Source organism: Flavobacterium ginsengiterrae (genome assembly GCF_039539785.1).
Taxonomy (GTDB): Bacteria; Bacteroidota; Bacteroidia; order Flavobacteriales; family Flavobacteriaceae; genus Flavobacterium; species Flavobacterium ginsengiterrae.
In genome coordinates this window covers 1-115,343 of sequence record NZ_BAABDU010000004.1, presented here as the reverse complement: position 1 = coordinate 115,343, position 115,343 = coordinate 1, and the positions used below count along the sequence as shown (strand labels likewise).

Genomic DNA, 115,343 nt, shown 5'->3' with positions numbered 1-115,343 from the left:
TTCTAAATGTTTGTTGTAAATATTCGAACTGATTTTTTCGCCTTCGGTCATAATAAATCCCGAATAATTAAAAGGAAGTTTTTGTACCGAATCGACTTTGTAAGCTCTTAATAAAGAATCTTTTATGGCTTTATAATGTACATCGTTTGGATTATGGCTGTCTCCTTGTTTCAGGATATTTTTTTCGATATCGCTGGTAAACTGAGTTTTAGAAGGCGCTTCATACAAATACGCACCCACTGCCTGTGTAGTTCTTGGCAGAATAATGGTAAAAATAAGCCAGATTCCAATTAACGAAACCAAAGCTTTTTTTGAGGTTTTGCTTGATGCCGAAACCAAAACAGCCACGACACAAAAAAACATTAAATAAATAAAATGAAAGACAATAAACAGCAGCATTTTAATGGTTTCATCTGCCGAAATTGAAAAGTTTTGAAGTATTAACCAAATTAAAACCAGCACGATAATCGTGGGAATAAAAAGCAGCATTATAACGCCGGCAATACCCAGAATTTTTCCAAATAAAAGCTGTTTCCAGCTGATTCCCTGGCTTAAAAGTATTTTTAAAGTTACGTTTTCTCTTTCGTAAGCTACAGAATTAAACCCAACAAAAAAGATTAACAAAGGCAGTAAAATCTGCAAAACCATGGCAATGCTGATTTCGCCAAAACGAAGCATACTGTTTGAAAATCCTGCTTCAGAAAAATTAGCCGTGTTTTGTTTGTGTGCTTCCATAAAAATGGCATTTCCAAAAAATGGTTCCATTCCAAATTCAAAAACACTCAGCGATGTACTTTTTCTAAAAGCAAAATTGCCGTAATGCGCCATTCTATGCGGATTTTTATCGGGATTTTTTAACCAGTCTTCGCGCGATTCATGCTGATATTTTTCGCTGGTTTCATTTTGGCTTTTGTAATTATCCCAACCCGAAAAAGCAGCAAATAAAAGCAGTGCGCCAATAAAAAAAGTAATAATATAAAGTGCCTGATTTTTAAAAACAGAGTTTTTAAAATGTCGGGCTATAAGAATTTCTGTTTGTAATAATTTCATATAAATTAAAATTTATAAGTTACCGTAAGACTTGCATTTCTTGGACTTCCCGGAAATAAACGCAGATAATTCTGCGCGCCAAGCCAATACGTTTTGTTTAATAAATTGCCTGCGTTTACGGCAATCTGTACATTGCTTTTGCTAGGTTTGTAAAACAAAGCAGCATCAAAAATGGTAAAATCAGGAAGTGTAAAATCGCGCGTAAACCAAGGCACTTTACTGCTTTGGTACTGCATTCCAATTCCGATTCCTAAATCTTTTAAAGCAGAGTCAGCTTTAAAATTATAACGAGTCCATAAATTAGCGCTGTTTTTTGGTGTGTTCTGCTTTCTCGCGCCAATTAAAGCCGTATTGCTGTCTTTGGTAATTTCGGCATCAATGTAACTGTACGAGGCGTTTATCTGCCAGTCTGGAGTAATATATCCGGCTAAATCGCATTCAAAACCACGGCTTCTTTCAGCACCTCTTGTTACCAGCAAATCAGGATTTACAGGATCGTTGGCATTCATTAAAATATTGCGCTGATTGATTTCGTAAATCGCCGCATTAAAACTCATGCTGTTGTTTAAAAAAGTAGTTTTTATTCCCACTTCTTTTAAATCACTTTCCAGGGGATCAAACAAACTTCCAGCAGGCAGAGAACCTGTTTGAGGCATTAATGTTACCGTATTCGATTGCGGCTGATAACCTTCTAGATATGTCGTGTAAACATTAATTGCGCTGTTTACGGCATACGTAATTCCAACTCTTGGCAGTAAGGCAGATTTTTTGACTTTCAGCTCATTATTGGTTTCGTAATTTGTAATATCTTCAAACCATTCGCTTCTTAAACCCAATAAAACGGTCAATTTTTCCCATTGAATCTGATCCTGAATATAAACCGCATTTGTAGTCGTTAATGCAGATGGAAGCGCAGTTCGAACATTTAAAGTATAATCTTCGGGGCTTGTTATTTTATACACCGGATTATTTAAGTTGAAATATTCTACATTTGGTTTTGGCAGTTCAATGCCGTCTACCGTAATAGTTTGATAATTAGAAGCATTTGCCGGTACAAAAGAGCCTGCAACCGTTCCGTCATTCAATAAATAACCTCTTGCCGCGTTTTGTCCGCCGCCTTTATTTTTATTCCAGCTGCTTAAATCGTAACCCGTTAATAATTTATGATTGAGATTTCCGGTTTTAAAATCAAAATTAAAGTACGCACTTAAGTTGTCTACATCCCAATTTTGCTGACGCTGAACAAACTGCATCATTGCCAGACTCGAAACCGGCTGATTATTCATATCGACCGCAAAAGCATTTGTAGTTCTGTGTTCCTGAAGATCTTCTGTCCAGGTTTGTTTCATATACGAAGCATTAAAACCAATTTTTGAGTTGAATTTATGCGCAAAATTGGTCATCAAAATCATTTCTTTTGATTTAAAGAAATCGCCCGAAGCGCCGAGATTCAAACTTATTGGCGTTTTATTTAAACTGGTTTTTCCGGCAACGGCGCCAAAAATTGGCTGCCCGCGGTCCAGAGTCCCCGTCATGTCGCTCAAAATAAGTTCTGTATTAATTGCCGTTTTCTCGTTTGGAATATAGCTGAACGACGGAGAAATCAAAAAGGACTTATTATTAACCAAATCCCTGAACGATTTAGCCTGCTGATACGCACCGTTTACACGATACAAAAGCGTTTTTGACTCGTTTAAAGGTCCTGTAAAATCAAGTGTTCCGCGAAGAGTGCTAAAACTTCCCACGCTCATGCTGACTTCTTTTCGGTCTATTGCCAAAGGTTTTTTGGTTACCATATTAATGCTTCCGCCCGGATCTACAGACGAAAACGTGGCGCTCGACGGACCTTTTATAACTTCAATACGCTCTATATTGCTCGTTAAAGGCTGCAGAAAATAATACTGACGCGTTCGCATTCCGTTAATAATCTGACCTTCTTCATTTTGGCTGATACCACGAATCGTGTATTGATTGTAATAACTCGCCGGAATTACGCCGCTGGACATTTTTACGGCATCGGCCAGATAAAAAGCGCCTTTGTCTGCTATTAATTCTTTGGTTATGGTTGAAATAGACTGCGGAATATCTTTGTTTAAAGTGGCAATTTTTGTGGCTGCAAACGAATAATCGCTGTTGTATTTTTTAGTCGAACGGCCTAAAATTTCAACAGTCTGCAATTCATTTCGGTCAGTTTCAAGCTGAATAGTCATAAAATCTGAACTCGATTTCAGCTGTAAGGTCTTGTAACCTGCTGCCGAAATTTCAATAATTCCCTGACCTTCTAGTTTAAAATTTCCGTCCTGATCTGTAACGGTTTCTTTATTAGAGTTTAAAATTTCTACCGATGCTCCGATAATGGCTTCTTTGGAAATATTATCGATAATCTTTCCTCTAATTTCCTGCGACTGTGCATGATTTGCAAGACCAATTAAGAATAAAATAGAAAATATATTCTTCATCTTAAACGGTTTGTAAATACAAATCTTCCAGCTCATTGGCCGATATTTTATCAGCTTCAATAACCGTAACCAGATTTCCCTGTTTCATGATTCCAATATGCGAAGCGACTTCCCTTGCTCTGAAAATATCGTGAGTTGCCATTAAAATTGCTGTTCCGTCTGCTGAAAGTTCTTTTAAAATCTGCGAAAATTCATTAGATGCTTTTGGATCTAAACCGCTTGTAGGTTCGTCTAACAAAAGCACTTTTGCTTTTTTGGCAATGGCAATCGCGATTCCTACTTTCTGACGCATTCCTTTAGAATAACCGCCTAAGTTTTGATCATGCGCTGCAGCCTGAAGTCCGGCTTTGCTTAAAAAATAAGTCAGTTCTCCTGCCGAATATTTAAATCCTGCCAGCGACGAAAAGAATTTAAGATTCTCTAAACCAGTTAGATTTGGATATAACATTACCGTTTCTGGAATATAGGCAATATGTTTTTTGGTTTCCTGATTGTTTTCTGTAACCGAAATATTGTTGATTTCCAATTCACCCGAAGTAGGCTCAATAAATCCCAGGAATAAATTAATAGTAGTGGTTTTTCCGGCGCCGTTTTGTCCTAAAAGGGCAAAGATTTCGCCTTCTTTTATAGTTAAGTTTAAGGCATTTAAAGCCGTGTAATCGCCATATTTCTTGGTGAGGTTTGTTGCTGTAAGCATAAGTTTGTTTATTGAGAAAATTTGATTTTTTTTAAAATAGATATATAATTTTCAGGCTTTTAAAAAGATTTAAAAGCTTAAAATTATTTGTGTATTGAAGAATTACTGCAGGAAAACAGACGTGTTTTTGATTGAATCCGAAAGAGATACATCAAAAAAAATAGTAAAACATGTTTTCTTTTTCCTAAATAGTATAGGTAAAACTGTTTATACCTGAAAAATTGAAATGCAGTAATTATAAAAGTGCGGGAGGCGCTCGCAGTGCAAAAAGACTGCCTTTAAAAAAGGTTGAAATACTTTCAAAGTAAAAGAATATACCAGAGATTTCAACGGTTGTTTTATGAAATGAAAATGCCTCAAAAGTATTTGGAATATACGTACTGAAGGTAAAATGACAAATATGACAATTAGAATCGACAGAGTGGCTGTGTGTTATTTCTTTTTGCCCGGCAGTGTATTTATGATCGCAGTGTTTTTCTGATGCCTGTCTTAAAATATGCTCGTAGGAGTGAACCGTCTGAAACAGCATGGCGAACAATACTGCAAAAGACATCAGGAAATTTATAAATGCAATTTTCTTTTTCATTCCGTGGTATTTCCGTTGCAAGTTTAAAAGTTTAATTATCAAACAAATAAACGCAACAGCGTTGCAAATATAAATATCTTATTTATAAATGCCGTTAAATAGGCTTTATTTTTAAAAGATCTCGTGTATTTGCAAATTGATTCTTACTTCTTATAAATTGCTGTATAATAATTGTAGTGTATGAAAATCAGATGATCCGTCGAAATATTTATGCAGTACTTCCTGAAAAACCGGTTCTGTATTCTGAATGCTCGCAAACAGTGTCATGCATGACTGTAATTTTGCAACATCTGGAGAACCAAATATATCGCCGACTGTTTCTTCTTCTTTTTTGATAAGTTCTGCGGTAATTTCAATTAAATGTTTGCCTAAAATAGGATGTTCAAGAAAAGCGATGGCTTCATCGGCATTTTTAATTTCATAGAATTTTGAAGTATCGCTGGAACCCATTCCTTTTATCTGCGGAAAAATAAACCACATCCACGGAGATTCTTTTTTACCTTTTTTAATTTCATCAAGAGCCGTTAAATAAAGTTTATTCTGGGCGTCTAAAAACCTGATTAATTCTTTTGTATTATAAGCCATTCTTTACTGAATTGATTTGGGGGATTCAGGTCATAAAACTACTGAAAATATGTTTAGTTGTACATTACTAAATCTTTTTTTTACTGCTAATTTTTTTAAATATTACGAAGCAGAATATGTGTAGAGATTTAGCTGCAAAATCATTTTAAATTATGTAATGAAACAAATACATTAAAAACTGTATTAATAGAATAAATCTTAATAATAAGAGCTTGCATTGTTATAAAAGTCAATTTTAATTAGTAAAACTGTTATAAAATTCCTATTTTTATCAAACTAGGATATTTTAGGGGTATTTTTTTGAGACAATTTCTTTGATTGTTCAGCCTTCTAAAAATATCATTTCTGCTAACGAGTTTCAATACTCAATTAAAAAATATTATATGAAAATAGGATTAATCGGATTTGGAAAGACTGGAAAATCAGTAGCATCAATTTTACTGGAAAACAAAAAATTCTCACTGGAATGGGTTTTAAGACAAAGTACTGTTTTAGAACACAGATCGGTTCCGGAATTTTTAGGAATCGAGTCAGAAGAACCCGGATTAATCTATTCAAGCGCTAACAGTTCTATCGAAGAATTATTAGAAAATCATCCGGTAGATGTTATTATCGATTTTTCATCAAACGAAGGAATTTACACGTATGGCGAAATTGCGGCTAAAAAGAACGTAAAAATTATTTCGGCTATTTCTCATTATGAAGAAAATGAATTAAAACTTCTGGAAAAATTATCAGATAAAACCACCGTTTTCTGGTCGCCTAATATTACTTTGGGTGTAAACTTTTTATTGTTTGCTGCTAAATTTTTAAAGAAAATTGCGCCGTGGGTTGATATTGAAGTCAACGAAGAACATTTTAAGAAAAAGCAGGGAACATCCGGCACGGCATTAAAAATTGCTGAGGCACTTGATGTGGAAAAAGAAAACATTAATTCAGTTCGAGCGGGCGGAATTGTAGGTAAACACGAAGTTATTTTTGGATTTCCGTATCAAACTGTGCGTTTAATTCACGAATCTATTTCAAGAGAAGCTTTTGGAAACGGAGTTGTTTTTGTAGCCGAAAATATAAAAGACAAGAAAAAAGGTTTTTACAATTTTGAAGATATATTGTCGCCTTATTTTGCGGTTTAGGGTTTTTTAAAAGGGACGAAGAGACAGAGGTTCAAAGAGACAGAGGTTTTTGAGCTGTATTATGATATAAGAGCCGGAAAGTTTATTTTTTAAACTTTCCGGCTCTTTAATTTTTTTAGTGATTTATTGTAAATAATTATTGTTTGCTGATTCGTATTGCTTTCGCGGATGCATTGGTTTTTATGAAATATATTCCTGAAGCGTGTTCCGAAATTGAAATTACATTTCCTGAACCTTCCTTAATTTTACTTCCCGAAGCAGAAAACACAGTCCATTCCAGTTCTTTTGACAAATGAAATAATCCTTTTGACGGATTTGGATAAACAGTGATTTTGTTTGATTCTTTATTTGGATTTTCTACGCCCAAAGTACAATTGTGCACCGTAAAAGGCGAATTGTTTTTGGTATTATTTCCAATTGAATTGCTTACTGTTAAGGAAACAGTTTTTGTTCCTTCGGTGCCGTAAAGTACAGTATGCGGACCCGCTCCTGTGGCTGTTGCAGGCTGCGCACCTTCGCCAAAATTCCAAAGGTAATTGTCTACAGTTCCTACGGAAACTGAGGTAAAAGTTACAGCAGTATTTATACATCCTGTCTGCGGACTTACTTCATAATCGGCAATTGGAGCTGCTGTGCTTCCAGATAATACAAATTCCATTTTGTTGACATTGGTGTCGTTTTCATCAAAATACAAGGTAATAACGTGATTTCCCTGCGTTAAAGGGATATTTGGCACTGCAAATGTCTGCCAGTTTTGAAATCCTCCTGTATTTGGAATATTTACTACACCGGTTACGTTTACGCCATCGACTTCAAGATGCAGTTTTCTATTGTTATAAGGTGTTGCAATTCGCAGGTTTATGGTGTAGTTTCCGGTTGTATTTACTTTTGTGGTGTATTTTAACCATTCGTCTTTTGCAACATAGGCTAAATTAAAACCGCCTTCATTGCACACTTCAGTTCCTACGCCGTCTCCGGGTCTGTAAGCTGTATCGCCTCCGCCGTTTTTATCCAGAAAAGCACCGGGTCCGATATCGTAATTTTCGGCTTCAATAACTCCCGGAATTTGAGCAACTATTCCCTGATAAGGTGCATTTTGAAGTGTTGTTTCATTATAAAATGCAGTATAAGTAATTGTTCCAGTAGCCGGAGCTTTAAAAGTCTGATTAGCATTTCCGCCCTGACTCCAATGGTCAAAATCGTAGCGCATATTTCCAATGTATTGCGGTGTTGGAGCATTTAAAGTCTGAAGAGCAGCATTTGCTACAACTTGTTTTGTTGAAGGCGCCGTAACCGGTTTTTGATTGAATTCTAAATTAAGCGGCACGGGTGAACTTGCTGCTGTAACATCGACTAAATTAGGCTTAATGTCAACAAATGCTGTTCCGGTTAAGCCGTTGCTGTCGGTTACTTTTACTGTAAATCTGTACCACACATTTGGTGTTTTTTCTCCCTGATTTGAGGCTGTAAAAGTTCCTGATTTTAAGCCCTGCGGACTTGCACCGGGATGAGAGTGGCCGGCTCCGGGAATATCTTCGTGAAAAAGATCAATATTCCATGAAAAAGCACTTGCAGGCAGTGTTCCGTCTTCTACATCGGTTGCCGAAGCTTCAAAAGCAACTAAATCGTCTGCATTCCATTTTAATGTTGGCAAAGGAGAAACTATAGAAACAGTAGGAGCGTTGCTAAACGGTGTAACAGTTAAAACAGCCTGATTGCTGGTTACATTTCCTGCTGTATTGGTAACTATAACTCTGTAATTTCCTGCATTTGCGTTTGTTACATTGGGTATTGTATAAGTAGCAGCTGTTGCTCCGTTTATGTTTACGTTGTTAAACTGCCATTGATAGGTTAAACCTGTACCGCTTGCCGAAACGCTGAATGTTACAGGATTAGTTTCCATAATACTCTGCGATAACGGATGATTGACAATAGTAGGAGCTGCGGTTTCAATATAATCGAGTTTGATTAAAGAACCATTGTTTCCGTAAGCACAATAATAGATATAGCCGTCGTTGCCTAGCATCATTCCGAGTGCCATTTGCTGCGGTGCCACAAAAAAGACGGTAGAAACAGGATCAGCAATATTTGGGTCAAAAGATCTTATTTCGGTTCTAACATAATCTTTAATGATAAATTTTCCCTGTAAATTAGGGTATCTTGAAATTGTTGGATTATATAGCACTCCGTTTGTTAATGCGTTTCCAATACTTCCTGTAGCGTAAGTAAAAATTGGATTGGTAAATAAATTGGTTTCGGTTTGATTTCCGTCGCCTCCCTGCGGATGTCCCCATGCATAGTTACGAATTGCAGGATTGCTGATTTCGTTTATTTCTTCCCATGAAGTTCCAACGTCTAATACATATAATTTATTGGCAGTTTCATTTGGAACCAAACGCCATGGATTTCTAAAACCATAAACCCAGATGCTTTGTCTTTGTACAGAACCGCTTCCGTAAAATGGATTTCCCGGTGCCGGCTGTCCTTCTTCTGTTAAACGCAGAATTTTTCCTTTGTAAGTATCTAAATTTTGAGAATTAGTACTCTGCTGGCTGTCACCAACAGTTACATAAAGATATTGGTTAAAGAATTTTAAATCGCCTCCGTTATGAAAACCGCCGCCAATAGGTTCAAGAAGTAAAATTTCCTGTCTGCTTAAGACCTGATTGGAGTTATCTATTTTTACTCTTTCAATTCTGTGTCTGATTACACCATCGTCAATAGCATAAAAAACATAAATGTAACCATTTGCCGCAAAATTTGGGTGTAATGTTAAGCCAAGAAGTCCTTGTTCGCTGTCTGTTATTGTATTAACAGTAAAAACCGTTGAAACAGTATTGTTTTGAAAAACTTTAACGATACCGCCTCTTTCTGCAATAAAGATTCTGCCGTCTGGTGCTTGTTCCAGGGCAAGCCCTTCTTTTATTACAGCTGTCGGAGCAAGATTTTGAGTGATGTACTGACTGTAAGACTGCGTTGAAATCAGTAAAACAGTAATGAATGTGAAATAAATTAGTTTGGGATTCCTGAAATTAAATTGTAGCTTTTTTTTCATAATTATTCAGAATTTTAAATGATTTGGGTAATCAAATTTAATCTTTTTCTGTATAATATGTTAAAACTCTAATGTTATCTTTTTTAAGAAACAATCTCGTTTTACTGAGCTCAGGAATAATTTGAGATGAGGAGTTTGATGTAAAGTTTTTGTAGTGTTTAAATAAATTTGTATTTCACGCAGATTGTACAATATTCACAGATTTTGCAGATAATTGAATCCATTGAGAAAACTTAGAACCTTAGCACCTTTAAAAAAAAACTATTTCCCAATAATTTCTTTTCTGTGCAAAGTTCCCCAGTCTTTTAATGCCATAATAACATTGGTAAGCGATTTGCTGTGTTCTGTTCTTGAATATTCTACAGTTGGCGGAAAAGTGTCGTAAACAGTTCTAATAACAAGTTTGTTGACTTCAAGATCTTTAAGTTCTTTCGAAAGCATTTTATCAGTAATTCCGTTGATGTCTTTAGAAATTTCCTTGAATCGTTTTGGCCTGTCAGATAAAGCAATTAAAATAGGCAGTTTCCATCGCCCGCTCAAAACTTCTAATGCGTCACGGACAGGCAGTAACGCTGCCATACATTCTTGCGGTTTACAATCTTTTTCTACGATTTCGCTTATTATATCTGTTGTTGTTTCCATATTTTGTGCTTTACTATCTTCAAGGATAGCGCTATCCTCAAGGATAGTACTATAAAAGAGATAGCAAATGTATATAAGTTTGTATCGTAAAACAAATTATATACATTATGAGCCAAAAAATTCTACGTATAATTACCAGTACTAACGGAGATACTTCATTTAGTAATCAATTATCAAATGCAGTAATCGAAAAATTAACTGCTGCAAATCCAGAAACCGAAGTTAAGACGCTTGATCTTACTAAAACACCTTTACCATATTTAACTAACTCGCATATAAGTGCTGTTTATACGCCTGTTGATGCGCATACACCAGAGCAGACGAGCGTGCTTAAATATTCAGATGAAGCTATTGAAACACTTCTGGAATCTGATATTATTGTAATTGGTGTGCCTTTGTACAATTTTGGTATTCCGGCGGTTTTAAAAGGCTGGATTGACCAGATTGCAAGAGCAGGGAAGACGTTTAGTTACGGAGCCGAAGGGCCAAAAGGACTTGTTACAGATAAAAAAGTGTATTTGTCGATTGCATCCGGTGCTATATTTTCTGAAGGACCTTATAAAAGTTACGATTTTTCAGAATCGTATCTTCGAGCTGTATTAGGTTTTATGGGAATGACAGATGTTACTACTTTTCGTGTAGAAGGAACTGCGATTCCTGATTTTGCCGAAAATGCACTTCCAAAAGCATTATCTTCTGTTGAAGAATTTGCTTTTTAAATGATGAAAAAAATCCCAGTGTTTGTGCTGGGATTTTTTTATTTTAAACGGTTTATGTTTTGTATCTTGACTCAAGATGATCCTCTATATTAAATTGATTAGTTTCAATTTCTTCTAAAATTTGTAGAAATGTTGTATTCATTTTATGAATAGCAGGTCTAGCATCATGAACTAGAGAATATACAGAATGTTTTTTATCCACGGCTATATAATTTCCGTCTTCTAAATCATAAATAACATAAAACGTTCTGCCGTTATAATCAATATCAAATAATTCATTATAATTCAATTTTTCTTTCAGCTGGTTATCTAAACTATCATAAAAATGATCAATATCATTCTGAGGGAATTCAAAATGACTAATTGAAAAGCTTGTATTATCAATAGATGATAGTTTAAATTCATTTAAATGGTAATTAGAATTCTGAATTTTTAAACCAGAAACTAAGTTATCCTGAATCAAAATTTCAATTTCTTCAAACTTGTTCGTTAATTTAGAAAATATTTTTAGACCAGAAATTTTAAAATTATTTCCTCTTTTTCTAAATTTGTAATATGTTTCATTTTTATAAAACATAACAACATATTGAAATTCAGGGAATAATTCCCATTTCCCTAAATCAAAAAAAGTACTATTTTTTGTTTGTGTTTTTATTAAAGATAGATCTTTTGAAAAGTCTTCTGGTAAAGCATTTATTATGGCGTTAAAAAGAATTTTTTGCTCTTTTCGTCTAATGCTAAATTTGTAAGGGGGAAAAATCGTTCCCAAAAATTTTTGTAAAATATTCATTTATTTTTCGATTATCATAGTAACACCTTGTCCGCCTGCTGCACAAATTGAAACAAACCCGCGTCCCGAACCTTTTTCGTTTAAAAGCTTTGCCATTACACCAATTATTCTTCCGCCTGTTGCGGCAAACGGGTGCGCAGCTGCCAGACTGCTTCCTTTTACATTTAGTTTATTTCGGTCAATTGCACCAAGTGTTTTCTTTAAACCTAATTCGGCACTTAATTCAGGACTTTCCCAAATTTTTAAAGTTGCCAGAACCTGTGCGGCAAAAGCTTCGTGAATTTCATAATAATCAAAATCCTGAAGGTTTAAATTCGCTTTTTCGAGCATTCTGCTTGCTGCAAATAAAGGTGCTAATAAAAGATTCTGTTGATTTTTTACATATTCTACAGCTGCAATTTCAGCAAAAGTAATGTAAGCTAAAATTGGCAGTCCGCGTTCTTTTGCCCATTCTTCGCTGGCAAGAAGTACGCATGATGCTCCGTCGGTAAGAGGAGTAGAGTTTCCTGCGGTTAAAGTTCCGTTTACTTTATCAAAAGCCGGTTTAAGTTTTGCCAGTTTTTCTATAGTAGAATCGGGTCTTAAATTATTGTCTTTTTCAAGTCCGTTAAACGGCGTAATCATATCGTTAAAAAAGCCTTCATCATAAGCTTTAGCCATATTTAAATGACTCGCCAATGCTAAATTGTCCTGATCTTCTCTGGCAATTTTATAATATTTGGCCGTAATTTCAGTATGTCCGCCCATTGAAAGTCCTGTTTGAGTTTCTTCATTTCTGGGAACAAGCGGAGAAAAATCTTTTGGACGAAGTTTTAAAAACAATTTTATTTTTTCTCCTAATGATTTTGCCTGTCTGACTTTCAACAACGTTTTTCTTAATTTTTCACTTACTGCAATTGGCATATCACTAATAGAATCTACACCTCCGGCAATACCACAGTCTATTTGTCCTAAAGCAATTTTGTTGGCAATGTAAACAGCACTTTCAATACCCGTATCACAGGCTTGCTGTATATCGCAGGCTGGAGTAGCCGGATCTAGCGCAGTCTTCATAACACATTCTCTGATTAAATTCATATCATACGAATGTTTAATTACGGCACCTCCCGCAACTTCGCCTAATAATTCGCCTTTCAAATTGTACTTGTCTACAAGTCCGTTTAAAGCTGCTGTCATCATTTCCTGATTACTTACCTGTGCGTAAGCAGTATTGGCTCTTGCAAAAGGAATTCGGTTATATCCCACAATCGCCACTTTTCGTGTAATATTGGTAGTATTCATATTAAGTTTTTTTTTGGGAAAAATTTTGAAGCATTAAAGATAAGCAGTCTGAATTAATTACAACTGTTTTAAAGTACGATTTTACATGTATTTAATATCTTAGATAAATACCTTAACAGCGGTTCTTACTACGAATGGTTACGACTATTACTGGCAGACAGAACAGCCAATCAATTTTAGAGTTGGTGTTACCTATAAATTATTCTAATAGATTTGTTTTAGTTGAAAAATTACAAATCGCAAAAAAAGCATCTTACTTAATTGAAAGATGCTTTTTATTTTTTGAGGTTCTGAGGTTCTGAGGTTCAAAGGTTCAAAGGTTTGATGTTTTGAGATTTTATGAATTGCCTCCGGTTTTAACTCGAGGAATATTGAATTCAGATTGAAAAAGGCTTTAGCCAAACCAGCAGCGGTTTAGCTAAAGCCTTTTTTATTTTTTGGGTTAAAATTATCCTTTCTTAATCAACGGGATTAATTTTGTTCCGATAAGTTCGATGGCGTTCATTAACTGCGAATGTGTTAATCCTGCGTTATCCATCTGGAAAGTAAATCTTTCAACACCGCCAAGCGCTTCGCTGTGACGTAAAATTTTCTCGGCAGCACGTTCTGGACTTCCTACGATTAAAACGCCAAGATCATCAATTAAACCGTCAAATTTGCCTTTTGTAACCGGAGGCCAGCCTCTTTCGTAGCCTAATTTGGTCCAAAGTTCGGCATAACCCGGATAATATTCTTCAATGGCTTTTTCGGTTGAATTAGATACATAGCCCGGAGAATGTAATCCTACTTTTAATTCGTGAGGTTTAAATCCTGCAGCTTCACCAGCCTGACGATATAAATCAATTAAAGGTCTAAAACGATGCGTCTGTCCGCCAATAACAGCAACCATTAGAGGTAAACCTAAACTTCCTGCTCTAATAAAAGATTCAGGTGTTCCGCCAACACCAAGCCAAACAGGCATTTTTTCCTGTAAAGCTCTAGGGTAAACCGGAAGATTATTTAATTCCGGACGAAATTTTCCGTACCAGGTAATAAATTCGTTATCTCTAACTTGTAAAAGCAGTTCCAGTTTTTCTTTAAAAAGCGCATCATAATCTTTAAGATCATATCCAAAAAGCGGATATGCTTCAATAGCAGAACCTCGGCCTACAACAATTTCGGCTCTTCCTTTTGAAATTAAATCCAATGTGGCAAAACTTTGATACACTCGCACAGGATCGGCAGCGCTTAAAACGGTTACGGCGCTTGCCAGTCGTATATTGTTAGTTCTTGCCGCTGCTGCGCTTAAGATTACGGCAGTTGCGGAGTCCAGAAATTCTTTTTTATGATGTTCTCCAATTCCAAAAACATCCAGTCCGCACTGATCTGCAAATTCAATTCTCTGCAAAAGCTGCTCCATTGCATCAACACTACTCAAAGTATTGTTATCGCCATACATAGCCGAAGCAAAACTGTCAATTCCTATTTCCATAAATTTCTTTTAAAATCCATTTTTTTGAAAATTCTAAATTCAAATTCCAAAACTCTAAAATCCCAAATTCCAAATTCCAAATTCTAAATCTGCAATCCAAACTCTAAAATCCCAAATTCTACAATCTAAAATCTGCAATCTAACAATCTGCAATCTAAAATTAATGCGAGAAACCAAACGATATACTCGTTATAATAATTAAAATCACAATTAGAGTAATCGTAACATATAAGTAATCTTTCTCAAGCATAAATGAAAACAGAGAAAGCAAAACTCTAAAAACAGGTGTAAGAAAAAGTAAAATGATACCCACAAATATTAAATAAGCTCCATTTCCCTGAATTGCACCGTGGTAAACGGTTGAAATAACTTCAAAAATGTTTCGGTCATTCTCTTTAAAAACGGAATAATCTTCAATTTCATTTCCGTGATGCATTAAATATACGATTCCTCCAATAAAAGCTACTGATAATGAAATCCAAACACCATAACGTAATAAGTTTCCAATGATAGTCTGGAAATCTTTTTCTCCAAATTTTTCGTGCTGCATAACTTTAGATTTTTCCATTAATTCCGTTATAAATCATATTAATCGCCAGTACAAAAATCAGGCAGGCAAAAAAGATTCGCAGTTTTTTAGGATTTGTTCTCACTAAAACTTTAGCTCCGGCCATAGCGCCAAATAATACGCCAATAACTACCGGCATGCAAATTCCCGGTTCGATATATCCTTTTTGAATATAAATAACAGAACTTGCCATTGCCGTAACGCCCATCATAAAATTACTTGTAGTGGTCGAAACCTTAAAAGGAATTCGCATAATGTTGTCCATAGCAATTACTTTAAATGCTCCGGAACCAATTCCTAATAATCCCGACATCATTCCGGCAACGCCCATCATACTAAAACCGCCAATTACATTTTTAGTTCCGTAGTGAACCACTTCGCCATCGTGAGTTGGGTAAGTTCCGTCAAGTTTTAGTTTTTTAGCCAAAGGACTCGATTCTAAAACAATATGTTCTTCCTTCTTTCGAAGTGAATTAATAGCAGAGAAAATTAACGTAAGTCCGAATAAAACGGCAATGAATGAAGTAGGAGCAATCGTAGAAAGCAGTGCACCGCAAACGGCTCCAATTGTAGTGGCGATTTCAAGGAAAATTCCAAGTCTCATGTTGGTAATTCCTTCTTTTACATATGCCGCTGCAGAACCTGAAGATGTTGCAATTACTGAAACTAAAGCAGCTCCAATGGCATAATGAATATCGACACCGAGAATGATTGTAAGAAGGGGAATGATAATAATGCCGCCTCCTAATCCTGATAATGAACCGATAAAACCGGCCAGGCAAGCCCCAAGAAGCATAATCAGGGTAAAGGTAAGTACTGTCATTTAAGATAAATTTTTGTATCTGCTAATTTACGAATACATATTTGTTCAGAATACGTTTCTGACCTTAAATATAACTTAAAAAAATTTTCAGCCTCAGTGTTCAGTTGTAGATATAGTTTTAATTAGTGTAAATACACTTTTCAAGTTTTAGCCTTTGATGAAGCTTGAAGTTCTTACTGTCACTGAAAACTAAAAACTGAACACTTGAAGACTGCAACTCAAAACTAAACCTTAAGACGCAGCTTAGTAGGCGGGTAGCCGAATATTCTTTTAAATGCAATGCTGAAATTAGAAACATTTTGATAGCCGGAAAGATGACTGATTTCCTGAATAGAAAGTGTAGTATCAGTTAAATAATGTCTGGCATTGTTCATTCTGATTTCCTGCAGATAACCAAAAACAGTATCGCCAAAAATGGTTTTAAAACCTTCTTTTAGTTTCGTTTGGTTGACACCGATTTTACGCGCCAGTTCTACAATAGTAAACGGATTATCGATGTTTTCGCGGATTAACTGTGCGGCAAATTTTATTTTTTCTACATCGCTTCCGCTTAAATTAGAAGCTTCTTTTTGCTGATCTAAATCATGATGACTTAAAGCAATAAGTTCATAAATTTTAGATTCGATGTATATTTTTCGGGTAAGACCTTTATAAAAACAGTTTTTAATATCCTGAATAGCACTGTAAATTTTAGCGCCAATTTTAATTTCTCCTTTGGCTAAAGCCGTACTGTTATTGGTTTGGATATTATTAAGAAAGCTGTCCATAACTTTAGATTCGCCTTCGTATTTAGACAAAACATTTAAAGGAAGATGAATGTCAAAAGTATTGTAGATAATATCTTTTTTAAAGTCAATTTTTGCATGATTATCTTCAGCAGAAAGGAAAGTAATATTACCCGACATAGGCGCCGCAAAACCTTTTGCAGAACCCGGATTAATATATCCGATTTTTTGATCAGAAAGATTAAAATGCATTTCTAAAAGCGAAGAATCGCCACGTCCGGAAATCGCAATATCGTCATGCAGCTGGTAATTTCCCTGAACAATAGTCAGCTCTTCGGTAACAGCCTGCTCATGAAATAAAATGTCACCTTTTGGAGTCACGAACTTGGTGTCTTTTTCTCCTTCAAGTTCGATTTCTGAAAGTCCTGTATCTAGTTTTGGATCACTTGTCAGAAAATCTGCAAAATCATTTGAATCAATTTTAAACGCCATACCTTATACTTCTATATTCATAATTTAAACTTCCATTTTCATAAGTACAACCATCGGTTATCAAATACTTTTGCACTGCAAATATAATTTATAATAAGTTTAAATAAAAACAGCTTTGACATTTAAATTAAACCTTATGTTTATGTTCCTGGCTGGGCTTTTCTCTGCAAGTGCCTGTCCGGTTTTTATTCATATTGAAGATAATCTTGGAAATCCTGCGCAGGGTCTAACCATTCTGGTGAATAATAAACCAATGGGAAACAGCAATACAGCAGGTATTTTGGAACTTTCTCTTACTGATGGAAATTATACTATTGAAATTGTAAAAAATGATATTATTAAATCCAGACAAACCATTTCTGTGGCATGCGGCGAACAAAATCATTTTACATTCAAATTAGATGCTTCAAATAGTGATCTCGCAAATTTAAAAGAAGTTCTAATACAAAACAAAACCCTAAAAACCCAGATTGAAGAATCACCTTTTTCGGTTCAGGTTATCGATCTTAAAAAACAATATGATAAAACGGGCGATGTAGGCGACTTTTTAAATCGCGCTTCGGGAGTTAAGTTAAGAACAAACGGAAATGTTGGTTCTCAGGTTCAGATTAATTTAGGCGGACTTCAGGGAAAAGCAATCCGTATTTTTAAAGACGGAATTCCAATTGAGTTATTCGGACACGGTTTCAGCCTTGGAACAATTCCTGTAAATATGCTCGACCGTGTTGAAATTTACAAAGGCGTTATGCCGGTTTATCTGGCTTCGGATGCGCTGGGCGGCGGTGTAAATTTAGTGAGCAGAACTTCAAATAAAAACTTTGCCGAAGTATCGTACGAAATCGCTTCTTTTAATACACATCGCGCAACGGCGAATCTTTATCTTCAAAATAAAAAGAATTTTTACGGCGGTTTTAACGGTTCTTTAAATTATTCTGATAACAACTATAAAGTAAATGTTCCAATTCAAAACGCTACGAACGAGGAATTTAAAACCGTAAGACGTTTTCATGATATGGCAAGATCCAATTATGCAGAAGGTTTTATTGGTTTAAAAGAAAAAGCATGGGCAGATGATCTGCGTTTAACATTGATTTATTCTGATTTCTACAAACAAATTCAGAATGATGCACAGATGGTAAATGTATACGGACAGGCTTTCTCAAAAGAGCAGAATGTTACCGGAATGGTTCATTATAAAAAGAAATTTTTTGATGATAAACTAAAGGTAAATTTCCTGACGAATTACGGTCATTTTAATACCCGATTTATAGACACAGCCACAGTTCGTTATAATTGGAACGGAGATATTATCGCCAGCAATTTACAGGCTGGGGAAATACGTGCAGGAAATCTTCAAAAACTGCGATATAATCTTGTTTCTTCAAGGTTAAACATGGAATATCAATTGTCTGACAGAAACTTTTTGGAGTTTAGTGAATTGTTTCAATATCAAAGAAGAAAAGGAAGCGATCCTTTAGGCGCCATTTCTCCAATTGATGGTACCGACGTGATGACAATTCCTGCAACGTACAGAAAAGACAATATGGCGCTGGCGTGGCGTTCTCTATGGGTTGATACTAGATTGGAAAGTATTCTGGCAGGAAAATATTACCATTATAATACCAACGGATATACTACAGATAATTACGGCGCGGCTTGGAAATCATCAAAAGACGACAGCGAGTTTGGTTATTTAGCAGGATTTAAATGGGCTGAGAAAAACTATTTAATAAAGTTTTCTTATGAATATGCCACGCGTCTTCCGGATGAGTCAGAAATTTTTGGAGATGCTGTAATGATCCGCGAAAACTTAGATCTGAAACCGGAAAGAAGCCAGAATTTAAATTTAAACGGAGAATATTCGCTGCTTAACAACAGTCTTACTTTTTCTGGAAACTTATTTTACAGAAATGCCAAAGACGGGATTTTTCTACAGTATGATATTCCGTTCAGCCGATATATTAACTACGAACAAACCGAAATCAAAGGTTTTGAATTTGAAACCAATTATGCTCCTGTAAAATGGTTTAATACAGGTTTTAACGTAACCTATCAGGATATCAGAAGAGTAGGAATTAAGGAAGCTACTTTTAAGTATTTAAACGATTCGAGAGTTCCTAATATTCCGTTTTTGTTTGGGAATTTCTGGGCTAACACGTTTTTCAAAAATATATTTAAAGACGGCGATAATCTAAATTTTACGTGGAATGCCAATTATACACACCGATTTTTTCTGGTGGCAATTCCAAAAAATCAGGAACCTTCTTTGTTTGGTCCTGTAAAAGATTTTCAGACTTCTTTAATTATTCCAAAAGACGGCAGAACGGGACAGTTTACCAACGATGTCGGGGTTTATTATCATTTCGCAGCACATAAAACGACTATATCGGCAGAATGCAGAAATATTGGAGATGTAAAGCTGTACGACAATTTTAATGTGCAGAGACCCGGAAGATCCTTTCACCTCAAATTAGTATATAATTTTTTTTAAATCAAACCAATAAATCAGATCAATTATGAAAAGAAGCAACTCACTTCGTTCAGTACTGGCAGGAATCGCTGCTTGTATGATTTTATTTTCTTGCAGCAGCAATGACGATAACAATACTCCGGATAACGGAAACAATGATGATACGCTGCCAAAAAATGAAACTTGGGTTATTTACAACGGTGCAGCAAACTGGAGCGGTGGTATTTATGCCTTAAAAGATAACAAATCAAGAGAAATCAACCTTTCTGGATTACCATTTTTACAAGTAGCTTCTTCATTAGGAGGAAGAGCATTAGATAAAATGCTTTTTAAAGTAAATGATGTATCTAATACAAAACAAGGAATCAATAAAATGGGAATTGATGCCTCTGGAAAAATTGTAGATTTAGGATTTTTAGCTTCACAATCTAATGCTTACGAAACAAACTTCTTAGTAGCAAGTCCAACAGAAGGTTACTACTGGGATAAAGTTAGAGGCGGATTAAAACTTCAGACTTTTAACCCAACAACAATGGAAAGAACAGGAGAAATTGACTTTTCTTCACTTTCACAAGGACAGCCTTTAGAATCTATCGGACAGTTGATTATTGCAAAAAGAGACAACAAATTATACCTTGACTTATTGTTAGGAAGCAAAGCTGCAGGAAACTGGCAGGTAACACCGTCTACTAATGACGTAGCAATTGCAGTTTACGATTTAACAACAAACAAAATCGAAAACGTAACCAGAATGGAAGGTACAACTAACTTAGGTGTATTTATCGATCACGTTTTATGGACTTTAGATGAAGTTACAGGCGATTTATATTTTGCATCTGTAAGTGATATGAAATTACAAGCTTCTGCACTTTCTTCAAAAATTTTAAGAATTAAAAAAGGAGAAGTTAACTTTGATGCATCATTTGTTATCGATATGAAGTCGTACCAATTCCCGGCTGAGTTTAACAGACTTTTTGCTCACAACGGAAAAATCTACACTACAATTCCTTCAAGAGCAGTTTCTTACTACGGAGGCGGGCAGCACGGAGTTAAATATAGAGACGATGTTTGGTTTTGGAATGAAATTGACGCAGTTACTAAAAAAGCAACTCGTTTAAACATGCCGCCAGATAATTTCTACACAACACAAAATCCATTTTTCCATAACGGAGAAATCTATTTCTTATCAAACAGCACATCAGATGGTTTTTCTGGAGTTAACCAGTACAACCCTGAAACAAAAGTTGTAAAAGAAACTTTCCGTTTAAAAGAAAGCGGCCGTATTATGGGATTCAATATTATTAAAGACTAATTTGAATTTATCTTAACTCAAGCCCTGAACACTATTTTTTTTGACCGAAGTAATTTTTAAAATTGCTTCGGTTTTTTTTGAATATTACTTTTTCAAAATCACTATTTATGATGACTTCTGCAGGTTTGCGAAAATTTACATTTGCCTTTTAAACCAGAATAAAATCATGAAAAATTACCTTTCCTATAAAAAAGTAGACCCCGTTTATTTTAGCAGTGAAATTTTCTTTCCTGTCGGTATATTGTGCGCAGCATCGTTTATAAGCTACCTGCTTCTTTATTTTATTGGATTAGGGTTTGCCGTCTTTTTTAATGCTGCACTCGCTTGGTGCGGTTATTTTTACTTTTATTATTACGGAAGATCACGTTCTGGTATTACATTCGAATTTTTAATTGGATTTGTTCTTACAGCAGCTTTTTTACTTTTTACAGATTATGGCGTTTATACTTTAGTTCAGTATCAGGAAACTGGAATATTCAACACATTGTATTTTACAATCTGGGCGTTAATTCTTTTTGGAACACCAATCGTATATTATATTCAATATTTTGGCTCAAATCATTATGCCAAAGTAAAAATAGCCAACACGTATTTAAAAGTCTATTTTAGTGTTTATCATGACAGAGAACTCCTTACTTATATCGATTCGATTGCTTTTATAAATACTTCAAAAGATTTAATTTCAGATATAAAAGTAGAAAACAACATTCCGTTTTATTCAGATAAAGAACTGGCAGAAATGGAAACTTCTTCAAAATACAATCATTTACAACAATCTGCATTTTCGGGATTAATTCATATTCCGTTTGGAGCAGATCAATTTGAAATTTCGTGGTATTCTATTGTTGAAGATCAATATTATAAAGTCAATGTTCCGTTTTCTATTGACAAATTTAAACTCGAAGAAGAAAAATATCCGCTTAATGAACCCAAAAGTATAAGAGGGCAAAAAGCAAAACGAACTTTTCTGCATCTTCATCAAAACGGAGGCTTCAAATTATATAATGAAGACGCGGTTTTACTGGACTTTCAATCTCATAAACCAACAGAAATTTCAGAAGAAGAAAAGAATAAAAAACTTATCGCACATCAATCCAGTCATAAATATTATGATGACAAAAAGCATTTTTCAGACCTGATAGAGACACTTAGAAAATCAAATACTATTCAGGAACGTTTTGAACTTAAAGAGAAATTAATAGTTTGGAATTTAGAATTTTCGGGTTTGCATAAAGATCATTATCTGGAAATAAACAATACTAATTTTGAAAATTATAAGATTGAAAAAGAAGCTGCAGTCGAATTTGACCTTAAACCATTACCAAAAAAAATAACTTTTGTTTATAGGGGTTCATATTTATTTCCGTGGCTCAAACTGCACATCGATACCTTAAAATTAAATCAGCTTATTGAAAAAGTGCTGCTTGATGATTTTGAAAATAGAATTTCATTTTCTCTTGATTTTAAAGATAATGACGCTTCAGATTTGGTTTTTACCGTTATTGCAAACGGAAAGAAAACACTTTTTACTGATTGGGAAATCGAAATTGACCAATACCGAAAAAAAGATATGAATGACCAGCAGCGTGAGAAAAATGAAGACACTACAAAACGAACTCTTTTACAAGAAGGCTGGGATTTTGTTTTTGCCAAAAATTATGAAGACGCACAACAAAAATGTGATGCCTTAAAAGCCATTGATTCAGAATATGCTTCGGCTTATTTTCTAGAAGTACGAATACTTTGGTACACCAAAGGTTTTGAAACCTGCTACAGTAAAAGAGATTATTATTTTGCCAAAACCAAACACGAACCGCCGGTTCAGGCTTTGATTTACAACAGTTACGGATGTATTCTGGATCTCGAGCTGCGATATGAAGAATCACTTCCGTATTTTGAAAAAGCAATAGAAATTAATCCTAAAGAGCCCATTTTTGTCTGCAATCTCGGCGAAATGTATTATAAACTAAAAGATCCGGCAAAAGCTTTAAAAGAAGCCCGAAAAGCCAAATTAATGGGATATGAATCATCGATGCTGTCTGAAATTTTAGCCAATAAAGGCGTAATCGATTTGATAAATCATTAAGGGAAATGAAACGCAAAATCACTATTTATAGTGATGCATAAAATAAATCCTAAAGATACATTTGCCCTTGTAATTAATATTTAAAACAATATGGGATTAGCAGAAAAACGTTTAGCAGAATCAATTAAAACAGAAAAACTTCCGGCCTTTGAAGCAAAATTAAAAGAAAGAGCCGGTTATGATATTAAAGTAGATATAGACTGGAATACTTTTACAGCTTATGATGAATATCCTTTATCAAGACTGGATATTGTTTTTGATGATGTAGAGTCATTTGTAAAAAAGATTTGCACTGATGATATGGGGAAAGAAGCGCTGCAGGATAAAATGAACACCATACATTTAACCAACTCAGAAAACAACGACGATGTAAAAATGGAATTGAAAGATGATACGTTGTTTTTAACCGTTCAATTGGTGCAGTCTTCTTTTAATTCTCAAACTGATTCTCAGATTGCCAATTACGTTGAAGCCCTTTTATAGTTTAATGGTGTAAAATATATTTGGGGTGCAAAAAAAAAGGGATAGAAAATTTTCTATCCCTTTTGTATTTTATAAACTATATTCTATTGTCGACAGCAAAAGAAGTTTTACCAATATTGGCCAGCAGTAAAGCCGCTGCAGCACTTGTCCAGACAGAATAATCCAGAGGTGCTTTTACAGAAACTGAAACCGCCATAGCAAAAGCAAAAGCACACATTAAAAATGTAGTTCCCAAGGCAGCAAGACGCGTTTTAAAACCAAATAACAATAATAAGCTTAGTAATACTTCGAAGAAAGTAGCAATGCCTCCTAAAATTTCGGCTGTTGCTTTATTAGCATACGGATTTAGTGATTGTGTATAGATTACAAAGTTTTCCCAGTTTCCCCATGCAACTCCGTTTGAACCAGGTGCTCCCCAAATTCCAAAACGGTCTAAAACTGCCGAAAGCATTGTAACTGCTAAAACTATTCTTAAAATTAAACCGGCTTCTAATATTGTGATATTCTTCATTCTAATGGTATTTTTTTTGTAATAACGACATTCCGGGCTTCAAATTGCCTAAAAAGGGAATAAATGTATTATAAATATGATGTTATTCGAATGAAGTTTATTCAGGACTTACCTGCAGATGTTCCAGTTTTTTTCCAACCAGCGTTTTTTCGCCCACAACTTTAAAACCAATTTTTAAATACAGGTTTTTTGCCAGCGGATTTTCTTCTTCAACCAGTAATCCTAAAGTTTCCTTGTTTTTAAGGACGTATTCATCAATTAAAAATTTCAGTATTTTAGAACCAATTCCTTTTCCCTGATAGTTTGGATTTACACCCAAAGAATCAATGTAATATTCGCCGGCTTTTGATTCTAATTCCGGATCAAATTCCGGATTATAATTTTTACGGACATATTCGATTATGGGATTTCTCAAAAGTATTAAGTCGGCGCCATTGTAAACATTAACTGCGCCAGCAATTATATTTTCTTCTTCGGCTACAAAACAGTTTTGATACGAATACTGATTGTTTTTACTTTCAATAAAATACAACAGGAATTCTTTCGCAGCAGCGTAATCTTCTTTTTTGATAAACTTATATATAATGTCTTCCATGGCAAGAAGCAAAAGAGGAGCAATGTATGGCGAGTCAGATTTTACGGCTTTTCGAATAATCATTTTTAAGATTTTAGTATTGCAAATTTAAAGATATATTTTGTGCTGGTTATTTAGTTTCATGCAGATTTGATTTTTAATTATTGCTGCCGCAGATTTAGTAGATTTTCTAATAATTAAATCTGCAGCTAAAAAATGCTATGCCTAATTTATACCGATTTAGTATCAAAATATACCATTTGTATAATCTAATCTGCTTATATCTTTGTTCTTATAATTAAAAAAGTAAATCATAAATATATGAAAGCAATAGGATTTAAAACATCATTACCCATAGAAGAAAAAGACAGTTTTATTGAATTTGAAACTGTAAAACCAACACCCGGAGCGCACGATTTATTAGTTAAAATTGAGGCCATTTCTGTAAATCCGGTTGATTTTAAAATTCGTCAGAGCGCAGCAAAAGACACCGTTCTGGAAACCCCGAAAATAATTGGCTGGGATGCCGTAGGAATTGTTCAGGCAGTGGGAGAAAAAGTAACTTTATTTGAAGTAGGCGATCCGGTTTACTACGCCGGAGATATTACAAAACAGGGAAGTAATGCCGAATATCAAATTATTGACGAAAGAATTACAGGCAGAAAACCAAAATCGTTATCAATTGAAGAAGCTGCAGTTATACCGCTGACAGGATTAACAGCCTGGGAAATTCTCTTTGACCGAATTCGTATAAATCCGGAAAAAGACAAAGGAAAATCAATTTTAATTATTGGCGGAGCAGGAGGAGTAGGTTCTATCGCGATTCAGTTGGCCAAAAAAATTGCCGGACTTACTGTAATTGCTACCGCTTCGAGACCAGAAACCATAGATTGGTGTAAAGAACAAGGTGCAGATTTTGTTGTTGATCATAAAAACCTGATTGATTCTGTTAGAACTGCAGGATTTCAACACGTAGATTTTATTCTGGATTTTGTAGATACCAATGCATATTGGGATATTATGACCGAATTGATTAAACCTCAGGGACATATAGCATCGATAACAGGAAGCAGTGAGCCCGTAGTTTTGAATAAACTAAAAAGCAAAAGTGTTTCATTTTCATGGGAATTGATGTATACACGTTCAATGTTTCAAACTGAAGATATGATCGAACAGCACAACATTTTAAATCAATTAGCAGATTTGCTTGATGAAGGCGTTTTAAAAACGACTTTAAAAGAAACGTATAACGGACTTTCGGCAGAGAATCTGAAAAAAGCACATCAGCGATTAGAATCTGGAAAAACTATTGGAAAAATTGCCATCAAATTCTAAAAGATAATGTATTCTAACAGGCTGTGTGGAGTATTAAAATAATTATTTAGAATTATTTTAAATAATGCGTTTTTATCATAACAAAAGTTTTGTATTTTAGCCGGCTTACAAGCCAAATTTGTATTTAATTTTTTAAACCCCAAAACAAAATTGTTATGATTTCAAAAAACACAGACCTTGGATTATTGTTATTAAGAATTAGTGTAGGAGGCTTAATGCTTTTTCACGGTATTGCAAAAATCCTTCACGGAATTTCATTTCTTGTAGATAATATGGGAGCATTTGGATATGCTGTTTATATTGGAGAAGTTTTAGCACCAATTGCTATTTTATTAGGTTTCCGTACCAGAATTGCTGCAGTTCTTTTGGCGATAACCTGTGTTGTTGCTATTTCTGTAGCGCACGCTCAGGATATTTTTTCAATCAGCGAACACGGAGGTTATGCAAACGAATTATTAATGCTTTATCTTTTAGGTTCACTTGAATTGTTCTTTACCGGAGCAGGAAAATATGCTGTTTCTAAAACCAATAAGTGGGATTAAGTTTTCATTTACAGATATATACAAAAAGACCGTTTTATTTTAAAACGGTCTTTTTTTTGTTTTAAGGCACGGTAATTCTGTAAGTCTTTCCTTAAATTATATAAAACGAGCCGTTTTTAATTTTGGATATTTGTCGCTTATAACCCAAATTAATTTAATAAATAACTACTATGAAAAATTTAAAGTACATTTTTATTCTTTCGAGTGCATTATTTGCCTTTAGCTGCTCAAACAACGATGATGCGCCTGGAAATGGCGGTGGAACGGTAACAGATCCTGTAGAAACTAATCCTGCAAACACACAATATAAACCTGCTTTTACCGGACAAACCAGAATTGCAGGTATGACTACAGATACAGAATTTAAAGCAGATATTGTTACAAGCGCACTTACAAGTCCGTGGGGCGTTAAAGCACTTCCAGACGGAAGACTTTTAGTAACTCAAAAAACAACAGGAACACTTCGCATTGTAACTACTGCAGGAGTTGTAAGCGAGCCTATTACGGGACTTCCGGCTGTTAATCCTGCTAATCAGGGAGGTTTGTTAGGTTTATGTCTTGATCCTGATTTTGCAAATAACAGAATGATTTACTGGGTGTTTTCTGAAGCTGTAACTGGAGGAAATATTTCATCTGTAGCAAAAGGAAAACTGGCAGCTAATGAAAAAACAATAGAAGGCGCAACGGTTATTTATCGTTCAAGCCCTGCAAATCCAAGTGATCTTCACTATGGAGGCCGTATTCTTTTTGATCAAACCGGAAATCTTATCGTAAGTACAGGAGAACGTTCTGTTTTACAAACTCGTCCTTTAGCACAGTCACTTACTGCAAGTTTGGGTAAAGTAATAAGAATTACGAAAGATGGTCAGCCGGCTTCTGGAAATCCAACTTTTAGCGGAGCGGGAGCTTTACCTGAAATATTTACATACGGACACAGAAATCCGCAGGGATTAGCAATGCATCCGGTTACGAAAGAAATCTGGCAAAGTGAACACGGACCAAGAGGAGGTGATGAGTTGAATCGTTTAAAAGCAGGTTCAAACTACGGATGGCCTACAATTACTTACGGAATTGAATACAGCGGTGATCCTATTGGTGATGCTATTCAGCAAAAAGAAGGAATGGAACAGCCGGTTTATTACTGGGATCCGGTTATTTCGCCAAGTGGTATGACTTTCTACACAGGAAACCGAGTGCCTGAATGGGAAAATAATCTTTTCATTGGTTCTTTAAGCGCTACTCATATTGCCCGTTTAGTAATTAAAGATAATAAAGTCGTAGGTGAAGAAAGATTATTGGCTAGTGAAGGACAACGTTTTAGAGATATTACACAAGGTCCGGACGGAGCTTTATATGCCGTAACTGATCAGGGAAGACTTTATAGAATTGATAAAAAATAATTTTAGCAATTATAAATACAAAAATGACGCTTTTAAGCGTCATTTTTTTTTGTCTTTCATTCTCTGTAGTATTCGTTATCTTTGAATTACGATTGTTACCCATAAAGCTTTGAAAAATAAAATTCTAACTTATTCCTTAAACCAGCATAAAAGTCTTTTTTCAACTACTGATAAAAATGATTATTTCTACATACAAACTTCAGAGCATCCTTATATAAGCGAACCTTACAGGGCAGAAAGTTATGCCGTTGAGTTTTTACGAAAAGGTTCGATTATTATGCAGACTCAGCTTGAGAAAAAAATAATTCATGCTCCGGCTGTTATAGCATTGGGTCCCACGGTTACAAGAAGTTTTACCAAAAACAGTTCCGAAATTTTAATCGATATTATATTTTTTAAACCGCAGTTTTTTCTTGAAACACAAACCAACGTTTTCTTTTTATCGAAATATGAATTTTTTGAAAACAATAATGTTTTAGAATTAAAAGGAAAACAGAAAATTAAATTTGAACGCATTTTTAATTTAATTAGTGAACTCTTGCGCGGAAACTCTAAACATCAATCAGATACGCTTATAAGTTATTTATATATTTTGATTTATGAACTCGATTCGGTTTTAGACACAATTCCTGTCGATGTGAGTCAAAATCCTATATTCCAGAATTTTAAAATTCTTCTCTTTAAAGATTTCCTAAAACAGCGATCTGTTGAATATTATGCCGATTCTCTAAACGTAACCCGAAAATATTTATCTGAAGTAATTAAAAAAAACAGCGGTAAAACAGCCAGCGAATGGATTACTGAAGTTGTAATTCAGGAAGCCAAAGTATTATTGCAAAACAAAAGCCTGACGATTAATCAAATCAGCGACGAACTGAATTTTCAAAATCAGTCGGCATTCGGGCGATTTTTTAAAAACCACACCGGAATTTCGCCTTTAGAATATCGAAAGTAGTTTTTTAAGCCGCAGTTTTAGTTTCAGTTTTCAGCTTTTTTTGTTTCTCGCAAAGGCGCAGAGTCGCAAAGTAAGTATGCTTTAGCAAGTTTTTCCTAAGTAAAAAAACTTAGAACCTTAGCTCCTTAGTACCTTAGAACCTTCAAAAAAAGCCCTTTTGCACAAAACAACAGTCATATTGCTCTTTTCTTAAAAACATAAACCCTGCAAATTTGCTTTTCATCAATATTAAAATAAATATGAGCAAAACAGCACGATTTGTAGTTATAATTAATGATAATGTGACTTGGATGGAAAACGAGGCGCATCAGTTTTATGAGCGTTTATTTAATCAAAAAGAGGCAGTAGATAAATACGCCGAAGAAAAATTTTCGCAAAAAGAATTATTCCGAATCCAAAATGATTTTTCGATTGAAATACTAATGGTTTATGACAACGAGAATCCGCAGTCGTTTTTAAAATTAGATTCTTCCCGACTTTCAAACGAAAATCTGGGAGCGCAAAAAGCCATTGCCTTAAAAGATATTATTCATTTTAATGCCGATGATATAAATGTATTACTGAAAAGGGCAGAAGAAATTGCTTTTCAAAGAAAACATGACATAATCTGGACAAAAGTTTTTGAATGCGATCAGGAATTAATTCAGGCATTGCAGACTTCAGAATATGAACGTTTTGAATTTGAATGCGAAACTGAAAAAGATGATTTTCAGCCTCAGCTTTATTTCAAAAAAACAATAAAATGAATTTTGTAAACCGTTTATTTTGTGATCGTTATTTTATAAAACATTCTAATGAAGTTATAAAATAAAAAACCTGTTTATGATTTACTTTTAAGTTACAATTTAAACGAAAAAGTTATGAGATCAATATGGACAGGTTCGGTTAGTTTTGGATTGATAAATATTCCAATTAAAATGTTTTCGGCGGTTCAGGAAAGCAGTCTTGATATGGATATGCTCGACAAAAAAGATCACGCCAATATAAAGTTTAAACGCGTTAATGAAAATACAGGCAAAGAAGTCGATTTTGCTAATATTGTAAAAGGATATAAGCTGGATGATAAATATGTCATTTTAGAAGATTCTGATTTTGAAGCCGCAGATGCCGTTAAAACAAAAACAATTGATATTGAAAGTTTTGCTCTCGAAAAAGAAATTCAAAGTATTTATTACGAACAGCCTTATTATCTGGAACCGGATAAAGGCGCTATGAATGCATATGGTTTGCTTCGCGATGCACTTCAGGCATCTGGAAAAGTGGGCGTAACACGTTTTGTTTTGCGAAATAAAGAAAGTCTGGCGATTTTAAAACCATACAAAAACGTAATTGTTTTAAACCGAATACGATTTGAACAGGAAATAAGAGCGACAGACGAATTAAAACTGCCGGCGGTTTCTAAAAAATCAACAAAAGAAATGGATATGGCCGAAAAACTAATCGACCAGCTTACAGAGAAATTTGATATTACGGGTTTTAAAGACGAATATACCGCTAAACTTTTAGATATTATTAAAAAGAAAGCAAAAGGAAAAGTACAAAAAACTTCTCCAAAACTAAAAGTGGTTCACAAACAAAGCGACGATTTAATGTCGATGTTAAAAGCAAGTTTAGAGACTAAGAAGAAAATATCTTCTTAGTCTTTTTTTTATTTTTCCTGCTGATTTTCTTCAAGCTTTTTAATAATTTTTTTGATGTTGGCGCCTTTTGAAAGAACCGGTTTCCATAAATCGCCTTTCTTTTCAAAACGTTGTAAAACATTTTTAATAGTAAACTGCGAAGGATGTAATTTGTCGTTAACTTCACTCCATTCTAAAGGCGTAGAAACGGTTGCCCCTGGTTTTGGACGAACAGAATAAGGCGCTGCTAAAGTCTGCCCGCGACGGTTTTGAAGATAATCGATGTAAAGTTTATTGTTTCTTTTTTTAATACTTCGTTCAGTTGTAGTAATATCCGGAATTCGGCTTTGTACTTCTCTGGCAATAAGTTCGCCTAAAATTTTAATCGAGTCATAATCGTACTGCGCTCCAAGCGGAATATAAATATGAAGACCCGTAGCTCCGGAAGTTTTGCATAAACATTCTGTTTCTAATTCATCCATAACTTCTTTTACAGTCTGCGCGGTTTTAATAACAACATCAAAATCATCTTCTTTAGCCGGATCCAAATCCATTACTAGCCAGTCAGGATTATGAATATTTTTTATGGTAGAATTCCACGGATTCATTTCAATACAGCCCAGATTTGCCATATAAAGCAGTGTTTCTTTATTATTACAAATCAAATAATCGATGTTTTCATTATTCGATTCAGAAAATATTTTTTCTGTTTTAAGCCATGAAGGCGTTTTATCCAGATCAATATCTTTTTGATAAAAACTTGGCGAATCAATTCCGTTAGGAAAACGATTCAGCGACTCCGGACGATTTTTTAAATAAGGCAGAATCAGCGATGAAACTTCATTATAATACTGTACTATTTCACCTTTTGTAATTCCGTCAGCCGGATAATATATTTTATTTTGATTTGTTAAATGAAGAACTGTTTTTCCCACTTTCAAATCATAATCATTTTCTGTTTTATGTTCTTCTAAATCTGTCATTTTAGTTGTTTTTTGAGTGTTTGTGCTTTGTTTGTCTGTAATTTTAGAACTACTTCCGTTAAAAGTTACTTCAGCGGCTTTTTTATCAATTCTTAATCCCAGATAAACCGGATGCCTTAAATGGTTATCTTCGGTCCATTCTGAGTATTTTACCTGGCATACAGTTTTGGGTTTAACCCATTGAATTTTATCTCTTAAAGGCACTTTTTCTGCAAGCGGAGATTTATCAGTAAAAAGAGGTTCCAGTTTAGAATACAGTTCTTTTAAAACAGATTCTGTAAAGCCCGTACCGCATTTTCCAATGTACTGCAGTTTTTTGCCGTCGTATTTCCCCAGAAGAATGGCGCCAAAATATTTTCGTGAATTTTTAGGTTCTGTAATTCCAATAATAATGGCTTCTTCTTCATTAGAAAGTTTAATTTTGAGCCAGTTACTGCTTCTGTTTCCCACCAAATACGAACTATCTGCTTTTTTGGCAATAATGCCTTCACTGCTTTTTTTGCGTGCTTTTTCGAATTGCTGCATTCCGTCGCCCACAGTATGTTCAGAATAAAAAATATTATCGAACGAATATTTATTAAATAAAATTTTAAGAAGTTCTTTTCTGTCTAAAAGTGATAGTTCGGTTACAATATTTCCGTCTAAATTCAGTAAATCAAAAACATAATATTTTAGATTGCCAATTCCGGTTTTAAGGTAATTTTGAAGCATTTGAAAATCAGCTCGTCCTGCATCATTTTCAACTACAACTTCGCCATCGAGCACCACTGTGTGATCTATTTTTTTTAATTCTTCGGCAACCGGTTTAAAATTAGCATTAAACGAAATTTCGTTTCGGCTGAACAATTCTACAGAATCAGGATTGATAACCGCAACAGTTCTGTAGCCGTCATATTTGTTTTCAAAAATCCAATCCTCGTCATCAAACGGTTTTTCTGTACTCGTGGCAAGCATAGGTTTCATAAATGACGCTTTGACGATTTTTGTTTTAGGATTTCTTTTTGAAGTTTTACTCTCGACTGCTTTTATCTCCGGTTTTTGAGTAATTTTTTCTGCTTTTGCTTCCAGTTCTTCGAGAGTTCTTTTAGAAATGACTGATTTATCTTTTTCTAAAATATCAGTATCAGCCGCATATTTATCCTGTTTTTTAATTAACAGCCAGGCATTTTCCTGTTTTCCGTGAAGTTTTACTAATGAAAATTCACCTTTAAGTTTTTTTCCTTTTAAAATAAAACTCAAACGTCCTTTTTTAAGATCAGAAAGTAATTGTTTCTCATCAGAATTTGTTTTTTCGTCAGAAGTATATGTTCCATGATCCCACACAATAACGTTTCCGGCACCGTAATTTCCTTCAGGAATTGTGCCTTCAAAATCTTTATAACTGTACGGATGATCTTCAACCATCATTGCCAGACGTTTTACCTCAGGATCTAATGAAGGTCCTTTTGGAACTGCCCAGCTTTTAAGAACGCCGTTCATTTCTAATCTAAAATCATAATGCAAATGCGACGCCGCGTGTTTTTGAACCACAAAAATTAATTCGCTGGCTGATTTTTCAATCTTTCCTTTTGGCTCCCGCGTTTGTTTGAAATCTCTTTTTTGATTGTATTTAGACAGTGACATAGGCTCCGGTAAGTATTAAAAGCGTTAAAGTAATAGAGTAGAAGACTGTTGCGACAATAGCAAAAATTATATGGGCAAAGAACAGCTGAATGTAGTAACCTTTAATATCAATTGGGGGATGATGGGTTACCCTGAAAATAAAAATCCAGCTGATTATGCCAATTGCACCGCTGATAACTCCTAGTAGGAGAGCGCTTAACGGTGAAATTGGCAATATGTCCTTTACCCAAATAATGTGATATCCAACTACAAATAAAAACCCGATTATATAATGTAATAACCAGCCCCACGTTTTTTTTGCCTGTGTTGAAAGATCAATTTTCAATATGCTAATGGCGTATGACAAAAGTACGGGTTCTTTATATAATTCTCTAAAACTCCTGGACACAGCATAACTAAACCAGGTCATGGCTGAAGTGGCTGCAATAGAAACCAGAATTAGCTGTATAATGACATAAAAAATCATATAAAGATGCTTTTGAAATTAATGTATACCAAAGTTACTTTACAAGTGATTTTTTTGCTTATACGATTAAAATTTGTAATTATATAATTATCAGCAAATAAGCGGTAATTTTCTTATGAATAAAAAAACTCCATTCGAGAGGAATGGAGTTTTGAAGGGTTTAAATTGTATTCTTTTTAATCCGTAAAAGGGGTTTATTTTTTTTGAAGTTTATTTCTGAAATCAGTGTTGCGGCAAATATGAGGCTTCCGCCTAAAAGAAGCCTTAGAGAAAGGTTTTCGCCTAAAATAAAGAAAGCGGCAATGGCTCCAAAAATGGGTTCAAATAAATAAATGACTGCCACTCTTTCGGCAGATAAATAACGCTGCGAAATATTTGAAATGGTGTACATATATGCTGTAGAAAATAAAGCACAATAAATTATGCCCATCCAAAAAGTATTGCTTTCCGGGAACCAATCAGCATTTTGATCAGACAGTGCTACAAGAAAAGTAAACAACGCGCAAAATGCAAACATAGGAACAATAGACGCCAGAAGATTTTTTGAAGCCGAATGTTTTTCAACCGAAATTAAATAAACCGCAAAGCCAAAAGCACCCGCAATGGTAAATAAATCGCCAATGTTTATGGTAAGTTTTTCTTTTACAGCAATAATAAACAAACCGGTTAAGGCGGTTAAAGCAGCCACCCAGATTTTTAAAGGCGGACTGGTTTTGTAAACCGTAAGTTTTATTAACGGAATAATAATTACACATAATCCAGCTATAAATGAACATTGTGAAGCATCGGTATATTGTAAACCAACAGTCTGCAAATGAATTCCTAAAAACATTGGAACAGCCAGAACGGCTCCGGTTTTAACAGCTTCAAAGGTCATGTTTTTAACATGTTTCCAAAAAATAACGGTCAGTACTAATACTGCGAGTAAAAAACGATAAAATAAGAATACTGCCGGAGAGTAATTTCCAATAGCCATTTTGGTGACTGAATAGGAAATTCCCCAAAAAGCAGTTCCAATAATAAGCAATATGAGTATAATTTGTTTGTTATTCATGAGCTAAAACTTTTTTCATCATTAAATCAGTTTGTTCGTCGTCTCCTAATTTAAAAATATGTGTATCAAATTGTTCAAAGCCGTTTTTGGTATAAAAACTGACTGCTCTGAAATTTTTTTCCCATACGCCAAGCCAGATATATTGAGCATTAATTTCTAAAGCCGTTTTTAAAGCCTGATCGTAAAGTGTCTGAGCCACTTTTTTGCCATGAAATTCTTTTAAAACATAGATACGTTCAATTTCCAGAGCATTGTTTTCCTGCTTTTCTGTCTGGGCATTTCCTGTGTTTAGTTTTAAATAGCCAATTACTTTTCCTTCCATTTCTGCGAGATAAAAAAATGAAGAAGGATTGCTGAGTTCTGCCATTAGTTTTTCAAGAGCAAAACTTTCTTCGAGATATTTGACCATATTTTCTTCAGAATTAACATCAGAAAATGTTTCAGAAAAAGTGATTCTGCCAATAGTCTGGATTTTAGCGGCATCACTAATTTGAGCTTTATTTATTTTTAGGTTATTCATAATTTTATTTATTAATGCATTAAAACCTGTTTTTTGTTTCATTAAATGCGTAATTTGCATCAATGGATTTACAACAGATTAAATATTTTCTGGCTCTTGCCCGCGAACTTCATTTCTGGAATACGGCCGGAAAAATGAATATTACACAATCGGCATTAAGTCGCCAGATCCAGTCTCTTGAAAACCAGCTTGGCATTCAGTTGTTTGAGCGTAACAAACGCAATGTTAAGCTTACGGCCGCCGGCAGATTCCTAAAGGAAAAATGGGAAGTAGAACTTAGTGAACTCGAATATATTCATCAGTCTGCACGCCAGATTCATTTAGGCGAAAGCGGTACGATTACGATTTCTCATCCTGATTCTATTTCTGCTTCGCTTATGCCGGATATTTTGTCCCGAATTTCGACAGCTTTTCCAAAACTAAAAATTAAACTGGTTCAGGTATTGTATGAAAATCAGCAGGAATTTCTTCGAACTTATAAAATAGATCTGGCGATTACCAGAGACATTAACCATGCGCGCGATATAAAATCTGAAAAAATCTATACAGATAATCTGGCTATTGTTGTGCCCGATGACCATCCTTACCAAAAACCGGAAGACCTGACAAAAGAAACACTTGCAAATCAAAAATTTATATTACCTACTACTGATGAAGGCAGCAGTTACAGCGATTTGATTCAGCGTTTGTTTAATTCTTTTGAAAATGCTCCCGAAGTTTATCTTCATTCTGAATTTGGTTCGGCCATTATTGCTTTGGTTCGAAAAGGTCTGGGAATTGCTATTTTACCAGATTCGTATCTTTATCATGAAATATCCGGGATTCGTTTTATTAAACTTCCGCTGGAAAAAACAGATCTTTATATCAATTGGAGAGCCGAAGATCATAATCCGGTTCTTGCCAATGTTTTAAAGCTTATTCTTCCGTAGAAGTATTATTAAGAAGCATTTCGATGTGCGGAATCCCGTCTTCATCATAAACTTCTCCCTGTTCAGCAAATCCCAGAGACTGATAAAAATTTGATAAATGATACTGCGCACCAATTCGAATTGGTCCATTTCCAAATTTTTCCCGACAGCCAGCAATGGAAGCTTCCATTAGTTTTTTGCCTAAACCCAATCCGCGGTGAGTATCGGCTATAACAACTCTTCCAATAGAAATTTCCTCAAATGATAATCCAGCCGGAACTAATCTCGTACTGCCCGCAAATTCATTGTTTACATAATACAATAAATGAAAACTTTTCTGGTCTTTGTTATCCAGATCAAGGTACGGACAGTTTTGTTCTACTACGAAAATCTGACTTCTTAAACGCAGCAGATTATACAATTCGTTATTAGTTAATTCATCAAAAGATTTAATACAATAGTTTAAATTCATGTTTTAATTTCTATATTTTTTTGACAAATATAAAATAGATACTAATGATGTAAAATGCTTATTTTTTATTAATTGATGCTAAAAATGCATTAATTAAAAAGAAAGAACAATTAGAAGCAGCAAAAAAAAATCCACTTTATCTGAAGTGGATTTTTTAATACGATATAATATTCAATTAATGCGAAACAGCTTTAAGTCCAACAATAGAACTTACTAAAGTTACCAGAAAAAATAAACGCCAGAAAGTCGCCGGTTCTTTAAAAATAAAGATCCCCATTAAAACCGTTCCTACGGCACCAATTCCTGTCCATACTGCGTATGCGGTTCCCATTGGGAGTGTTTCAGTTGCTTTTATCAGCAGCAGCATACTTATTGTCAGCGAAGCAAAAAAGCCAATATACCAGTAATACATTTCCATTCCGGTCGTTTCTTTTGCTTTTCCCAGACACGTTGCAAAGGCTACTTCAAAAAGACCGGCAACAATTAAAATAATCCAATTCATATAATTAATAATTTTGGTGCAAAGTTCCTTCGCAGAATTCAGAATAAATTTAACAAATGATAAAAAAAGCAATTATTTTAACTCAGCCCGAATTCGGCTCAGGCTTACCTGTGTAATCCCCAGATATGAGGCAATATGGCCTAACTGAATTCTTTGAATAAGTTCGGGATTATTTTTAAGAAGATCAATATAACGTTCAGAAGCATTTTTAAAAAGCTTTGATATTAGTCTTTCTTCTGTTTTTATAAGTTCCCGTTCTGCAAATTTTCGTCCCCAGTTGGCAATATGAATATCAGAATTAAATAATCGGTCTAGATCGGCGGTTTTTAATTCATAAAGTTCACAATCTTCTAAAAGTTCAATATTTTCATATCCGTTTTGATTTTCAACATAACTTTTCATCGAAATAATGGTTTCTCCTTCTTTGCCAAACCAAAAAGTGGCATCACTGTTGTCTTCATCAATATAAGCCCTTACAATTCCTTTTTTAATGAAATAAATGCTGGATTCTACCTTGCCGGCTTTTAGTATAATATGTCCTTTAGGATAACATACAAGATTGGTTGTCAGCAGTAAGTTCTTTTTTGACTCTTGAGGTAATTGAAATATTTGATCCAGAATTGCAGATATATCCATTTTAAGAAATTGATGTATTTTAAAAATAATAATGCTTTTATTATTCACGATAAAGTTATTAAATTTGATAGAAGACAAAAGATAAAATTGCATAAATGACTCTATTTAAACACATTTATTCGACTGTTATTTCTCTTTTTCGGTTTAGCTTTTGTCGATTTTACCCCAAGATTTATATTTTAGAATTGTTTGAATTTCATAAGTAAATGTTTCTTTTCTGTTATTTTAAGGAAAAAAGCTGTTTTAATTTTACAACTTAATAATCTAAAAAAATATGAATACAAGTAACACAAAAGCATTTGGTACAAAAGCAGCAGACGCATTGCTGGAAGAAATGACAATTGCACGCAGAGATGTTTTGGCAAAAGATGTCGAAATCGAAATTTTATACTGTGGGGTTTGTCATTCTGATTTACATACTGCGAGAAATGACTGGGGAGGAAGTCAGTATCCTGCGGTTCCGGGGCATGAAATTGTAGGCAGAGTAACGAAAGTGGGGAATGAAGTTACAAAACTTAAAGTTGGTGATTTAGCAGGAGTAGGCTGTATGGTCGATTCTTGTCATACCTGCGAAAGCTGTAAACAAGATTTAGAGCAATATTGTTTAAATGGATTTACCGGAACTTACAATGGACGTGATAAACACATTGGCGGACATACTTACGGCGGTTATTCTGAAAAAGTAGTTGTAGATGAACATTTTGTTTTAAAAGTGCCTTCAAACTTAAATTTAGCGGCGGTAGCGCCTTTACTTTGTGCAGGAATTACAACTTGGTCGCCTTTAAGACACTGGAATGTTGGTAAAGGAACTAAAGTTGCCGTTGTTGGTTTAGGAGGATTAGGTCACATGGCAATTAAACTGGCAAAAGGTTTAGGAGCAGAGGTGACATTGTTTTCCAGAACTCCCGAAAAAATCCAAGATGCAATTGATTTGGGTGCTGATTCTGTAATTATTTCAACAGATGACCAGCAGATGAAATCAGTTCACGGAAAATACGATCTTATTATTGATACCGTTCCTTATGTACATGATGTAAATCCTTATGTAGCAACTTTAAATATAAACGGAACTCTTGTATTAGTAGGGTATTTAGGAGGTTTAGAACCAATTTTAAATACGGTGCCTATGATTATGGGAAGAAAAACCGTTGCAGGATCTGTAATTGGTGGTATTGCCGAAACTCAGGAAATGCTTGATTTTTGCGGTGAACATAACATTGTTTCTGAAGTTGAAATTATCAAAATGCAGGAAATCAACGAAGCGTATGAAAGAATGCTGAAAAGCGACGTAAGATACCGTTTTGTTATTGATATGGATTCTCTTAAATCGTAAGTAAGAATTTATAAAACAAAAAGGCAGTCTGTAAAGGCTGCCTTTTTGTTTTATGTTGAGATTTTAATTATCCGTGAGCTTCAACAGAAACATCATTCCATTTTTCCCAAAGTGCCAGTCTTTGCTCGTAACTTTGTTTTACGAAAGGTAAAGCTACTTTTCCTAATAACAAACGCAATGGCGGATTTTCACTTTCAACCAGTTTTACAATTGCTGGTGCAGTCGCTTCTACTTTTCCAAAAGAAGTTTCTGCTTCAGAAAATGCTTTTTTAAGATCATCATAAACAGGATTGCTTTCGCTGCTTATTCCGGTGTGCCAAATATTTGATGCATATCCGTTTGGTTCTAAAAGCGTAACATTAATTCCAAATTGTTTAACTTCAGATGCCAAAGTTTCGCTTAAACCTTCAATAGCAAATTTTGAAGCGTTGTAAAGTCCCATTGTTGGTAAAGTTCCTAATCCTAAAATTGAAGAAACCTGAATAATATGACCGCTTTTTTGATCTCTCATAATAGGTAAAACTGCTTGAGTAAGCCATAAAGTTCCAAAGAAATTCGTTTCAAATTGTGCTCTTGCTTCGTCCTGAGTTGCTTCTTCAATTGCTCCGGTTAAAGCGTAACCTGCATTGTTGATCAAAATATCGATAGTTCCAAAATGATTTTTTACTTTTTGAACAACTTCCAATGATTCTTCGCGGTTATCTACATCTAACTTTAAAGTTAAAACTGATTCGCCGTATTTTTCTTTTAAATCCTTTAAAGTTTCAACGTTTCGGGCTGTAGCGGCCACTTTGTATCCTTTTGCTAAAAATGCTTCTGCCCAGGTTTTTCCAAAACCTTTTGATGCTCCTGTAATTAAAATTGTTTTTGACATGGTATTTACTTTTTTATTGTTTATAGATTATTGTTTATGGTTTATTGTTTATGGTTTATTGTTTATGGTTTGTTGTTTATGGTTTGTTGTTTATGGTTTGTTGTTTATGGTTTGTTGTTTATGGTTTGTTGTTTTTGAAATTGTTATTGCTATTGTTTTTGCTATTGTTATTGCTATTGTTATTGCTATTGTTATTGCTATTGTTATTGCTATTGCTATTGCTATTGCTATTGCTATTGCTATTGTTATTGCTATTGTTATTGCTATTGTTATTGCTATTGCTATTGTTATTGCTATTGTTATTGTTATTGTTTATTTTAAATATGACTGATCGGTCATTTTTTTGATAAAAAAAATTAGAGACTATTTTGGTCGATTAAATTTTTAAGCGTTTTCACTACGATTTTCATTTTGTCATTATTTCCCGAAACTCTAGACATTAAATGTCCGCCTTCTAACATGGCAAACATTGCTGTTGCAAATTCAGATGGATTAAAATCGGGTTTAAATTCTTTATTTTCAATTCCTTTTTCAATCGCACCAGACAATAACTTTTGTCCTTGTTTAATAACGTTATTTACTTTTTCTTTTACAATAGGATTGGTGTCATCTGCTTCTGTTCCGAAATTTAACAGCGGACAACCTCCAATAACTGGCGGATGTGTGGGATCGCTGAAAAAGTCGATATAAGCAAATAATACTTCTTTTGAAGTTTTGCTTTTAGCTAATGCATTTTGAAGTTTAGTGTTTAGTATTTTCATGTTATGATCGACAGCTGCACAGGCTAATACTTCTTTGTTTTCAAAATGAACGTACATACTGCCTTTAGACAATTTGGTAGCTTCCATAATATCGCTCATAGAAGTTGCAGCAATTCCTTTTGTGTTAAAAATAGGAGCCGCTTTTTCTATAATAAATTGTCTGGTTTCTTCGCCTTTTGACATGATTACTAAATTTTACACTGCAAATATATGACCGATTGGTCATAAAAACAAATATTTTTTACTTTTTTTTAATTAACTGGTTTTACATAAACAAAAAAAGCGTGCTGTAAAGCACGCTTTTCCAATAGCTGATGTCTTATTTTTAGTGACTTTCGCTATTTTCAAACCCTAGAATTGTGATCATATATGGCGTATTCGAAACTTTAATTTTATTTACAATTGATCCTTTTTCAAAGCTAAATTGCAATAACTCTCCAGTTGAAGGCGAAGTGATGTAAGCAAAATTTTGCGTTAATTGCATTTGTGGTTTTAATGTCGCGTCTGAAGCCGTTTCGCTGATAACTTTAACTTCTTTTTCAACCTGAAGGTTGTTAAGATCAAAAAGTTTAAAATCTCCAGAATGCAATAAAATACCCAGTTTTTTATGATTGTAACTCACTTTACACTGCATAATTGTTGTGTTTTGAATAATTGGTTTCATTGTTCCGTTTACCACATCAATGATATAAGCACCTTTTGCAGCTGTAAAACCAACAAATTTTCCGTTATAATCAGTTTCTAAGATTGTTCCAAACCAAGCAGTTCCAAAATCTTCAGGAAAAGCAATCAGTTTTTGTTTTCCATTGTTTTCTACAACCAAAACACCGCTTGCAGAACCAAAAACAGCATACGTTCCGTCAGAAGCATTTCCATGAATTCCTTTTGTAGCAAGAGTCGGCTCGAATAAAGTTTTACCAGTATTGTCGATAATTTTTACTTTTTCAGGAAGCGTTCCTGTTACCGAATTGTCTTTTACTGTAATAGCATACGTTCCGTTTCCAAAAGCTGCCATTGCACCGTGATGTGCCAAAAGCCCGGCATTGATGGTTTTAAATTTCGCTCCGGCAGTATTTACTTCCGATTCTTTTGCCACAGATAAAGTTCCGTCACCGTCATTAAAAGTCAGGATTTCTCCAATTTTACTTTTAAAATGAGTCGGCATTGCAGATTGTCCGATTAAAGCACCAAATTGCGGCACTCCGTCAACATCAACGTGATCGCCGTGGCTTTCAAATCCGCTGTCAAAAGTTTCAACCGTATTGTCAAGTCTGTGTACAATTCCGGCATATCTTCCAGATTCAGTTGTATAAAGAGAAGATTTGGCAAACTTAGCATTAAAGAATGCTGACGTTGCATCAACAGGATTTACAAGTGTAAGCTGCGTTGTTTTTTCATCAGAAAGTAAAATTCTCAAATACTTAAATTCGGTCAGTGCTTCATCTGGAGTTTCCACAGTATTGTCGTCGTCATTGCTGCAGGAAACAGCAAAAAGCGAAAAAGCAGCTAAGAACATCAGTTTGAAATAATTTTTAGTCATTGTTTAAATGTATTTAGGGTTAATATTTAAATGATTCAGGATTAAAAGTTTAGCGTAACAGGCATTGATTTATAAGTGCTTACGTTATAAGAAGTGTTTTTATAAAGCACAACCCAATTGTATTGGCCAGATTCCCAGGCTTTTTCGGCAGTTATCGCATTTCCTTCATTATCTTTTTCAGCTCCAACGACAATACTTTCGCCTCCATAGACATCGTTTATTTTTTGCAGTGTTGTAATTTTAGAAGCCGGTCCAAGATCTTTATGTTCTACTTTAGAAATAATAATCACTTTTTTAAGATCAAGATTATCAATACTTTCAGGATGATAATCGAGACTTTTTTTAATTAAAACAGAATATAAAACTCCGTTGCCCATAATCTGGCTGATTTGTGCATGAGCCGTTAGTTTATCATTTTTTTTGAAGATCAACTGAGGCTCAACCCAAGTTTCCATATAATAAATCAGATCATCGTTTCGGGACAGCATATCGCGCCCAATTACCGGATCTACAGGCATATTCGCAGGATCTGTAATCGTAATAGTTTCTTTAATTTCAAGTACAGATCCGTTTTCATCGGTTACTTTAAATACAAAATCAAATTTGCCTTCAACGGCATCAGCAGGAATCGTAAAGTGTTTGTGAACATTGGTGTTTTTTGTTCCATTATATTGAGGCCATGTAAACTCCAATTTCCAATCTTTTGTGTATGTTTCGCCCGTTTTAGGAAGTATTTTCAGCTCTACATTTGCAATTTTATCGCCAGCGGTTACGTCGGCATTAAAATGAAAATCACGTCCAATTAAAGCTTGTTTATTATTGGCTGTTCCAATTTCAATATTTTCGGCTTTTGGTTTTGCAGCTTCATTATTATCATCACTGTCGCAGGCAGTAAAGACGGAAGCTGTCATTAAAAATAAAAGAATCGATTTTACTTTTTTCATGAGTTTTGGGTATTAAAATTTGTTTGTAATTTTTATGGATGAATTAAAAAAGGAACTTTTACAGAAAGAATAATATTTCTGCCCATTTCGGGAAGTTCGATAAGTCGGTAAAAGCTCGTATGATTTAAATATCGCGTGTTGAATAGGTTTTGAATTTGCAGTGAAAAGATAAAATCCTGTTTTGCAGTTTGTAATTTTGTGCCCAGACCAAGATTAAAAACCTGACTGGAAGCTGTTGTTTTTTCTGGCGGAACAATCTGATTTTGCTGTGCTGTAAAACGATAATCGAGTGAAAAATAAGTGTCTTTTAAATGCTTAATTTCCGGAGTATAATTAATGCCAAACAAAACCGAGGCAGGAGGCGAGAAGGGAAGTGTGTACCCTTTTTTACTGCCCGAAATTTGTTCTGAATACAGATATTCAGCCAGAATTTCACCGCTCAGATTTTGCAGAAACTGATATTTTGCCTGCAATTCACCTCCATAACGAACCACTTCGCTCTGTTGATATTCAAAAACCTGATTTCCTGCACCATAATAAATATCATGCTGTGAAGTTGGATTTAAATAAATGAAATTGGGGAAATAATTAAAAAACGGACTCAGCTGAACCGACCATTTATTTTCCTGCCAATCAATTCCTAAATCGAACTGGTAAGAACGTTCAGCATCCAAATTTGGGTTTCCTTTTTCAAATCGGAAATAATGATAATTCACACCGTTTGAAGCCAGTTCTTTGGCAATAGGCATTCTAAAACTCGTTCCGGCATTGGCTTTAAAAGAGACTTTTCCAGGATTGTAATTTACACCTGCAGACCATGTAAAACTGTTGAATGTTTTGGCTAAATCTTCAGATCGTTTTAAATATTCCTGTACTGTTTGTCCGTTGTGCGAAACCTCACTTTCAAACCAATCTGTGTATTGTTTCATTTCGATTTTGCCGTAATCCAGACGAACTGCGCCGTGAAGCATCCACAACTCATTCAGCTGTATTTTATCATAAGCAAATAATCCACTGTTAAACTGATTAAAAGCAGGAATTAAAAAACTCCAGCCGTTGATTTGATTTTGCTGTTTTTCGGCATTTAAACCAACTGTAATTTGATGTTTTCCAATCGAAAATTCATCTTTTACAGAGACAGAAAAAACTTCTTTATCATATTGTCTTTCCAAATCCTGCGGTGCATACATATCGGCAGGATAAATAGGAGGCATATAGCCGTGATTGACATAATGACTCCATTCTTGTCTAAAGTTTTTCTGAAAGCCTAACTGCGTTTGGAATTTATGATTTGCGATTTCAAACGAAGTGGTATTGCTTATTTTAGTGTGCGTAACTTCCTGATACGGCATCAAAATATCACGGCTTGATTTGTCGTGAAGTTCGAGATCTACATTGCGAGGTTCGAGTCCGTGTGCATTCGCAAAAAAGCCGCTTTTGCTGTAAATATTACTGAAATAGAAAGATGATTTAAACTTTTCTCCCACAAATCCCGCGCTTACATGCCAATCCAATTCGCGTCCTGCGGTATTACGCAGTCGGTTTTTATACAAAGGCACAGCGTAATTGTAAACATGAACGACATCAGCAGGAACGCGATAATCTCCATAATCGGAAGAAGTAATTCGGGTATCGAAAAACCAGTTTTCATTTCTTCCAAATAAATTCAGTGAACTTCCTATTTGTTCATTATTGCTTTTTGCCGTAAAATCGATGTTTCCGCCAAGTGTATTTTTCTTCGGAAATGGCACGGGTTTTATGTTGACAGCACCGCCAATTGCATCTGAACCGTACATAAACGACGAAGGTCCTTTTATAATTTCTACACGATTAACTGCATATTGATCGATTTCAAGACCATGATCGGCGCCCCATTGCTGCCCTTCGTGTTTAATACCGTTTTCGACCACAATAACCTGATTAAAGCCAAGTCCGCGGATTAACGGTTTAGAACCGCCAGAGCCAATAGAAATAGTTTTTACACCCGGAATTCGCTGTAAAGACTGCATAAGACTGCCACCCAGATTTCGCTGAATAAAACTGCTGTTTACGGTTTCTACATTTAGAGAAGCCTCTTTTTTGGCACGTTTTTCAGATTGATCGGTAACAATAACTTCTTCAAGTTCTTTTACTTCTGTATTGTTCTGAGCATGTGCTTTTATAAAAAAGGCAAAACCAAAAAACAGGTAAATCAAGATTCTATTTGATTTATTTTCAATCATTAAATCAGATTATAAAATTTTAATACTTAAACCTTTAAGGGTCTGCCAGCCTTCTTTATCTGTCAAGCGGATCATAAAATGATAATCGCCTGGATCAACATCTTCTGGAATTGTAATTTCCTGTACGGCTTCGTAGTTTTTTAAACCATCAGGAATGGTAACCGAATTAATATACAGCATTGGTTTTACTGGTTTTTTTATCGGATCTGTTTCGCAGTCAGATACTTCGGTGCTGTGTGTGTGATGATCGAAATTGTGATGAATATCAAGACTGTACGATCCTAAAGCCGCATTATCGCTGAACGAAGCACGAAAAGTGAATTTTTGTCCGCGCGTAACCTGACTGCATTGAATAGGAAATGCATCAGCATTCGAAATAATTACTGGATATTCTTTGTCAACTGCGTCATTATCACTGCTGCAGGCTGTAAAAAAAGCGCTTAATACCAAAAAGAAAAGTGTAGATTTTAGAGGTTTCATATCATTTAAATTATTTAATGAATTCTTGTTTTTATAAAGAAATTGGAATGTTAATAGACTGAGACCAATTGATATTGTAAGTAGTGTTTTTGTACACGGCTAAAAACAGATAATCGCCAGATGTCCAGGCTCTTGTTCCTGTAATGTCTTGTGGTGCTGGCAGATTATTATCTTTTACAGCGCCAATGTGCAGCAAAGGCATATCGCGTACAATATTAAAATTGGCGTCTGTAATGGTATTCGAAAAAGTGCCTGTTTCGGCTATGTCTTTGTGTTCAACAACATCATAAACAATTACTTTACTAAAATCAATCTGATCAATGCTTTCAGGAATGTGTTTGGCATTTTTATAGATTAATAACAAATACATTTTTCCATTTCCTTTAACGCCAGAAAGCGATACTTGCGAGAAGAATTTATCTGTCGTTGTAAAACTGCTTCCTTCCTGAGAATATTTTCCTTTTCTATAGAAAAAAGAATCGTTTTTAAACACATTAAATACTACAGCCGTCGGGTTTACTGGCAGATTTTCAGTAGTATAAATGTTTAGGTTTTTCTTTACTTCGAGTTTTGTACCATTTTGATCGTTTACCGTTATGATAAATTCATATTTGCCTTCTGCAGCATCGGCTGGAATATCAAAATGTTTGTGTACAATGGTATTTTTGGCTCCTGCATACTGCGTCCAGTTTATTTCATGCGACCATACTTTTGAATACGTTTCAGTACTTATTTGCACAATTTTTATTTGTATGTTTTCTATTTTGTCACCAGCAGTTACTTCGGCATTAAAGTGGAAATCTTTACCAATAACGCCGATTTCATTGTTGCCTAATCCGAGTTCAATTTTATCGATTGTAGGTTTTAATAATGCAGCTGTTTCCTGATCGTTGTCATTGCTGCACGAAGTGAATGTTAAAATGCTTAGAAATAAAACACTGATGTGTTTTAATGCTTTGATTTTGTGAGATTTGGTCTTTACTCGTTTCATATATTTGTTTTGAAATTACGTAGAAGATACTTTGTCAAAGAATTTTAGAATTGGGCATAACAATGACCGCTCAGACGCTTTTGCGCTAAGTTAAATTCAGTAAATATCTCATTTAGAGATCGTACAAAGTATGTTTATGGGAAATAGGAAATGGTCATTTCAAAACAAAACAGCAACAAAAAGTAGTTGAAGTTGATTTGATGAAATTGTAAATAGTACAGCTGTTGAGCCGTATTTTTGTAAACTTAAAAGCTATAAACAGAAAAGTGATATGCTCTTTTGTAGCATGTAAACTAAGATGCAATTACAGCATAGAAGACAGTTCTCTGATTTTTGAGTTTAAGTAAATACGAAATGATAAATTTTTGAAATGACTATTTCTTAAATTCTGGGAGGTGCACGAAGTGCAAATAAAGAGCCTTTAAAATAGCTGGAATAACTTTTTGAATAAAAAACAACAAACGAAGTTATGAAGCTGTTTTTGTAAAATTCAAAAGGTTCAAAAGTAAATGTAGTAACGGGGCTGAATTTAAAATGACAAATAGCACATTCTTCATGATGCTTGTGTATTTTAAATTCGGTTTTAGCTGTATGATGCAGCTCTGTTTTCTTAGAATTTGAATTGTGATTGTGGATATGTTCATACGAATGAATCGCCGGAAATAGTATTGCAAACAATACTACCAGCGGAAGCAGAATATTAATACATTTTAAATTCTTTTTCATTCAAATGAATCTGCACTTAATTAATGCCACAGAGTTGCAAATATAGAATTCTTATTTTTAAATGCAACACTGTTTCAGTAAAACTTTTTAAATCTGGCTTTAGATAACGAAAAAAGCCTTAAAAATTCCAGTTTAAAAAGGAACCTTTAAGGCTTTTCGGCAAGTGTTAAAATTTAGCTTTTATTCTTTATACAATATGATTACGGCTTTGTAACCCGTACCCACATTCCATTGGCTTGACTCAATAACTTTGCCTTTGTCATCAAAAACCTGAAATTCGGCAGTATTAGGAGAAGCAGAACCTTCGTTCAGAGCTTCAAAATCAATTTTATTAATTCCTTTTACTAAGTTTATTTTAAAGCCTTTAAACTCTCCGTCCAGTAAAACTTCCGGTTCGATCACTTTATCATTTAAATAGACTCTTATTTTATCTCCGTCTACAAAAGCGGCATCTCGATAACGAACTGTCGATACGTCTGATTTAGTTATAAAACCTCCTAAATATTCATTTCTTCTATAAAAAATACCTTCCACATTGGCTTCTTTTTTATACAAAGCATTATTTTTAAAAAGCTCTTCCGGATTAATCTGCAGTACAATTGGATCTTTTGCAAGAGTAGGTTCTGCAGTTGGCGGTGTCTCTTTTGGAGGAATGACTTCTTTGGTTTCGGGATTCTTAGGCTGCACGGGCTGATATTTTCCTTTAAGTTCTTCCTGCGAATGAACCTGAAAAGAAACTCCGGCTATAATTAAAAACAATATTTTCTTCATATTTCTTTTTTATTTATCATATAAATGTGACATAATTGAGCACATTAACTCTTATTTATAAAAACAAGTAATTGAAATATTTATTGCCTTAGTAATTAATTATTTTGTGTGAATACAGTGTACAGAACGACTTTTTGTGAATTGTTCAAAAACAAAACTTCGTTTCAAATTATAATATGAAACCTAATTTAAGAGCTTTAATAATTTAAAATAGGCAGGTGGTAATAACTTTGATAATCTTTTGAAGTTTAACCCTCTAAATCGATTTTCATGAAGAAATTATTTTATATCTGTTTGTTGTTTTTAGTGATGACAAGCTGTAAAAAAGAAACTGAAACGACGAACAATTCTACTAATTCAACTAATGAAGGCTCGGGCTATGAATTTGCAGGCGGTTATCCAACCGAAGCCACTATTAAAAAAGCATATGATGATGCTGATCTGACACGAGCCATACAAGTTTACAAGTTTTTCTATCCTAGTGTTTCCGGCGAAGCTATCGTAAAAGGAAACGACAGTATAAATGTAAAACCCAATAAATCATTTGGTACATTGGATACGAAACCCGGACAAATTGGTTTTACGCTCAATTCAGATACTCCTTATGGACCAATTCCGATAGATTTATCAAAAGGCCCCATGATTATTGATATTCCAAAAGGACCGCTTATTGTAGTGGCTATGGATGTAAACCAGCGCTGGGTTGCCGATATGGGAATTCCTGGTCCTGATGCCGGAAATGGCGGCAGACATCTGCTTCTTCCTCCGGATTATAAAGGTGTAGTTCCTGCTTCTGGTTATCATGTCTGGAAATCTTCATCAAATAATTTAACCGTTGGCATACGTTCGCTTCCGGTAGGCGGTGATGTTAATGCGGCAATTGTGCGTATTAAAACAGTTAAGGTTTATCCGCTGAATAAACCGGCAGACTGGAAAGATCCGGACTGGATTGATTTTACTAATAAGCATCAAAATACAACGCCGCTAGGGTGGGAAAACAGTATAAAATACTGGGAAAATTTAAACGATGTTATACAGCGCGAACCTGTTTTTGAAGGTTATCGAAACTATTATGGCGAACTGGCCATATTGGGTATTAAAAAAGGGAAAGCATTTAGCCCGGATGCCCGTATGAAAGGGATACTCGAAAAAGCGGCAAAAATTGCCAATGCACAAATGCGTGTACAATCCTTTGCTGACCGCCGGGATGATAGAATTGTGTGGAAAGACCGCCAGTGGGAATGGGTGGCGCTTCGATTTGAAGATGGTGATTTTAATACACCGGATTACGTCGATCTTGACGCTCGCGAAACCTGGTTTTATCAGGCAATTGGTGCTTCGCCTTCAATGTTTAGACGAAAAGAAGGAGCAGGTTCTTTATACTGGCTTGGACTTAAAGATAATACAGGAAAATATGTAGACGGAAGCAAAACATACAAATTAACCGTTCCTACGCCGGTTCCTGCTAAGTTATTCTGGTCGGTTACGATTTATGATGCAAAAACAAGAAGTCAGGTGAATACAGATCAAAACAAAGCCGCTTTGCGTTCTTTATTTGAATTAAAAGATAAAATAGGGGGAAACAGTGTTGATTTGTATTTTGGACCAAAAGCTCCGGCAGGAAAAGAAGGACAATGGATAAAAACAATACCAAATGTAGGCTGGTTTGCTTATTTCCGAATTTATGGACCAGAAGGAGCTGCTTTTAACGGAAGCTGGAAACTGGGAGATTTTGAAGAAGTGAAGTAATTCTAAGCAACTCAAGTTACAGAGAGTTAACCAATTATTAGTATTTAAACTCAGAACTATGTCCCTACCTGATGAACTATATAATGTCAAGTTTGCCGAGTATTTCGAATCGATAAAAAAGATGTACCTGATCGATGTCCGATTTAAAACAATGTGCGATGATTATTGTGAAAACATTGTAAATGCTGAGATTTACAAGAAAAAATTTGAAAAAAATTTTCGTCAGAAACTGGAATGTGAAAATCTGGCAAAAGAACTTGAAGAAGAAATATTATTTTACATCGTAAGAAATAGTTCAGAATAGAAATAGATGTTTTTTAGAATAAAGATGTTTTGTACAACGAAAAACGCTTCTCAATTTGAGAAGCGTTTTTAATGATTATATGTTTCTAATTTGAAGTTGTAAATTCTGTGGCAACCCATTTTACTTCATTATTTTCGATAACAACAGAAATAGTGTCACCGTCTTTTACCTCTCCTGAAATTATTTTCTTAGCCAAAGGTCTTCTTAAATGACTTCTGATGATGCTTTTTATCGGTCTTGCTCCATATTTGGCATTATAGCCATTTTCTGCAAGATAAAGTTTAGCTTCCATAGGAATTTCGACTTTTATATTGATGTTTTTCAATAAGTCCATAAATTCCTTTTTAAGATGAATTTCAAATATCTTTAAGGCATTTTCTTTACTGATAGGCGCAAAAGGTACAATTTCTGTCAAACGGCCTAAAAACTCAGGTCTGAAATAATTCCCCATAATTTCCATTAACGAATTTGAGGTTGGAATTTCTCCGCTGTTAAAGGTATTAACAATATGATCTGCACCAATATTTGATGTAAATAAAATAATAGCATTAGAAAAATCACCTTCTTTACCTAAGCGGTCATGCAGTTTTCCTTCGTCCATAATCTGCAAAAATACGTCAAATACAGATGGATGAGCCTTTTCAATTTCATCAAACAAAACAATAGAATACGGTTTCTGTCTGATTTTATTCACCAATAATCCGCCTTCTTCATAACCCACATACCCCGGAGGCGCACCATATAGAAGCGCAGCAGAGTGTTCTTCTTTAAATTCAGACATATCAAATCGTATAATCGCATTTTCGTCCTGAAACAAAAATTCGGCTAAGGATTTTGCCAATTCTGTTTTTCCGGTTCCTGTAGGGCCCAGAAAAAAGAATGATGCAATAGGCTGTCCCGCTTTGCTTAAACCGGATCTTGATTCTAAAATAGAACCAGAAACGGTAGCAATGCAATGATCCTGACCAATTACTCTTTTATTTAAAACTTCCTCAATGGTATTGAGTTTTTGTTTTTCTTCATCTTTTAGTTTTCCAACAGGAATACCGGTTTTTTTAGCAATAATTAGCGACAAATCAATAGGTTCAATATGCACGCGTTTGTCTAAAACTTTTTCTTCAAGTGTAATAATTAAGCTTTCTATATATTTAATAATAGCTTCTGAAGTTTCGAAATTTTGGTTTTCTTTTTCTTCATCTTCAATTATTAAAAATGTCGTTTTATTGATTAAATCAGTTAAAAACCAGATTAATTCTTTAATTAATTGTTCTTCTGATAAATCATTTTCATTTCTTTTTAGAACACCCAGTTTATCGAGGATTGACTGTTTTTCTTTTAAGAACGTTTCTCCGGATGTTTTAAGTACGGACATTGTATGGTCAATCAGGTTTATTGCTGATTCCGGAAGGCTTTTTTCTTTTAAATATCTTCTTGATAATCGAATCGATTCAGAGATTGTTTCGTCGTCAATTTGTATTTTATGATGTTCCTGATACGTTTTTATTGATTCGCGAATCATTCTAAACAAGGTTTCATCATCAGATTCTTCAAGTTTTACGATTTCAAACATTCCCGAAAGTCCTTGTTCTTTCTCAATTCTCTTAGAAAATTCGTCAATAGTTGAAGTTGCAATTATGGTTAATCCTTTTGCCAGCTCACCTTTTAAAACATTCGAAACACCTGAATCACCACCGTTTTTGTCCAATAAAGTATGAATTTCTTCAATAATTAAAATTGCTTTTGGATATTGTCTAAGTTCCTGAATACAATTTTTTAATCGGTCTTCGATTTCGCCTTTGTATGATGCGCCGGCAATAAGAGAAGACAGATCAAGTTCAAAAAGCTGCACTTTATTTAAAGCATCCGGAACCTGATTGGTTATAACATTCTGAACCAGTGTATCTATTAATATCGATTTTCCAACGCCACGGTCGCCAATAAGCAGTACGTTTGGTTTAGAAAATCGGCACAGAATTTCTTTTATGGTATTCAGTTCGGCTTCACGGCCAATCGCAGGAATTCGTTTTTTGTTCTTTTCAACATTTTTGTGAATAGAGTATTTGCCTAAAAAACCTTTTTTAACCTCTTGTTTTACAGTGCTGTTGGTTTCTGGAATTACAATTTGGTCTTCCAGTAATTCATTTCTGGAAATAGGATATGATTTCATCTGATCAAAATTGAAACCTACTCCCGGAGAACTTATCGCAATAATAATAGCATAAAGGCTGATTTCGTCTTCGTTTAATGCAATTCGAACTGATTCGGCTTCTTTGATGATTTCATCAATCAAATCACTTGGTTCTGCATCAAGAACATTGGTTGTTTTAGGCTCTTCTTCAATTCGTACTTCGGCCCATTCATCAAGGTAATATACATCTTTACCCATAGATTCAAGACGTTTTAAAAGAGACAAGTCTCTGTTTAAAACAGCTTTTAATAAGTGAGATGCTGAATAATATTTGTTTAAATTGTTTTTGGCAATTTTTTTTGCAATTTCTAATGCGCTTAGTAATTCTGCACTAAATACGTTTTTTTCTTCTTCCATACCAAATTTAATCTTTAGACCATCTCATAAATTTCTTTACTTTATAGCTGATATTTAATCCTTTAATGCAGTTTGTCTGTTTGTCTTTGTTTAAGCGGATCGATTCAATTTTGATTTTTTTCCCTTTAACAGAAGCGCATAATTGTGCAAAAGTGATTAAATCTTTGTCATTTTTCACGACAGGTATATCCAGATCATCACACATAAAATCTGCGAAATCATCTTTTACTTTACTGCCTTCTGCAACTTTTTTAAATAGAATTTCAAATTGATCTTCAGACATTTTAGGTGCTTTTTTGTTTACAGCCGTACTGTCTTTAACTGTTTTTGTTTTAGGCGCAACGGGAACATATTGCAGCATTTCTTCAAGCGGATCTTTTTTAACAGGGCCTCGCGGAAGGGCAAAAGCTTCGGCTTTTTTCTCAAACTCATAAGAGCTTACATCCAGCGGATTTGTCTTTTTAATAACTCTTGGATGTACATAAATAACTTTTTTGGCTACGCGGCTAAAATCTCCATTTATAACCAGTGTAATTGTTTTTTCGCCAGGAGTAATAAAGTTATAAACAGGATTAGAAGAAGTTTCATCAATGCCTTTATTTTCGCCAAATGCCCATTCCCATGTTCTGGCATCTTCTGATATGCATTTGAAATAAGCAGGCTGTCCCACTGTTATAGTTCGTGGTACAATAATCTTTGGTGTACCTATCTTATCGGCCGCATATTTGTCCTTTATTACGATTTCTTTTGTGTGCGTGCAGCCACCGTTAATTGTTAAAGTAACATAGTATTTTCCGGGATTTTTATAGATGTGAAAAGTGTGTTTTCTGACATCTTTTTCTGATCCGTCTCCAAAGTCCCAAATCCATGATTTTGCATTGGGAGTTTTGTCATAAAACTCAATGGATTCTTCGGATTGCGATTGGTCTGCGAAAATGTAAAATTTAGCATCTTCACAATCGACATGATTAAAAAATTGAACGATAAAAGCAATGATTCCAGCTAATAAGAGAATCGCGAAAAAAAACACAACTCTGATATCAAAATTTTTTTGATTCATTTTTAAATTTTAAACAATTTACTATGTAAGATAATTTTAACAAAAAACGGAAACAAATGTATGTTTAAAAAATTTAAAAACGTTATAATTATTACTATAAATTTTACAAATAATATTTGTATTCTTACAAAATATTTTATTAGGTTTGTAACCACCTCGTTTAAAAAAGTAAATAAATTCATAATAAACGAGTTACGTTCAAAAATGAGAATTTTCTCAAGCTTAAAAATCAAAAAGCAACTCGAAAGTTTGTTTTTTATTGTTACCAAATTTAAAAAAAGACCCATTTTGGGAAAAAATAATTTTGATTATCTAGAAAAGAGTACTAAATAATATTTTTTATGAGGCAGATTTTTATAATGGTTTTGATGATGCATTTATTTGCAGAATGCCGTGCTCAAAAATATATTTCACAGATTCCGTTCAAATATGATTATTCTCTGGAGTTGTTAAAAAAACAGTCAAAAATGACCGAAACCGGTTTAAAAAATAAAACCGTTATTAATGATAATTCAGAGAATTTAAGTGACGAAGTGCTTGCTCTTAAAGAAAAGTACTCTATTATTCTGGCCGTAATGCCAAATAAAATTACCAACTACAAATTATATTCTTATATAGATCCGTGGCTTAATACGCCATACAAAGAGAAAAGCTTTTCTAGAAAAGGAATTGACTGCTCTTATTTTCTTCAGTCTTTGTACAGCGATGTTTACAAAGTCACACTCCCAAAAGATCCGGCTGGAATGTGGAAATCGAAATCAATCCAGATTTTTACAGGAAGAAGTTTCCTTGCCGAAGGCGATCTAGTTTTCTTTAGATACGATAAAGACCATCCCATATCTGATGTTGGTTTGTACCTGCATAATGACCGAATTCTGGCTTGTACAGACAAAGGTCTCGCAATTTATAATTTCAATGATGAATATTTTCAGTTACGATATATAGGCGCAGGACGAATTAACGAAGATGGAAAGAAAAAGTAAAAAAAGTCTTGAACAGCTTGCATACGAAATTGAAAGTATTTCGTATGACATTAGAGCAGAAGTTATTGCTAATGAGCTTCTTGAAAATAAAGAAGTGGTACAGGATGAAATTACGATTTCTAACCACGGACAGTTTTCTAGAGCATACAGAAGCGATATTTTAGGTGCTGGAATTCAGGATGATAATTATGATAAACAAGAATATCTTAATATACGATTATCAAGAGACAGTATGTATGATGCGCTTCCGGAGGGTTTTGTACATAGTTTGACTGAAAACAATGCTGATAAATCTGTAAAACAGATGATTAGAGAGCATAAGCACCAGAAAAAACAAGAGGCTGAGGCTCGTGTGTTTTTTGCTCCTTTTGAAAATGAAGTTTTTCATTACAGGACTAAAATAGAAAGTGTTGAAAGAAATTTTTTGTATAAGCTGAACGGAAGTAAACCGTTAGATTTTTTCTACGATTTTTGGGGGTTATCTCATATTTATCCTGAAATCTTAGTTTCAAAATTCATTCAGTTACTACCATATGCATACAAAATTGTGGGTGATATTGATCTTGCCTGTCATTGTTTGTCAAGTATTATTGAAGAAAAAGTAAGCTATACAACTACAACTTCAAAAGAATACAGCGAAGAGGGAGAGCAGATTAAATTAGGCGAAAACAGACTGGGAGTCGATTTTATTACCGGAAAAGATTACATGGATTATTCTATGAATTTAAGGATAGAAATTGGGCCTATAGTCAATAAACCTTATCAGCATTACCTTAAAAATGGTGATATAAAAATATTTATAGATTGTTTTTGTGAACATTTCTTTCCAATGGAAGTAGAAGTAAAAACAGTTTTATTGATAAATGAAGAAACAGAACAGTTTAATTTTAGTAAAGAACCTGTGTTAGGGTACACAACAAGAATTTAGTAATGGTAAAAAAGCATTTGTTAGCCCTTATTGATATTAGGCTTATAGTATTTTTAGTAGTAATTATAGCGGTAAGTCTTATACTTACCATGGTATTCAGTGATAAAGTAAAAGAGTTTGCGGTACAGTATAAACGAAAATTTTATATCTATGTTTTTTCTTTTGTTTTAGTCTATGCACTGGTTGGTTTTCTAGGCTATAATAAGTTATTTACAGAATTATCAGATGAATTTCGATTCTATCAAATTGCATCTCTGCTGTTCGGAATCCTGAATGTTTATTTGTACAGATGGTATTTTAACGAGTTCAATTTGAAAGGTGTTGTGGGTATAGAATTGTTGTTTTCATTTCTAATAACCTTATATTCAAGCGTACTTTTTGTAATCATCTACACCGCATTAAACGGAATTGCACTTACTTTTTTAATGTGTTCTCATTTTTTGGTATTTATAGTGCCAACAGGAGTTTATGCTGTTTTTAACTACATGATGCAGATTCCTCCAAAGGAATATGTGACATGGAAAATTCCGGAAAGAAAAGATCCTTTTCCTGAGATTGATAACGTTGAAATGAAGGATTTATTATTGATAACATTATTAATTCAGAAAAAAGAAAGCGATACAAAATATACCTCAATACGATCAAAAGGTCCGGTTCGAATAGATTTTGGGGCACTTTTTTATCATACTGTTTCTGGATATAATGCGCATAATGCAGACAGCAAAATTGATTTAAAGCAAAACGGTGAAAATTGTAATTGGGTATTCTTTTTACAGCCAAAATGGTATCAGACGGCCAAATATGTTGATGCTAAATACACTTTAGGAATGAACGGAATTACTGAAAATTCAGTAATTATCTGTAAAAGACAGACAAAAGAAGAAATCAGACAGCCTAAAAAACAAAATGGCGATGATGGTTTTATGTTTGAACCTAAAACCGGAAAGAAAGAAAAAGAAAGAGAAGCTGAATTAACGAATTAGAAATAAAAGCAGTTTATAGCTAATGTATTTTTTAGATAAATCAGAGGAATCAGAAGAATCAGTATACGATAAGCATCTTACTTACAAGGTGAAAAAAGGAGACACACTGCAAAGTGTAGCTGATGAACTTGGCGTTGATGCTTATGAACTCAGAAGGTATCATAATATATACTGCCCGCTTTCTGATTTGATCGAAGCAGATTTTAAAAGTTATTTGAAATTTGTGATTTTGTCTCCAAAGAAAACTTTTGAAGCAGAAAAAGAAGAAAAGAAAAAAGTTCAAAAAGTAAGTTTAGGAAGTAACTATCTGCTGCCATTTGTAGCAGACCGAATTAATAGAGATTATAAAGCTCAATATACAACTGTTGTTGGAGATCAAGTAGACACAATCGAAATGGAAGTCAGCGTAAAGTGGCTTGCTACCGATAAAAACAATTATCATTTGTTTGAGATAAACAAAGGAGTCATTTATGTAAATAATACGATTCCGGATACTGTTATGGATGAGCTGGCGGCTAAAACAGCAGAAGTTCTGTATCCATTAAAAATTGTGGTTGATGAATTTGGAAAGTGGATTGACATTTACAATTATGAAGAAATTGACAGCCGTTGGAAAAATGTTAAAGAAGCAATTTTGGATTATTTTGAAGGTGAAGTCGCAGAAAAATATATTGAACAGACAGAATATGCTTTTGATAGTGCTGAAACACTATTAGAATCTCTTGTTTCAGATTATTTTTTAAGAGCATTTTTCAATGGCATTCATGTGAGTTATACAGCAAATTTAGCTTTTAAAAATGAAGTTTTTTTTCCATTAGAAAAAGATGAAGAATCCAAGTTTGAAGTTGAACAGATATTGGACCCAATTATAGATGAATCGAATTTAGTTAAAGTAGAACAAAAAGGAGATTATGTAGATTGTTCTGGTGGTGTCAGTTTTGGATTTGAGCCGTGGAAAGGGAAATATAAAGCGTCGTATTTTCTTGATGAACATACATATTGTATCGAAAAAATAGATTTAGAATGCAGTATTGAGTATGATGAAGAAATAAAAGTTATGATACAAATTGAATCATTAGAGAAATAAGAGAATTCATATTTAAGGAATTAGGAACGGAGTAGTAAAGAGAATGTATTTATAAATGGTAAGGCAATGAGTGAGAAACATGTAGTAGTACAAGGAGCCACGCTAAAATGTAAATTTAGTGTAGAACCTAAAACAGATGTATTAAAAGTAAAATCGCAGGAGAAACACTATGCTAATGATAAAGATGCAGAGAAAAAACTCATTGCTACTGACAAAGAAATTGGTCAGACTTTAGAGAAAAATACTTTTGGAAAATGTAAAATGCAGCCTAACGGAAGCGGTGATTTTCTGCCATGTCAGGCCACAATTACAAAGTGGAGTGCTTTTTATGAAAAAGTGACCTTGAGTAATCAGGGAAAAATTTTACTAGAAGACAGTAAAGGAACTTGTCCTGTTGGCGGACCGGATTGTATAGAAGTAGACAAACATGGTCAGAAAGCAGAGCCGGGTAAAGAAAATGCTAAAAAAGCCAAACCACAAGTAAACAACCAGTTAAATCCGCTTGTCAATACATCAAAATTTCAGGAGAGTTTAGAAGAGAGTGATTCTATTTGTAAATAAAATAAAACAGTATGTCAGATTTTAAAATAATTGGAAGTACGGATCCTATTGTAGGTAAGGAAGAATTCTATTCAGTAAATACTTTTTTACCGAGTGTTCTGCCTTTTCAAAATACAGCTTCAAACAATAGTTTTGAACAGCCTGTAAAATGGGAAATTCACATCCTTGAAAACGGAAGATGGCGCAAGACAAAAGAGAATGATAAAACAGGAAAGAGAATATCTTATACCTTTCTTCAAAAAAGTTTAGAGAGAAAAGGAATTCGAATTCTGGCAAGAAGAGGAGAAGATATAGCGCGATTGAATGTAACCACACATCCTGCTGAACAACCAAAAATTGAAAGTATCGAATTATTGGATAAAAGCGGGAAAAAAACAACAAAACCGCTTTCATACGGACAGACTCTTAAAGCAAGAGTTCACTGCCTGCACATGGAAAAACATAAAGTATCTGTAACACTTTGGGAAGACGATGCAGATGGTGCCGGACATAATAAAGCAAATGAAAAGAACATTATACAAACACTTTCAGGTGTTGTTAAAAATGGTATAGCAGAAGTTGACTTTTTACTGAGACCAAGTTTTGCCAAAATCGCAAACAAGAGTAAAGACGAAGGTAAAATTCATGAATACTATGTTACAACAGATTTTAATAAAGATAAAATTGCCAGTAACAATGTAAACGTTAACGATCTTGAAACTCCAGTCGCGCCATTTAAAGGCAAAGTTCCGGTACAGCAGCAAGCGCCTGCTAAACCGAAAGCTTCTTTGCCACAACCTGTACAGCCAAAAACTAAGGCTCCTGCTTCTGGTTCTTCGTCAGCGACTCAAGTTAAACCGCAAATTATCAGAGTTCATATTACAAATTCTGCTAAACAACCTATAAAAGGCGTTCATAAAGAAAAACAAATTATAGTTTGGGTTGATTCTAAAGGGCTTGTTGGGAAAGATATTCGCCTTAAATTATATGATGAAGATTATTTAAGTGATGATTTATTGTTCGATAAAACAATTAAGGTTACTGGTGATATATTTCCAATATCTGTAGCATTAGATAGTATATTAAGAAGCAAAGGAGGAATTAGTGGAGAAGGTGCAGAGCAAGAAGTGTTTGCTGATGTTGAAGTAATTCAAACCAAAGATCATAAAAAAAGTGAAGTAGTAGATGTAGATGCTAAAGTGTTTAAACCAGATCCTGTAGAGTCTAGCAATAAAGTTGCAAAAGTTGGTGAAGGCGATAAAAATGAAGGGAAAAATGGTAAGAAGGGAGCTTGTGACGAATGCGCTAAGCCTATTACAGCTAAACAATTAATTGATATTTTTCCTAAAGCTGATTCCGCAAAATTAGAGAAAGTAGCTGCAACATATACTAAATATATGAAAGATTTGGGGATGGATACTTGTTGGAATAAAGCACATTTGTTTGCTCAAGCAAGAGTTGAGTCTGGTTTAAGCTTAGATTTAAAAGAAGGAGAAGGATTTAATTATTATTATGAGAGCTTATCAATTTTTAAAGCATTTCAAAGTGAAGAAGGAAAAGAAAAAGCAAAACTATGGGGTAGACCAACAGTCAAGCCTAAAATACCAGGGGTTTCATTAGAGAATCAAAAAAAAATCGCCAATTGGGCATATTCTCCTCCAGCAAAAAAGGCAAAAGAAATTGGAAATACTGAAGCAAATGATGGTTGGAATTATAGAGGCAGAGGGTTAGTCCAGGTAACAGGAAAAGGTTTTTATGAGTATTGTAATTTATATACAAAAAAAAATAACTTAGATGTTGTTAAAAAACCAGACTTAATAGGGGAAAGCATTGAGTTATCGATATTGAGTTCTATGATCTTCTTTAAGTGGAAGAATTTAAACACAATATCAAATAAAACGCATGATGTTATAAACAAAATTTGTCCTAAAGTTGGTAACGATGTGGCTCTTAAAGATGAAAAAGGTAATCCTTCTTCAAATCATAAAGAAAAGCAAAAAGCATTTAATGATATTACATCAAAAGCATTTAAAATTGATAATTGTAAATGGGGGGAAAAAGTTGAAATTCCTAAAACTAAAGGTAAATTTTCAACATATGATAATGAATACTCAGCAGATTCAAAAACCGCATATATTAATGTTATTGTTCCTAAAGATAGAAGAACTGAAGGTTTATTCGTATTCTTTGATGATACCGAGATAGTACTGAAAGGTTATGCATTGGCGATGGGAACTGTTAACGATAACTTTTTTGAAAGAAATGGGAAAGGAAGTACACCTACTGGACTCTGGTCTTCTTCATATTCAAAAACTCACATTGGTGAAGCGAGTTATGGAGACCATGGCTTAATTCACATAAATGGAATGACTGGAGATGCAAAAAAAGCCACTGCACCAGGAAAGAGAGATGGAATAGCTATACATAGTGGACATACAACTAAAGTTGGAATAAATGATAATGGTCCTTTGATGGTTACTTATGGATGCGTTAGAGTGTATAATGCTGATATGAAAAAGTTAGTTGAAAATTATAATACGATTAAAGGTAAAGGAAAAACAATTTATGTCTATGTTGAAGAAGTAGATTCTATGGATGATGTGTATAAAGATTATGGTATGGTTGCTGATCCAAAAGACAAAAAAAGAAATTATAGTAAAAATGCAAAACAATAATGCAATGAAAAGAACAATTATTTTATTTATGATAACCATGCTGGTTATTAGTTGTAATTCTCAAACAAAGGAAAAAAAAATGGAAGTTAAAGGATCAATAAAGAAAAATGAAGATAAGTTATATGCTGAATATATGCCATTAATGAGAGATTTATTAAAAAATAATAATTACAAGTTCTTAGAACATAATGTATTTAAAAATAAAGTTATTGAATATTTTGGAGTTGATATTGATAATGCAAAATTTAATGATGTGTATTTAGAAAGTGGACTTGGATACACCGCTTTAAGTAATGAAGGATTTATAGATACTTATCAAGTTGATAGAGGTGTAATTGATGGAGCTGGAGATGCTTTTGCAGATATTCTAAAAGATGGACTCAATAACGATTATAATATTGATTTTATAAACTATAATAAGGTTTTATTTAATGATGATTTATCCGCAATATCAAAAGTAAACCTGGACAAAGATAAAATTGAAGATATTGTAGTGTATTTGAATTATGAAAAAAACAACCTTTTAAATAATTCATTTATAAAAAATATAAAGAAAGTTGAAAATTATAATGAAAGTTTTAAGTGGCATCTTTTATGGTATAATAATAGAACAAAACAAGATTTTATCAGAAAAAAAATATTACAGGATATAGCTAATAAAAAGCCAGATTTTATTTTTGATTTAGCTTATTTTCTGAATAATAATTCTAATAAAATTAAAGACAAAACAGATAGTGCATTGATTGATGCCACACTAGCTTTTTTAATAGAAGTTGAATTACAGCATTATGATGATAAAGATTTAAGTGATAATAAAGGTTACAGTTTACTTAATAATTTTTACACTCAAAATCCTAATATGTTAGAGAGATTTAAGTCTCAAAAATTTTATGGTTATCCACTAATTGATAGCTATACTAAAAAGTACTTGTTAATGTCAGAAGAAAATGAGATTTCTTATGGTAAAGTTATTGATCCTGATGGATATACTAATTTAAGGAAAGATAAAAATAGTACATCAGTAATAGTTGAAAAAATTAAGTCTGGTGAAAGAGTTGAAATATTAAATGCTTCAGAAAATTGGTGGCTTATAAAAACAAATTCTGGAAATAGGGGATATGTTTATAAAACCAAAATTAAATCTGAATAATAAATAAAAAAGCAAGCTCCTTGACATATTGAAAAGAAAAGCCCCAGCTAGCATGAGTTTTATGCTTTTGTTAGCTGAGGGAATTTATAATAAATTATTAGCATGAAAAGTTTTAATAAAGTTGTCATTATTTTGGTATTAATTATTGTTTCATGTAAAAAAGAAAAAAATAAGTCTTTTTTAAATACAGAAAAAAAAGTTCAAACAAATGATAGTTTAATGATTTTAAATGATAAGGTTCTTGATGTTAATTATGAATTATTAGATAATATTTTTCTAGGAGACTCGATTTTAGAAACTAAAAATTATTTTCAAAATTTAACTGATACTACGGGTTATACATTACTAAAAAAACAAAATGAATTATATCTAAAGAATTATTTAGATTTTATAAATAATAATATCCCTCAAATTGGTTCTGATAGAAACATCAAACTCAAATTTGAAAAGCAGTTATTTAAAAATAAAGATGAATATAGAATTGTACTTTACTCATTTTTAAATAATAAAAAAGTTGATTCACTTGAGTTTTATAGAAATGCAACACATTTGGAGTACGAACCTAGTAATTACACAAATTTGTCTTATTTGAATTTAAAGAATGGAAAAATTTGGCAGATTAAATATTTTTCAAGTCCAGTTGATAAGTCTGTAGGCTATATATTCTACGGCAGAAAGAAGATACTTGAAAGTGGAAAAGTAGAAACGGATTCATTGTGCTATCTCGATGAATCGCTGGATGTAGAAATGGAAAAAAATAAACTTTACTATTAATAAAATTAAATACACAATAAGCACCTTGGCATATTGAAAAGAAAAGCCTTGGCCAGTAAAAATATTATGTTTTTGCTAGCCGAGGTAATAATAAATAGAAACATAATGAAAAAAATATTATTTGGTCTTTTAATAATTAATTTGTTTTTATCATGTAAATCACAAGATACAAATGATAATTATATTGGGACTTGGTTAGAGGTTCAACAAAAAGAGAATGAATTTGTTATTGTAGATTGTGATTATAAAAATGAAAGTATAAAAATTACTCAGGATTCTATTGTAGAAAATGGAGTAATGGAAGATTTAAAAATTAAAATTAATCATATAAAACAAGAAAATACTGAAACAACTTTGTTTGTAGATAAACAGGAAAAAGTATATTATAAATTTTTAATTGTTGATAAAGAAAAAGGAATATTTAAATGTGAAATTAAGAATAATGAATCTTTGATTATCAGGTATTTCGTAAACAAAACCAATGCTGATAAAATAAAAAAGGTAAAGGGAACAAAAGCTGATTGCATTACAAGTGAAGATGCAGGAGATTTGATAAATGATTCTCTTATTCTTGATAGTAAAAAAAATATTCTTTTAGTTGAAGGAGATAATTGTATATCAATTAAAAATAGAAATGATGAACAGATTTATGAAAGATGTTTTGATAATTGTACAGTCAAAATTCGTCACATAAAGAATAAAGGTCTTCCATTAACAATAATAAGTGGACAAAATTCAATTGATATTGAATTTTATAAAAAAGGAAATGATTGGATTTCTAATTCTGTTACTTGTTATATTGGAGAAGACAAAAAGAGCAAGGAAATTGTAATATCTCTAAAAGAATTTGATTTTGATAATGTTTTTGAGCAATTTGAAGGTATAAAAAGTAATGAGTAAACATTTTCAACTGATGATAAAAGTGTCAATTTGCCTATGAATTTTGAAAGTTTAAAAACTGTTGCCAAAATTACATTCGATATCCCAAATATAACCTTATCATGTTTGATTTTTGTTAAAAGGTGAAAGCATAAACTTTAAAAAATCGAAATATAAATCCAAGAGGGAAAGCTTAAATCAGGCTCAATGCGCGAAATTGTTACTATTTAACCCGAAAAAGCTTGTTATTATTGAGATAAAACAAATTATATAAAAACAAAACTAACCCAGAAACGAAATACAGAGAGAACAAAACATTCTCATATCAAAATAAAAAAAATAAAGAATTATGATAGAAAAATTAAGTCATTTTCCCGTAAACTGGATTGATGGGATGAAGATAAATAAGAGTCATTTTTTATCTATTCAGGATAACGTTTCTGAACTGGTAAATGATGCGATTGGTATTCATACCACACCTATAAGTTATGGACTGCTGGATTCTGGAAATCAAAATAAGGAAGCCACAAAAATTACTTTAGGAATCGATAACCATAAACTGCTTCGTGTACGTGTTGAAGAATGCCACGCTATCACGCCAAACGGATCGAGAATCGAAATCAGTAAAAGTAATACCGATACATTAGATCTTCAGGTTCCGTATCCGGAAGATACGTATGAAATTAAAGACGGCGAACAATTGGTTTTACTGGCTTGTATATCAGTAAATTCAAAAAAAAGGATTCCTTTTGGTGAACCAGATCCAGATGAAGTACCGCCAAGATATCCATACACACAGCCGGAATATAAACTGCATTTAATTAAAGCAGAAGAATTCCGTTCAGGAATTGGTTATGGAGGTTTCTATCTGGCAATTGGTAAAGTCCTTATTGGCGATACAACAGTTCTTGATGAAGATTATATTCCGCCTTCTGTAACAGTAGCATGTCATCCAAAATTAGTAGACATGCAGGCACAAATTGCACGTTCTTTTGGGCAGATCGAAATTTATGCCGTTCAGATTTCTCAAAAAATTAATCGAGCGCAGGAATCGGGAATTTTGTCACAAACCGTAATGCAGTTAGCAGATAATACAGGATATTTTCTAGGTAGTTGTTTAACACAATTTCGTTGGTTTTCACTGCATCAGCATCCGGCTTCGATGTTAGGAACGGTAGTGTCTTTTGCTCGTGTGATGAAGAATTTTATTGATTCAAAATCCGGAGCAGGAAAAGAAGAGCTGCTAAACTATTTTGCCGAATGGTGTGATATCTCACAAGGAGATCTTGAAATCATGTTTACCACAGTTATAAATGCTGGTTATGATCATGTACATATTGATAAAACGGCTTCGCTTGTAATGAGTACGTTGACTAAAATTGAAAAATTATTCGAGACGCTTAGTAAGCTTGATTACATAGGTAAGAAGAAAGAAAATATCGAATTATTCGTGGCTGAAACAGATAAAAAAGATATCATTCATAACCCGAAAAGACACGGTTTCTTTATTAAAGATTAAAAATAAAACAGTAAAAATAAATTATGGAAGTATTAAATAAACAAGAACGCCAGAAAGCATTTATTGCTTTTTTAATTGCCTTTATCCTAACTTTTTCGGTTATGCTGATCGCAGTTTCGTTCAATTTTTATATGCCGGTGGCAGAAAACAAAATGCTGAAAGCAGAAAACGAAATTATGAAAAGAGAATACGATTATCAAACCAACTTTTCGGTTAAAATAGACAGTATCAGAATGACAATTGATTCTATTAATTCACCAAAAGTAGACAACGATTTTCAGCAGCGTCTGGCAAATGTCATGATTGCCAATATCTATCAGAAAGTACCAAAAGACACCACAGAAAATAAGAAATTATATAACAATGTTATTCTGGCATACAAGAATATTATTGATTACAAAAAGCAAATTAGAAGTCTTACCCACAATTCTCACTTAATAGACAGTTTAAACCAGTCGGCAAAAACATACAAAGAAGAATTAGAAAAAGTAAGCAGGGATCTGGATGTATGTCGTCAGATTTATCAAAATCAATAATCAGGATTAAATAGTAAAGAAATTAATAAACTAATCATTTAAAAATTTGAAATTATGTTGTCAAACTATGGAATTGGAGGAAATGAAGTAAAAATTGATGCAGATGAAGCGATCACTGCAATCCCTCAAAACAGAACACTTGTTGCTCAAAAATTAACGGTAGATGCTCCTGTAAAGCCAGAATTGGTTGAAGGAATTACAAGCATTGAAAAAGCATTTGAACATTTTAAACCAGAAGTAAAAGTAAATTTTGAAACTGCTGACGGCGCTACTAAAGTGGAAGCTTTAAATTTTAAAAATTTAGGAGATTTTGGAATAAAGGGAATCACTACTCAAAGTAGTTTTTTATCTGATCTTGAAACAGAAAAAGATCAATATCAGAAAATTATCCGCCAGTTAAAATCAAACAAGATTTTAAAAGCGGCTTTAGAAGATCCGGAAGCTAAAAAAGCTTTATTAGAAAGCCTTGGAACGCTTATCACTGAGTTAAAAGATAACAAATAAGAATTTTAAAATACTATAGATATGTCAAATAAAGAAGCATATAAAGGAGATTTGGATACAGCAGTATTAGAACCTAAAGCAGTAAAAGGAATTTCAATTGAAAAAAATGTTGAAAAACTAGCTAAGTACGGTGGTTTTGATTTATTAGAAATGGCAATTGAAGGTGTTCAAAACCTTAATCCGGAAAGAAAAGCAAGAAGAAAAATCTTTTTAGGAGAAGTAAACAAAGCTAAAGAAAGAGAAACTCTTTTAAAAACGTTAGAACTTTGGTCTTCAGTTTTAAGTAACAATGAAGCTTTGACTGACATGGTAGCTCAAAGTGAAGATAAATGCAAAGAATCTGAAGCTTTACTACAAAAAAACCTTGCTAAAGCTGTAGAAGATACAAGAGAAATTGAAGCGGCTTACAGAACTTTAGCTTTATTCTTCAAGAATACAGAAACTGATAAAGTAAAAAATGTTACGATTGTAAATGCTGAGCTAGATCAGTTAAAAGATCTTGACAATACACGTTTCATTGATGCAATTCACTCAGAATTAGTTGATAACTACGATCGTTTAGACCTTAAAAATAACTACGGTATTTTGGTAATTCCAGGATATTTAGGTTCTAATAAAGTAATTGAAAAATGGGCAAAAATCGCGCATGAAAATAAAGTTATGTTGGTTACAGATTTCGAACATTTAGATGAACCGGATGATGTAATGGAAATGTTCGACGCTGCTTCTTTAACTGGAGGTGATGTGTACCGTTCTAATGTAATCATGACTTGTAACTGGCTTGTTGGCCGTGGCAGATTTGACCAAATTGGAGAAAACGAAGATTTACACGTTGCACCTTCTGCAGCATTAGCAGGAAAAATATACAAAACATTAATGTCTCAGGTTACTGCAGGTAAGAAATTTGGAGGAATTAATGAAGTTGACGGAGTAAAATTTGATCTTAAGAAAAGTGAAATCGCAAATCTTGAAAACTTAGGATTGGTTCCAATGGTTAATGAATACGGAAAAGTAATGGCTTTTTCTGCTAAAACATTATTCAGCGGAGACAATTTAGGATTACAAACGTATTCTGTAGTTCGTGTTTTTGATTATGTGACTAAAGTGTTAATGGATTTCCTTAACCGTCGTGCTTTCGAAAACTTTACTGCAAAAACACGTAAAGAAATTATGAATCAAATCGTTGCTTTCCTTGACGGAATCACTGGTCCTGATAAATTAATCGAGAATTTCGAAATCCGCAGATTTGAACAAGATCCAGTTCAAAAAGACAGAATCTATATGGATATCCATATGAAACCATATTTCCCAGCTAAAAACTTCCTTATAAAAATGGACGGTCATAAAGGCGATGACGGAACAGAATGGGATACAGATTACGAACAAAAATAATCGTACGCTTAGTACAAAAAAAGGAAACACAATTAAGTGTTTCCTTTTTCAACAAAACATTGATCTTTTTGAATGATCAAACCAAATAATTCAAATACATGAACGTACTTAAAATTTTACTTTTAGTCAGTTTGTTTTCGATTTCAAACTCGATTAAAGCGCAAAAAGTAAATCAAATTGACACTTTAAACTGTCCTATTACGCAAAACGATTTATTGCTTTCGGGAAAGTTATTTGCAAGTGCGGCACCAATTTTACTTCGTGTGTATAACGAAGATTATGAATATGCTGTCTTTCAGTTAGGAAAAAGAAGAGGAAGCATTTATTTATATTTTAAAATTTTTACAGATAATGTCTGCGTAAAACAAGATCAGCCATTGGAGCTCTATTTTAAAAATGGAGAAATGTATATCCTTAAAAACACCTTTAAGGTAAATTGTGACGGAACTGCAGCTCTTGAACTTACCCGAAGAGACATAAAAAAACTAATGTCACACAACATTAATACTATAAAATTTTTCACGCTTAAAAAAGACTATGAATTTAGTCCTACTGAAGTTGATAATCAGAATATAAAGTTTTACCTGCACTGTTTAAAGCTCTACAAAGTCAGAAAAAAAAGATAATTTCTGACTTAAATAAAAAAAAGTTACTCAAGTATAATCTATCAAAAAATCAAAATATGCCATTTCCGGAATTAAACCTATCATTGGGACTTACAGATAACGACGGTTCTGTTTTCTATGCAGGAAGCGGAGAAGGAAAAGTGATTGTAAGAACAGATTCTGCTCTGAAAAAATACAATATTAATATCATCATTTCTGAGCAGCAAACAGGTTCTGTGTATTTAAAAACACAGTTTGAAGGAGCAGAAATTCCTGCTGAAATTGAAGTCCCAACTTATCAAATGATTGTGACTGATGATAAAACAAACGAAAAAGAAATGTATAAAGTTACCCGTGATACTTTTTTCTACAAGCAGCAGACGAAGAAAAAAGGATTATGGAGTTTTTTTGGTTTGAAATTTTTAGCACCAAAAAACTTTCTGTTTGAAAACATTCCTTTTGAACCTTTAAAAGAAGAAATAGAATCTTATGATATTTCGAGATACAGAAAATTAAATGAGAATGAGCTTACTTATAGTTTCCAAAAAGAAGGACAAAATATTCAGCTGTTTGCGGGTGATATTAATACTTTAAAAGTAGAGAAGGGAACAAGTTATTTTGTAATTGTTGATGAAAAAAAGGGACAGCGTTTTATAGGCGATATTTTGTATCGTGAAAAATTTCTAAAGCTGACACCTTCAGTAAAACTGCATATTATTAAGCGCAAGCAGGTTTCTAAACAAATGGAAACAGATAAAAAAGGACGGGCAGATAGATTGATTTATATTTAATAATAAGAATTATGAAAGGAGCATTTTACAAACTGCCTATAGATTTTAACAGCGTGATGCAAAAAAAGGAGTTAGAAAAAACTTCAATTGAACATTCTATTGCACAACAAATTATTTTATTAGCCACAACAACATTTGGCGAATGTAAGTTTGACGAAACCTTTGGATCTAAAATCTGGGAAATTGATTTTGATTTGTTGATGAATGAAAATACACTGAAAGAAATCATTTCAAAAACCATGAAACAGTCTTTAGCTTTTCATGAAAAACGAATAAAAGTAAACGAACTTAAAGTAGAATTATCAGAAACAATGTATTTGGTTGACGATGTAAGCAGAGCTAAGAAAAAAGTTGATATAATAATTGAAGCAACAATTAAAAGTACCAATCGCGATTTTGATTTTAGAGGCTATTTTTTTGTTGGTCCGTTGTCTTATAAGTAGTTTTTTTTAGTAATATTTTTATTTCATAACATCTAACACTAACTATTTTTATTGTTTAACTTATTGATAGTTTGATATTTATATAATGTAAATAAAATTTTATTAAAAAAAATATTATAATAAGATTTTATTTATATATTTACAGCATAAATAAATAAATTAATAATTAAAAATTTTTCATTATGTCGTTTTTAACATCATTAACAGTAGCAGGAAAAGATTACAAAGTATTAAATGTAAGTTATGATTTAGCTCAAGAAACAGATGCTTCTGGGCGTCCATCTACGGTAACACGCGGAGGAAGAATCATGATCGAAGTTGAATCAACTGGAAGTACTGAATTATTTGAGTGGATGACTAACAATTTCGAAAGAAAAGACGGGTCAGTAAAATTCATCAAACGTGATTCAAATGCTACTTTAAAAGAGCTAAAGTTTACAGAAGCTTACATGGTTAAGTACAAAGAAAACTTTGATCATAACAGTGAAAATCCATTAACTGAAACTTTTATGATTTCTGCTCGTAAAATTTCGATGGGTGGAGGAGAATTTGATAATGCTTGGGTATAATCCTTTGGACTTTATCAATCTTAATTAAACAAAAGGGAGTCCGCTAAACTGGACTTCCTTTTTTGTTTTCTATTTTCCGAAATATCAGGTTTTAGACTTATAAAACCGGATTTTCAAACACTTCCTAAATTTAATCATCTAATAAATCTACAAATGAGTTTTTTATCTAAATTACATATAGACGGCGAAGAATATAATGTTCTTGAATTTAATATTGGTTTTAAACAAGAGATTGACACAACAAGTAAACCAACTGGAAATGCAAAAGGCGGTGTTATCAAAATGATAATCGAAGCAAGTCAGAACAGCCATTTTTTATCATGGATGTTGAATGGTGATTTAACCAAAGACGGAAAAATTGTTTTTTACAGAAGAGATGCCTTAAGTAAAATGAAGGAACTTACGTTTACTAAAGCATTTTGTGTTGGTTATGATGAGCAATTTACAAGCACTACCGAAATTCCTATGAGAATTACTATGGAATTAGTAGCAAAAGAATTGACTTTTGGCGATGCTAAATTCTCAAATAACTGGATTGCTTTAGATTAATTGTTTAAATGCTTATTAAAAACAAGAACGTATTATTATGGCACATTTTTCAGAACAAGTACATATAACTATAGGTGGTTTTACCCAAAACATTGTTTATTATGATTTAAAGGTATCTCAAAAAATGGCCGACCACCACCATTTTTCATTTGTATGGCAATATACAGGTAAAGCGGTAATTAACCCTGCAGATCAGGCGAAAGCATTGAGAACCTATCTTGGAGACGAAGTAATTTTTACTTTTAAAAGTCTTACCGGAATCAGATTAATGAGCAAAGGAATAATTACTGAACTTTCGTCTATTGATCTTGATGGAAGTCCGGCTGGATTGCATGTATCAGGTGTAAGCCACAGTATTGTTATTGACGATATGAAAAAGTCAAGAACATTTCAGGACCGTAGTATGGATGATATTGTACTCGGGATTTTTGCTGAAGGACCAGGCGAATTTTATCAAAGAGATTCTATTAGATCAACTTATTTAAAAGAATTTAGAAATCTTCTTCAATATAACGAAACCAGTTTTGATTTTTTAAAAAGAATTGCAACGCGTTATGGGCAATGGTTTTATTTTGATGGAATGCGCATGCAGTTTGGACAAACAAAAAACAGCCAGACTAAGCTTATTAATGGTGCTTCACTGCATAGTTTTAAAATACAGGCTAATATGGCCTCTCATAAAATTTCACTTACTGGTTATGACTATAGCAATGTAGCTACTTTTCGTAACGCTGCTGCTAAAACTTCGTCAGGAAGTAAAGATAGTTTTGCTGCTAACGTTGGTTACAATCAGGGAACGGTGGCAAATTCTGACTTAAATAATGGAGTATACACAGCAAATGCCATGTATAAGGATGAGCTTGATGAAATGATTGCTCTTCAAACAGCAGGAAGCGATGCTAATAGTGTTTACTACAGTGGGATTTCTTATTTTCCAATTGGTCTTGGACAGGTATTTACGATAGTAAATCAAACAGTAATACACGAATTAATTGCTATTGAAGTTACACATCATTCTAAAGTACACGGAAATTATTCCTGCGAATTTAAAGCAATTCCTGCTGATGTTGCTGCACCGCATTATACTGATGTATTTGTTTATGGTAAAGCAGAAACACAGCCTGCGCAGGTTAAAGATAATAACGATCCAGAAGGGTTAGGACGTGTAAGAGTAGAATTTTATGGCGCAAGCGGTACAGCAGTTACAGACTGGATTAGAATGGTGCAACCTTATTCTGGTTCTGGAAAAGGATTTTATTTTGTTCCGGAAATAGGAGAGGAAGTTTTAATTGGTTTTGAAGGTAATAATGTACAGAATCCATACGTAATTGGTGCACAATATAACGGACAAGACTCTAGCGGTTATGCTGATGCGCAAAACAATATAAAAGCAATTCATACACGCAGCGGGCACATTATAAAATTTACCGAAGAAGAAAGTATTACTATTGTCGATAAAGCAGGCAACGAAATACTTTTTGACAGTGTTGGCGGTAATATTAGTATTACAGCAAATAATACTATTGATTTGAATGCCCAAAATATCAATTTTAATGCTTCACAAAATATTAGTGTAAGTGCTGGGGTAAATATTTCTGAAAGTGCCGGAGCGGATAAATCTACCACTGTAGGCATGTTGCATACAGTTATGGTTGGAGGCGATCATATGCTTAATGTTACTGGAAACTTTATGGAAAATATTGAAGGTAATTTGGAATCACATAGTGCACAAGAAAGACAGGAAGTAGCTGTAAAAGGAATTGAAACAAGTAGCGAAGGAGGGATAAATAAGCATTCTAAAAAAGAAATACAGGTTAATAGTGCCGAAAAATCTAAATCTCACTAATTATGAGTAGAATTAGGATTGTGGGTGGAACTATAACAAAAACTACAGTAGGAGATCATAATATGTACTCTGATGGTAATATTGTTTATAATTCTGGTACATCAGTTAGATTAACAAGCGATACAGGGATTGCCTATGGAGAGCCTAAAGCACTAACTTCGCAAATAGTTAATGAAGCTGTAAAGGAAATTGAACTTTTGACTACACTAGATCAAGGTTCTTCAAATGACAGATTGTTGGGCAACACTCAGCCAGGAATGATTTTCGGAAAAACATATCATTTTAAGGTAAAAAGTTATGTTAAAGATACTCCTAAAAATTTAGCAAACATAAAATGGATTCTAAAATATCATAGTCTATCACAAAATAAATGGTTAGAAATACCTCTTTCAACAAAGGGGGATTCGGTAACAATAAAGATGAATGATGAAGATATGTGCGGGCGTTTTGTTTACGTTCGAGCATATATAAAAGATTCGGAAAAAGAAGGTGAATATAAACAATGGAATCATAATCGTTTTAGATGGTTTGATAGAATGATTGTTGAAGATGAATTAATAGAACGTACTGATAAAAGTAAACCCTGGTTAATTAATCAATCTGGGACTTCTTTATGTGGTATGGCATGCATATTTTATTTGTTTGCAAAAGAACAACCAGATGCTTATAAAAAATTTGTTAAAGAACTTTTTAGGACTGGAATAGCTAAATTTAATAATTATATTGTTAAGCCAAATTTAGAAGTCTTGGAAAAAATGCCATATGTAAGCTCCGGTACAATAAATCCAATTTTTCCAAAGCATTATGACTATTATTTAAAGAAGAAAGTCAATATGCCTTTGGTTGATTACATTACAATGGCAGGAACTAGGAATACAGACAATAATAAATACAAAGGTGGAGATGAAGAATTTCAAGCGATAAACTGGCCACCATTAATGACTTCTTTAAGTGAAAAGTTTTTAGGATATAAAGATGTAAGTTCAAAAGGTGTTTATAATCCTGTAAAACCTTTAGTTTATACAACACTTGATGTTGAAAATAAAATTAATGATATAAATAAACAATTAAGTTTAGGGTATAGATTAATATTAATGATAGATTCTGACTTAATTGATGATGTTTGGGATGTAAGTTCTCTGGATTTGCATTGGGTTGTTTTGGAATCACCTATTATTTGGAATTATAAAGCTGGTTTTTTTGGAGCAAAGCAAGATGAAATAGACTTTAATGTATACTCTTGGGGAACTGATCCGTTTGGATCCACTCGATACTTAAGAAAAAAAATAACATCAAATCACTTTATGGCTAATTATAATGGGTATATAAAAATCAAGTAAAAATGAAGAAAATTGTATTGTTGTTTTTTCTAGTGGTAATTATTGTATTTTTCATTTTTAAGGCGAATGATTATCGAAATGCAAATAAATGTAGTTCTTCTGAATATGTTGCTAATGGAGAAAGAGTATGGATAAGGTTAGATCCATATTTTAAAAATTTAAGTCTAAAAGAAATTAAGATTAAAACTTCAAATAATAATGAATATGATTATAAAATAGATACTGCAAATAATCTCAATTTTTACATAGATTCAAAAATTCTAGTTGAAGACACTTTAACTATTCTACTAAAAGATAAAATCTATAAAGTTTATGATTTTAAAAATGGAGGTCAAATGTCAAACGCAGGACAGGATAAGGGTAATTTTCATTGCGGTATTCTCAATGCAGTAATAAATGGCAAAGTTTATAATCTTTATGGTTATAATGAGATTTTTCTAGGAAAAGATTTTTAGAATGTACCATTTTTATAGCAATTGTTGGATGCATTAAAGTTAAATAGAATATTACACGTATTCTTCTTGTTGTGTTTGATTATAACATTACGTAAATCAATATATTAAATGCTTAGGCAGCGGGTTTAGAAGATACTTTTATACTAATAATTATAGTATTTAGGTATAACAGAAAAGATATTATTGAAGCATACTTTGATAATTAATATTAAAGGAGAGATGATTAAAATACATAATTTTTCTAATAATATTGATGAAGGATTTAGTCAAAGTCATAGAAAAATTTGGGTTTTTCGATATTGTATATCGACGATCAATAATAAAAAAATAGAAGATCAAGATAATAATATTTATAATTGATTTTGACAAGTTGTAAATATCTAAAGAGACATATTGATAGCAGTAATTATTTTACTGCTAAATTTTTAAGGTGCTTTTTATTTCACTTAGATTAACTAATGAAGAAAATTATTGTAATAATCGTTTCTTTTATAATAATGATTACAAAATTTCTATTGTATACGACTTAATAATTTCTGTTGGTTCACAGAAAATACAAACCAAACAAGTTCCAGAAGAGTTGAAAGAACTAAAAACAGATTTAGAGAATGATAAAATTGAAGTAATATTTTACGAAATCCCAGAAATTGACCTTGAAAAATGTCATGCTAAGCAAGAAATGGAGCGAGACACTATAAATATTCATTTATTGAAGAGTAAGAATACTATGTTTTTTTTGATGTGAAATAGACGTAAGAAATATTCCAACACTACTGATAAAGCTGGAAAATATGTTGTAGGACATAATCTAAAAGAACAATAGCTGCAGAAAAGATCTAATTTGGTAGACAAAAGGTTAAATAATGAAAAGAATATTTTAAACTCCATTTACAATTGTAAAAGTTTTTTATGAAAATAAATCTTTATTAACTAAAGGAGAAGAATTTTATAATTTTCGGATCGGAACTTATAAACAGTACGATGATGCAGGTAATTTAATAAAAGAAATCAACTATGATCAAGATTATAAATTTTCAATAGCTGATTTGGCAAAGAAAATGAAAGAAGAATACAAAATAGATATTCTTAAAAGAAGTCCTTGGATCAAAGTAATGAGAGATAAAATTGATTCAGTTGTAATTTATAAAATAATGCTTTATTTAAAAGAGAATAAATACAACGATACAAAGAATTTTAATATTGATGGCGACGGCGAGAGTAATTTCTGAATAATTTTTAAGTTATCCCAAAGAATAAACATGCAATTTTTAAATAAATGATCTTAAGATTTCACAGATAATTAATTATGAGCAGAACAAGAATTGTTGGTGGTACTATAACAAAAACTACCAGAGGCGATCACAACATTTACTCTGATGGTAATATTGTTTATAATTCGGGTACGACAGTTACTGAGACAAGTGACGAAGGAATTAAGTATGGAGAACCTAAAAGTTCTCCCCCTGCTTCAAAATTACATTTCGTAGATGGTTGGTGGGCATTAGATAAAGAAGGGAAAAGTAAGATTAAAAGAGCTTTACCAGGAATGACTGTTTATTTTCACTTAAAAACTAAAAATATTCCTAATGGAAATTCTGTATTCCTATCTTTATTTGATGAAGATAATCACGAAAAAGAGGAACCTCAAAATAAAGATGGTAAAAAAGATAAAGATGATGCAATAAAACTGATCAATTCACAGACTAAAAAACAAGTTCTTCTTGGAAAAGTGATAGATAATAAAATTGTGCAAAAAATCAATCTATCAGGTCTAGGTTTTTTTATTGATCAAGAAGTAGATAAATGTTTAGATCTATATTTCCGTTGTAGTTATAAAATAGAAAATGCCCAATACCCAGCCAGCATTAAAGATTATTTAAAAGTAGGTCCTGTTATAATAGATCGTTATAAAATGCCTGGATTAAATAGCAGCGGTTTAGCCATCGCTGATGATATGACATATGGCACAGGCACTATACACAATGGTGAAGTTTATACGGCTGATGTAATTAAAAAGTTTAAAAAAGAGTATCAACTAAGTGGTTTTGACAATCATAAACATGCAGTTTTTTCTAATCATTTTACTTTTGCAGGTGAACCTTTACTAGAAGATACACAAGTAACTAATCAGGATAATAAAAACTATCAAGCAATTCAGGACAATTTGAGAGTGGTAAAACTAGATGCAGTAAAAATACTTAATGCGGACATTATTGCTAAAAATAAAGAGAAAAATAATAAAGGAAGATATTCGAAAGAGGAGATTCTAAAATTAGGATATCTAATGGAGTTTTCGAATCTGACAAATTTTAGATTATGGTTTAACTTTAGAACATTAAAGGCATTACTTGCTTGGGGTAATTTATCTTCAATACTTGAAGAAATGATTGATAAATTTCAAAGAAGTGAAGGAGGTGTTTATGAAAATCCAATTTTAACAAAATCTATAAAAGAAAATCAAAACACTATTCAATATTGCACGAAAATAGAAGACTATTTAGCAGAACAGCTAAAGACAAACTTTAATAAATTAGAAGAAGTCGAAGATTTGGAACCATATTTTGCAGATTCAAATCAAGATATGAGAAATACAAAAGGGAATAGAAAAGATTCTGGAAAAGAATTTTCTAGGCCTGCATATTCTTACTGGGATAGTGAAAATCTGGCAGGAAATTTATTTTCAGGAAGAACACTTGCATTAAATGATATTTGGGCAACCGAAGTTATATTAAAAGAATTAGAATTTGAAGGCGAAAATTATAAAGGAAAATATGAAGTTACTCTTTGGGATCATTTTGGGTTAGATAAACCAGATCTTGAAAAATTCTATTATAATATAAATGGGTTTAGAGCATGGTTTTTATTGCAACACTTACAAGGGTATAAACCTTTTCTATCTAAAATGACTTTTATAAAAGATTTTAAGGGAAATTTAAAAGAAGGTAAAAAGGAAATAGAATCCAAGAGAAAATTAGAACAAGAAAGATACGATAGATTAAAAAATATGGGGCGTAAAAAACCAGGTGAAATATGAGAAAAATAATGATGCTGATAATCTCTCTTTTTCTTTTTTCGTGTAAGGAAGAAAAAACAGAATTTATCCAATCGAAAGTAATGAGTAATAAATTTTTTTTAAAGAATTATCCGTCAGATGATGTTTTATCTAAAAAACTAATACAGGATTTTATAAAACGAAAGAAAGAATATAAAAAAAATGATTTATTAATATTTTATAAATATACAGCAGAAACCAAGTACTTTATAGATAATCTACCAGATTCTGGAGGATTTTCGAGTGAGGATTTAGTTAATATAGAAGATCAGGAACTAGCTTTTTTTTCAATCTCTAAATGTAAGGCTGACACCACAAAATTTGTTGGAAAATATCATTACTATGGCATAAATCATAATCTTGACCAAACTGATACTCTTATTTATAGATGTCAATACATACAAAACAATAGATAATAATTTTGGAATCGAGATAATTTCATGGAAATTTTTCCTGATAAAAACTTTAGTTTAAGGCTTGATAGGCATTTTAATAAGTCTATTAATGAAAATTATTATTAGGCGAAATCCTAAAAAATTGAATCTGATCTTTTTAAGAATAAGAAAATAAAAAAATAAAAATGAGACAAGATCGAATAAAAGACAGAGTGCTAAAAAGAGCAGCTAGGTCATGGGGCTTTTCTGATGTTGAAATGGAAACATCATTTGATCCTGTAGTGTCAATGATGCTTAATGCATTGTCTTATGAATTAGAAAAAGTCGCTCATGAGCTCGAAGATTCTAAAACACGCGTAGTTGAAAGGGTTTTAGAAATCATGTTTCCCGAAGTTACAGCAGGAGTAAAGCCGGCAAGAGCTATTTTGCATGCTCTGCCAATAGATAATAATATGAAAGTTTCTTTGCAGAATCAAATGATGGCAAGTCGAAGAATTCATAATATTTACAATCCTTTAGCGCCTATTACCAAAGAAATTGCACTTTCGCCAACATTAGAAGTAAAGTTATCTTCTGCTGAGGTAAAGTATGTAGCGTATGAGAGAAACTTATTCGAAATTTCAAATCTTTTTTATAAAGATGCGATTCGGGATTATAAAAATTCTCTGCCTTCCGGTATTGTGTATATGGGTATTGAATTAAAGAATCCAAAAGATTTAGAACTGGATGACTTAATGCTTTATATTGACATTAAAAATACACACCAGAAAGAAATGTTTCATTATTACTTAAAACAAATGAAATGTTTTCAGGATAATGTACAAATTCAGGTTGAAGAAGGATATAATGTTCCTATAAATAATATCGACATAGAGAATATCATTAATCGTAATTACACGCATTTAAGTGAAATTATGCAGGAAGTTAATGAGTTTTATTTTGATAATTTTTATACACTGAAAGGATCATTAAAACACAAACCAATCAATGAATACGGAGAAGAATACAAGCATTTTGAAGCCATAACAAGCAGAAATGATAATCCAATTATTTGGGTAAAAATGGTTTTTCCAGAATCGTTAATTCCTCAAATATTAGATAATGTTTCTTTTACTGCAAACTGTTTTCCGGTAATCAATAAAAAGAAACATATTATCAATAAAACACTTGGTAATTTCTTGTCATATATTGCATTAGAAACAGATAATAATATCTATTTAGATGTTGATACTGTCATAGACGGTTTCAATAACCATTATGAAATCAAGGAATTTAAAGATGGTGTTATTGAAGAAGGAAATGCAGTATTAAGAACAGGCGGTGTTTCCAGATTTGATTCAAGAAGTGCATCAGAACTGCTTCAAAATGTATTAGACTTGTTAAAAGACGAAAGTTCATCTTTTGCCGGATTAGGAAAAGACTTTATGAACAGTTCATTAGTTGAAATTAATCAGCTTTTGGCATCTGTAGAACAACAGGCAAAAGAAAGCAGTTTTTCTAAAAACAATGATCCATATTTAATGATTAAGCCTAAGATTGATGAATCTATTGGAAAATCATTTTCAATACATTATTGGTCTACATGTGCCGAAGAAGGAAATGATATTAAAGCCGGAACCGTTTTGCAAACCAAAGAAGATATGTTGTTTGTAAGTAAAGCCGCTACATTGATTACCAATACTGTGGGCGGAATGAACAAACAGAATAACAAAGATCGAATTCTGGCCTATCGTAATGCACTTTTAACCCGTGGACGAATTGTAACGTTTGCTGATATAAAAGCATTTGGTTTTAATCATTTTAAAAGTTGTATTCTAGACATTAGAATAGAAAAAGGAACCAGAAAAGAGATTTCTGTAAAAGCAGGATTCAGTCGTACAGTAGATATTTATCTGCAGGTAAATCCTGTTGAGAAAGAGTATTTGTCAGAAACAGAATGGGATTATTTATGCGACAGTTTTATGAAACAGCTTAAAAGCAGATCCTCTAATGTATTTCCATATCGAATATTTGTAAATTAAATATAAAACGCCTCTCAATTTGAGAGGCGTTTTTTGTATATCCCAAAATTTATTTTCCTCAAATAGTATTTTTTATCGGTAGAAAAGACATTTTCGTCGGCAGGTTTTTCAATTGGATTTTTATGAAAATACTTTTAAAAAAAATTAAACACTATGTCACTATTAACACCTTTTGTATGGATTTTATTAATCCTGCCGCTTTTCATTTTTGCTTCAATTAAGAGTAAAAAAATCAATGTAAAATATCTGATTTTCTTTTTCCTGTACTTTCTGGCAGATACTTATATTCAATATCTGAGCAAAACGTATATTTCTTTAGAATTTATAAGTTTGAAATTTGCCTGGGCAGGAAAAATAATAAGTCTGATCTTTTCACTTATCATTATTTTTTCGGTTGGAAAAGAAGATCGCAGAGCAATTGGTTTTACAACTCAGACCAATTCAAAAAAACAATTGAAATTTGGACTTTTATTTTTCTTCGGTTTTCTATTATTCGACTTTGCTTTTAAAATGATTTTATTTCCAAAAGGCGGCACTTTTGATTTAGAAACTTTTGCTTTTCAGTCTACTATGCCTGGTTTAACAGAAGAAATTGCATTTAGAGGAATCTGCTTATGGTTTCTTGACAAAGCGTTTGAACCAAATTGGAATTTTAAAGGAATTAAATTTGGATGGGGTTTCATCATAGTGACAGTTTTATTTGGAGTCGTGCACGGAGCAGTTTTAACGCCAGATCATCAATTTAAATTTGATATTGTTACAATTGTTTATCTTACTTTAATATCCTCTATAAGTGTTGGCGTTTTGCGTAAGTTTTCGGGAAATCTTATCTATTCAATTTTAGGGCACAATTGTATAAACGTTATGAATGCTGTAATCAGAATATTGTAATAATTAAGGAGCAGATTTCGAAAATAAATTATCTTTGAATCTGCTTCTTTTAAATAAAATACATGCAGAATCAACAAGTTTTTACAAGTTATTTGACAAGTAAAATTGCAGCACTGGATTTCGACAAATTTTACACGCTCAAAAACCGAATTTTATTTCATGCAGCCATGTGGTTTGGCTTTGCAATGCTGTTATTTTTGAGTTATGTTCTGGCTTATGAGCTTTCTTATTTTAATGCTTTTATATTAACGCTCAGAATGACAACAGTAAATGCCATGGTTTTTTACTTGTTTTTTTATCTGTTTCTGCCAAAAATAGTTTCAGGAAACGGTTCAAGAATTTTAGTACTCACTCTTATTACTTTTCCAATATGTATATTTCTTTGGATTTTTGCCACCTATCTTTTTTCGAAATTATATCAAGCTTTTGGGTTTGAAATTTTATCAGGAGAACTTCAGGGAGCAATAGGGAAGAGCGCTGCGCAGACTTTTGCAGAAGCAGTTTCTATAAAAAGAATGATTTCGCAGTGTTTTATTATCATATCAATTTTATCGCCTTTCTTTTTTGTGAAAATTCTTTTCGAAATTTCACGGCTTTATAACAAAACGCTGAAAATTCAAAATCAAAAAGCAGCACTGGAAATCCAGAATATTAATATCGAGAAACAGTTTTTAACCGCACAGCTCAATCCGCATTTTCTTTTCAATACGTTAAATAATTTATACGGTCTTTCGATTAAAAAAGACGACTCTGCTGCTGAGGTTATTTTAAACCTTTCAGATATTATAAGCTATACATTGTATGAGTCTAATAACGAAAAAACGGCATTAGGTAAAGAAATTGAATTTATAAAAAATTACATTGAATTGGAACGCATGCGTTATGCATCAGATAAAAATATTCAGTTTCATTTTCCCGAAGACAGAGAGATGTTCGGCTATTTTTTGCCGCCACTTTTGACCTTCACTTATATAGAAAATGCATTTAAATATGGTTTAAAAAGTGATGGTGAACAATTTTTGTATTTAGAAATAAAGATAGAAAATGATCAGCTGTATTTTTGTATTGAAAATGATAAGGACAAAACATCAGAAAACAATGTTTTGGGAGGAATTGGCATAACAAATGCTTCAAAGCGATTAAAGCTTTTATATCCTGAAAAACATAAACTGAATATTGAAAACCTTGAAACAAAATTTAAGGTTACTTTGCAAATAGATTTAAAAAACGAATGGAAAAATTAAGCTGTATTATAATCGACGATGAACCTCTGGGAAAAGAAGTAGTTGAAAGTTTGGTAAAAGATATTCCTTTTCTAAATCTTTCAGCTTCATTTAATGATCCTGTTCATGCACTTACATATTTACAGGAAAACACGGTAGATATTTTGTTTAGCGATATCCAAATGCCTAAAATCAACGGAATGGAATTATTAAATTCACTTGTAAATCCGCCGATGGTTATTTTTATTACGGCACATCGCGATTTTGCCTTAGATGGTTTTGATGCAGGAGTTGTAGATTATCTTATAAAACCTGTTCGTTTCGATCGGTTTTTAAAAGCAGTAAACAGAGCAAAAGAACGAATTTCTATGAATACTTCTCCTGTTATACCGCAATCAAATACAGATAAGATATTTGTAAAATCAGAAGGAAAATTAATTAAAATCCTGCTCAGCGAAATTCTCTATGTAGAAGCTCAGGGCGATTATTTAAAAATAGTAATTCCGTCCGGCGATTATTCAACACAGCTTACATTAAAATCAATGGACGAAATCTTGAGTCAGCCTAATTTTTTTCGTGTACAGCGCTCATTCATTCTAAATCTCGAAGCCGTAAGAAGCATTAACGGAAATACAGTCGAATTAACAAACGGCAAATCTATTTCTATAGCCCTCAATAAAAAAGACGAACTTTTTGCCTTACTCGGAATAAAATAAAATATTTAGTTCCGTTACATTTTATATTGCAGCATGTTTTATTTCAGAACACCTTATCTGAAGAAACATGCTTTTTCTTTTTCTGCAAAATTACCCTGTTTACTTGTCATCAATATAAAATCAACTAAGTGTTATTTCCTGATCAGACTTTTATGAAATGTTAATATAATGTTTCATAAACAGGCTGTTTTATTAATGTAAAGGTAACTTTAGTGACCTACCCTCATTTCTAATTTTGGAGACATATTATTAAACAAACTACTGTTGTATATGTCAATTTTTAAAGCTAAAAAATACCGTAAGAAAACCCTCAAAGTAAGTTCTTCAAAAAGCATTCTTTCTCAAATACACCATTCAAAAGAGAAATATCATGTATAAAGGTTACACTGACGAAGAACTTGTTGAATTACTGAAACAAGGAAAAGACAAAGCTTTTGATGAATTGTATTTTCGGTATAGAGATTTATTGGTTCGGTTTGTTTATGCGCGAATGAAATCGGTTCCAATATCTGAAGAGATAGTTCAGGAAGTTTTTACCACCATTTGGGAACGCCGAAAAACCATTCAAATTCAAAAGAGTTTTATGGCTTATATCTACACCTCTGTACGTTATAAAACTTTAGATTATATAAAATCACATTCCGTTACAGATCAATACATTCAAGAGGTTTTAGACCGAAATGATATTTTCTGCAAATCTGCAAATACTACAGAAGATTCTCTTTATTATGAAGAACTTCAGGATGCGGTCGACAAAGCAGCAGCATTACTTCCTAAAAAAGCTAAAGAAGTTTTTATTCTAAGCCGGATTAAAAACTATTCAAACAAAGAAATTGCCGACGAACTAAACGTATCTATCGAAACTGTAAAATACCATATTTCATACGCACTGAAATTTATGCGCACTTATTTGGGAGAGTTCAACTGATGCAAAGTTACCAAACAGAAAACTCCAACAGCTTTTTCTTAACGAAAGCGTAACCTCAAGTGCCTACCTCAAATTTCAATTATCAAGACATACTATTAAAGACATAAAGAAATTATAATGCCTAATAAATTAAAACAAGAAATAGAACATTTTTTAGATGGAAAGTATTCTCCAAAAGGACAAGAAATGTGGAATAAATGGTACGATCGTACTAATGAAGCCGAGAATACAGAAATGATTAAATCTGATTTATCAAAACTGAAAAAAGAATTAAAAAAAATAAAGAAAACAAACAATGTTATTTCTTTTCAATATAAAAACTGGGCTGTTGCAGCTTCTGTAATTTTCCTAATAGGACTTTCGGTATTTTTTTACCGTTCGGTACAATCATTTACAGAAACAAAAGAATATGCAACCAGACTTGGCCAGCGTGCTAAAGTAACTTTAAGCGATGGAACTCAAATTTGGCTGAATGCAGGAAGTAATTTAAAATATCCAAATGAATTTAAAGGAGATATCAGAGAAGTTTATTTAACAGGTGAAGCTTTTTTTGATGTAGCCAAAGACAAAAAACATCCGTTTATAATTCATACCAATAAAATGGATACCAAAGTTCTGGGAACGAGTTTTAATGTTCAGGCTTATCCGGATCAAACCACTCAGGAAGTTTCGGTTTTAACCGGAAGAGTAAATGTAAAATCGACTGTTACAGAAGAAAATGTGTATGTAACTCTGGGACAAAAAGTGGTTTTTAAATCAAAAAGCAACAAACTTCAGGCTTTTAAAGATATTCCTGTAAACACCATTTCGCTGTGGCGCAAAAATATAATGGTTTTTGAAGAAACGCCTCTTCCTGAGGTAATTGCAACCATAAACCGAAATTATAATGTGGCAATTGAAATCAAAAACAAAAATCTAAACACACTCAAAATAAACGGCTATTTCAAAGAACTGTCTGCAGATCAGGTTGTGGCTTTGGTATGCAATATTGTAAATGCCGAATATAAGCTTGAAGCAGGAGTATATAAAATACAATAAACGTCTGAAAATCAATCAGAAATAAAAATAACTACGTAGAAACACAAATCCCAAAACAATTAAAACTAAAAACTATGAATGAAAAACAAAAGCGGTACGTCGTAAAGTTTCAAAGCATTAAAAAAGCTATGTGGGCAAAAGTAATCTTATTTATTGCTTTGTTTTTTACCGGATTAGTAAACGCCGGAAACATTGATTTCGATAAAAAAGTAACCTTAAAAGTAGAAAATGAAAGCTTAAAGAATGTTTTTCAAAAAATTGAAAATCAGGCTAATGTTCATTTTATGTACGAATCAAACCAAGTTAATACAAACCAGAAAATCAGTTTAAAACTTACTAATGTGCCGCTTGAGCAGGCATTAGATAAAATATGCTGCAATTTCTCGCTTAAATATGAAATTGTAAGTAATAATATCGTCATCAAAAAAACGCAGAAAGTAGCTTTTGCCGATGACCAAAACAAAATTATAGTTTCGGGAACAGTTTACGGCGGAGACGATAATATGCCTTTACCGGGCGTTGGAATTAAAGATAAAGGTTCTGATGCAACTGGAACTACAGATTTTGACGGAACTTTTAAAATGGAAATCAACGCATCTGAAGCTAATTTAGTTTTCTCATACGTAGGTTATGTTACTCAGGAAGTAAAAGTAACTCAGACAAGTACGATCACGGTAAAATTACCAGCTGATATGAAACAGCTTCAGGAAGTAGTTGTAATGGGATACGGAAGTGTAAAAAAGAGTGAAGTTCTTGGGGCAGTAGGTTCTGTTTCTATGAAAGAAGCTTCAAGCAGAACTTACAACAGTGCTGCCGAATTATTGCAGGGAACTGTTGCCGGTGTTACGGTTATTAATGACGGTGGAGATCCTACTGCATCGCCAACAATTAATATTCGCGGTATTGGATCTTTAAATGCAGAAACTCCGTTAATCGTTTTAGACGGAATTATTTACAGCGGTTCTTTAAACACAATTAACCCAAATGATATTGCTTCGATCAGCGTTTTAAAAGATGCGGCTTCGGCGGCAATTTATGGAGCAAGAGCTTCTGGAGGTGTAATTTTAATTACTTCTAAAAAAGGAGTTTCGGAGAAAATTAATGTTGATGTAAATTTTCAGGGAGGTTTTCAAAACGTAGCTAAAAAGCTTGAAGTTTTAAATGCTGCCGAATATGCAGATGCTATGAACACAGCTCGCGACAATGCAGGATTACCAAGAATTCCGGCTTTTGATCCAGAATTTGAACCAACTGCAAGAACTACAAAAACAAACTGGATGGATGAAATTTTCCGTACAGGACAAATCAACGATTTATCGATTTCTGTAAACGGAAGAACAGAAAAATCTAATTTCTTTCTTTCCGGAAGTTATAGAAAAAACGAAGGTATTTTATTAAATACTTACGGAGAACGTTATACAATTAGAGCTAACTCATCTTTTAAACTGGCGCCTAATTTTACAATTGGTGAGAATATTTCGTACTCATTAACAGACGGGCAGACAGCAAATACTTCAAGTTCATACACAGGAGCAATTCAGGCTGCAATTTTATATCCGCCAAACGCAACAATTTACAGAGAAGATGGTTCTGGACAATTTGGAGGCGTACCTGAAAAGTATATTGGTTCTTATGGAGACGTTATCAATCCGGTAGCGTATTTAAAAAGATTAGATAATAAAAATCCAATTTCTACTGTTTTGATTAATCCTTATGCAGAATGGGAAATTATATCAGGTTTAAAAATTAAATCAAACTGGGGTTACACCAGAATTCAGGATAACGGAACCGATTTTACAGTTAAAATCACAGAACCGGGAAAAATATTCGACTTTAACCGTTTGACTAAAAAGTCTTTAACTGTTACTGATTTATTGAGCGAGCAGACTATTTCTTATGAAAAATCATTTGGAAAACACAATTTCAAAGCTTTGGCAGGATATACTTATCAGGAAACTAAAAAAGATTTTTATACAGTAGAAGGAACTGGTTTTGACAGCGAAGATCCATCACAGCGTTATTTATTAAATGCTAAATTAATTCAGCAGACAGCGGCCGGAAGATCAGATGAAATTATTTCTTCTTATGTGGGAAGAATCAACTACGATTTCAATCAAAAATATTTAATCTCTGGAATTATTCGTCGTGACGGAACATCAAAATTATTAGAAAATAACCGTTGGAAAGTATATCCTTCAGTTTCGGCAGGATGGCTAATTTCCGAAGAAGAATTCATGAAAGGTATTGAGCCAATTATCAGCAACTTAAAACTACGTGCAAGCTGGGGACAAATTGGAAACTTAGGAAACCTTGGACCATATCAGTTTAGTGTGCCTTTATTGCAGACTCAGGCTTTAATTGGAGCAGTGCCTTCAATCAATTATGGTTATGCAGAAAGCGAATTATCAAACCCAAATTTAAAATGGGAAAGTTCAGAGCAAACCAATATTGGTTTAGATTTTACAATGCTTAACAACACGTTGGTAGGTTCTGTAGATGCTTATGTGAAGAAAAATAAAGACATGTTGGTTCGTGACCAATTGCCTGGAGTTTCAGGAACGCCGCAAGGAAGGATTGTTAACTCTGGAGATGTTGAAAACAAAGGAATCGAGGTGAGTTTAACATATCAAAAAACTCGTGGAGAATTTAAATTTGATGTTACTGCAAATGCTGGATTCTTAAGCAATAAAATTGTTTCTATTAAAGACGATTTAAATTCACTAGAACCTCTTGGTTTAAGCAGAGTTCGTAGTTTACCATTAGCGAATATTTATCAGGTTGGAAGCCCTGTTGGAGCTTTTTACGGATACAGAACAGATGGTTTATTTCAAAGTAATGAAGAAGCAAAAGCATTTGTAAACAAAGACGGTGTTGCTTATCAGCCAAATGCAGTTGCGGGAGATATTAAATTTAGAGATGAAAACGGAGACGGAGTAATCAATAACAGCGACAGAGTAGTATTAGGAAGTCCGTTTCCAAAAACGACATACAGCTTAAATGCTAATTTTAAATACAAAGGTTTCGATATGAATATCTTTTTCAGCGGCGCTGCAGGAAACAGTGTTTTCAATGCTGTAAAACATACAGGATTAAACGCTTCTTTTCCGGGGTACAACTTATTAGCTGATTCAAAAGATGCGTGGTCGCCAACAAACAGAGATACAAATGTTCCGGTTCTTTCATCTACAGATAACAATAACAACTTCGGACGTATTTCTGATTTGTATATTGAAGATGCTTCTTTCTTACGATTAAAAAACCTTTCTCTTGGCTACACAATCAAAGAAAGCTGGTTAAACGGAAAAGCAAAATTGAGATTCTTTATTTCTGGACAAAACTTATTTACAATTACCAAATATTCTGGAATGGATCCTGAAGTTGGTCTTAGAAACTTTGGAATGGATTTAGGCAGATATCCGCTTTCACGTATTTATATGACTGGTGTTAACGCAACTTTTTAAAAAATAAAAAACAAACAAAATGAAAAAAATAAGTCTTTTATTATTGAGTTTTACGCTTTTAGTGGGCACTTCGGCTTGCGAAAGTGAACTTGATGTTGTACCTCAGGGAGCACCTTCGAGCGGGAATTTCTGGAAAACTCCGGCAGATGCAAAAGCAGGCGTAAATTCTATTTATGCTTTGTATTCTGATGATAATATGTACGGTCGCGGTTTCTTTTGGCTTAACAATGCAAGTGACGATATAGGAACAAAACCGAGACAAAATGCTGAGCGTATTAAAAACTTTATCGTTGACGGATCTGAATCAGACACAAAAGATATTTGGAGAATTCACTACGAAATTATGAAACGCTGTAACGACGTTATTCGTAACATTCCAAATATTCCTTTAGACGAAAAAACAAAAAACGGAATGCTGGGCGAAGCTTATTTCAATCATGCTGTAATGCATTTAGAATTAGCGTATCATTATGGCGATGATCGTGCTGGAATTCCAATTCAGGACAGAGATAACCCGACAAATGTTTACGTGCCTCGTGCTAAAAACGTTGCCGAAAACTACGCATACATTGCCGCTGATTTAATTAAAGCGGCTGATTTACTGCCGTATTTTAATGAACTGTCTGCAGACAATTACGGACGTGCTCATAAAACTGCAGCCTGGGCTTATTTAGTTCGTACTTATTTGTATGCAAAAGATTGGGACAATGCTATTAAATATGCCAACATGATTGTAGAAAGCGGTAAACACAAACTGCTTGATAATTTTGAAGATGTATTTAAAATTAAAAACAACTGGTCTTCAGAATACATTTGGTCTGTAACGTCAAGTGCCGAAAATACTTCTCTTGGTTCTATTTTTCCGGGAGTTTGTTTAGAAGATAAAGGCTGGGGAGTTTACAACGGCTGGGGAAATTTCTATCCAACAAAAGAATTATTCGATACATATGATCCAGCAGATAAAAGAAGAAGCGCAACGATACTTCAAAAAGGAGACAAGTTTGTGTATTTTGGAGAAGAAGTAACTTTTAATGAAGGTGCACATATTGTAAGTTCTAGTAACAGAACAGGTTATCAGTTTAAAAAATACATGGAGCCTTTTAGTTATCCAAAAACAACTTCTGGCGGAATCGATATTCGTTATGTAAATGCAAACGGAGACAAGCCTTCAACAGCTTTAAACGTGCCTCTTTTACGTTATGCCGATGTTATTTTAATGCTGGCAGAAGCTAAATTAATGAAAGGACAAAATGCCGATACAGAAATCAATATGATTCGTCACCGCGCTGGTCTTGGAGACATTTCCGGAGCAACAATGGTTGATTTAAAAAGAGAAAGAAGATGCGAGTTAGCAGGAGAATGGACAGACCGTCATTTTGATTTAGTGCGCTGGGGCGATGCAAAAGAAACTTACGCAAAACCACTTCACCATTATGATGGAAGTGTAATTTATCCGGCTCGTAATTTTAATCCTGCCATTCACCATGTATGGCCAATACCGCCAGATGAAATTGCAGTAAGCAAAGGCGCTTTGATCCAAAACGAAGGATGGTAATTAATAATTTCATTTAGTTTGTTTAGTTTTTTTTTTACACTGCAGACTTGTTGTGGAGTCTGCAGTATGTAAAAAAATAGACGTATTTATAGTATGAAAACCAGTCTTTTAAATAAGGACTGGTTTAAGTTTTCAAATTAATTTCTAATAAAGTTACCTACAGCTTTAAAAGAATAAAATAATTTTCGATGAAAAAAATATTCACCCTTTTCTGCCTTCATTTTTTCCTGTGCATGCAGTCGCAGGAATACACATCATCAAACATTCATTCTCATAACGATTATGCTTCGGCACTTCCGTTTTACGGTGCGTATTCTAATGAAGCAGGCGTTATCGAAGCCGATGTTTTTTTAGTTAATAACGAATTATTTGTAGCGCATACTTCAAAAGAAATTGCACTGCAAAACACATTAAAAAGCATGTATTTAGAACCGCTTTCTGCTAAATTGAAGAATCTGGGTTCAAAAGCATATCCAAGCAATAAACCTTTAATTTTAATGATCGATATTAAATCAGATGCTGATTCGACTTTAAAAGTAATTGCACAACAGTTAAAAACTTATCCGGACATAACAGTAAATAAAAATATAAAAGTGGTCATTTCCGGAAACAGACCAAATCCTGCACAATGGAAAGATTATCCTGATTTTATTTATTTTGACGGAAGACTGAATGAAAACTACACAACAGATCAGTTAGCGCGTGTTGAAATGATAAGTGAAGATTTGCATGAACTTACAGTTTGGAACGGAAAAGGAGTATTGACTCAGGCTGATTTAGAAAAAATTCAGTCAACAATTAAAAAAGTTCACAATCAGAATAAAAAAATACGTTTTTGGGCTACTCAGGATAACGTAAATACGTGGATGACTTTAATGAATTTAAAAGTTGATTTTATAGGAACTGATAACGTTGCAGAATTAACGCATTTCATCAACAATATTAAATCAACGTTTTATCAAAACACAGAATTTCATCAGGCTTATGTTCCTAAAAATGCTTCGGCTTTCGCGAAAAAGAAGCCTAAAAATGTGATTCTGTTAATTGGCGACGGAATGGGATTAACCCAGATTTACTCAGGCTATACAGCAAATAAAGGTCAGTTAAGCTTATTTAATATTCCAACTCAGGGATTTTCTATTACAAAAGCATCTGATAGTTATATAACGGATTCTGCTGCAGGCGCAACCGCAATGGCAACAGGAAATAAAACAAACAACCGTTTTATAAGTGTTGACGAAAACGGAAAACCTTTAGAATTAATCACACAGCAATTGGCAAAAAAAGGCTATAAAACGGCTGTAATTTCGGCAGGAAATATTACAGATGCTACTCCGGCGGCATTTTATGCACATCAGCCGGAAAGAAGCTACAGCGAACCTATTGCCAATGATTTTCTTTCAAATCCTTCGGATATTTTAATTGGAGGCGGACAAAAAGAATTTATTTCCAGAAAAGACGGTAAAGATTTATCTAAAGCTTTAATTGAAAAAGGATATACTTTTTCGGATAAATTCAATTCGCTTGACACAATTAAAAACAGCAGATTTGTAGTTCTTGAAGATGCAGCAGTTGTTTCTATGAAAAACGGAAGAGGTGATTTCCTAACTAAGTCTTTTAAGAAAGCCGTAAATACTTTTTCAAAAACAAAAAATCCTTTTTTTATGATGGCCGAAGGTGCTCAAATCGATTACGGCGGACACCAGAATAATGTTGAATATGTAGTTAGAGAAATGCTTGATTTTGACAAATTAGTTGGTCAGGCAATGGAATTTGTAGACCAAAATCCGGAAACGCTTTTAATCGTAACAGCAGATCATGAAACGGGCGGACTTTCTTTAATCGACGGAAGTATCGAAAAAGGTTACGTTCACGGAAGTTTTAGTACAAACGATCATACAGCAGTTCCGGTTCCTGTTTTTGCTTATGGCGCTGGCGCTCAAAACTTTTCCGGAGTGTATCAAAACACCGCAATTTACACTAAGATTTTAGAAGCTTTAAAGTAGAAAAAACACATTTTTAATTCAAAAGCCCTTGCTAATGCAGGGGCTTTTTGTTTATGCTTTCGATTTTTTCGATAATAAGATCAATTCTTTCTTGCAGCGTAAAATCGCCGGAAATTTTTAAAACCGGAAATGGAAGAGTTTCGATCCAGTTTTCGTGAGCCCAGAAATTTCGGTTGGCAGTTCCATTTTGAATATCATAATTGGAAGCCCAATCTATAAAATCTTCAAACTGTTTTATGCGTGCAGGTTCTGTGTAAATTACGTCTCCATATCGTTCGAATTCTCTCTTTTTTAGTCTCTCCATTCTAATTTGAGGCGGAATCCATAAAAATACAACCAAATCAAAATCCGGAAAAACATTTTCTCCCCATTCAAAAACAGAACCTCCCAAAATCCAGTTTCCTAAAGTTTCAAGATCGGATTTTATTAAAGAATTTCGCAGTTCAGGATCTCTTTTTGCAGTAAAAGGCACTTCTGCAATTTCCCAGAAATAACCATCACTGTCTAAATAGTCAAGATGCAGTATTTTGGCCAATGCTCTGCCAGTTGTTGTAACACCGCTTCCGGATGCACCAAAAATATGAATCTTCATTTGTAAATATTTAGTATGTAATATTACAAAAACTTTTCAACCCCGGAAGCATGAATTTTGGTATTTAAATTCAGTAAAAACTTCTTAAAAACAGGCCTTAAACAATTCTTAAAAAACAGCTGTTTTATACAATAAAAAATTACCTGTATACAGGTAATTTTTTATTGTAATTAGTTGGTAATCATTTGTTTGTGTTTTAATGATTTGAATTTAACAGAATAAAAGAAATGTTTTTCCTACTTTTAAGCTGATTTTTTAACAAAAGGTATCTTCTTAATATACTGGTATTTAAACATTAATCTATGAAGAGAAAACTACTTATTGGATTGCTATTTTTGTTTAGCAGTCTTTCTTTATTATCGGCCAAAAACAGTTTTAATATTCCAATTCCGGATTCAGAATATCAGGCTCTGGTAGATTTTTATAAAGCTACCGGAGAAGCTAACTGGAGCAACAAATGGAATACAAAAGAGAACAATCTGCATGAAGTGCCGTGGTATGGCGTAACGGTCGAAAACGGGCACGTAACTGGAATTAATCTTGAGAATACCAGCAATATTACAGGTTCAATTCCGGCTTCTTTTGGAAATTTGAAATATCTTAAAACGCTTTCTATGTATGCCGGCGGTTATACAAAAGACTTAAGCACCACAAACTTAAGTGTCTTTTCTGAATTAGAAGCTCTGGAATCATTAGATTTAAGATATTGTAAGTTAAAAGGCGTAATTCCGGCATCGTGGGCTAAATTAAAAAAACTTAAGACACTTTATTTAAGCTATAATGCCCTGACTGGATTATCTCCGGAATTTGGCCAGCTTGAAAGTCTGGTAACTGCTGAACTTAACGATAACCAGATTACGACTTTGATTAAAGAACTGGAGAATCTGACTGCTCTTAGAACTTTAAATTTAACCAATAACAAAATCACGACAGTTTCGGCTTTATTGCCAAGTGTGGTGAATTTAAGTCTGCAGAATCAAACCGTTAATATTGAAAATATGACCTATAGGGGAGTCGATTTAAAAATTGAAAATCTCCCTAATATAATTTCATACAGCCGTTCAAAAAATGATTTTACAGCCAAACCAAAGTTTGCTGTTTATGTACGAGGAAGTGAAATTGCCAATAACCTTACGATAGCCGCAGATGGTAGTTTAACAATTGCAGCATCTTATCTTTCTTCGATAAAAAAAGGCGATGAGGTTTTTCTTTATCAGCAGTATGACTACGATACAGGATCTATATCAAACTACAGCCGTTTTTATTTTACAAATATACAAGTCAGCCAGCCGGCAGTTTCTTCAATAGAATATCAGGCATTAGTTGATTTTTACAATGCAATGGGAGGCAGTAACTGGAACAATAAATGGGATACAAACGAAAACAATCTTAATGAAGGAGCCTGGACAGGTTTAAGTATTGAAAACGGACATGTTACAGGATTAAATTTAAGTAATACCAGCAATGTTTCTGGTTCAATTCCGGCTTCATTTGGAAATTTAAAATACTTAAGAAATCTTTCGCTTTACGCAGGAAATTATTCTAAAAATCTAAGCACAACAGATTTGAATGTTTTATCAGAACTGCAGTCTCTGGAAACATTAGATTTGCAATATTGCAGAATAGCAAGTGCAATTCCGTCTTCATGGAGCAAGCTGAAAAAACTTAAAACGATTAATATTTATGGCAACTCCATAACAGGACTGCCTGAAGAATTAGGCGAAATAGAGAGTTTAGTTACCTTAGAAGCGGGCAGTAACCAGATAAAATCGATTCCGGCTTCAGTAGGAAATCTTGAAAATCTGGTTACATTAAATTTTTACAGTAACCAAATAGGAACTTTAATAAAAGAGCTTGAAAACGTTACGACATTAAAAACCCTAGATCTTTCAAGTAATAGTGTTTCCGTTATTTCTGCTTTATTAAGCAGTACAGTTAATTTAAGTCTTAATTCACAAAACATAAATGTTGAAGGAATTATTTACACAGGTTCTGATCTAAAAATTGAAAATCTGCCTAATACGGTTTATTATAACAGAACTAAAAATGATTTTTCTTCCCGAAGAACCTACTCAGTATATGTGGGAGGAAATCAGATAGGAAATTCAATTACCGTTGCAGCAGACGGAAGCATAACGATTCCGGCGTCTTATTTATCTTCTATAAAAACAGGCGATCAGTTTTATATCTATCAAAATTACGATTATAATGATGGCGGTATTGCACATTATACAAGAATCAATTTTGTAAATGTAAAAGTAGATCAGCCAAAAATTCCGGATTTAGAATATCAGGCTTTGGTTGATATTTACAATGCCATGGGCGGAGCAAACTGGAATAATAAATGGAATATTGCCGAAAATAATCTGCATGAAGGTGCGTGGTATGGAGTAAGTATTGAAAACGGACACATCAGCGGTATTAGTTTTAATAATACCTGGAATGTTTCCGGAGCTGTTCCCGCTTCTATTTCAAACTTAAAATACCTTAAAAACCTTTCTTTTTATGCCGGAAACTACAGCAAAGATTTAAGCACAACAGATTTAAGCGTTTTAGCTGAATTAGAATCTTTAGAATTTTTAGATCTTCGATACAGCAAAGTAAAAGGCGATGTACCGGCTTCGTGGAATAAACTGAAAAAGCTAAAAACAGTTTATTTATCATACAATAATTTAACTGCTTTACCGGAAGATATTGGCGCTATGGAAAGTCTGGTTACTATTGAAGCTCATGGCAACCAGATAAAAACCATTCCTGCTTCAATAAGTAATCTGGCAAATTTGGTAACTTTAGAATTATCTGATAATCAAATTGAAGTGCTTATAAAAGAACTGGAAAATATTAGCACACTAAGAACCGTAAATCTTTCAAACAACAGCGTAAAAGATGTCAAAGCATTATTAAACAGTAATGTAAATCTTAATCTTAATTATCAAAATATAAATGTAGAAGGACTTGTTTACACAGGTGTTGATTTAAAAGTAGAAACACTTCCAAATTCGGTTTATTACAACAGAAGCAATAATGATTTTACTGCCAGAGGGACTTTTACAGTTTATGTAGCAGGAAATCAAATTGGAAATGCCATTACAACAGCCGAAGATGGAAGCATTGTAATTCCGGCATCGTATTTATCATCTATTAAAACTGGCGACCAGTTTTATTTATACCAGCCTTATGATTACTATAACGGAAGCATTACCAATTATTCAAGAATCAATTTTGTAAATGTAAAAGTAGACCAGCCAAAAATTCCGGATGAAGAATATCAGGCTCTCGTTGATTTTTACACCGTTATGAACGGTACAAACTGGACTAACAAATGGAATGTTGCCGAAAATAATCTTCATGAAGGCGCATGGTATGGCGTAAGTATTGAAAACGGACATATTTCTGGACTTAATCTTAACAATAACAGTTCTGTAAGAGGTGCAATTCCGGCTTCTATTAAAGATTTAAAGTATCTAAAAACGTTATCTCTTTATGGAGGAAGTTACAGTAAAGATTTGAGCACAACAGATTTAGCAGTTTTATCTGAGCTTGAAAATCTGGACTTTTTAGATTTAAGATACAGCAAAGTCAAAGACGATCTTCCGGCATCATGGAACAAATTGAAAAAGCTGAAAACATTATACTTAGAATATAATGCACTTACGGCTTTACCGGAAGATTTTGGCGGAATGGAAAGTTTAGTAACAGTTGGTCTGGCTTCCAATCAAATTAAAGTAATTCCGGCTTCAACAGGAAATCTCACGAATCTGGTAACTTTAGATTTATCTGATAATCAAATCGAAGTATTGATTAAAGATTTAGAAAAAAATACAGCTTTACAGAACCTGAATTTATCAAGTAATAAAGTAGGTGTAATTGAGGGAATGTTAACGAATAAAGTAAGTCTTCAGCTGGGTTATCAGACTTTAAACATTGAAAACTTTTTATATGAAGGAACAGATGTAAAAGTGAGCAATCTGCCAAACAGTATTCTTTACAACAAATCCAGTAATAATTTTTCTGCACAAAGAACATTTAGATTGTATGTAAAAGGAGAGCAGATAGGAAGCAATATTACCGTTGCGGGCGACGGAACAATTACAATTCCGGCAGATTATCTTTCGACTTTAAAAACAGGAGATGAATTGTATTTATATCAGTCTTATGATGGAACTGAGGCTTCTACCAATTATTCAAGAATTTATTTTACCAATGTAAAAGTAGACCAGCCAAAAATTCCAGATGCAGAATATCAGGCTTTAGTAGATTTTCATAATGCGATGAATGGTGCAAACTGGAACAATAAATGGGTAACGACTGAAAACAATCTGCATGAAGGGGCATGGTACGGAGTAAGTATTCAAAACGGGCACATTACAGGGTTAAATTTGAATAATAATTCAAATGTTTCGGGAACAATTCCTGCTTCATTTGCCAATTTAAAATACTTAAAAAACCTTTCTTTATACGGCGGATATTATACAAAAAACTTGAGTACAACAGATTTAAACATCATTTCAGGATTAGAATCTTTGGAATATTTAGATCTTCGATATGCCAGTTTAAAAGGTGTTATACCATCTTCATGGAATAAACTTCAGGCTTTAAAAACGTTATATTTAAGTTATAACAATATTGAAGATGCAGATGAATCTCTGGCTGGTTTACCGCTTTTAAAAACGGTCGATTTTACATATCAAAACATTACAATTCCAACAATCGAAGTTGGTGCAAATGAACTGGTAATCAATCTGCCGGTTTTATCTACGTTTTTATTTAATGCAAACGGTGGTGTGATTAACAATAAAAACTATTTTACGCTTTACATTAATGGTGCAAATAAAGCGTCGAATTATTCGAACAGCGAAGGAAAATTAGTTTTTAAAGACATTGCTTTATTCGGAATTAAATTATCGGACAAAATCAGAATCGATCAAAACGACGGTACGGCACAGGGAACAACGATTACTTACGATCAGGTTGTTTTTGGAAAACCATTAGCTGACGAAGAATTCGAGATTCTGAAAAAAATCTACGCAAGTACAAACGGAGCACAATGGACACAAAAATGGGATATTTCACAAAATAAACTTCATGAAGTAAGCTGGTACGGAGTAGGAACAAAAGACGGACACGTAGTTTCGCTGAGTTTATCGGCTAATAATTTATCAGGAACACTTCCTGCCGAAATATCTGATTTAGTATATTTAGAAACCCTAAATATACAGTCGAATGCCATTGAAGGATCACTTCCGTCAGATTTAGGAAGACTAACAAACCTAAAAACACTTAATTTACAATCGAATAAATTTCAGGGTACACTTCCTGTTTTATCTGGTGTTTCAGGACTTAAAAAGCTTTCAATTGCCGGAAATGGATTTAAAGGAACAATTCCGGGGCATTTCAATGATTTTGAAAATATCGAACAAATCGATCTTTCAAACAATGGTTTCGATGCTGTAGAAAAACCTTTTACATACGATTTGGCTAAAGTGTACATTAATCTGCGAGGTCAGGTTATTGCAAAAGATGAATATTTGTATTTAAAAGGCGACGAAATCATTGTCGATCTTCCGGCTATAACGACTTACAACGAAAATACTCAGGACTATACTGGACAATATCAGTTTGAACTGCAAGCGAATAACTTCAAAATTTCTGAAGCCACGGCTGTAGGCAATACCATTACATTTCCAAATATTTCTGTAGCCAGTATTCCGGCGGGTGCTAAAATTGCGATTTGGCAGAAAAACGGAACGTCACAGGGAACTTACATTCAGTTTAAAGCCATTGCAGACGGTTCTGAAACGCCGTTAATTCCTGAGGAATATGATGCTTTAGTTGCCTTTTTCCAAAGTGCAGGCGGAACAGGCTGGAAAGAAGTTTGGGATACATCATCAAACAATCTGCATGAAAAGAAATGGAAAGGTGTTACAACAAACGACGGACATGTGATATCCATTAATCTTCCTGATAATAACTTAACCGGAAATATCAGCCCTGAAATTGGAAAATTCAGCGAACTGCAAAACCTGAATCTGGCTAAAAATAAGCTGACAGGAACAATTCCGGAAAGTGCATCAAAAGTAACCAAACTAAAAACGGTTGATCTTTCTGAAAATGAATTAACGGGAATTGATGCAGCATTTTTACCAGCGGTGAATTTTAAAATCGATCGTCAGAAAATTAATTTAGGAGAATTGCCTTTAACCTTAAATGCAGTTTTAAAAGATCAAAAAATCAACCATTACGATCATACCAATTCTATTTTTAATGCCACTCAGTCATACAACATGACTTTAAAGGATTATTTCCAAATGGTAACAGTTCCGGAAGACGGCATTAAACTAACGAATATTTTAAGTGAATGGAATGTACCAAACAACCAGACTCTTGAATTAAGACAAATTGCAGGTTCTGCCAGAAACAGTGTTTTAACTTATAAAATTACCTATAGAGAAGGAGATTCTAATTTAGACGGAATTGTAAATATTCTGGACATTCAGTCGACTTTAAATTACACGCTGAGCCAGAAACCAAAATTCTTTAATTACGGTGCTGCCGATATTAATAAAGATAATAACCTGAACGTACTGGATATTATTTCGCTTATTAATAAAATTCAGGCAGGAACATTAGAAAATCCAGTAAGTGCAAAACGTCAGCTTTCAGGTAATGAAGATGTGGTTTTAAGCATTGAAGATAATACGCTTTATATCGACAATCAATTGGTTTCGACTGCAGCGTTTGATATTCGTTTAAAAGATGGAAACAAAGCAGAAACCAAAGAACTTCTTTCAGCTCTAGGATATACGGTTTCAGTTGCAGAACGTGAAGGCGAAATCAGCATTGTTGGTTTTTCTATGGATAAATCACTTTCAGGAAAACAAGCCATTGCAAAAGTTTCATCGCAGACTGCAATTGTATCTGCAATGATTTCAAGTCCCGAAGCCAATGCGCTGCGCTATAAAATTGCTGGTAAAACTTTAGGCATTGATGATCCTGAAACAGCTGCAGCAAATGCACTTTTAAATTACCCAAATCCATTTACTGATAAAACGGTAATTCAATATCATATTCCTGAAAATGCAGACAACGCGGTATTAAAAGTTTTTGATACAGCCGGAAGAATGGTTTATACAAAATCTATAGATGCATCGGCAGGAAATCACGAATTTACTTTCCAGCGAAGAGATCTTGCTTCGGGAATTTATTTCTATGCAGTTGAAGTGCAAAACGGATCAAAACCAGTCGTTTTAAAAGGAAAAATGTTAATACAATAAACTCACCAAAATGATATCTAATAAATTGAAAACAATGAAAATAAAACCGTTTTTGGTCTTTATCTTCCTATTTCTGGCCACGTTTACGCAAGCCCAGAATAGTTTAAAAGTATTAAACGCATCGGCCGGACCAGGCGAAAAATCAAAAATTGTAATTGATCTGGCTAATGCCGATGAAGTTGTAGGAGCTGAGTTTACGCTTACTGTTCCGCAGGGATTACTTGTAAGTGAAAAAGACAGTAAAATTATCGAAAGCCGTAAAGGCGATCACGCGATTTATGTTAATATCGAAAAGAATAATCCTCGTAATTATCACTTTATTATTCTTTCGCTTACAAGCACTTCTTTTAAAGGAAACAGCGGCACTTTATTAGAAATTCCGATTGAAATTCCGCTCAATTATACTTCGGGACAAACACATAATTTAGATTTAAGCAGTGTTGTTTTAAGTTCAAAAAATGCGGTTGACATTGGTTCAAACCACATAAACGGAAAACTGACTATTGCCAATGCGCAATATCCTGATTTAACGATATCAGGAATCAGCACAGCCGAATCTGTTATTACGCCAGACGGAAAAATAAATGTATCATGGAAAGTAGATAATATTGGAGACAGAATTGCTTCTGGCGGATGGATTGAACAAATAAGCATTGTTTCTGACCAAACAGGTTTAGAATACAATTTGGGAACCGTTTCATACAACGAAGATCTTGGTAAACAGAATTCAGTAAACAGAACAGCCGCATTTAATCTTCCTAAAATTTTAGGTATTGAAGGCAATGTAAAAGTTAGAATTAACATTATCGCCAATACGGCTGTTAAAGAACCAGAATCTTTAAAAAACAACAATAAAATTACCGCAGCAAATTCTATTTTACTCGAAAAACGTTTGTTTTTAACTTTAGACAGAAAAAGCATTGACGAAAACTCTACAGAAGTTATTAGAGCAACCCTTACACAAAGCGGTGACAGAAGCAGTGATAAAACGTATAATTTAACAGCTTCTTTAGCATCACAGCTTCAGTTTGATGCTTCGGTAAAAATTTTAAAAGATCAGTCTTCGGTAGTTTTTTATATCAAACCAATAGACAATTCAGAAAATGACGGAAACAGAACTGTTTCGCTTTCTGTAACCGGAAATGATTATCCGGCAGTTTCAGATAATATCGAAATTATCGATAATGAATTTTCAACCATTACGCTGACTCCTTCAACAGTTGCAGCTACAGACGGTGAAACAATTACCGTTACTTTAGAAACCAATTTTGCTAAAACAAAAGATACTAAGTTTACCATTATTGCCGATCAAAGCTCACGCTGGACTGTTCCTACAGAAGTTACGCTTCCGGCTGGAAGCAAAACAGCTTCGTTTACTATAATGGTAAAAAACAATAAAGTTCCTGAGCAGACTGTAACCGGAAAATTAACGCTTAGAGCCGAAGGTTTTCAGGCAGGAAATACAGAAGTAATTTTAAAAAGTTCCAATGTTCCGGCTTTTGAATTAGAAATTGCTCCGCAGACTATTTCAAAAAGCGACGGAGTTTACGCAACTTACGCAACATTAAAACGAATCAATAAATCAGAAATAGCCACAGCAGTACGCTTAAAAGCAAGTATTGCAAATGCTTTAATTTTACCGGACGTTATTGATTTTCCTGCTAATGTAAATTCGAAAAAATTTAACATTGGAGCCATAAACAACGGAATTGTTGATGGTACAAAAGTGGTAAATGTAACAGCAGATGTGTATCTATCATCTTGTAACTGTACTATTCCTGCCGGCGATGGAAGCACTATTAGTAAAGATATTACCATTCTTGACAGCAACGGACCAGCTTTAATAGTAAAAGCAAATCCGGCAACAGTTAAAGCCGGAGTTCAAAAAGCGGCAAAAATTACTATTTCGAGAAATACGGTTGATACTTCTAAAGCCATTTTAGTAAAACTCTCATCAGATTCTCCTACGATTGTTTCAATTCCGGCAGAAGTTTCAATTCCGGTTGGGCAGGAAAGTGTCGAAGTAGAAATCAACACTATAATTGATCCGTTAAAAACAGGAGATCAAACCATTCGAATTCAGGCAGAAGCAGATACTTTCAGTTCTGGATTTGCGTGGATTTTGGTTACAGATCAAAACAAGCCTGACGCTGTCGTTAATTCGGTAAAAACAGTTGCAGAAGCCAATGGTGAAGATACAATTGAAGTAACAACTTCTATAACAAATCAAGGTTTTGCGACTTTAATAAAAGGTTCAAAAATAGAATATTTTCTATCTAAAGATAAATTAATCCAAAACGCAGTCCTTGTTTTTACATCACAAATTGATAAGGATATCGAGTCAGGAAAAAACCTTGACCTTATAAAATCAATTAAACTGCCTCAGCAGGCTGGTGATTATTATTTAGTTGCAGCAGTAAATTCAGATCAAAAAATAAATGAATTATCGTATACCAATAATCAGGCTTATTCAGCAATAAAACTATTTTCAAGTTACAGTGCTGTGTGTTCGGTTTCTAAATCAGTTTACAAATCAGGCGAATTGGTTACTATTTCAGGATCGGCTAAAATGGCAAACAATACTCCCGCAGTAAATAAAGAAGTAGAAATTATCGTTACAGCCGGAAGTTTTACACGTTCGTTTAAAGTAAAAACAAATGCTTCCGGAAATTTTGCTTATGATTTTGAACCATTACAGGCAGAAAGCGGCCATTACACAGTAAGTGCAGGATATCCGGGAACTAAAAATGCAGTTCAGGCAGAATTTGATATTGTTGGTTTTGAATGGACAAACAAGCCTTCTGATTATTTAAAATGGGAAGTTGTTACCAAAGTTCCGTACAAAGGAGAATTTGTATTAAAAAACAACAGCAAAACGCCTTTAACCAATATTAAAATTGAATTACCGGCAGATGCAGGTTTTGCAGTACAAACAGATGCTTTAACGCTGGCATCTGGTCAGGAAGCCGTTTTAAGCTATACAATATTAGCAGAAACACCATCAGCAGAACAAAAATATTATGAAATCAATTTCAATATAACATCTAATGAAGGCGCAAAACTTCCTGTTTTAGCGTATTATCATGCTAAAGCGCAGGCACCAAAATTATTGGCCAATCCGGTAAGCATTAATACGACGATGATTAAAGGAAGCTCTCGTTTTTATGAAATATCGGTTTCAAATACAGGAGCAGTAGATGCAGAAAAAGTAAAAGTAGACGTTCCAAATCTGGAATGGATGAAATTGAAAAGTGCCGTTGTTATTGATAAAATTGCACCAAACGAATCTGCAAAAATTATACTTGAATTAGTACCAACAGATAAACAGCAGTTAAATGTTCCTTTAACCGGAAATCTGGCTTTGAACCCTGCAAATGAAGGAGGAGTAAGTATTCCTTTTAAAGTAGAAACAGTTTCAGAAGCAACAGGTTCTTTATTAGTTGATGTTGTCGACGAATACACATACAACACAGAAAAAGCACCTCACGTAAAAGGAGCGAAAGTAACTGTGCGTCATCCGTTTTCTGGTGCTGTTTTAGCTGAAGGATTTACAGATGAAAATGGTTTGTTTACTACACCTCAAATTCCGGAAGGTTATTATACAGTTACAGTATCGGCAGATAAACACGCATCGTATCAAAATAATTTATTGATAGATCCGGGTAAAGTAACGACTCAAAAAGTATTTATTTCCTATCAGGCGGTAAGTTACGAATGGGTTGTAAAGCCAACAGAAATTGCAGATGAATATCAATCTGATTTAGTAGTTAAGTTTGAAACAAACGTACCAAAACCAGTAGTTGTTATTGATATCGATAATCCTGTTTTAGATTTAAACACAGGAGAAAGCAGAATGAGTTATGCAACTGTTACGAATCATGGTTTGATTGCATTATCAAATGTAACATTTAACGTAGACAGTCAGGGAGAATACAAGTTCAAACTAATGATTGATAAGCTGGATGTATTAAATGCTAAATCGACAATTATTGTCCCAATATTGATTACAAAACCGGCTTCGAGCGGAAAAAGTGCGGCAACTGGGCAGAACTGTAGTTATAACCTAATTACAAAAGGAACTTATGTATGCGAAACCGAACAAAATCTGGCGGCATTCCAGCCTTATTATGTCATAACTTGTACAACGCCTACTAATCCTACTGTAGGAGGTATTCCTGATTTTAACGGAGGAGGATTTGGACCATTAATTCCTATTGGTACTGCAATTGGCAACATTATTACAGAACTGCCAACAATTTGTACTAATCCTTGTATTACTTCGACTATTAGTGCGGCAATGGGATGTTCTCCATTTGTTCCTTTATCACTTGCTTCATGTCTTCTTTCACTTGCGACTGTTGATAATGACGTGATAAATATAACTTTAGCTTTAGGAAGCTGTATTCCTGGAAGGGTAGGATGCTATTTTGGACTTGCTTCTATGGCGAAAACTTGTATTGAACAATTAATGAGTGGAAAAAGTACTCAAAATAGTTTTTTACAATCTAAATATGAAGATTTTCAGGCAATGGCAGACGCGGAAACGGCCTTAGCTGATAGGATAAAAGCACATCTTGGCAATGACAGATTACTTGAAAGTCCAAATTTTCAAAACTTCATGAAAGAAGCGGCTTCGAATCTGGATAGTGGAAAACCATTTTCAGCAGTAGATATTACACGAATTAAAACCAGCGTTTCAGGCACAGATATTACAACTCAGGAAATCGATAACTTTTGTAACAGATGGAATAATACTTTAGAAGCATGGAATAAAAACATAAAGGCTCCTAATGCTGAATATCCAAACATTATAAACAAAAATGATATCGAAGAATATGACAGAATAAGAAAATCACTAATTGAGCTGACTGCAAAAAGAGGTTTTAATTCTGCATCAGAATTGTATGAGCATGATCTTAAAGAAATGGAGGAGTATGGTAAAGAATTAGCTTCTCAATCATCTGTTTGTGCGAGCGTAACGGTTAAATTCTCTCAAAAAATTACCATGACGAGAGAGGCTTTTGAAGGGACTTTAACGTTAAACAATGGAAGTGACGCCAACACAATTAAAGATCTAAACTTAGATTTATTAATTAAAGATGAAGCCGGAAATGATATGACGCATTTATTCCAGATCAACAAAGACACTTTCCTTAGCGGAACAGGACTTGTAGGACCAAACAGCAGTCAGTCAGGAACAGTAATTTTTATTCCAACTAAAGATGCGGCGCCAACCGTGCCAAAATCATATTCATTTGGAGGAACTTTGTCATATTTAGATCCAAATACAGGCGACAGAGTTACGGTGCAATTATATCCGGTAACTTTAGAAGTAAATCCAAGTCCGGATTTGGTAATGCATTATTTTATGCAGAGAGATATTCTGGGAGATGATCCGCTTACAGATAAAATAGAACCAATTGTTCCGGCAGAAATGGCTTTATTGATTAAAAATGAAGGATACGGAATTGCTAAAAATGTTCAGGTAGAATCTGTACAGCCAGAAATTATAGAAAACAAAAAAGGTTTATTAATCGATTTTGAAATTATAGGAAGCAACTTCAATAATGAACCAAAACAATTAGGTTTATTAAATGTTGATTTCGGAAATATCGAACCTCAAAAATCAGCACTGGGTCAATGGTGGTTTACCAGTACTTTGTTAGGTCATTTTGTAGAATATGATCTTAAAATTAAACATTTAAGTAGTTACGGTAATAAAAACCTAAGCTTGATAAAAGCTTCTTATGTTCACGAATTAATTAAGAGCGCAAAAGCGTATGGAGCTGGTCAGGATAATATCAACGATTTCTTAGTAAATGATGTCGTAGATTCAAATGATACTCCGGATGCGATTTATTATTCAAATGGAGAAAGCGATGAAGTGTATAAAGTAACTACAGGAACAGTTTCAAATGCAATTTCGCCAAGTGCGCTTACAACAACTTTAACGATGAATTCGTCTAAAACCGGATGGAATTACGGAAATACTGCTGATCCCGGATCAGATAAATACAAACTGGAAAGAGTCGTTAGAATCAGCGATAATCTGGAACTGCCAATAGAAAACTTCTGGCAGACACATGTAACACTGAGAGATGGACTTGAACCAAAGTATGAAAACAAACTTCATTTCCTTGATAAAATTTCGGGATTAGAAAGATATACTTTGTATTACAGTGTTATAAATACCAATGTTCCAAAAGTAGTTTCTTTTGAAAGTCTGCCTTCAACGACTACAAAACCAGTAGAATCTGTTCAGGTAAACTTTAATAAAGCAATTAATTCAAGCACATTTACTGCGCAGAATATTACCTTAATTCATCAGGGAACCAAAGTTCCTTTTAATGACAGCTTTATTGGTAAAGTAAACGATTCGACTTATGTTTTAAATATCAAAACATTGTCGCTTGCTTCAGGATATTATGAATTAACGGTTCAATGTGCCGGAATTAAAGATCTTGAAGACAATGAAGGTAATGAAGGAAAAAGCATTTCATGGATTCAGATAATCGGCGAACTTGGAATTGTTCAGTTTAAAACCGACCAAATCGAAGCTCAGGCCGTAAACAGTGTTGAAATTTTATTTAACAAACCTGTAAAACCAGTTCAGTTTACAAAAGAAAAACTGACCTTAAACGGTAAAGCACTTGAAAACATTTCTATTGTAACCGAAGATAATTTAAAATACACGATTGTTGGATTAAACGAATACAATAAAGATAACGGACAATATGAGCTTGCGGTTGATCTTCCGTCGATAAAAGCAGAAGACAACACTTTAGGTTTAATTGTTCAAACGCAGAAATGGAAAGTCGATATTTCGATTCCGGAAATTGATGCCTTTACTCCTAAATATCAGGGAGCAGTACACAGTCAAAACGTTACAGATATTGTAGTAACTTTAAATAAACCAATAAGCAATTTTGAGAAAAACTGGGTATCGCTTTATAAAGGAAGTGTGAATTTAAATGCTAATTTAAATGTGACTAAACAAGACGATTTACATTACTTAATTTCTGGTTTAGGAGAATATACTCAGGCTGAAGGCGGTTATAAAATTGTTGTAGATCAAACGAGCTTTAAAGACCTTTCGGGTAACTTTGGAACTGGAAATTCCAGCACAATGTGGGAAGTGAAATTTGGAAAACCTACAGCACCTTCTAACATGCGTATTACGCCAGACAGAGGAATATCTGCAGCAGATAATATTACTTCTGGTAATGATTTATCGATTGCTTTAACAACAAATGGAAATAAGCAAACCGTAGAGTTATATGCAGTAACGCCAACAGGAAGAACGCTGGTTAGTAAACAAAATCAGGAAACAGCAAAAGAAGTTTTAATTCCGATAAAAGGATATATTGGAAAAAATACTTTTGAAGCTGTCGTGTATGATGAATTTGGAAATGCAAGCGATGCGAGCAAAGTAGAAGTTTTTATAGATATTGTAGATCTTAATTGTACAGTTACTCCGTTAAGCGATGCCAACAGCGGCTGTTCTGAAACTGATGTTTTAAAAGTTGAATTTGCTGATGAAATTATCGCTGCAGGATTAACTAAAAATGATATTATTGTGAAGTCAGGCGGAATTGCAGTTTCAAATGAAAACATTACTTTGACCAAAATTTCGGATAAAGAATTTGAAATTGGAAACATCGAGAAGTTTACAGGAGATCATTCATTCGCAATTGATTTAACAAAACTGAATAAGAAATCAAGCGGTCTGCAAGGTAAAGGAATTGTATCTGCAAGTGTTGAAACCGGATTAAACACCACGGCTCAGATTTCAGGAGATATTCTTATTACGAGCGATAATACCACGGTAACATATACAGCAACACAATTTATGCAGGCGTATACTTGGAATGTTACGGGTGGTGAAATTATCGATCAAAGCAATAATACTGTAACGATAAAATGGACAGAAAAAGGCGATCAGACACTTTCTCTTAGCTATTTAACTCAGGGTTTATGCAGTAAAACAACATCACTGGAAGTAAAAGTAGAAGCAACGTTATCTGTAGATAATCCTGTTTCGGAACAAAACAGTTTCTTTATTTCTCCAGTTCCAAATGATGGAAACTTTACTTTAAACCTAACGGGTGATTCAGGAACTTTTGATTTAATTATTTTTGATGCCCATGGAAAAGCGGTTTACAAACAGCAGAAACTCGAAATCAATGGTAATTTCAATAAAGAAATCAAAACACATTTAAGAGCTTCGGGAGTTTATTTCTTAATACTGCATAATGCAGAAAAGAGTTACAAAGCGAAGTTTATGATAAAATAACTTTAAGAATAAAAGCAGAAAAGAGATGTCAGTTTTGGCATCTCTTTTTTTGTACCTGATATTTAAGGTTTTGCACCAAAGAAAAGCCATTAGATGACATTTTATTGATAATCAGTATTTAGCTTATATAAATTTATACTCCTAAAAGACCCAATATAAACTTAACTAAATCAAGAATTATGAGTAAGATTATTATTTTAACAGTTGATGGAGGCGGTATTAAAGGAATTATACCATCTTATTTTCTTTGGCAGATAGAAGCTGCCCTCAACAAATCTTGTTATAAAATGTTTGATATAATAGGCGGAACTTCTACGGGCGGTATTATTGCAACCGCTTTGTCATCTCCTATAAATGGAACACAGCCTTATACAGCAAATGAAATCTATAATATTTATACCAGCGACGGATCTCAGATTTTTGTTTCGCAGGATTCTATTATACCAGATTATTATGCTCTTTATTATGCAAATGACGGAAATGGAAATGGAGTAGAATGTTTTCTACAGCAAAAATACGGCACTTATAGTTTAAACGATGCCAGACAAAATATGCAAAATCTGCCAGATAGCAGAACAAAACATGTTTTTACGACTTGTTATACGGTTAACAGCAGCGGAAATAATATTCCAAATCCAACTTTGGGACGCGATTACGGACCGTATTTATTTAACTGGTATGATGCTGTAAAACCAGAAAATGATTATTTGGTTTGGGAAGCAGCAAGAGCTACAAGTGCGGCACCAACTTATTTTCCGGTTGCAAAACTAGGCGGAGGTAATGCACCTAATTCTTCTGCTAACGAAAGATGGGCGCTTGATGGAGGTGTAATGTCAAATAATCCTGCAGTTTGGGCGGTAAGCGAAGCATTTAGAACAGGATTAGCTTCACAATTAAGTGATATTATTCTAATTTCTTTAGGAACTGGTTCGTACCCAAGCGGTGCAGGATTGGTAACAGATCAAACAAAAATTTCTGATCCTGATTATGGAAATTGGGGATTTACGCCTTGGCTTGTCAGTGATTTAGACGATTTATCAGGTACAGAAAACGGACGTGGTGCTATTGTCAATATCATTACAGAATCAGTACAATTGGTTTCGAGCCAGCAGTTATCAGGACTTCAGAATTCAGGACTTACATATTTCAGATTGGAGCCTTCAATAACAAGAGAGCAGTCAAAGATGGATAATATATCGCAGTCAAATGTTGATTCTCTAATAGACACGGCAACAAATTATTTAAATAATGATGGAAATGCCGTATTTCAGCAGATTATAAATACATTAAAAGAGAATACTTAATTTAGAATAAACCAGAATTCCAAAAAAAAAGAGTCTTCGAGAAATATTTCTGAAGACTCTTTTTCATTAAAGTATATTATTCTAAATTATTTTTTAACCAAAGATTGACGTCATCAAACATTTGTTTATTAATCGTATGACCTTCTTCATAAGAATGAAATTCAGGTTTTAAATGTTTTGTTTTTAAAAATTCTGAAGCATCAACTGCATATTGGTAATTTAAAACAGCATCTTGTTTTCCGTGCGAAATAAAGATTTTAAGTTTTTCAAGACGTTTTTCATCAGCAATTAAAGGTTTTATTTCCGGCAGAAGTCGGCCGCTTAAAACCGCAATTCCTTTTACTTTTTCGGGAGCTGTAAGTGCTGTGCTGTAGCTCATAATGCCACCCTGACTAAATCCCATTAAATAAACTTTTTCAGCATCAAATTTGATTTCTGTTTTTAGATCATCAATAAAATCAATAATCATTTTTCTGGCGTTTTCTGCCTGCTGTTCGTTTATTTGAGGTTTACCGCTGGAGAAATCAACCTGAAACCAGGCAAAACTCGACGGACCAAAAGTAAGTGGACCTCTTGCAGAAACAACCACAAAATTATCCGGCAGATCCTGAGCAAACGAAAACAAATTTTGCTCATTTCCGCCCACACCATGAAGTAAAATAAGCAAAGGCGGATTTTCTGTTAGAACTTTAGGCTGTCTAAGCAAATAATGAAGCTTAGTATTTTTTGTATTTGAATTCATAAATGTAAAACTGAAAATTGAAAGTGAAATGAGAATTCCGGCAGCAATCACAAAAGTTCTGCTTGTACTCATGCTTTATCTATTTTTACCGACATCATATTAAGCGATCCTGCTACAATGGCATCATTAAAAATGGTTGCTTTTTCATCTTTTTCTCTAAGAGATAAAATGTACAGTAAAGGCATATAATGTTCTGGAGTTGGTACTGCCAGCTGAAATTCTTTTCCTTGTTTGTCAAAATTTACCAGCGATTGATGATCTTCTTCAATAATCATTTTTTTCATCTTTTCGTTAGCAATATGAGCCCATTCAAAAGCATATCCCGGAAGCATCATTTTATCCCATGCCGCCAATCGCAGGTTATGAACAGAGTTTCCGCTTCCTACAATAAGAACACCTTTTCTTCTTAAGGCGGCAAGTTCTTTTCCTAATTCATAATGATAAGAGGCAGGTTTTGTATAATCAATACTCATTTGAATAATCGGAATATCGGCATTTGGATATAAGAATTTTACAACCGTCCAACAGCCGTGATCCAATCCCCAGTCGTGATTTAATCCAACAGAAGTTGAGGTAATCAGTTTTTGAGTTTCTAATGCCAGTTCCGGACTTCCCGGCGCAGGATATTGCACATCAAAAAGCGCCTGCGGAAAACCGCCAAAATCATGAATGGTTTCTGGTTTTTCCATAGCTGTTACAAAAGTTCCTTTGGTTTCCCAATGTGCCGATATACACAAAATAACTTTTGGCTTAGGTAATGTTTTTGCAATATTTTGAAATCCCTGTGTAAAATTATTATCAGCAATAGCATTCATAGGATTTCCGTGTCCCAAAAACAGAACCGGCATTCTCTCTGTTGCAGCAAAAGAATCAGAAACTGTTTTAAGAGAACTTAACTTCATGGCAGCAGCACCAACAGGTAAAATTGCCATGGTTTTTAAAAAATCTTTTCTGTCCATTTTATATTGTAATTAGTTTGTGTAAAAAGTATCATTTTTAAGAGATACAAAATTGCAGCTAATAACAAGACAAACGGTAACGATTTTCGGAAGAATGGTTGTGTTTTTAAGAAAGCAGTTTTTTCATTTCTTCTCTAAACTCAGTAGGAGTCATGCCAGACTTGCGTTTAAAAGCATGTGTAAAGTATGTTTTCTCGTTAAATCCAAGTTCGTAACCTATTTCGGCTACATTCATGTCTGTAGTCATTAGAAGATTTTTAGCTTCGGTAAGTTTTCGGGTTTCTATAATTTCAGAAACACTCTGCTGTAAAATATTCTGGCAGATGAGGTTTAAGTTGCGGGAAGTCATAAAAAGCTTTTCAGCATAAAAATTAACATCTTTCGATTCTTTATAATGCTCTTCTAATAACCTCAAAAAGCTTTTAAAAGTAGAACTCTGAATTTTTTTAGACTCGTCGTAATCCAGATTTAGTTTACGTCGTTCAGATTCGATAATAGTAAATAAAGCACTTAACAGTTGTTTAATAACAGATAAGTCGGGAGCATCCTGAATATATTCGTCATAAATCATTTTACACAAAATATCCAGTTTTTCAAAACACTGATTACTCTGCATACTGATGTTGGCTTTATCATGAAAAGATGCATACAAACTAAAAGTCGTTTCGGCAATAAATTCACTTTTAAAACGCAGCACCCACATATCGCATTCGCCGTTTTTAACAAGCGGTTTTACCCGATGAATTTTCCCCTGAGTAACAAAACTTATAAAAGGCGCTTCTATTAATTTGGAATTAAAGTCGATAAAATGCTCTAACTGACCTTTACTGCCTATAATAAGTTCTTCAAAATTATGCGCATGCGGTTCATTTACAGACTGCATTATTTTTTCAGATTCTGCGACTGTAACACGAAACATTTTGAAGATTTCTGTCATTGGAAGGATTTTTATGGTTTAAAGGTAAAAGATAACTTTGATTTTTAAAAGTTGTGTTTAAGATTATATGATATGCAAGGAATCTAAAATTTGTTTTTTTATTTTGAACAACAAAGTACTAAGGACTATTTTTTCAAAAGTTGATAGCTGAAAATTTAATTTAACAACAAGTTTTTTGTTAACATCTTTTTATTATAAATATTTTTTTTAACAGAATTTACCTTATAATTGTAGTTTATTGCAAAATCATTATTGCAATTTTAACATTTTTTATTACTGTTATCTTCTTATGTTTAAATTATCTATTTCTAAGCTAACTGCAATTGCACTAGTTGTATCAAACTCCATTTTTTCTCAAGTTACAAAAGATGTACCCAATTATTTTCCTGTAAGCCCAAATGCAGCTTCATTTGCTAAAGAAGGTTTATTTCCGGTAGATTATTCAACAGGTAAAGTAAACATTAGTATTCCACTATATACTATTAAAACAAGTGAATCAACAGTTCTCATTGATCTAAGTTATAACAGCGCCGGAATACAATTAGATGAACTTGCTTCTTGGGTAGGCCTCGGATGGAATTTAAACGCCGGCGGTGCAGTTGTAAGAAATGTAAAAGGGATTCCTGATACAGGTTCTGGTGTTCCTGATATAAATAATCTTGCTTTTACTGAGGCAAATTATAATAGTTTATACTATCTATATAATCCATACAGAACCGGAGTGGTAGATGCAGCATACGATGAGTTTATAATAAATGCTCCTGGTTTATCCGGAACTTTTTATTTTGTAAATAATAAAGCCGTGTTTAAAGACCTGCAAAATACTGTAGTTAAAACATCTTCTGTAAACAATCAACTGCTAACTAATACACAGACATTAGAAATAACTAAAACTGATGGTACAATTTACAGATTTGGACAAAGTCTAGATGGTTATGCTGCAAACGAAATCACTCACAATAACACAGATACTTTTAGGCCTGATTATGTTTCAACTTGGTTCTTAACAGAAATAATTCCTGCAAACAGTAAAAGCCCTAACAATATAATATCATTTAAATATAAAGCACTTACAAATGTTTATGATTATCAAATAGTAACAGGTGAAAAATTAGTTGATAATGCCATTGCTCCTAATAAGACAGCTGCCTTAAAATCTATTTTTCCAGATAAAACAAGTTCTAGCAGACAATTTTTAACATCGATTAATTTTAATAATGGTTTTATAGAATTTACGTCTAATCAAAACAGGTTAGATTTAGTTGATGATTACAAATTAGATAGAATAAGTATTTATAGTCTAAAAGGTATTGCTAAGACTTTAGTTAAAGAATATAGTTTTGTCTATGACTATTATAACCGAGCGGGAGGATTTAGAACAACAGCAGACCCAAATGATGGAATAAGTAATCCAAATTCGTATAATTCTACAAAAAATATTAGCAGTCGGGATAAATCATTAAAACTTACTCAGGTTATAAATAACACACTAAATGTAAAACATTTGTTTGAATATGAAGGGACAATACTTCCTTCAAGAGGAACAACTAAAAAAGATTTTTGGGGTTATATAAATGCTAATACTGGTAATTTATCTCCACCTACAAGATTAGATCGTATATCAGGTGACATACGAAACAATTATTATACAACAGTTGGAAATGGTGATCGAACAGCCAATGAAGCTTTAATGAAGTCTGGGATTTTACAAAAAATAACATATCCAGAAGGTGGATATACTATTTTTGAATATGAGGCAAACAGGTTTACCGAAAATATTACTACACCAACAATAGCTTACAGAAGTATAAGTGTAGTTGCTTACGGAGCAGGATGTAATTCCAATTATGGACCTAGTTCTAAAAGTACAACCTTTACCCCTGTTAATTATGTAGCAGGAAGCGGTAGGTTAAGTGTTACATTTACAGATGCCAGTCAGGAATCTGGAGGTAATAGCAATGCTAAATATGATAGTGAAACTTTCTTTAGGCCAACTCCCTTTACAATCGGAGGAACTTTAAATTACGTTAGGGAATTTAGTAATAGTACTCATACTTTATCGGCAGTTGAATACAGAACTGGAAAGATTGGAGCATATGGATGTCCATTAACTTCTATTATGGCATCATGGCAGGAAAAATCAGGTAGTACAACCACTCCGACTGTGAAATATTTGGGAGGTTTACGAATAAAATCAATAAAATCTTATGATGGAAAAATCAACAGTTCAGGTATTTTAAAGCAATATTATTATGAAGATGAAAATCCATTAATAAAAGAGGGGAATGGAACTTTTGTAAGAGGAAGCTTTGACACAAACACCGGAGATGATATTTTTCCTAATCTATCTACTTCTTCAATTTTTGATAATAATACAGGAGGCTCACCATCTGTGACTTATGGAAAAGTATCAGAAATCGATTTTGATATGGAGAATTCTAAAAACAATGGTAAAACAGAATATTTATACGAAAATATTCCTTTATCTCGTTTATTTGATCTTAATGCGAGTAGTATTCCTAAAGTTTTCCAATCTCCTCAGTATAGAACGGCAAATGGAACTATAAATAAACCATTTGAAAGTACATTTACAAATTTGTCATTAATCTTCTTTAAAAATGATATGTGGAATCAGGGGAGTTTAATAAGAAAAAATATCTTTAAAACAGGACCTTCGCCCAATACATACACATTGATAAATAGTGTTATTAATAATTACATTATTCTTAAAGAGCAGTCATTATCATACAATGTTGTTTTTAGCAATTTTACATCTCCTGTTCTTCCTGGAGATTATCCTCTTTCATTTGCAACTCCATATAATCAAGGCAGTGATTTTTGTTCTGGACAGTTTTATTATGCAGTGGGTAAAACTTCACAAGGGAAAAAAGTATTAAGCAGTACTCTTGAGGTTAATTATGACAGTAATGAAAATCCTACTACTCAAAAAATAACTACATACAGTTATGAGAATCCAGCACATTATCAATTAACTAAAACTGAAACAAAAAACAGTAAAACAGAAACTTTAAGAACTCAAATGAGTTATCCTCAGGATTTAGTTTCAACAGAGCAAACAACAGAAATGCAAGCCCTGATTAATCAAAATAAAATCAGTATACCTGTAAAAACACAGACTTTTGTCAACAATGTAAAAACATCAGAATCTAATACTAAATACGAACAAAGCACAGTAACAGGTAATATGCTCCTGCCAAAAGAAATTCATTCTTCAAAAGGATTGATAGAAACTTTTCCTTTTAGTGATAGTAACCGAAAGATAAAATTTACTTTGTATGATTCTGATCTTATAAATGGATTAGCATTAGGAAATGGAAATGTTCTGGAATATACTGTAGAAAGCGGCACCCCTGTATCTATTATCTGGGGCTATAACAAAACCCAGCCTATAGCCAAAATTGAAAATGCTTCTTACAGTCAGGTTTCATCGTATGTTTCAAACCTTCAGGATATTTCCAATACAGGAACACAAACTGATCTGATTAATGCTTTAAACACTTTACGCACTAATCTTCCTGATGCTATGGTTACCACTTATACTTATATTCCATTGGTTGGCG

Annotated in this window: 92 protein-coding genes (1 of these 92 running past the window's edge); 55 read left to right on the top strand and 37 right to left on the bottom strand. The window is 33.5% G+C overall.

Annotation, left to right across the window (positions count from 1 at the left end):
- The 5 genes from ABD859_RS10930 to ABD859_RS10910 all read right to left on the bottom strand — a co-directional run.
- Positions 1 to 1,050: the 5' portion of an ABC transporter permease gene (locus ABD859_RS10930; RefSeq protein WP_345144174.1), read on the bottom strand. 402 nt of this gene lie to the left of the window's left edge; the window shows 1,050 of its 1,452 coding nt (coding positions 1–1,050); the start codon lies at positions 1,048 to 1,050; the stop codon falls past the left edge of the window.
- Between the two features lie 5 nt (positions 1,051 to 1,055).
- On the bottom strand, positions 1,056 to 3,509 hold the full coding sequence (locus ABD859_RS10925) for a TonB-dependent receptor domain-containing protein (protein WP_345144172.1): 2,454 nt from the start codon (positions 3,507 to 3,509) through the stop codon (positions 1,056 to 1,058).
- A 1-nt stretch (position 3,510) separates the two neighbouring features.
- Positions 3,511 to 4,206 carry an ABC transporter ATP-binding protein gene (locus tag ABD859_RS10920; protein WP_345144170.1) on the bottom strand — a complete coding sequence of 232 codons (696 nt, stop codon included), beginning with the start codon at positions 4,204 to 4,206 and terminating at the stop codon, positions 3,511 to 3,513.
- Positions 4,207 to 4,441: 235 nt separating this feature from the next.
- Positions 4,442 to 4,792 (bottom strand): hypothetical protein, encoded by a 351-nt coding sequence (locus ABD859_RS10915; protein WP_345144168.1) that lies wholly within the window; start codon positions 4,790 to 4,792, stop codon positions 4,442 to 4,444.
- Between the two features lie 150 nt (positions 4,793 to 4,942).
- Complete coding sequence (locus tag ABD859_RS10910; protein ID WP_345144166.1) at positions 4,943 to 5,377, bottom strand: DUF1810 domain-containing protein; 435 nt, start codon at positions 5,375 to 5,377, stop codon at positions 4,943 to 4,945.
- Positions 5,378 to 5,760: 383 nt separating this feature from the next.
- On the opposite strand from ABD859_RS10910, the gene ABD859_RS10905 reads away from it, so the two are divergent.
- A complete protein-coding gene (locus ABD859_RS10905) occupies positions 5,761 to 6,510 on the top strand; it encodes a 4-hydroxy-tetrahydrodipicolinate reductase (protein WP_345144163.1) in 750 nt (249 codons plus the stop codon).
- Between the two features lie 136 nt (positions 6,511 to 6,646).
- Here the strand turns inward: ABD859_RS10905 and ABD859_RS10900 are convergent, their stop codons facing one another.
- Complete coding sequence (locus ABD859_RS10900) at positions 6,647 to 9,565, bottom strand: PQQ-dependent sugar dehydrogenase (RefSeq protein ID WP_345144160.1); 2,919 nt, start codon at positions 9,563 to 9,565, stop codon at positions 6,647 to 6,649.
- 261 nt (positions 9,566 to 9,826) lie between these two features.
- Positions 9,827 to 10,207, bottom strand: coding sequence for a winged helix-turn-helix transcriptional regulator (locus ABD859_RS10895; protein ID WP_345144158.1), 381 nt, complete (start codon positions 10,205 to 10,207; stop codon positions 9,827 to 9,829).
- 107 nt (positions 10,208 to 10,314) lie between these two features.
- On the opposite strand from ABD859_RS10895, the gene ABD859_RS10890 reads away from it, so the two are divergent.
- Positions 10,315 to 10,926 carry an FMN-dependent NADH-azoreductase gene (locus ABD859_RS10890; RefSeq protein ID WP_345144155.1) on the top strand — a complete coding sequence of 204 codons (612 nt, stop codon included), beginning with the start codon at positions 10,315 to 10,317 and terminating at the stop codon, positions 10,924 to 10,926.
- A 52-nt stretch (positions 10,927 to 10,978) separates the two neighbouring features.
- On the opposite strand, the gene ABD859_RS10885 is transcribed toward ABD859_RS10890, so the two are convergent.
- The 6 genes from ABD859_RS10885 to ABD859_RS10860 all read right to left on the bottom strand — a co-directional run bounded on the left by ABD859_RS10885 (position 10,979) and on the right by ABD859_RS10860 (position 17,076).
- Positions 10,979 to 11,716: a hypothetical protein gene (locus tag ABD859_RS10885; RefSeq protein ID WP_345144153.1), complete on the bottom strand. Its 738-nt coding sequence runs from the start codon at positions 11,714 to 11,716 to the stop codon at positions 10,979 to 10,981.
- Positions 11,717 to 12,997, bottom strand: a complete 1,281-nt coding sequence (locus ABD859_RS10880) for an acetyl-CoA C-acetyltransferase (RefSeq protein WP_345144150.1) — start codon at positions 12,995 to 12,997, stop codon at positions 11,717 to 11,719. It lies immediately after the preceding gene.
- A 448-nt stretch (positions 12,998 to 13,445) separates the two neighbouring features.
- Entirely contained in the window at positions 13,446 to 14,468 is a 1,023-nt protein-coding gene (locus tag ABD859_RS10875) for an LLM class flavin-dependent oxidoreductase (RefSeq protein WP_345144148.1), read from the bottom strand.
- Positions 14,469 to 14,628: 160 nt separating this feature from the next.
- Entirely contained in the window at positions 14,629 to 15,036 is a 408-nt protein-coding gene (locus ABD859_RS10870; protein WP_345144145.1) for a DUF1634 domain-containing protein, read from the bottom strand.
- Positions 15,023 to 15,859 (bottom strand): sulfite exporter TauE/SafE family protein, encoded by an 837-nt coding sequence (locus ABD859_RS10865; protein WP_345144142.1) that lies wholly within the window; start codon positions 15,857 to 15,859, stop codon positions 15,023 to 15,025. Before ABD859_RS10865 ends, ABD859_RS10870 begins: the two co-directional genes overlap by 14 nt.
- A 224-nt stretch (positions 15,860 to 16,083) precedes the next feature.
- Entirely contained in the window at positions 16,084 to 17,076 is a 993-nt protein-coding gene (locus ABD859_RS10860) for a helix-turn-helix domain-containing protein (protein ID WP_345144140.1), read from the bottom strand.
- Between the two features lie 136 nt (positions 17,077 to 17,212).
- Here ABD859_RS10860 and ABD859_RS10855 point away from each other — a divergent pair, with 136 nt between their 5' ends.
- From ABD859_RS10855 to ABD859_RS10840, 4 genes are all read left to right on the top strand, one after another.
- The gene (locus tag ABD859_RS10855; RefSeq protein WP_345144137.1) at positions 17,213 to 19,567 is read left to right on the top strand and encodes a TonB-dependent receptor; all 2,355 of its coding nucleotides are present in this window, start codon (positions 17,213 to 17,215) and stop codon (positions 19,565 to 19,567) included.
- 25 nt (positions 19,568 to 19,592) lie between these two features.
- A complete protein-coding gene (locus ABD859_RS10850) occupies positions 19,593 to 20,858 on the top strand; it encodes a hypothetical protein (RefSeq protein ID WP_345144135.1) in 1,266 nt (421 codons plus the stop codon).
- Positions 20,859 to 21,024: 166 nt separating this feature from the next.
- Complete coding sequence (locus ABD859_RS10845; RefSeq protein WP_345144132.1) at positions 21,025 to 22,944, top strand: tetratricopeptide repeat protein; 1,920 nt, start codon at positions 21,025 to 21,027, stop codon at positions 22,942 to 22,944.
- A 90-nt stretch (positions 22,945 to 23,034) separates the two neighbouring features.
- A complete protein-coding gene (locus ABD859_RS10840) occupies positions 23,035 to 23,427 on the top strand; it encodes a hypothetical protein (RefSeq protein ID WP_345144129.1) in 393 nt (130 codons plus the stop codon).
- 76 nt (positions 23,428 to 23,503) lie between these two features.
- On the opposite strand, the gene ABD859_RS10835 is transcribed toward ABD859_RS10840, so the two are convergent.
- On the bottom strand, positions 23,504 to 23,938 hold the full coding sequence (locus tag ABD859_RS10835; protein ID WP_345144126.1) for a DoxX family membrane protein: 435 nt from the start codon (positions 23,936 to 23,938) through the stop codon (positions 23,504 to 23,506).
- 97 nt (positions 23,939 to 24,035) lie between these two features.
- Positions 24,036 to 24,596 (bottom strand): GNAT family N-acetyltransferase, encoded by a 561-nt coding sequence (locus ABD859_RS10830; protein ID WP_345144123.1) that lies wholly within the window; start codon positions 24,594 to 24,596, stop codon positions 24,036 to 24,038.
- A gap of 237 nt (positions 24,597 to 24,833) precedes the next feature.
- On the opposite strand from ABD859_RS10830, the gene ABD859_RS10825 reads away from it, so the two are divergent.
- From ABD859_RS10825 to ku, 6 genes are all read left to right on the top strand, one after another.
- Positions 24,834 to 25,847 (top strand): zinc-binding alcohol dehydrogenase family protein, encoded by a 1,014-nt coding sequence (locus tag ABD859_RS10825; protein WP_345144120.1) that lies wholly within the window; start codon positions 24,834 to 24,836, stop codon positions 25,845 to 25,847.
- Between the two features lie 155 nt (positions 25,848 to 26,002).
- Positions 26,003 to 26,389: a DoxX family protein gene (locus ABD859_RS10820; protein WP_345144117.1), complete on the top strand. Its 387-nt coding sequence runs from the start codon at positions 26,003 to 26,005 to the stop codon at positions 26,387 to 26,389.
- A gap of 170 nt (positions 26,390 to 26,559) precedes the next feature.
- Positions 26,560 to 27,789, top strand: coding sequence for a PQQ-dependent sugar dehydrogenase (locus ABD859_RS10815; RefSeq protein ID WP_345144114.1), 1,230 nt, complete (start codon positions 26,560 to 26,562; stop codon positions 27,787 to 27,789).
- A gap of 109 nt (positions 27,790 to 27,898) precedes the next feature.
- Complete coding sequence (locus tag ABD859_RS10810) at positions 27,899 to 28,744, top strand: helix-turn-helix domain-containing protein (RefSeq protein ID WP_345144111.1); 846 nt, start codon at positions 27,899 to 27,901, stop codon at positions 28,742 to 28,744.
- A 239-nt stretch (positions 28,745 to 28,983) separates the two neighbouring features.
- Positions 28,984 to 29,490, top strand: a complete 507-nt coding sequence (locus tag ABD859_RS10805) for a hypothetical protein (protein ID WP_345144108.1) — start codon at positions 28,984 to 28,986, stop codon at positions 29,488 to 29,490.
- A gap of 114 nt (positions 29,491 to 29,604) precedes the next feature.
- Positions 29,605 to 30,384, top strand: coding sequence for a non-homologous end joining protein Ku (gene ku, locus ABD859_RS10800; RefSeq protein WP_345144106.1), 780 nt, complete (start codon positions 29,605 to 29,607; stop codon positions 30,382 to 30,384).
- Positions 30,385 to 30,392: 8 nt separating this feature from the next.
- On the opposite strand, the gene ligD is transcribed toward ku, so the two are convergent.
- From ligD to ABD859_RS10780, 4 genes are all read right to left on the bottom strand, one after another.
- A complete protein-coding gene (gene ligD / locus ABD859_RS10795) occupies positions 30,393 to 32,969 on the bottom strand; it encodes a DNA ligase D (RefSeq protein WP_345144104.1) in 2,577 nt (858 codons plus the stop codon).
- Complete coding sequence (locus ABD859_RS10790) at positions 32,956 to 33,435, bottom strand: hypothetical protein (RefSeq protein ID WP_345144102.1); 480 nt, start codon at positions 33,433 to 33,435, stop codon at positions 32,956 to 32,958. Before ABD859_RS10790 ends, ligD begins: the two co-directional genes overlap by 14 nt.
- Before the next feature lie 160 nt (positions 33,436 to 33,595).
- Positions 33,596 to 34,489, bottom strand: a complete 894-nt coding sequence (locus ABD859_RS10785) for a DMT family transporter (protein ID WP_345144099.1) — start codon at positions 34,487 to 34,489, stop codon at positions 33,596 to 33,598.
- Positions 34,482 to 35,009 carry a GNAT family N-acetyltransferase gene (locus ABD859_RS10780; RefSeq protein ID WP_345145545.1) on the bottom strand — a complete coding sequence of 176 codons (528 nt, stop codon included), beginning with the start codon at positions 35,007 to 35,009 and terminating at the stop codon, positions 34,482 to 34,484. The genes ABD859_RS10785 and ABD859_RS10780 overlap by 8 nt, the downstream gene beginning before the upstream one ends.
- A gap of 62 nt (positions 35,010 to 35,071) precedes the next feature.
- Here ABD859_RS10780 and ABD859_RS10775 point away from each other — a divergent pair, with 62 nt between their 5' ends.
- Positions 35,072 to 35,938, top strand: a complete 867-nt coding sequence (locus tag ABD859_RS10775) for a LysR family transcriptional regulator (protein WP_345144096.1) — start codon at positions 35,072 to 35,074, stop codon at positions 35,936 to 35,938.
- Here ABD859_RS10775 and ABD859_RS10770 read toward each other — a convergent pair.
- From ABD859_RS10770 to ABD859_RS10760, 3 genes are all read right to left on the bottom strand, one after another.
- On the bottom strand, positions 35,925 to 36,389 hold the full coding sequence (locus tag ABD859_RS10770) for a GNAT family N-acetyltransferase (RefSeq protein WP_345144093.1): 465 nt from the start codon (positions 36,387 to 36,389) through the stop codon (positions 35,925 to 35,927). The genes ABD859_RS10775 and ABD859_RS10770 overlap by 14 nt on opposite strands.
- 175 nt (positions 36,390 to 36,564) lie before the next feature.
- Complete coding sequence (locus tag ABD859_RS10765; protein WP_345144090.1) at positions 36,565 to 36,891, bottom strand: DMT family transporter; 327 nt, start codon at positions 36,889 to 36,891, stop codon at positions 36,565 to 36,567.
- 72 nt (positions 36,892 to 36,963) lie between these two features.
- Positions 36,964 to 37,527 (bottom strand): Crp/Fnr family transcriptional regulator, encoded by a 564-nt coding sequence (locus ABD859_RS10760; protein ID WP_345144087.1) that lies wholly within the window; start codon positions 37,525 to 37,527, stop codon positions 36,964 to 36,966.
- 274 nt (positions 37,528 to 37,801) lie between these two features.
- On the opposite strand from ABD859_RS10760, the gene ABD859_RS10755 reads away from it, so the two are divergent.
- Positions 37,802 to 38,860, top strand: coding sequence for an NAD(P)-dependent alcohol dehydrogenase (locus tag ABD859_RS10755; RefSeq protein WP_345144085.1), 1,059 nt, complete (start codon positions 37,802 to 37,804; stop codon positions 38,858 to 38,860).
- Positions 38,861 to 38,927: 67 nt separating this feature from the next.
- Here the strand turns inward: ABD859_RS10755 and ABD859_RS10750 are convergent, their stop codons facing one another.
- Positions 38,928 to 39,734: an SDR family NAD(P)-dependent oxidoreductase gene (locus ABD859_RS10750; protein ID WP_345144082.1), complete on the bottom strand. Its 807-nt coding sequence runs from the start codon at positions 39,732 to 39,734 to the stop codon at positions 38,928 to 38,930.
- On the opposite strand from ABD859_RS10750, the gene ABD859_RS10745 reads away from it, so the two are divergent.
- Positions 39,733 to 40,065: a hypothetical protein gene (locus ABD859_RS10745; protein ID WP_345144079.1), complete on the top strand. Its 333-nt coding sequence runs from the start codon at positions 39,733 to 39,735 to the stop codon at positions 40,063 to 40,065. The two genes, ABD859_RS10750 and ABD859_RS10745, sit on opposite strands and share 2 nt — an antisense overlap.
- 25 nt (positions 40,066 to 40,090) lie before the next feature.
- Here ABD859_RS10745 and ABD859_RS10740 read toward each other — a convergent pair whose 3' ends face one another.
- The 8 genes from ABD859_RS10740 to ABD859_RS10705 all read right to left on the bottom strand — a co-directional run bounded on the left by ABD859_RS10740 (position 40,091) and on the right by ABD859_RS10705 (position 48,169).
- On the bottom strand, positions 40,091 to 40,678 hold the full coding sequence (locus ABD859_RS10740; protein ID WP_345144076.1) for a TetR/AcrR family transcriptional regulator: 588 nt from the start codon (positions 40,676 to 40,678) through the stop codon (positions 40,091 to 40,093).
- 142 nt (positions 40,679 to 40,820) lie between these two features.
- Positions 40,821 to 42,035 (bottom strand): hypothetical protein, encoded by a 1,215-nt coding sequence (locus tag ABD859_RS10735; RefSeq protein ID WP_345144073.1) that lies wholly within the window; start codon positions 42,033 to 42,035, stop codon positions 40,821 to 40,823.
- 41 nt (positions 42,036 to 42,076) lie between these two features.
- The gene (locus ABD859_RS10730) at positions 42,077 to 42,979 is read right to left on the bottom strand and encodes a DUF4625 domain-containing protein (protein WP_345144069.1); all 903 of its coding nucleotides are present in this window, start codon (positions 42,977 to 42,979) and stop codon (positions 42,077 to 42,079) included.
- A gap of 32 nt (positions 42,980 to 43,011) precedes the next feature.
- Positions 43,012 to 45,201: a TonB-dependent receptor gene (locus ABD859_RS10725; protein ID WP_345144066.1), complete on the bottom strand. Its 2,190-nt coding sequence runs from the start codon at positions 45,199 to 45,201 to the stop codon at positions 43,012 to 43,014.
- Between the two features lie 9 nt (positions 45,202 to 45,210).
- Positions 45,211 to 45,681 carry a DUF4625 domain-containing protein gene (locus ABD859_RS10720; RefSeq protein WP_345144063.1) on the bottom strand — a complete coding sequence of 157 codons (471 nt, stop codon included), beginning with the start codon at positions 45,679 to 45,681 and terminating at the stop codon, positions 45,211 to 45,213.
- Between the two features lie 31 nt (positions 45,682 to 45,712).
- Positions 45,713 to 46,672 (bottom strand): DUF4625 domain-containing protein, encoded by a 960-nt coding sequence (locus ABD859_RS10715; protein ID WP_345144060.1) that lies wholly within the window; start codon positions 46,670 to 46,672, stop codon positions 45,713 to 45,715.
- Between the two features lie 381 nt (positions 46,673 to 47,053).
- Positions 47,054 to 47,398, bottom strand: coding sequence for a hypothetical protein (locus tag ABD859_RS10710; protein WP_345144057.1), 345 nt, complete (start codon positions 47,396 to 47,398; stop codon positions 47,054 to 47,056).
- Between the two features lie 180 nt (positions 47,399 to 47,578).
- Positions 47,579 to 48,169, bottom strand: coding sequence for a hypothetical protein (locus ABD859_RS10705; RefSeq protein ID WP_345144054.1), 591 nt, complete (start codon positions 48,167 to 48,169; stop codon positions 47,579 to 47,581).
- Positions 48,170 to 48,439: 270 nt separating this feature from the next.
- Here ABD859_RS10705 and ABD859_RS10700 point away from each other — a divergent pair, with 270 nt between their 5' ends.
- Together ABD859_RS10700 and ABD859_RS10695 are read left to right on the top strand one after the other, a co-directional pair.
- Complete coding sequence (locus ABD859_RS10700; RefSeq protein WP_345144051.1) at positions 48,440 to 49,918, top strand: DUF1254 domain-containing protein; 1,479 nt, start codon at positions 48,440 to 48,442, stop codon at positions 49,916 to 49,918.
- A gap of 58 nt (positions 49,919 to 49,976) precedes the next feature.
- Positions 49,977 to 50,222, top strand: coding sequence for a hypothetical protein (locus ABD859_RS10695; RefSeq protein ID WP_345144048.1), 246 nt, complete (start codon positions 49,977 to 49,979; stop codon positions 50,220 to 50,222).
- An 85-nt stretch (positions 50,223 to 50,307) separates the two neighbouring features.
- Here the strand turns inward: ABD859_RS10695 and ABD859_RS10690 are convergent, their stop codons facing one another.
- Positions 50,308 to 52,767 carry an AAA family ATPase gene (locus ABD859_RS10690; RefSeq protein WP_345144045.1) on the bottom strand — a complete coding sequence of 820 codons (2,460 nt, stop codon included), beginning with the start codon at positions 52,765 to 52,767 and terminating at the stop codon, positions 50,308 to 50,310.
- 7 nt (positions 52,768 to 52,774) lie between these two features.
- Positions 52,775 to 53,827 (bottom strand): PKD domain-containing protein, encoded by a 1,053-nt coding sequence (locus tag ABD859_RS10685; protein ID WP_345144043.1) that lies wholly within the window; start codon positions 53,825 to 53,827, stop codon positions 52,775 to 52,777.
- Positions 53,828 to 54,168: 341 nt separating this feature from the next.
- On the opposite strand from ABD859_RS10685, the gene ABD859_RS10680 reads away from it, so the two are divergent.
- From ABD859_RS10680 to ABD859_RS10515, 34 genes are all read left to right on the top strand, one after another.
- Positions 54,169 to 54,810, top strand: coding sequence for a C40 family peptidase (locus ABD859_RS10680; RefSeq protein WP_345144040.1), 642 nt, complete (start codon positions 54,169 to 54,171; stop codon positions 54,808 to 54,810).
- Positions 54,794 to 55,738, top strand: a complete 945-nt coding sequence (locus ABD859_RS10675) for a type VI secretion system baseplate subunit TssG (RefSeq protein WP_345144037.1) — start codon at positions 54,794 to 54,796, stop codon at positions 55,736 to 55,738. Before ABD859_RS10680 ends, ABD859_RS10675 begins: the two co-directional genes overlap by 17 nt.
- Positions 55,739 to 55,740: 2 nt before the next feature.
- On the top strand, positions 55,741 to 56,721 hold the full coding sequence (locus ABD859_RS10670; RefSeq protein ID WP_345144034.1) for a TssN family type VI secretion system protein: 981 nt from the start codon (positions 55,741 to 55,743) through the stop codon (positions 56,719 to 56,721).
- Positions 56,722 to 56,743: 22 nt separating this feature from the next.
- Entirely contained in the window at positions 56,744 to 57,808 is a 1,065-nt protein-coding gene (locus ABD859_RS10665; protein ID WP_345144032.1) for a LysM peptidoglycan-binding domain-containing protein, read from the top strand.
- A gap of 66 nt (positions 57,809 to 57,874) precedes the next feature.
- Entirely contained in the window at positions 57,875 to 58,369 is a 495-nt protein-coding gene (locus ABD859_RS10660; RefSeq protein ID WP_345144030.1) for a DUF4280 domain-containing protein, read from the top strand.
- Positions 58,370 to 58,380: 11 nt separating this feature from the next.
- Positions 58,381 to 61,023 carry a L,D-transpeptidase family protein gene (locus tag ABD859_RS10655; protein ID WP_345144028.1) on the top strand — a complete coding sequence of 881 codons (2,643 nt, stop codon included), beginning with the start codon at positions 58,381 to 58,383 and terminating at the stop codon, positions 61,021 to 61,023.
- A gap of 4 nt (positions 61,024 to 61,027) precedes the next feature.
- Positions 61,028 to 62,173, top strand: a complete 1,146-nt coding sequence (locus ABD859_RS10650; protein WP_345144025.1) for an SH3 domain-containing protein — start codon at positions 61,028 to 61,030, stop codon at positions 62,171 to 62,173.
- Positions 62,174 to 62,275: 102 nt separating this feature from the next.
- On the top strand, positions 62,276 to 62,947 hold the full coding sequence (locus ABD859_RS10645; RefSeq protein WP_345144022.1) for a hypothetical protein: 672 nt from the start codon (positions 62,276 to 62,278) through the stop codon (positions 62,945 to 62,947).
- Positions 62,948 to 63,052: 105 nt separating this feature from the next.
- Positions 63,053 to 63,847 carry a hypothetical protein gene (locus ABD859_RS10640; RefSeq protein WP_345144020.1) on the top strand — a complete coding sequence of 265 codons (795 nt, stop codon included), beginning with the start codon at positions 63,053 to 63,055 and terminating at the stop codon, positions 63,845 to 63,847.
- Positions 63,848 to 64,175: 328 nt separating this feature from the next.
- Positions 64,176 to 65,345, top strand: coding sequence for a hypothetical protein (locus ABD859_RS10635; protein WP_345144017.1), 1,170 nt, complete (start codon positions 64,176 to 64,178; stop codon positions 65,343 to 65,345).
- A 23-nt stretch (positions 65,346 to 65,368) separates the two neighbouring features.
- Positions 65,369 to 65,881 carry a type VI secretion system TssO gene (tssO, locus tag ABD859_RS10630; protein WP_345144015.1) on the top strand — a complete coding sequence of 171 codons (513 nt, stop codon included), beginning with the start codon at positions 65,369 to 65,371 and terminating at the stop codon, positions 65,879 to 65,881.
- 54 nt (positions 65,882 to 65,935) lie between these two features.
- Positions 65,936 to 66,385, top strand: coding sequence for a hypothetical protein (locus ABD859_RS10625; protein ID WP_345144012.1), 450 nt, complete (start codon positions 65,936 to 65,938; stop codon positions 66,383 to 66,385).
- A 21-nt stretch (positions 66,386 to 66,406) separates the two neighbouring features.
- A complete protein-coding gene (locus ABD859_RS10620; protein ID WP_345144010.1) occupies positions 66,407 to 67,777 on the top strand; it encodes a DUF5458 family protein in 1,371 nt (456 codons plus the stop codon).
- A 98-nt stretch (positions 67,778 to 67,875) separates the two neighbouring features.
- Complete coding sequence (locus ABD859_RS10615; protein WP_345144007.1) at positions 67,876 to 68,403, top strand: hypothetical protein; 528 nt, start codon at positions 67,876 to 67,878, stop codon at positions 68,401 to 68,403.
- A gap of 56 nt (positions 68,404 to 68,459) precedes the next feature.
- Positions 68,460 to 69,173: a hypothetical protein gene (locus ABD859_RS10610; RefSeq protein WP_345144006.1), complete on the top strand. Its 714-nt coding sequence runs from the start codon at positions 68,460 to 68,462 to the stop codon at positions 69,171 to 69,173.
- A gap of 11 nt (positions 69,174 to 69,184) precedes the next feature.
- Complete coding sequence (locus tag ABD859_RS10605; protein WP_345144003.1) at positions 69,185 to 69,616, top strand: GPW/gp25 family protein; 432 nt, start codon at positions 69,185 to 69,187, stop codon at positions 69,614 to 69,616.
- A gap of 182 nt (positions 69,617 to 69,798) precedes the next feature.
- Positions 69,799 to 70,185 carry a type VI secretion system tube protein TssD gene (gene tssD, locus ABD859_RS10600; protein ID WP_012025247.1) on the top strand — a complete coding sequence of 129 codons (387 nt, stop codon included), beginning with the start codon at positions 69,799 to 69,801 and terminating at the stop codon, positions 70,183 to 70,185.
- 153 nt (positions 70,186 to 70,338) lie between these two features.
- The gene (gene tssD / locus ABD859_RS10595; RefSeq protein ID WP_274253279.1) at positions 70,339 to 70,734 is read left to right on the top strand and encodes a type VI secretion system tube protein TssD; all 396 of its coding nucleotides are present in this window, start codon (positions 70,339 to 70,341) and stop codon (positions 70,732 to 70,734) included.
- A 37-nt stretch (positions 70,735 to 70,771) separates the two neighbouring features.
- A complete protein-coding gene (locus tag ABD859_RS10590) occupies positions 70,772 to 72,580 on the top strand; it encodes a type VI secretion system Vgr family protein (protein ID WP_345143993.1) in 1,809 nt (602 codons plus the stop codon).
- 2 nt (positions 72,581 to 72,582) lie between these two features.
- Entirely contained in the window at positions 72,583 to 73,920 is a 1,338-nt protein-coding gene (locus ABD859_RS10585; protein ID WP_345143991.1) for a hypothetical protein, read from the top strand.
- 2 nt (positions 73,921 to 73,922) lie between these two features.
- Positions 73,923 to 74,375: a hypothetical protein gene (locus ABD859_RS10580; RefSeq protein ID WP_345143989.1), complete on the top strand. Its 453-nt coding sequence runs from the start codon at positions 73,923 to 73,925 to the stop codon at positions 74,373 to 74,375.
- A gap of 430 nt (positions 74,376 to 74,805) precedes the next feature.
- A complete protein-coding gene (locus ABD859_RS10575; RefSeq protein ID WP_345143988.1) occupies positions 74,806 to 75,120 on the top strand; it encodes a hypothetical protein in 315 nt (104 codons plus the stop codon).
- Between the two features lie 313 nt (positions 75,121 to 75,433).
- Positions 75,434 to 75,604, top strand: coding sequence for a hypothetical protein (locus tag ABD859_RS10570; RefSeq protein WP_345143986.1), 171 nt, complete (start codon positions 75,434 to 75,436; stop codon positions 75,602 to 75,604).
- A gap of 77 nt (positions 75,605 to 75,681) precedes the next feature.
- A complete protein-coding gene (locus ABD859_RS10565) occupies positions 75,682 to 77,409 on the top strand; it encodes a DUF3289 family protein (protein ID WP_345143984.1) in 1,728 nt (575 codons plus the stop codon).
- Positions 77,406 to 77,843 (top strand): hypothetical protein, encoded by a 438-nt coding sequence (locus ABD859_RS10560; RefSeq protein ID WP_345143983.1) that lies wholly within the window; start codon positions 77,406 to 77,408, stop codon positions 77,841 to 77,843. The genes ABD859_RS10565 and ABD859_RS10560 overlap by 4 nt, the downstream gene beginning before the upstream one ends.
- 164 nt (positions 77,844 to 78,007) lie before the next feature.
- Positions 78,008 to 79,843 carry a type VI secretion system baseplate subunit TssF gene (locus ABD859_RS10555; protein ID WP_345143982.1) on the top strand — a complete coding sequence of 612 codons (1,836 nt, stop codon included), beginning with the start codon at positions 78,008 to 78,010 and terminating at the stop codon, positions 79,841 to 79,843.
- A gap of 153 nt (positions 79,844 to 79,996) precedes the next feature.
- A complete protein-coding gene (locus ABD859_RS10550) occupies positions 79,997 to 80,734 on the top strand; it encodes a CPBP family intramembrane glutamic endopeptidase (protein WP_345143980.1) in 738 nt (245 codons plus the stop codon).
- Positions 80,735 to 80,796: 62 nt separating this feature from the next.
- Positions 80,797 to 81,978 carry a sensor histidine kinase gene (locus ABD859_RS10545; RefSeq protein ID WP_345143977.1) on the top strand — a complete coding sequence of 394 codons (1,182 nt, stop codon included), beginning with the start codon at positions 80,797 to 80,799 and terminating at the stop codon, positions 81,976 to 81,978.
- Positions 81,966 to 82,673, top strand: coding sequence for a LytR/AlgR family response regulator transcription factor (locus ABD859_RS10540; protein ID WP_345143974.1), 708 nt, complete (start codon positions 81,966 to 81,968; stop codon positions 82,671 to 82,673). The genes ABD859_RS10545 and ABD859_RS10540 overlap by 13 nt, the downstream gene beginning before the upstream one ends.
- Positions 82,674 to 83,043: 370 nt before the next feature.
- Complete coding sequence (locus ABD859_RS10535; protein WP_345143972.1) at positions 83,044 to 83,601, top strand: RNA polymerase sigma-70 factor; 558 nt, start codon at positions 83,044 to 83,046, stop codon at positions 83,599 to 83,601.
- A gap of 117 nt (positions 83,602 to 83,718) precedes the next feature.
- A complete protein-coding gene (locus ABD859_RS10530) occupies positions 83,719 to 84,639 on the top strand; it encodes a FecR family protein (RefSeq protein WP_345143970.1) in 921 nt (306 codons plus the stop codon).
- Positions 84,640 to 84,713: 74 nt separating this feature from the next.
- Positions 84,714 to 88,100, top strand: a complete 3,387-nt coding sequence (locus tag ABD859_RS10525; RefSeq protein WP_345143967.1) for a SusC/RagA family TonB-linked outer membrane protein — start codon at positions 84,714 to 84,716, stop codon at positions 88,098 to 88,100.
- Positions 88,101 to 88,119: 19 nt separating this feature from the next.
- Positions 88,120 to 89,655: a RagB/SusD family nutrient uptake outer membrane protein gene (locus tag ABD859_RS10520; RefSeq protein ID WP_345143964.1), complete on the top strand. Its 1,536-nt coding sequence runs from the start codon at positions 88,120 to 88,122 to the stop codon at positions 89,653 to 89,655.
- Positions 89,656 to 89,843: 188 nt separating this feature from the next.
- Positions 89,844 to 91,661 (top strand): alkaline phosphatase, encoded by a 1,818-nt coding sequence (locus ABD859_RS10515; protein ID WP_345143961.1) that lies wholly within the window; start codon positions 89,844 to 89,846, stop codon positions 91,659 to 91,661.
- 31 nt (positions 91,662 to 91,692) lie between these two features.
- Here the strand turns inward: ABD859_RS10515 and ABD859_RS10510 are convergent, their stop codons facing one another.
- Positions 91,693 to 92,253 (bottom strand): ATP-binding protein, encoded by a 561-nt coding sequence (locus tag ABD859_RS10510; protein ID WP_345143959.1) that lies wholly within the window; start codon positions 92,251 to 92,253, stop codon positions 91,693 to 91,695.
- Positions 92,254 to 92,555: 302 nt separating this feature from the next.
- Between ABD859_RS10510 and ABD859_RS10505 the strand changes: the two genes are divergently transcribed.
- The 3 genes from ABD859_RS10505 to ABD859_RS10495 all read left to right on the top strand — a co-directional run bounded on the left by ABD859_RS10505 (position 92,556) and on the right by ABD859_RS10495 (position 109,124).
- The gene (locus ABD859_RS10505; RefSeq protein WP_345143956.1) at positions 92,556 to 99,527 is read left to right on the top strand and encodes a leucine-rich repeat domain-containing protein; all 6,972 of its coding nucleotides are present in this window, start codon (positions 92,556 to 92,558) and stop codon (positions 99,525 to 99,527) included.
- A gap of 10 nt (positions 99,528 to 99,537) precedes the next feature.
- Positions 99,538 to 107,820: a T9SS type A sorting domain-containing protein gene (locus tag ABD859_RS10500; protein WP_345143954.1), complete on the top strand. Its 8,283-nt coding sequence runs from the start codon at positions 99,538 to 99,540 to the stop codon at positions 107,818 to 107,820.
- Between the two features lie 179 nt (positions 107,821 to 107,999).
- Positions 108,000 to 109,124, top strand: a complete 1,125-nt coding sequence (locus ABD859_RS10495; protein ID WP_345143952.1) for a patatin-like phospholipase family protein — start codon at positions 108,000 to 108,002, stop codon at positions 109,122 to 109,124.
- Positions 109,125 to 109,200: 76 nt separating this feature from the next.
- Here the strand turns inward: ABD859_RS10495 and ABD859_RS10490 are convergent, their stop codons facing one another.
- From ABD859_RS10490 to ABD859_RS10480, 3 genes are all read right to left on the bottom strand, one after another.
- The gene (locus tag ABD859_RS10490) at positions 109,201 to 109,938 is read right to left on the bottom strand and encodes an alpha/beta hydrolase (RefSeq protein ID WP_345143949.1); all 738 of its coding nucleotides are present in this window, start codon (positions 109,936 to 109,938) and stop codon (positions 109,201 to 109,203) included.
- Positions 109,935 to 110,768 (bottom strand): 4,5-DOPA-extradiol-dioxygenase, encoded by an 834-nt coding sequence (gene ygiD, locus ABD859_RS10485; RefSeq protein ID WP_486320591.1) that lies wholly within the window; start codon positions 110,766 to 110,768, stop codon positions 109,935 to 109,937. Before ygiD ends, ABD859_RS10490 begins: the two co-directional genes overlap by 4 nt.
- Positions 110,769 to 110,931: 163 nt before the next feature.
- Positions 110,932 to 111,762 (bottom strand): helix-turn-helix transcriptional regulator, encoded by an 831-nt coding sequence (locus ABD859_RS10480; protein ID WP_345143943.1) that lies wholly within the window; start codon positions 111,760 to 111,762, stop codon positions 110,932 to 110,934.
- A 289-nt stretch (positions 111,763 to 112,051) separates the two neighbouring features.
- On the opposite strand from ABD859_RS10480, the gene ABD859_RS10475 reads away from it, so the two are divergent.
- Positions 112,052 to 115,343 (top strand): hypothetical protein (locus tag ABD859_RS10475; protein WP_345143940.1); only part of this gene is annotated, 3,292 nt, incomplete at its 3' end.

What these genes read in the sequence shown, in the direction of transcription:
- ABD859_RS10925 (WP_345144172.1), bottom strand. Translation starts at nt 3,509, where the DNA reads ATGAAGAATATATTTTCTATTTTATTCTTAATTGGTCTTGCAAATCAT.
- ABD859_RS10920 (WP_345144170.1), bottom strand. Translation starts at nt 4,206, where the DNA reads ATGCTTACAGCAACAAACCTCACCAAGAAATATGGCGATTACACGGCT.
- ABD859_RS10915 (WP_345144168.1), bottom strand. Translation starts at nt 4,792, where the DNA reads ATGAAAAAGAAAATTGCATTTATAAATTTCCTGATGTCTTTTGCAGTA.
- ABD859_RS10910 (WP_345144166.1), bottom strand. Translation starts at nt 5,377, where the DNA reads ATGGCTTATAATACAAAAGAATTAATCAGGTTTTTAGACGCCCAGAAT.
- ABD859_RS10905 (WP_345144163.1), top strand. Translation starts at nt 5,761, where the DNA reads ATGAAAATAGGATTAATCGGATTTGGAAAGACTGGAAAATCAGTAGCA.
- ABD859_RS10900 (WP_345144160.1), bottom strand. Translation starts at nt 9,565, where the DNA reads ATGAAAAAAAAGCTACAATTTAATTTCAGGAATCCCAAACTAATTTAT.
- ABD859_RS10895 (WP_345144158.1), bottom strand. Translation starts at nt 10,207, where the DNA reads ATGGAAACAACAACAGATATAATAAGCGAAATCGTAGAAAAAGATTGT.
- ABD859_RS10890 (WP_345144155.1), top strand. Translation starts at nt 10,315, where the DNA reads ATGAGCCAAAAAATTCTACGTATAATTACCAGTACTAACGGAGATACT.
- ABD859_RS10885 (WP_345144153.1), bottom strand. Translation starts at nt 11,716, where the DNA reads ATGAATATTTTACAAAAATTTTTGGGAACGATTTTTCCCCCTTACAAA.
- ABD859_RS10880 (WP_345144150.1), bottom strand. Translation starts at nt 12,997, where the DNA reads ATGAATACTACCAATATTACACGAAAAGTGGCGATTGTGGGATATAAC.
- ABD859_RS10875 (WP_345144148.1), bottom strand. Translation starts at nt 14,468, where the DNA reads ATGGAAATAGGAATTGACAGTTTTGCTTCGGCTATGTATGGCGATAAC.
- ABD859_RS10870 (WP_345144145.1), bottom strand. Translation starts at nt 15,036, where the DNA reads ATGGAAAAATCTAAAGTTATGCAGCACGAAAAATTTGGAGAAAAAGAT.
- ABD859_RS10865 (WP_345144142.1), bottom strand. Translation starts at nt 15,859, where the DNA reads ATGACAGTACTTACCTTTACCCTGATTATGCTTCTTGGGGCTTGCCTG.
- ABD859_RS10860 (WP_345144140.1), bottom strand. Translation starts at nt 17,076, where the DNA reads ATGGCGTTTAAAATTGATTCAAATGATTTTGCAGATTTTCTGACAAGT.
- ABD859_RS10855 (WP_345144137.1), top strand. Translation starts at nt 17,213, where the DNA reads ATGTTTATGTTCCTGGCTGGGCTTTTCTCTGCAAGTGCCTGTCCGGTT.
- ABD859_RS10850 (WP_345144135.1), top strand. Translation starts at nt 19,593, where the DNA reads ATGAAAAGAAGCAACTCACTTCGTTCAGTACTGGCAGGAATCGCTGCT.
- ABD859_RS10845 (WP_345144132.1), top strand. Translation starts at nt 21,025, where the DNA reads ATGAAAAATTACCTTTCCTATAAAAAAGTAGACCCCGTTTATTTTAGC.
- ABD859_RS10840 (WP_345144129.1), top strand. Translation starts at nt 23,035, where the DNA reads ATGGGATTAGCAGAAAAACGTTTAGCAGAATCAATTAAAACAGAAAAA.
- ABD859_RS10835 (WP_345144126.1), bottom strand. Translation starts at nt 23,938, where the DNA reads ATGAAGAATATCACAATATTAGAAGCCGGTTTAATTTTAAGAATAGTT.
- ABD859_RS10830 (WP_345144123.1), bottom strand. Translation starts at nt 24,596, where the DNA reads ATGATTATTCGAAAAGCCGTAAAATCTGACTCGCCATACATTGCTCCT.
- ABD859_RS10825 (WP_345144120.1), top strand. Translation starts at nt 24,834, where the DNA reads ATGAAAGCAATAGGATTTAAAACATCATTACCCATAGAAGAAAAAGAC.
- ABD859_RS10820 (WP_345144117.1), top strand. Translation starts at nt 26,003, where the DNA reads ATGATTTCAAAAAACACAGACCTTGGATTATTGTTATTAAGAATTAGT.
- ABD859_RS10815 (WP_345144114.1), top strand. Translation starts at nt 26,560, where the DNA reads ATGAAAAATTTAAAGTACATTTTTATTCTTTCGAGTGCATTATTTGCC.
- ABD859_RS10805 (WP_345144108.1), top strand. Translation starts at nt 28,984, where the DNA reads ATGAGCAAAACAGCACGATTTGTAGTTATAATTAATGATAATGTGACT.
- ku (WP_345144106.1), top strand. Translation starts at nt 29,605, where the DNA reads ATGAGATCAATATGGACAGGTTCGGTTAGTTTTGGATTGATAAATATT.
- ligD (WP_345144104.1), bottom strand. Translation starts at nt 32,969, where the DNA reads ATGTCACTGTCTAAATACAATCAAAAAAGAGATTTCAAACAAACGCGG.
- ABD859_RS10790 (WP_345144102.1), bottom strand. Translation starts at nt 33,435, where the DNA reads ATGATTTTTTATGTCATTATACAGCTAATTCTGGTTTCTATTGCAGCC.
- ABD859_RS10785 (WP_345144099.1), bottom strand. Translation starts at nt 34,489, where the DNA reads ATGAATAACAAACAAATTATACTCATATTGCTTATTATTGGAACTGCT.
- ABD859_RS10780 (WP_345145545.1), bottom strand. Translation starts at nt 35,009, where the DNA reads ATGAATAACCTAAAAATAAATAAAGCTCAAATTAGTGATGCCGCTAAA.
- ABD859_RS10775 (WP_345144096.1), top strand. Translation starts at nt 35,072, where the DNA reads ATGGATTTACAACAGATTAAATATTTTCTGGCTCTTGCCCGCGAACTT.
- ABD859_RS10770 (WP_345144093.1), bottom strand. Translation starts at nt 36,389, where the DNA reads ATGAATTTAAACTATTGTATTAAATCTTTTGATGAATTAACTAATAAC.
- ABD859_RS10765 (WP_345144090.1), bottom strand. Translation starts at nt 36,891, where the DNA reads ATGAATTGGATTATTTTAATTGTTGCCGGTCTTTTTGAAGTAGCCTTT.
- ABD859_RS10760 (WP_345144087.1), bottom strand. Translation starts at nt 37,527, where the DNA reads ATGGATATATCTGCAATTCTGGATCAAATATTTCAATTACCTCAAGAG.
- ABD859_RS10755 (WP_345144085.1), top strand. Translation starts at nt 37,802, where the DNA reads ATGAATACAAGTAACACAAAAGCATTTGGTACAAAAGCAGCAGACGCA.
- ABD859_RS10745 (WP_345144079.1), top strand. Translation starts at nt 39,733, where the DNA reads ATGGTATTTACTTTTTTATTGTTTATAGATTATTGTTTATGGTTTATT.
- ABD859_RS10750 (WP_345144082.1), bottom strand. Translation starts at nt 39,734, where the DNA reads ATGTCAAAAACAATTTTAATTACAGGAGCATCAAAAGGTTTTGGAAAA.
- ABD859_RS10740 (WP_345144076.1), bottom strand. Translation starts at nt 40,678, where the DNA reads ATGTCAAAAGGCGAAGAAACCAGACAATTTATTATAGAAAAAGCGGCT.
- ABD859_RS10735 (WP_345144073.1), bottom strand. Translation starts at nt 42,035, where the DNA reads ATGACTAAAAATTATTTCAAACTGATGTTCTTAGCTGCTTTTTCGCTT.
- ABD859_RS10730 (WP_345144069.1), bottom strand. Translation starts at nt 42,979, where the DNA reads ATGAAAAAAGTAAAATCGATTCTTTTATTTTTAATGACAGCTTCCGTC.
- ABD859_RS10725 (WP_345144066.1), bottom strand. Translation starts at nt 45,201, where the DNA reads ATGATTGAAAATAAATCAAATAGAATCTTGATTTACCTGTTTTTTGGT.
- ABD859_RS10720 (WP_345144063.1), bottom strand. Translation starts at nt 45,681, where the DNA reads ATGAAACCTCTAAAATCTACACTTTTCTTTTTGGTATTAAGCGCTTTT.
- ABD859_RS10715 (WP_345144060.1), bottom strand. Translation starts at nt 46,672, where the DNA reads ATGAAACGAGTAAAGACCAAATCTCACAAAATCAAAGCATTAAAACAC.
- ABD859_RS10710 (WP_345144057.1), bottom strand. Translation starts at nt 47,398, where the DNA reads ATGAAAAAGAATTTAAAATGTATTAATATTCTGCTTCCGCTGGTAGTA.
- ABD859_RS10705 (WP_345144054.1), bottom strand. Translation starts at nt 48,169, where the DNA reads ATGAAGAAAATATTGTTTTTAATTATAGCCGGAGTTTCTTTTCAGGTT.
- ABD859_RS10700 (WP_345144051.1), top strand. Translation starts at nt 48,440, where the DNA reads ATGAAGAAATTATTTTATATCTGTTTGTTGTTTTTAGTGATGACAAGC.
- ABD859_RS10695 (WP_345144048.1), top strand. Translation starts at nt 49,977, where the DNA reads ATGTCCCTACCTGATGAACTATATAATGTCAAGTTTGCCGAGTATTTC.
- ABD859_RS10690 (WP_345144045.1), bottom strand. Translation starts at nt 52,767, where the DNA reads ATGGAAGAAGAAAAAAACGTATTTAGTGCAGAATTACTAAGCGCATTA.
- ABD859_RS10685 (WP_345144043.1), bottom strand. Translation starts at nt 53,827, where the DNA reads ATGAATCAAAAAAATTTTGATATCAGAGTTGTGTTTTTTTTCGCGATT.
- ABD859_RS10680 (WP_345144040.1), top strand. Translation starts at nt 54,169, where the DNA reads ATGAGGCAGATTTTTATAATGGTTTTGATGATGCATTTATTTGCAGAA.
- ABD859_RS10675 (WP_345144037.1), top strand. Translation starts at nt 54,794, where the DNA reads ATGGAAAGAAAAAGTAAAAAAAGTCTTGAACAGCTTGCATACGAAATT.
- ABD859_RS10670 (WP_345144034.1), top strand. Translation starts at nt 55,741, where the DNA reads ATGGTAAAAAAGCATTTGTTAGCCCTTATTGATATTAGGCTTATAGTA.
- ABD859_RS10665 (WP_345144032.1), top strand. Translation starts at nt 56,744, where the DNA reads ATGTATTTTTTAGATAAATCAGAGGAATCAGAAGAATCAGTATACGAT.
- ABD859_RS10660 (WP_345144030.1), top strand. Translation starts at nt 57,875, where the DNA reads ATGAGTGAGAAACATGTAGTAGTACAAGGAGCCACGCTAAAATGTAAA.
- ABD859_RS10655 (WP_345144028.1), top strand. Translation starts at nt 58,381, where the DNA reads ATGTCAGATTTTAAAATAATTGGAAGTACGGATCCTATTGTAGGTAAG.
- ABD859_RS10650 (WP_345144025.1), top strand. Translation starts at nt 61,028, where the DNA reads ATGAAAAGAACAATTATTTTATTTATGATAACCATGCTGGTTATTAGT.
- ABD859_RS10645 (WP_345144022.1), top strand. Translation starts at nt 62,276, where the DNA reads ATGAAAAGTTTTAATAAAGTTGTCATTATTTTGGTATTAATTATTGTT.
- ABD859_RS10640 (WP_345144020.1), top strand. Translation starts at nt 63,053, where the DNA reads ATGAAAAAAATATTATTTGGTCTTTTAATAATTAATTTGTTTTTATCA.
- ABD859_RS10635 (WP_345144017.1), top strand. Translation starts at nt 64,176, where the DNA reads ATGATAGAAAAATTAAGTCATTTTCCCGTAAACTGGATTGATGGGATG.
- tssO (WP_345144015.1), top strand. Translation starts at nt 65,369, where the DNA reads ATGGAAGTATTAAATAAACAAGAACGCCAGAAAGCATTTATTGCTTTT.
- ABD859_RS10625 (WP_345144012.1), top strand. Translation starts at nt 65,936, where the DNA reads ATGTTGTCAAACTATGGAATTGGAGGAAATGAAGTAAAAATTGATGCA.
- ABD859_RS10620 (WP_345144010.1), top strand. Translation starts at nt 66,407, where the DNA reads ATGTCAAATAAAGAAGCATATAAAGGAGATTTGGATACAGCAGTATTA.
- ABD859_RS10615 (WP_345144007.1), top strand. Translation starts at nt 67,876, where the DNA reads ATGAACGTACTTAAAATTTTACTTTTAGTCAGTTTGTTTTCGATTTCA.
- ABD859_RS10610 (WP_345144006.1), top strand. Translation starts at nt 68,460, where the DNA reads ATGCCATTTCCGGAATTAAACCTATCATTGGGACTTACAGATAACGAC.
- ABD859_RS10605 (WP_345144003.1), top strand. Translation starts at nt 69,185, where the DNA reads ATGAAAGGAGCATTTTACAAACTGCCTATAGATTTTAACAGCGTGATG.
- tssD (WP_012025247.1), top strand. Translation starts at nt 69,799, where the DNA reads ATGTCGTTTTTAACATCATTAACAGTAGCAGGAAAAGATTACAAAGTA.
- tssD (WP_274253279.1), top strand. Translation starts at nt 70,339, where the DNA reads ATGAGTTTTTTATCTAAATTACATATAGACGGCGAAGAATATAATGTT.
- ABD859_RS10590 (WP_345143993.1), top strand. Translation starts at nt 70,772, where the DNA reads ATGGCACATTTTTCAGAACAAGTACATATAACTATAGGTGGTTTTACC.
- ABD859_RS10585 (WP_345143991.1), top strand. Translation starts at nt 72,583, where the DNA reads ATGAGTAGAATTAGGATTGTGGGTGGAACTATAACAAAAACTACAGTA.
- ABD859_RS10580 (WP_345143989.1), top strand. Translation starts at nt 73,923, where the DNA reads ATGAAGAAAATTGTATTGTTGTTTTTTCTAGTGGTAATTATTGTATTT.
- ABD859_RS10570 (WP_345143986.1), top strand. Translation starts at nt 75,434, where the DNA reads ATGAAAGAAGAATACAAAATAGATATTCTTAAAAGAAGTCCTTGGATC.
- ABD859_RS10565 (WP_345143984.1), top strand. Translation starts at nt 75,682, where the DNA reads ATGAGCAGAACAAGAATTGTTGGTGGTACTATAACAAAAACTACCAGA.
- ABD859_RS10560 (WP_345143983.1), top strand. Translation starts at nt 77,406, where the DNA reads ATGAGAAAAATAATGATGCTGATAATCTCTCTTTTTCTTTTTTCGTGT.
- ABD859_RS10555 (WP_345143982.1), top strand. Translation starts at nt 78,008, where the DNA reads ATGAGACAAGATCGAATAAAAGACAGAGTGCTAAAAAGAGCAGCTAGG.
- ABD859_RS10550 (WP_345143980.1), top strand. Translation starts at nt 79,997, where the DNA reads ATGTCACTATTAACACCTTTTGTATGGATTTTATTAATCCTGCCGCTT.
- ABD859_RS10545 (WP_345143977.1), top strand. Translation starts at nt 80,797, where the DNA reads ATGCAGAATCAACAAGTTTTTACAAGTTATTTGACAAGTAAAATTGCA.
- ABD859_RS10540 (WP_345143974.1), top strand. Translation starts at nt 81,966, where the DNA reads ATGGAAAAATTAAGCTGTATTATAATCGACGATGAACCTCTGGGAAAA.
- ABD859_RS10535 (WP_345143972.1), top strand. Translation starts at nt 83,044, where the DNA reads ATGTATAAAGGTTACACTGACGAAGAACTTGTTGAATTACTGAAACAA.
- ABD859_RS10530 (WP_345143970.1), top strand. Translation starts at nt 83,719, where the DNA reads ATGCCTAATAAATTAAAACAAGAAATAGAACATTTTTTAGATGGAAAG.
- ABD859_RS10525 (WP_345143967.1), top strand. Translation starts at nt 84,714, where the DNA reads ATGAATGAAAAACAAAAGCGGTACGTCGTAAAGTTTCAAAGCATTAAA.
- ABD859_RS10520 (WP_345143964.1), top strand. Translation starts at nt 88,120, where the DNA reads ATGAAAAAAATAAGTCTTTTATTATTGAGTTTTACGCTTTTAGTGGGC.
- ABD859_RS10515 (WP_345143961.1), top strand. Translation starts at nt 89,844, where the DNA reads ATGAAAAAAATATTCACCCTTTTCTGCCTTCATTTTTTCCTGTGCATG.
- ABD859_RS10510 (WP_345143959.1), bottom strand. Translation starts at nt 92,253, where the DNA reads ATGAAGATTCATATTTTTGGTGCATCCGGAAGCGGTGTTACAACAACT.
- ABD859_RS10505 (WP_345143956.1), top strand. Translation starts at nt 92,556, where the DNA reads ATGAAGAGAAAACTACTTATTGGATTGCTATTTTTGTTTAGCAGTCTT.
- ABD859_RS10500 (WP_345143954.1), top strand. Translation starts at nt 99,538, where the DNA reads ATGATATCTAATAAATTGAAAACAATGAAAATAAAACCGTTTTTGGTC.
- ABD859_RS10495 (WP_345143952.1), top strand. Translation starts at nt 108,000, where the DNA reads ATGAGTAAGATTATTATTTTAACAGTTGATGGAGGCGGTATTAAAGGA.
- ABD859_RS10490 (WP_345143949.1), bottom strand. Translation starts at nt 109,938, where the DNA reads ATGAGTACAAGCAGAACTTTTGTGATTGCTGCCGGAATTCTCATTTCA.
- ygiD (WP_486320591.1), bottom strand. Translation starts at nt 110,768, where the DNA reads ATGAAGTTAAGTTCTCTTAAAACAGTTTCTGATTCTTTTGCTGCAACA.
- ABD859_RS10480 (WP_345143943.1), bottom strand. Translation starts at nt 111,762, where the DNA reads ATGACAGAAATCTTCAAAATGTTTCGTGTTACAGTCGCAGAATCTGAA.